Genomic DNA, 115,343 nt, shown 5'->3' with positions numbered 1-115,343 from the left:
CCGAACCAGACGATACTGCAGGGCGTCACTTTCGCGCTGTGCTACCGTGTCCGTCCCTATGGGGACGACCCCAATAAATGCATTTTCGAATCCTATGCGTTAGAACGCTTTCCAGAGGGTAGCGAGCCGAAAGCGGAATGGGTCCATGCGGCGCCTACCGCAGAAAACTGGGGTTCGGTGTTAGCGCAGGACTTCGCGAACATGCAGTGGGTGCAGAAGGGCATGAAATCCCGGGGCTTTCGCGGCCCTTTGCCCAACCCTCACCAGGAGCAGAAGATTACGAACTTCCACCGGCATCTCTCGAGATTCATGGGCCGTGGTGCGCCAAGAAAGCTGGATATGACGGGTCAACATGCCGGTGCTGCGTTTTGACGGCGCCGAGGTCCGTACGCATGGTCTTGGGGGCAATTGGACCTCAGTCACGGAATAGCCTTGGACGTGCCCGCCTGGTGAACGCGGGTGCGGAAGTATGCGATTCGTATCGCGGCGGCGGCAGTATCCGGGTCTCGCGAGGCTCTGAGCCTTACCGGCCACAGTACCCAGTGGGTCCTGTGACGACTCCAAGAGAACTGAAGCCTTGCCCAGGAGTCACCAGCCCCAGCCCAGCCAGGCAGATTTACCTTCAAAGACTGAAGAAAGGCTAGACCCTACATGACACAAATTGTGGAGTCCGAGGAACGTTTTCCGTTGATTACTTCCGAGGCCCTTGACGAATTGCGGTCGAGGATCGGTGAGCCGTTCGAGCGGCCGGCCCCTCACGTCACCGAGGCAACGGCCGATTCGATTCGACACTGGGCACTTGGTATTGGCGACGAGAACCCATTGTGGCTTGACCCTCAATACGCGCGCAGCTCCCGATGGGGTGAAATTATCGCGCCGGGTACGTTCCTTTATGCCTTCGACCGGGTGGTCAGCGGGTACGTCAGTGGTATGCCCGGTATCCACGCGATGTTTGCCGGCACGGATTGGAAGTGGCACAGGCCGATACGCCTCGGGGACCGAATCGAAGCGCAGCCCGTTTTGAAGGACTTGCTGGAACTCAAGAGCAACTTCTCTGGACGGTCTGTAAAACAGACGTATCACGTGAGTTTCGTCAACCAGGACGGCGATCTGGTCTCCGAGGCAGACTCCTGGTGCATCCGCACCCAGCGCGATGTAGCCCGCGAGCGCGCCACCCGTGAGTCGGTGAAGCCACGGGTCTGGAGTGCTGACGAAATCGCCGAGATCGATTCCCATTACGAGAATTACGAGCGGAGGGGAGGAACACCGCGATACTGGGAGGATGTGCGCGAGGGCGAGGCATTGCCGATGATGCTCAAGGGGCCGAGTACGGTCACAAGTTTCGTGTGCTTCACCCAAGGTTGGGGCAGCCTGTATGTGAAGGCGCATGGCCCCGCGTTCGAGATGTTCCGCAAGCACCCGGCGCTTGGCATTCCCAATGATCTCGGAGTTCCGGAGCCGCCCGAACGTGTGCATTGGGACAATGAGCTGGCGCGCGCGGTCGGCGTCCCGGCTGCGTACGATTATGGACCTGAACGTATTTCGTGGCTCGGGCACCTGATGACCGACTGGATCGGTGATGACGGCTTCCTCAATCGATTGAACGTACAAGTCCGGCGGCACAACATCATCGGCGACCTCACCGCATGCAACGGTGCCGTCGCCCGCAAATGGGTAGAGGATGGCAATCACTATGTCGAGGTCCGGTTGCTCGCCGAGAACCAGCGAGGTGAGCACACGGCGATCGGCAATGCTGTCGCCACCCTGCCATCAAAAGGGTGACCATGGGTGTCCGTCGTTGGAGCGATAGAGTTGTAACCGACGAGGTCAATGGACACCCTTCACTGGTCTACGCGGATCGGGTTCGGTCCTTCGGCGCGGTCTTGGATGAGGCTCGGCGCTGGGCCGACCGTGAGTACCTGATTCAGGGAGACCGCCGAGTCACGTTCCGCGAGCATGAGGCCGCCGTCGAACGGGCGGCCCGGGGGTTGTGGTATGCGGGAGTACGCCCCGGCGACCGAGTCGGGTTGTTCGCCGGTAACAGCCCTGATTGGGTGGCAGTGTTCCATGGAGCGTTGAGTCTTGGAGCCATCGGGGTTCCATTCAACGGTTGGTGGTCCGCTGACGACGCACACTTTGCCTGCGACCTGGTCTCACCTACGGTCGTGGTTGCCGATGAGCGATGCTCACCCCGGCTGCCGTCGACGGCTCGCATCGCGGATTTCGCCGAGATCATCGATGTGGCAGGCGCATCAGGGGAGGAGCTGCCATACGTAACCGACGAGAACTCACCGGCGTTGATCCTGTTCACGGCCGGTACGACCGGCTATCCCAAGGGCGTGGTGCTGTCCCACCGCTCCCTGATCGCAAACCTGCAGACATTGCTGACCGTTTCTCGCAAGCTGCCACATCAGATCCCGGATGACATCGCTCCGAGCGTTACCCTGGTGGGCCTGCCACTGTTTCATATTGGCGCAATCCAGCTTCTCCTCGTGCCGTTGATGAACGGTGGAAGGGTGGTGTTCCTGGAGGGCAAATTCGATGCCGGAGAGTTTCTGCGGCTGGTCGAGTCTGAGGCCGTAACGATGTTTTCGGGTGTGCCGACCATGATGGAGCGAATCCTCGCGCACCCCGATATTGGAAACCGTGATCTTTCGACGCTGCGCACTGTGGTGCTTGGGGGAGCGCCGGTCAATCCTGAGCTGCTCGAGCGGATCGGCACCGTGCTTCCCAACACCCGGCGACGGGTGGGCCAGACCTATGGGTTAACTGAGGCCGGCGGGGTTGTCAGTACCGGTGTGCGCATCGAAAGTGGTTCGCACACCGGCTGCGCGGGTCGACTCGCCCCAGTCGTCGAAGTCCGCGTTGAAGACCCTGACGCTGAGGGCAATGGCGAGTTGTTGGTGCGGTCCCCGGCGGGCATGGAGGGTTACTGGGGCCTATCTGGTGACGAGACAATTGATACCGATGGGTGGATTCGCACCGGTGATATAGGCCGCGTTGATGACGACCGCTACCTCTACGTCACTGGTCGCGCAAAGGATGTCATTATCCGTGGGGGAGAGAACGTCTCGGCAGGTGCGGTCGAGGCTGCACTGGCGCGGCATCCGGAGATCGCCGAAGCTGCCGTGGTCGGACTTGCCGACCCGGACCTCGGCGAGATTGTCGCGGCGGCGATCACTCTTGTCAACGGTGCGAAGCCGTCGTTGGCTTCGCTGGACGCGTGGGCACGAGAGAACCTGGCGCACTTCGCCGTTCCCGCCCGGTGGTGGATTCGCTCTTCGCTGCCGATCAACGATGCAGGCAAGGTGGTTAAGCGCGAGCTGATCGCCACATGGCCACCCGCCAGCACTACCGCCAGAACCAGCCGAGAAGAGGCATGATGTTGTCGAGCCCGGAATTCTGCAGGTGGACTCGGCAATCAGCGGCACGTCCGCTGCGCAGAGGGTTTTGGCTGCCGCGGGTTAGCGAGAGGGCGGGGCGCTTCGATATGTCATACAAACAGTGGCCCCTTCCGAACGCCGACACAGATAGTCGGCCTGGACTTACCGGGCGCCTCTTTGACAGCCACAAAAGCGGCCTCGGTTCCGAACGAAACGGGTGTCAACCGGTGCGGTACGAATTGGACGTAATGGCTGACGACGTCACGGACCTCGTCGGTTCTGCAGGAGGCTGGTTATACGACCGCGTCATGGCGGGATGGGACGTCACCGTCATATTATCCGCACAGGAGGATGTCAGGCCGATACAAATTCTCGGCGCAAAATTCATGGATCTGCGCGGAGCACTCACAGGACCGCCGCGGCAACCGGCGGCCATAGCGATACCAGCCGCGCTGTATCGCCGAGAACTGAGTGCGCGCGAAGCGGTCCACGCGGCCGTTGGCCGCCGGGTGGAAGTGACCTTGTGGGGGCAGAACTGCCCTCGGGAACTAAGTCGTCTGCTGACCGATACCATTCACGAACTCAGCTGGGCAGCACGGATTTTCAAGACCAGAGCGCTGGCTGCAGCGGCCGGCTCCGCCGAATTCGCGCCACCGAAGGAAGTATTTCGTACAGTCACGCGGAATCGTCGCTCGATGGGCGTTCTCTTCAGGAACAGCCTGTGCTGATTCCAATATTCACATATATGGTCACGGTGGTTGCGTAGCGCACCCGGCAGGGTACGCGCGTGCAAGTGTGGTCTCAGCTGCGGCGGCCTAGAGATTCGAACGAGCCGACAGCGGCGACATCCCGCCGGTGGTTTCCATGATTCGAGACGTATGTCTTCGGCGCTGACCTCCGACGAGGGGTGACCACAATAAGGCTCGGCTACTTCGGCGGAAACCGAATACCGCCATCGAGACGAATGACCTCTCCGTTGAGATAGTCGTTCTCGACGATGCTCACCACAAGCTGTCCGTATTCTGACGGTCGGCCCATCCGCTTGGGGAACGGCACTTGCGGTCCCCAGTATGCCTCCAGATCTTCGGCGGCCATCCCATAGGCCGGCGTCAAAAATGTGCCCGGCGCGATGGTGACGACGCGGATGCCGAGGGGCGACAGGTCACGTGCAGCCACGAGTGTCATGGCGATGACCCCCCCCTTAGCGGCGGCGTAAGGAAGCTGACCGATCTGTCCTTCGTACCCGGCGACAGATGCGGTGTTGATGACGACGCCACGGCCGCCGTCGATGGGCTCCGACTTCGCCATGGCGGCTGCGGTAAGCCGCATCACGTTGAAAACGGCGGTGAGATAGTTTTCGATCGTTGTAGTGAAATCGTTGAGATCCAGTGGCGAGCCGTCTTTCGCAACGAGTCGGCCGCCCCCAGCGGGCCCACCGTGGGCATCAACCGAAAGCCGCAGCGGGCCGGCTGATTCGGCTGCTGCGATCGCGGCCATAACCGATTCCTCTGAGGTGGCATCCGTCCGCATGTAACGCACGCCGAGCTCGCTCTCCAGTTGCTTTCCCTTATCGTCGGCGAGATCGGCGATGACGACATGTGCGCCCGCGGCGTGCAGCCGACGCACGGTAGCCTCGCCGAGCCCGCCTGCGCCACCCACGACGATGGCGGAGCTTCCTGCAAGTTGCATCTCGATTGCCCTTCTCAGTTTTGCGTGGCCAGTCAGATCACCCGACAGTCATAACTCACGTCGAGCGCTGAACAAGATTGTGTTGGATCATCTTGTGGGCGGCGGGTAACGATACTTATCAGGCCGGACACGTTGCGGAAGCGGAGTCGCGACGTCCATGCCTCGACCGTGACCTTCACATGTTGCCGACTTCGAGGTCGATGTAATCGGCAAGTTTGGCTCGGGCGGCATCCCGCTTCTTCGGAATCCACTCGGTAGGCCAGAGGCTCTTGCTGGGCGAGTAGTCGCGGAGCACCTGCTTGGCGACCGTGGTCTTGTGCACCTCGGTTGGGCCGTCGACAAGTCCCATCGCAGCGGCCCCGTGGATCATCTTGAATAGCGGCATTTCGTTGGTGACACCAATCGCGCCGTGTACTTGCATTGCGCGCCAGGCGATGTCGTGCAGGACCGCCGGCATTGTCGCCTTGACCGCGGCGATGTCCTTTCGAACCTTCTTGTAGTCATTGTATTTATCGATCTCCCAGGCGGTGTAGAGCACGAACAACCGGAACTGGTGCAGTTGGGCGTAAGAGTCGGCGATGAAGCCCTGGACGAACTGCTTGTCAGAGAGTCGACTACCGGAGGTTTCCCTGCTCAAGGCCCTCTCACACATCATGTCCAAGGCTTGCCGCGCGAAGCCGATGGTGCGCATGGCGTGGTGGATGCGCCCACCGCCAAGGCGGGTCTGGGCAATGACGAACGCTTGGCCTTCGCCCCCGAGCAGCGCCTCGGCGGGGACACGGACGTTGTCGTAATGGATCAGCGCGTGGGAGCCTTCGTTATCGGGTTCGCCGTATAGACCGACATTGCGCACGATGTTCACGCCGGGAGTGTCGGTGGGAATCAGGAACATCGACATACCCTGGTAGGCACTCACGTTGGGGTTTGTCACGACCATCGTGATCAGGAACGAGGCAGTCTTGGCATTTGACGAGAAGTATTTCCATCCGTTGATGATCCAGTCGTTGCCGTCGCGAACCGCAGAGGTCTGAAACTGGGTAGGGTCTGCGCCGCCCTGCGGCTCGGTCATCGAGTAACTGGAAAACAGCTCGCCGTCCAGCAGCGGCTGGAGGTAGCGCTTCTTTTGCGCGTCACTCCCGTAATGCGCGATGATCTCTGCGTTACCGGTGTCTGGGGCTTGACAACCGAACACGATAGGTGCCCACTGAGACCGGCCTAATATCTCGTTCAGTAGCGCAAGTTTGAGCTGCCCGTAGCCCTGCCCACCCAGTTCCGGGCCCAGGTGGGTGGCCCACAGCCCCTTGCTACGCACTTGGTCCTTCAGCGGGTCGATTGCCTTGCGCCGCACCTCGTTGAGGGGAACGAACTCTTCACCCGGCCACACCAGATCTAGGGGTTCGACTTCCTCGCGGACAAACTCGTCGGCCCAGTCGAGCAAGGCCTGATAGTCGGCGTCAGTCTCGAAATCCCAAGCCATGGATGTAATCTCCTATGTCCGAAAAACCTCAGTCAGCACCTTCACGAATGGGCGCTAACGCGCGCGCGTAGTCAGCGAGCGGGCCAACTCGGCAGCCGTGGCAATCGATTTCAACACCATCGAGCCAAAAGCCTCAGTGAACTCAGGATTTTCATTGCCGCTTCTAACCCCGGCTGCATAGGTCTTCTCCAGTACGATCCCGATTTTGAAGTTTGCGAGCACCAGGTAGTAGTCGATATTCTCGGTCGACAGGGAGCACAACGACTCATAGTGTTCGAGTAGTTCGCTCCGCTTGGGCATACCCGTCACATCCAGATAGAAATCGGACCGTGGCTCGTCGCCTTCGTAGCCCAGCAGTGCCCAGGCAAGATCCAGCAGCGGATCACCAATCGTGGTCATCTCCCAGTCCACTAGTGCGGCGAGTCGGGCTGGTGCGCCATGGGCGTACATAACGTTGGCGTACTGGTAGTCACCATGCATGATGCCTGGCGTGAAGTGGCGTGGCGCGTTGGCACGGAGCCACTCCGCGGCCACCTCGAGTTCGGGTAACTCCCGCACCTGAAACGAGCGGAGGAAGGATAGCCATCGATCCGGTTGACGCTCATGAAATCCGTCGGGGCGACCAAACCCTTCTAGCCCCTGAGCCTTCCAATCTACGCGACCCAACTTGGCCGCACCAGCGACCAATTCGAAGGCCAAGCCCCTACGGGCATCTAGATCAGAGTCGAACGGAGCCGCCCAGCCACCGTCCATCGGACTCCATCCATCGATTTCGGCCATCAGGTAGAAGGGCTTGCCCAGCACCTGGCCAGTTTCGTCAGCCGCGATCAGTTCTGCATGCGGCACGTCGGTGCCCTTGAGTGCCCGCTCCAAACGGATCTCGCGAAGAAGCTCGTTGTGCCGTTGCTGACCGGCCTGAGGCCCGGGCATACGCAGCACCATTCGCGCATCGCCCCGGCCCACACGCAAGAGGACATTCTGCGAGCCTCCGCTAAGCTGTTCAACCTTGGCTAGTTCGCCATGGCCGGGCACATCGTGCTCGTCGAGCCATCGGCTCAGGTGCTGCACTTCGGGATCCGTGATCACCATTGCACTCCTGCCCATCAATTCAATCGACATCGGCGTGGCCCGAAAGGTCACTCCACGATAAAAGCTTATTCCCAACACTGAGTCAACTGTTTAACCGGCGCTGGCGATCTCTGTCTCCGTAATGGCCTGCCGCTGCAGCGGGGTAGGCAGCTCGGGAGCCCAGCCTCAGAAACTCGTCGCCCACTGATTGCCCTATGCCGCCGATCGACGCCTGCACCTAGGCCCGCGTTGTCTTGACCAAGATTTGTGGCCCGCCATAGGCAGGAGGAGTCAGAGCCAGCTCGCCGACTGCATGGAATATTCAATCGCGTGCATTGCCATCGTCGAGCGAGCGATTGGCTCCGATTAGTGACGCTGTCTGCCACGCCGAGCTGCCGCCAGCGGCAACGCATCACGGCAACCTTTAGGTCAACGTCGCCGAGCAGCTGTCAAGGTCCGCGGCGCCCTAAAACGCGCTCACCGTCGATGCGGCTGCTGGGCGCAGGTGCGCTACCGACCTCACGCTGATGTCCCAGTCCTTTGCCCTGTCCCGTAGCGCAGACACAGTCGCCTGCTCTCGGGGTATATGGGCAAATGGGTCATACCGGAAGTGCCGCATAGCATTTAAATGGGTGATCTTATTGATCTCATCATCGGTGACGCCAGTCAAGGATGCCATGAGGACCTCGGGTGATTTCGGCCACGTGCTGTCCGAATGGGGATAGTCGCACTCCCAAGTGATGTTATCGATATTGAGGTGTTTGCGGTTCTCCACACCGACGGCGTCATCGATGAAGCACAAGATGACGCGCTCTGAGAAAATCTCCGAGGGGAGTTGGTCGCCCAAATCCATTCCACTCCAATGCTTTGTATGGCGATAGATGTAATCAACTCGCTCGAGGAAATAGGGCAGCCACCCGATACCGCCCTCGGAGAGCGCCACTCGAAGGGTAGGAAACTTCTGCAAGACCCGACTCCACAACAGATCGGCAGCGGCAGAGAACAAGCTCACGGGCGAAAGTGTGTAGACAAGTTCGATCGGAGCGTCGGGCGAGGTCATCGGCGGACGGGAGTTCGACCCGAGATGCATGCAGACAACCGTTCCCTCCTCAGCACACGCCTGCCAGAACGGATCCCAGTGATCGGAATAGAGACTGGGCAAGCCGAGGTCGAACGGGCTGGAGGAGAATGTCACCGCGTGGCAGCCCTTGGACGCAGCTCGGCGCACCTCGGCTGCGCTGGCCACCGGGTCCCACATCATCGGTAGTGCAAGGGGAATCATTCGTCCGGGAAACGTGCCCGCCCATTCGTCGATATGCCAATCGTTGTATGCGCGGACCATCGCCTCGCCCTGGGCGGGGTCGGTGCCGGCCTCCATGAACAACTGGCCACAGAATCGGGGGAACGAAGGGAAGCACAGTGCCCCTAGCACACCGTTTGCGTCCATATCCCTGACACGGTCACCGATGTCGTAACACCCGCTACGGATCTCCTCGATGCACGTGGGTTCCAATCCGAACTCTTCCGGGGGTCGTCCGGCCACAGCATTGAGCGCGGTATTCATGATTTCCTGGCCCTCATAGCGCCATGCCATCAAGCCGTCGTCACGGCGCACGAAACGCGGCGCCCGGTCTGCGTACTTTCTTTCGACGCGGCCTTCAAACAGATGTGCTGGTTCGATGACATGGTCATCGACACTCACCAAAACCAAGTCGTCAATCTTCATTTCGGGTTCCTCCTCATCGGGGTCGGCGCTCGAATGCCGAGCGCACAGGTCAATCCATCAGGTCCAGCATCAAACGATGGCCTAGCTCGGACTCCTCGATCCATGGTGCGTTGGCATCGAGGGCTGCTGCCCAGATCTCGATTGCGTGCGCAGAGTCACGCTGTGAAGCAGCGGAAAGAAACTGCGAAAAGAGAGCTTGAGTGTTGCGGTTCGTCTTGCCGACCCAAGGCAATCCCTTCGCGTCTGCGGTCACCGCTGGCTCTACACCGACCTGGACCCAATGCAAGATCTCGGCGATCACCGTAAGCGCGGGGTTCTTTACTACCGAGAAGGCGAACATCTGGGTCTCCCGGAGCTTCGTCACGAACCGGGCGGTGTCTTCGGTTGAAGCGGCGAGCTCTGAGTCGGCAAGTGCCAGCATTTTCAGCTGTTTCGAGCTAATTCGCGAGGCCACTAAGCCCATGATGGACGGTTCGATGAGCTGCATGGCCCGGTAAAAGTCTGCCAGCGTCGTGCCGCGGGCTTCCAGTACGACGCCCGCTAGCTGGGCTGCTACCCGCGTTGAGGGTGTGCGTATCGTTGCGCCGGCTCGATCGCCCGTCCGTAGTTCGAGGAGCAGCTCGGTTTCCAAGGTTCGCAACGCCTCGCGCAGCGTGGGGCGCGAAATAGCGAACTCGTCAGCCAGGGCGGCCAGCGGCGGTAGTCGGTCGCCCTCTCCAAGAGCTCTTTCAGCGATGCGGGAGCGGATCTCGGTCGCCACCAAGGCCGCACGCCGGGGCGTGGGCTCGGCACCGGCTTGGTCGGCCTGGGCGCGCCATAACGGAGTCATATCGATGGGCTTACGACTCACGTTCCTGCGGATAAGAAGCCTGCTGGTGGTGAAAAGGTAGTCGCGCCAGATCTTGTTGGTAAGCGGAAGGTCACGGCGTCTCGCCGCGTCAAGAAACGCCGAGTGGCTGGCGACGACCCGCCGTGCCATTTCGTCCGCCGACACCGTGTCGTCGCTGCCGATCGCCGTGAAGATCTGCCCGGCGTAAATGTCACGGAAGACGCCGGCGATGACTGCCAGGGTTCGGTTACCCGAGAGTTCGGTGACCGCCTGATCAAATGCCGACATTGCGGTGACAAAAGACAGCGGATCCCCTTCGGCAGCCTGTTCCGAGGCGTGAAGGGCAACAAGGGTGTCCAGGTCGTCGTAGCCGGCCCGCATCGCGGCCAGCTCGGCCGCGGGGGGCTCGATGACCGACCGTGCTTCTTCGAGGTTTGCCAGCGTGGTTTCGCGGAGTTGCAGCAGCAGCGCCACGTACCTGCTAACCGCTTGCAACCCCGGGCGTCGAATAACGGCGCCGCCCTTGCGTCCCCGTTTGACTTCTACCAACTGTTGGGACTCCAAGATCCGCAGTGCTACGCGCAGTGTTTCCCTCGAGATACCCAATTGAGCCGTCAGCTGGGCTTCAGTCGGCAACTGCCGATCTGCCTCAAGCTGACCGTTGAGGATCTGGCGTCGAAGGTCATTAGCCAGGAGATGGGATACCTTCTGGGTATGACGTCGCGGCATCGCACGCCACAGCACGTCGTTGACGCCCGTTTCGCCCCTATCCGATGACTCGATCATGTCGATACGACCGGGCGGGAGTGCGGATACCCCTGGTCGCACCGCGAACGTAGCTCGATCGACACGGTCGACCCCAACTGCGTCACGGTACCTCCTTCGTTCGACCCCGCATTGCCTTCAAGGGCGCATCTACAGATCCAGCTTGTCTACGGCAATGTTCAGTCGATCTTGGCCGCTTCCTTACGCTCGGTAACCGGTCGGGCCAATTCTTGTTCGTCGCAGATCTTTTGGAGTCGCTCCAAGGTTTCGTCCAACCCTGCTCCCATTTTCTTTGACGGCGTGAACTCGGCCGGCAAATGGCGCATCCCCTGTATCATTCCGATAGTCTCGTAGTGGACGGTGCCTTCCGGGATGCATCGATAATCGGGCATTCGATCCAAAACCGCAGTGAGCATCGCCTTGAATACGGCACGTCCCACATTCGAACCGATGCAGCGATGCACACCCAGTCCGAAGCTGAAGTGCCGGTTGCCTTTTCGGTCGAGCAAGATCTTGTTCGGCTCGGGAAACATGGAAGGGTCGCGATTGGCCATAGTCCAGGAGATGTAGAGTCGTTCGCCCTCGCGGAACTTCACACCTTCGACCTCGACGTCCTGCGAGAAGGTGCGACCGTCGCCGGGGGCGGGTGTGTAGAAACGGAGAAATTCCTCTGTCGCGGGGTCGAGCAGAGCGTCTCGCTCGCGGTTGAGCCGCTCCCGCTGATCCGGATTCTCCGACAACCACTCGAGTGCGTGGGCGGTGAGAGCGGTCGTGGTATCGAATCCGCCGCCGATCAACAGAGTGAGCATGCCCAATAGGTCTTGTTCCGGGGCGGGTTGGCCATCGATGCGCATGTTCACTAGCGCGTTGACCACACCGGGTCGTGGATTCTCGCGAATTTCGTTCATGTTGGCGAGCAGATCCATGGCCATATCGATTTGTTGCTGCGCAACCCTGGGGGCTTCCGGGGAATTCTCGGGCGTGTACATCAGGGCATGCGCGGGTTCGCAGTACAGGGTCCACTTCTTCAGTGGGATGCCCAGCATCGCCAGGGTAAGCACAGCTGGGACGACGTTGGCCAAGTCGTCCACAAAGTCGATGTGCCCTTCCTCGATTTTCTCATCGATGCTGGCGCGTACGACTTCATCGATGAACGGGTACCACCGTTTGACCGCTGCTGGGGACAAGTACGGGTTCACAACGTTGCGGTACAAGCGATGTTCGGGCGGATCCATCTCCAGCATTCCGCCCCGGATGGGAATATCCCTGTGGGGGATGGCGATTCCGTGGTACCCGCGACGTTCGTTGTGCAGATCGTGGTCATTGGAGATGTGCGGGCAACGGGCGAGCTCAAACACTGCCTGACTGCTGCTCGCGACCCAGTGCCCACCATAGGTGTCCGACCATGCGATCGGGCACCTCTCCTGCATTTCGGCGGTGATCTTCTCGAAACGTTCGCGATAGTCCGGACTGTGCCGGTCGAAGTGGTAGTAATACTGCTTCTTCGCGTCGCTGTAAGCACTCGTGTCCCCACTCACTGGACCGGCTCCTTCACCTTGTTTACGGCGGCTTGACCGCTCTCGGAGAGGGCTTCCTCGATCACGATGGCCTGCTCAGGACATGATCGAGCCGCCTCGCGCACCGCATCTTCCTGATCGGACGGGACGGTCTCGCCGGAAGTAGATGCGCATCCGTCGGTTTCGCTGAGTTCGAAGATGTGCGGTGCAATCATGGCGCACAAGGTATGACCCTGGCACCGTTGCGGATCTACCCAAACCTTCACGGGTCCCCTTCCCGAATCGTTGGAAGTTGGTCGGTCAATCTGTCTACGCGAGCGCTTTGGTAGCGCCGACCCTGAGGCAAGTAAACCGTAGATAGGGTACAGAGTAAACTGTTTTACGAAGATCGGCCGATTCGAGTTGTATGCTTCGCGGCGAGCAGGGGAATGCTCTGTGCTGACGACTATTACGGGAGGCCTGATGTCGGCCCATGACACAACCATCGTCACCGGAGTCGGTGAACAACAACTTCGGAAACCCTCCGGCGAACACATTCGTGGGCTCATGCTCATCGACGGTCAACTCGTCGCTGCACCGGAGTCATTCGCTTCGGTGAATCCCGCCACCGGAGGGCTTGTCGGTTATGCCCCGGAGGCGACGCCAATGGACGCGCAACGAGCGGTCGCCGCGGCACGCAGAGCGTTCGACAGCACCGACTGGGCGACTAACACGGAACTGCGCACTCGGTGCCTCGATCAGATACACAAGGTCCTGGTCGAGAACAGCGAGAAACTGCGAAAGCTCACCATCGCCGAGGCGGGGGCAACTCGTGGGTCGACGGAAGGACCACAGCTTGACACTCCGATCGGGATCCCGCGGTACTACGCGGACCTATTGCCCAACTATCCTATGTCTGAGGATCTCGGCGAGGTAGATTTCGCGGGAATGCGCCACACTCGCTGGGTTGAGAAAGAACCCGTCGGGGTCGTGGGTGCGATTATCGCCTACAACTACCCCAACCAGCTTGCGTTGGCGAAGCTGATCCCCGCCTTGGCCGCCGGTTGCACGGTCGTCTTGAAGGCCGCTCCCGACACGTCGTTGATCACGTTGGCGCTGGGCGAGTTGATCGCGGAGTACACCGATATTCCCGCCGGAGTTGTCAACATCATCAGCTCCACCGATCCCGAGGTCGGGACCGTCCTGACCACGAGTCCGGACGTCGACCTGATCACCTTCACCGGTTCGACCGCCACAGGTCGCAAGATCATGGCGGCAGCGAGTGGAACCATCAAGAGAGTTTTTCTTGAACTCGGCGGCAAATCCGCAATGATCGTGCTCGACGACGCAGACCTGGCAACCGCGGCCATGATGGCAAGCTTCATGATCACCCATCACGCGGGGCAGGGATGTGCGATCACCTCGCGGATGCTGGTCCCGAGGCAACGTCATGATCAGATCGTCGACCTTGTCAAACAGAACATGGAGATGGTCACCTATGGTGACACTGACGACCCCGCAACGTATATGGGTCCGTTGATCAACGAGAAGCAGCGCGACAAAGTCGACGGAATGGTCAAGCGTGCGATCGAGGACGGCGCGACACTGGTTACTGGCGGCACGAAGATAGATCCCGGATTCTTCTACGCGCCTACTCTGCTCATCAACGTCGATCCCGACAGCGAGATCGCGCAAGAAGAGGTGTTCGGACCGGTATTGATCGTCATTCCCTACGAGGACGACGACGACGCGGTCCGTATCGCCAACAATTCCATTTTCGGGCTCTCCGGTGCAGTCTTCGGGGGCCATGAACGCGCTGTCGCGGTGGCTCGACGTGTGCGGACCGGCACGTTGAGTATCAACGGGGGCAACTACGCGGGTCCGGATTGTCCCTTCGGCGGCTATAAACAGTCGGGGATCGGCAGGGAACTCGGTGTTGCCGGCTTAGAGGAGTTTCTCGAGCGCAAGACCTTTGCGGCGGTAATCGGATGAACCCGCTCGAAGGAATCTGCGTCCTAGAGGTCGCGATGTACGCCTTCGTCCCGTCGGCAGGTGCGGTTCTGGCCGAATGGGGAGCAGACGTAATCAAGGTTGAACACGCCGTCACCGGCGATCCCCAACGCGGATTGCGTCAGGTCGGGACGCTGATAGTCAAGGGTGACCCCAACCCCAATGTCGACAATGCCAACCGAGGTAAGCGCAGCATCGGATTGGATATTTCGACGAAAGAGGGCCGGGAAGTTCTCTACGAACTTGTCCGCCGGTCGGACGTGTTCCTGACCAGCTTCTTGCCGGCAGCGCGAAAGAAGCTGGGCATCGATCTCGATGACATTCGTGCCGTAAACCCGTCGATCGTCTATGCGCGCGGAAGCGCGCTCGGGCCGCGTGGTCCCGAGGCCGACAAGGGAGGCTACGACATGACCGCGTTTTGGTGCCGGGCCGGTGCGGCTGCCACCGCGACTCCCTTAGGGGTTGAGGGGGTGATCGGTCTGCCCGGGCCGGCCTACGGGGACACCATCTCCGGTACGAACCTGGCGGGAGGTATCGCCGCAGCATTGCTGAAACGGGAACGCACGGGTGAGCCCTCGGTAGTCGACGTCTCTCTTCTCAGCAGCGGAGTGTGGGCAATGGGCCACACCGTGGCGTTGACAACCCATCTCGGCGAGGAGTTGGTGGTACCGCCGGTGGGGACGCACGGCTCGCCTTCCAACCCGCTGGTTGGCCTTTACGCGACGTCTGACGCTCACTACATCTCGTTCGTGATGATGCAGCCGGCGAAGTTCTGGGCGGACGTATGCCGGCACCTCGATGTGCCGGAACTTGCCCAAGATCCGAGGTTTGCGAGCGCCGAACAGATCGCGGCGAACACTGCCGAGGCGGTTGAGATCGTGAGCGGCGTGATCGCTAGCCGCACATTAGCCGAATGGTCACAACGGTTCTCGACCCTTGCGGGGCCCTGGGCGCCGGTTCAGGGCACCCTGCGAGTTGCCGATGACGTCCAAGTTCAGGCAAACGAATACCTGCGTCGGTCCGGAGAGCTGAAGCTGGTGAGTAATCCAGTGCAGTTCGATGTGAGCACCCCTGACGTGGCCCCGGCTCCCACGTTCGCCGAACAGACAGACGAGATCCTCGAACAGCTCGGCTTCGACTGGGAGCAGATCATCGCGCTCAAGACCGTAGGGGCTGTGACTTAAGCCCAAAGCGTCGCGTGCGTCTCCTACCAAAAGGTGTGTCGGTAGTAGTGCGCTGGGCCTGACGGCAATTCAGGTGATGTGTCGCCGATGGAGGGATGCGACGACCCATCGCGCCGGATCCCGGTGTCCACGCGAATCCGCGGCTGGAACCAGTTTTTTTCAGTTCACTCAGATGTCGGCAAGGTGCGGCATCTTCGCCGTCCGAGCGCAGTCGCCCGCGCCACCCGAACTCACTGTCCGGGTCCTTTCGGCCATTTGACCATGCAGCCGGCATCCAGCGGGATGCTGGTCCCGGTCATGTGCCGGGAAGCGTCTGAGGCAAGGAAAAGCACCAACTCTGCGACATCTTCAGGCTCAATCCACGGTGTTGGTAGGGCATGATAGAACTCCGAGGCTGGGCGGAAATCTTCTTTGGTGACCGTACCTTCCAAGTCCGGTCGGAAGATCTGATAGATGCCTTCGCTGTTCATGAGGTGGGTGTTGCAGTTCGTCGGGTGCACTACATTCACCCGAACCCCGGTGGGTGCTAGGTGCAACGCCATTTGCTGCGTGTAACTGACGAGTGCCTGCTTCGACCAGCTGTAGCCCGCTCCGCCCGGGCCCATGAGGGCCCGCGGGTCGTTGGTGGCTGTCATCGTATTGTCGATCAGAGCCGCTGTTGACCCGGTGATCACAATGGATGCGCCGTTGCCCGCTGCTATCAGGTGAGGGACGGTAACCGCGACTGTATTCATGACGCCGATGAGATCGACGTCGACGGCGTCCTGGAAATCCATCGGATGTGGGTCACCCATGGCCATCGGCAAGATACCGGCGTTAGCCATAACGGTTGTGAGCTGGCCCAATTCGGCCACGCCCTGGCCCACCGCTTTCTCGAGTTGTTCGCGCTTGCGCACATCGGCCTTGACCGCCACGCACCGCCTCCCCGTCTGTTCGACGAGTTTCTGGGTTTGCATGAGGTCATCCCAGCTAGCCATCGGGTAAGGGTTGGACTCGATGTCTTCGCAGATGTCGATTGCAATGATGTCGGCGCCTTCTTGCGCCTGGCGCAATGCGTGTGCCCGACCCTGGCCACGTCCTGCGCCAGTGACGAACGAGACCTTGCCATCCATGCGGCCTGCCATGACTTCTCCTTTGGTTTGTCCCAGTGGTTCGTGTTGGATTAGAAGGTGCGGAAATGCCCGCCGTCGACCAGTACTTGGGCGCCGTTGAAGTAGCTAGCCGCACCATGTCCCCGGGCACGCCGCCGCGCTTCATGGGGCTCATTGATGCCGCGGTCGCCTGGCGATCGCTTCGTCGCTTCCGATGGCCCGAACCGTCCCACTGTCAAGTGGGGTGTCAAGCACACGATTTGCACGCCGCGCTCGTATCGTCACTCAAATGCGATGCGCCACTCGCTAGATCGGGTGTAACCATGCGATCCGAGTCCCATCTATTGGCACGGAGGCTCTCCAAAGTGATCATCATCGTGGACAACGCGCGATCACGCTGTGGGGCAATGATACCGGCCGAAAACGATAAATCAATCGAATTAGTTGACTATGTGTCCTGTCTATTGGCTTTATGCGCTGAGAAGGGATGCTGGAGCCACTAGTGACTCCATGGTCAGACTCTGTCAGTTGTCCCCACTATGCGCGGGTGCTCAAGTCGATGGTCGGGTGTTGTGTCCAGGAGACCGGTGCAACCCGAGCGGGCGACGGCCTCACGACTCGAGACAGCTGTAGCTGCGATCCACCGACGATGTACGGAACGGGGGCTTGCCTAAACAGTTGACTCGGTGCATTGTCTGACCAAAGACCGCATCGGTACGCGCGTCCCTAGGATTAGGGACGTCATCTCGAAGGAGGAGCAGCGAAGATGTCTGACAAATTCATCCAGGTTGTCTTGTCGAACCCTGCGCCGGGGAAGGAGTCCGAGTTCAACGACTGGTATGACAACGTCCACATCCCGGAACTCCTCGCAGTCCCAGGGATGTTGTCGGCCAAGCGGTTCGATCTACTCGACGCCGAGATCTACCATGTGCCGGGCGGCTACGTCCCCGAGCACCGTTACCTCACCATCTATGAGATGGAGGGGGACGTCAACGCAATAATGGGGAAGGTCGTAGACAGCGTCGCGCGGGGCGAACTGCATATGGGCGACAGTCTCGACCTGCCGAGTTCAAGGATGTCGTTCTGGACGCAGCGCGGCAACGAGTCTCACGCGTAACCGCTTAGCGGGTGAGGCATCTGGCGCAGCCTCGCGTATCTATTGAGGCATTGCCATGCCAGCTTATCGCGACGGGGCGACCGTGCTTATGTGCGACGAGCACGGTGCTTGTCCGGACAATAAGCTTCCGCAGGCCGGGCGCGGTACTCGAGGGGGTCCCCACGAAAAGGCTTGTGGTACTGGGCTAAGGCGAAATCGCGGCCTGACAATGTTCACCTGTTGTCTGGACTACGGAGAGTTGATAGCCTCCGTCGAGGACCTATGAGGGAAGGCCCGGACGCTCATGGCGATACCGCTGCAGGAAGCCCGCTACAGCTCAGCGGATAAGTTCAATCTCGCCGAGGGTTGGACCGTTGAACGTCTCACGCCGCCAAGCCGCCTCTTTGGTGCCAATGGGCTGCGGACTGGCCCCGACGGCCGCGTATACATCGCGCAAGTGACTGGAAGCCAGATAAGTGCGCTGGATACGAGAAGTGGGCGCTTGGGCACGATCAGCGCAAAAGGAAGCGAGATCGTCGCGCCCGACGACATCGCTTTCGACTCAGCCGGCAATCTCTACGTCACCGAAGTCCTGAACGGGCGGGTGAGCATGATCGACACCGCGGGGCGTACTCGCGTGCTGTGCGATGACATCCCCGTTGCGAACGGCATCACCATCTACCGCGACCGGTTGTTCGTCAATGAGTGCCGGCCGGGCGGGCGAGTGTTGGAGCTCGATTTAGAGGGCGGAGAGCCTCGAATCCTGCTGGAAAACGTACCCATGGCGAACGCCATGGAGGTCGGCCCAGATGGCCTGTTGTACTTCCCGGTCATGGGCGCCAACGAGATTTGGCGCATCAGCCCCGACGGGGGCTCACCTGAGACCGTTGTCGGTGACCTCGGCGTGCCGGACTCGGTGAAGTTCGACGCCGATGGCCACATCGTGTCCACCCAAGCGCATAGCGGCCAGGTATTGCGCATCGATCCGCGCACGGGCATTAAGTCGGTTTTGGCCGATCTAAGCCCTGGCTTAGATAACCTGACCTTCGCCGAGGATCGGCTGTTCGTGTCGAACTTCTCTGGCGAGATCTACGAAGTTCTCGACGGCGGACGCGCTCGGACCATGCTGCCGGGTGGGTTCAACTGGCCACTGGACCTCACCATCGCGTCCGACGGCAACCTCTATATCGCCGACGGACCGTACATGTACGTGCTGCGCGCCGACCACACGCTGCGCCACGTAGGCATGCTGTTCACTCCTGGCTACCCGGGCTACATGCGCGGGCTGACCGAATCAGGTCCCGGTGAGTTCACCGTGACCACCTCGAGTGGTCAAGTGGCGCGATATTGCCCGGGACGAAACGAGAGTCATGTCGTCGCAGATGGATTCGACCAGCTTTACGGTGTTGCGATGGCACTTGGGGGCGAGACACTGTTTGTCGAACAGGGCACCGGCCGAGTTCTCTCAACGAAATCCGGGGGTGTCGAAGTGCTGGCATCCGAGTTGGACACCCCGGTTGGAGTAACCCTTGCACCTGACGGCAGTCCCCTCGTGGCTGAATCGGGAACCGGGCGGGTGTTGAAGATCACCGGCTCAAAGGCAGAGCCGGTGGCGGACGAAATGCAGTGTCCCCACGGTATTCACGTTGAAGGAAGGCATCTTTATATCGTCGATGCCGAAGCCAAGACACTCGTCGTAGTCGACTTGGAGAACGGCGCCAAGTACTCCATCGCCTCGAACCTTCCCGTTGGGGCTCCGCCAGGCGTGGTTCCCAAGCCTCTGTTGGCAATGCCGCCATTCACAGGTCCGCAAGGTCCATTCGCCGGCATTACCGCGGCGCACGACGGCACATTGTTCGTTTCGGCCGATGCCGAGGGCAGTGTGCTGGCCTTTCGTCGCAATGACTCCAGGGCAACCTTCGGCGGCCGCTGAGTCCGTCAACTGACGCCAACTCTGTTGTGCGGGGGATACTGTTGGAATCGAGGATGCGGGGCGGGCGCAGTGCTACCTCCTGCCAGAGTGCATTGGGAGCGGACGCTTGATCAGTGGGTCCGCGCGGGCCGTCATCGAAGAAGTATCTTGTTGATGACGGCACCTCGCCCAATGTGGCAGGGCTGAGGCGCTTTCACCGGGTCTTCGCGATGTGTCTCATCAGGCACGAGGTACGAATGAGCCGCTGCCGGCGGTGATTCCACCATCGACCGGAAGCAGCACTCCGGTGATGAACGAAGCGTCGTCAGACAGAAGAAACGCGTGTGCGGCGGCTTGTTCTTCAGGGCGACACCAACGCTGAAGCGGGACGTGCCTACGCATCTCCTCGAACATCTCGGGTCGTTTGCGCTCCAGGTGAGAAGTCGTAGCCGTACCAGCGGTTGGCCCCGGACACACTCCATTGACCCTTATGCCTTCCGGCCCCAAATCCCACGCAGCGGCGCGGATCAGGTTCGCTGTGCCGCCTTTGCTTGCGTTATACGCCCACATTTCGGGATCCGCCCCAAGTCCCGACACCGAGCAGGTTACGGTGATCGCTCCTCGGGTCTTGCGCAACTCGGGCAAGGCAGCCTGGATACCGAGTGCTACGCCGCGAACGTTGACTGTCCACATCCGGTCGAGTTCTTCGATCGGTGTATTGTCCATCCGGCCCATGCTCGACACGGCTGCGTTGCAGACGAGCCCATCAAGCCGCCCGTGCGCATCGACCGCAGCCCGGACCATGGCGTCATTTCCCACAGCATCACCGACGTCGGCAACGCACGCGGAGATGCTGGGATGCTCCTCAGCGGTCTTCACGACAGCTTCGTCTCGATCGGCAGCCACGACGGCCCAGCCGTCGAGCGCCAGCCGTTTGGCGGTCGCAGCGCCGATTCCTGATGCTGCACCGGTGACGATGACGACCTTCGGGTCGTTCGGCGTGCGTTGTTCACTGATACCTGTCATAAGTTCCTCCTTAACCGCAGGGACGTACGTCCCGGCTTATTGCTCTCTAGGTGCATCTGACGCTCGCTGTCGCGTTGGGCGCAGCGTTGCACAGGCGGTGACATCACCCGCGCCTTCTGACGGTGCTAGTCGATCGAGGTGAACTCCAGATGTAGTGTTTTCAAACGGCGTAACAGCCATGACGCCTCCCAGTCATAGGAACGCGCGTCTTTTGTTCCATGTGCCGACTCATCAACTCGGATGTCACCTAGCCGGTCGAGCAGTCGTTCGAGACTGACTCGTGCTTCGATTCGCGCCAGGGGCGCGCCCGGGCAGGCATGGATCCCGCGGCCGAATGCAACATGTTCGCGAATGTTTGCCCGATCGAGTCGAAGTTCGTTGGGTGCCTCGAATTGGCGGGGATCTCTGTTAGCGGCACCAACCATGACCATCACGTGTGTACCTGCGTCGAGTCCGAAGTCGGCGACCGACGTTGGTTTACGTGCGAGTCGGAAATTCGACTTCACCGGGCTCTCCAGTCTCAACATCTCCTCGATGAACGGTCCGATGAGTGCCCGATCATCTCTCAACCGCTGTTGCAGCTGTGGATCCTCTGCGAGGGCCCTCAGTGCGACCGTAAGCAGATCAACAGTCGTACCCTGGCCGGCGGCGAAGAGGAACACCGCGACGCGAGCGACGTCGAGGGCATCCGGGATCGAGCCGTCGGGGAATGTCGCCTGCGCGAGCTTCGTCAGAACGTCGTCACGAGGGTTCCTCCTACGGTCCTCGATATACTCGACGAACCATTCTTCTTTCACGCCAATGAATTTGTCTGTTGCACCCTGGATATCACCAACCAACTCAGGCGCCCGAGTGAACCGGCCCCGATCGCTCTCTGGGACACCGAGAAGGTCGGCGATCGCGAGCATTGTGAAGGGTGTACCGAAGTCTTCAACCAATTCGCAGCGTTGGCGATCGATGAACGAATCGATGGTGCGGTCGGCCAGACGCCAGAGGAATTCCTCGTTTTCCTTCAAGCGCCTCGGCGTCAGCAGTCGAGACAACAGGGCACGGTGATTCGTATGCCTGGGTGGATCGAAGGACGCAAAATACTCGTGTAATGGCATCGTGCCCCGGTACTGCTCGATCAGGTCGCTGATGTCGTCGAGTCCAGAGGTTGGCGGCAATCCCGAGAACGGTCCGCTTACCACCGTGCAAGTCGAGAAGGTCTCCCGATCATCGCGAGAGACCGCGAGAAACTCGTCATAGCCCGAGACCAGTACGACGTCGTGATGCGGTTCCTTGCGAATCGGGCACGACCGGATCGCGTCGTAATACGGGTACGGATCGGCCACCAGTGAGGGGTCAGTGAAAAAATCTCGGTTTTCGAGATCACTCATCGTGGATCCTTCTTCTCTGCGGAAATGAGTAGTCGTTTACCAGGATTGGGACTTGCGTCTGAGAACGGCAGCGTTTGCCGCACACCACTCGGTGGCGATTCTCGATACGTACCGACGCCGGTCGGCTGAGTTTGCCGGTCATTCAGCGCTATTCGTAGGCGCGCTCGCCTATAGCGCCATACGACGTTCGCGGAGGAGCGAGGTCTCCTGCTGCCCCCGGCTGACGGATATCGCTTCGCGGTTTGATTGTCGACCACGATATTCGCGAGTTCAGGTTGTCGTATGGCCGGCTGGAGTCCGCCGGCAACCGCGGGCGCGAAAGTAGTCACCGCGCCGCCCTCATCAAGCAAAGTCCCCATCCAGTCCCTCATTGATGGGCTTCCTGGGCAAGCGACACGCGGATTATCTCCGCATGGTGACAGCTGAGTACCCATGCTCAGATCGAGCCGGAAACGGGATTGCCGGCCGGGGACACGCTCATGGCAGCGAGGTGTCCGCTGTGAATCGCATAGCCGAGGTCGAACACACCAGCCGCGTCGCCAGTTAGTTGTGCGCCGACGCCCGCTTCCTGCAGGGCGCTATGTAGTTCGACCCTTGGTTCTCCGGCGGTGCAAAATACGACCAGGTCAGCGTCTGCGGTCTGTTCAACCTCGCGACCGATCTCACGAAGCCGCACATATGTCGGACCTATTTCGACGATGACCTGTGCGGGTAGGAATGTGAAATTCGCGTAGCTGCGGAGGCGTTCAACGGTGGGTCGTTGGACAAACGCTGCGGCAAGACCTTCGCCAATGGAATAGGAGCTGCTTACTAGCGCAACCTCTGCCCCCCGCGATAGCAGATACTCAGCTACTGCGACCGCTTGGTAGTTACCGAAATCGTCGAAAACGATGGCGCGCTTAGCGTTGTCCGCCCCGCCCGCGAGCACCGTGACGGGCGCGCGTACGTGCGGCAGCTGTGCGCCTGGGACTGGCTGAAGGTTGAACCGCTGCAGGCCATCTCTTCGTGGGGCTGCGCCAGTCGCGACAATAACGTGGTCACCGTTCCACGATTTGACGGTGGTCAGGTCCACGGTCGAGTTCAAACGGACGTCGATCCCGAGCCGGAAGAGCTCACGCGCTTGATAATCGATGATTTTGCCGATGTCAGAACGAAACGGTGCGCGCCGAACGAAGCGGATATTGCCACCCAATTCATCGGCCGACTCATGCAGGACGACATCGTGTCCACGCAGTTTGGCGATGCGCGCCGCCTCCATGCCCGACGGTCCGCCACCCACAACCATCACTCGGCTCGGCCGGTCCACCCGATCGACCGCAACGGCGCCGCGCTCTTTCCCTGCGTCGATGTTTACTACGCAGCCTACGCGCTTTTTCGGTGAGTTTACGCCGCCGATGCACTCTTGACTGCATCCGATGCACGGCCGCACCTGATCTTCCTGTCCCGCAAGACTTTTTGAAATCAGTAACGGATCTGCGATGGTAGCCCGGACCATCGAGACCATGTCGGCGAAGCCGGCCGAAAGCAAATTTTCGACCTCACGCAGTGTCGTGAATCGGCTGTTGACGATTACAGGCAACGTCGTGCTACGCGCGACTGGCTCGACCCACGGCATCTCATAGCCAGGTGGTTCATGCATCGCGGAAATTATCCTATGGGGGGCCGCATAGGTCCCCAGTGAGAAGTCGACAAAGTCGATGACTTTCGCGTTTTCCAGGCGGCCGACGACCTTGATCATGTCGTCCGGAGTCAAGCCTCCCGGCGCGGTTTCAGCCGCCGACAGCCTGATGCCCAATGGGTAGTCAGGACCGACCTCCGTGCGGATCGCCCTTAGTACCTCGAGCATGAACCGCATCCGGTTCTCGAAGGTGCCGCCGTAATCGTCGCTGCGCCGGTTGCTCAGCGGAGAGAGAAACTCGTATAGAAGATATCCATGTGCACCGTGGACTTCGACGCCGTCGAGCCCCGCCTCCTTGCATCGCAGCGCTACTTCTGCGAAGGAGGCAACGACCTCATCGATCATGGTTTGGGTCATCGGGATAGAGGGCTGGGGACCTGCAGGCACGGGCCCGCCGGAGGCCGACCATGGGGGTGCTCCAGTAATAGGATGACGCTGGGTGGTCGACCCATTGTGAAAGATCTGTTGGAAGACTTTCATGCCTTCGGCGTGACAGGCGTCAGCCATCCGACGCCAGCCGTCGTCGTTTTCTTTCAGATAGCCCAGAATCGCGCCCGTGCTGCTGGGGTGGACGCTTGCGACATCGAGGATCGAAAGCGCGGCCCCGCCCCGAGCTCGGGCGACGTGATAGTCGATAAGATGGTCGTTTACGTATCCTCCGGTGAGATGCGCCAGCAGCGTCCCATGGGCTGTTCGCACGACTCGGTTGCGCAACGTGCATCCGTTTATGGTCAACGTACGCTCGATCAACGGGTACCGGCTCATTGGACTTCCTCTGCTTTCGGGCGCGGCGGTGCTTGAAACCGACGGCTTTCTACCTCGTCGACGTATGAACTTTCCAATGTCGGAGGCTGGCAGGAGCTGAACACGCCTGCCAGTAGGAAGGCTTCGTTCGATAAGCGCAATTTTCGTGTCGCGCTCAGTTGAGCAGAGCGACAACGACTATGGGCCATACCACGCGGGAACCGATTTGTGGCCATCTTCTACAAGTCTCACTCTTTGTGGCGGGCGCGGCTGATCGTCGGCTCGTCAGGGGCCGGCATGCCCGGTGGCGCGCCGTACTCAGGACTGTCGAGGAAAGGCCCTGAAAAGTCCGGCGGCCCATAGTAATAGAGACTCCAATGGCGCCATTTGAACCGCCACCGGTCGTTCTGTACGACAAAGCGGTCATAGTAGAGCCCGACTGTACGAATCACTTCTCCATCCCTGTGCTTCACGCATTCGGTAACGAGGGTTCTGCTTGACGCGGTGTTGTGATCGACTTCCAAGAGGGGTGTGCCGAAAGACATCAGGATCCGCTCACAGGGCGCCATGAACTTGTCGAACTGGCTCCTGATCTCGGCGTGGCCGCGAAGATGCATCCCGGCAATCTTCCACTCGCCATCCTCGGTGAAGCAGTCGAGAAATGTCTCCGCGTCTTTTCGCCAGACGGCGTCGACGTATCTGGCATGCAGTTGCCGAACCGAGCATTCGACAAGCGAGGGGTCTGTCATCTTTTCACTTCTCTCAACGGTTTCATCGGTATTGGCGTGGCTCGCTCGGTGCCGACCTATGGGTGTCGCTTGCGACGGGCTGGAATATCGGATCGTCAGCATCAAAGTAGGCATCAGACACTGATTTAGGTGCTTCAGGCTCACCTATGTACCGGGCAAACTTATGTCCTTCGAAGGTGGCAGTTGCCCATACTCGCGCCGCGAGCGCGTCACCGACGACGAATAGTTGTTGCACCTTGCCGTCCAGCCCTGCTTCAAGTGCATTCACCGGAGCTCGTGCGGTCGACAGGATCACCGCATCGACGTCGCGGATCACTCTGACTTTGCTGGAATACACGTCCGACACAGTCACTTCGTGGTCGCCGATGCAGTCGAAGTAGGACGTTGGCGAGATCTTTACGCCAGCCGATCTCAATCGCTCCATGATGGGGCGGGTCTCTTGGGCACCATGGATTCGCGGCGAGAGAGGCGCGAATCCTGGGGTGAAGATCTCGACGTCGGCTCCGCTCCTCGCGAGTAGCTCCGCGACTCCGACGCCGGTGTGCATTCCTTCATTGTCGAGCACTAGAATTTTGCCTGTCGGCGTTGCTGTTTCGAGAAGAACCTGCTCGGGCACATACACGAAGTCCCGGTCAAATCCCGGGATATCGAAGTCACGGTAACTGCCACGGCCACCGAGACTGTAGAGAGCACCCGTCGCCAGGATCACTGCGTCCGGATGCTCTTGGAGGACAGTAGTTGCCGAAGCCGCCACACCGAGCTCGATCCCTACGCCGAGACGCTCGAGTTCTCGGGCCCACCACTCAATGGCTGTGCCGTACGATTCACGTCCCGGTAGACGCGCCCAGAGTGCGAAGGCTCCGCCGATGCTGGCGCGAGCATCGATCAGTGTTACGGCGTGTCCCTTGAGTGCGGCTACTCGCGCCGCTTCCAGGCCGGCCGGTCCTGCGCCGACAACGATGACCTTGGAGCGATGCGGCGCCAACTGAAGTGAATCGCCACCCCACACTCGTTCGCGAAAGCTGGTGGGATTGATCGTGCAACTCATCGCGCTCTCATAGACCGCTGCCAGACACCAATTGCACGCAATGCAGGTACGGCTGCGTGATTCCTCTCCATCCAAGGCGTTCTTGACCAAATTTGGCTCGGCGATCAATGCGCGCGCAGCGCCGACCATGTCACAGACGCTGGCAGCGAGGGCAGCTTCGGCATCGGCGATGGAGGTGAGCCGTCCCAGGACGCTGAGCACGGGAACACTTCCTGCGGCACTTCGGACGGATTCGACGTAGGGCCGATAGATTTGTGGCTCGATGAATACCGATGGCATCCCGAGATGAAGTTGGTTTGGCTCGACGGCGACATCTAGGTCTACGTAGTCGATAAGTCCCGAATCCGATACCGTCTTCAGGATTTGATACGACTCTTTGGTGTCGTAGCCTCCCGATAGGAGTTCGTCGCAATTGAGCCGCATCCCAACAGCCATCCGGCCGTCAGACTCTTCGGCGGCCGCCCTTAGGGATTCAAGCAAGAACCGCATGCGGTTCTCCAGCGGTCCGCCCCATTCGTCCGTGCGGCGGTTGAAATAAGGCGAGAGGAACTGTTCGGCAAGCGCGCCATGAGACGCATGAACCATGACGCCGTCGAATCCCGCTTCGCGTAGATTGGCCGTCGACTGTCTAAACGCATCAAGCATCGCCCGGATCTCGCGCTTCGTCATCGCGCGAGTGGAGAACCCCTTCTCGTAAATGCCAAATTGTGATACTGAGGGGCTGAGCGCAGGGGCCGGTGGGCTGAAGGGCTGCCATTGGCCGGTAGCTCCCCAGAAGTACCAGGGCTCGCCAAAAATCTTGCCGCCCGCTTCATGCACGGCATCAGCCAGCGCTCGGAACGCCGGAATGTTCTCCTTTGGATACGGGGAGGGTTGAAAGCTTCTGCCGCGCACATGCATCGTCATGGTCACCATGACGAGTGAACAGCCGCCATTCACCCGCGCCACGTTGTAGTTGATGTAGTCGTCTGTCGGCTTGCCCGCGCCCGCAGTCATCGGTACGGCGTGTGGCGAAGAATAGAACCGGTTCGCCAGCTCGATCGGACCCAGCTTGATCGGGGTAAAGATGTTGGGATATTTCGGATGATGCAAGGGTGCGCCTCCCAGCGCTCACTTCTTTTTAGCGGACCGGATATGAACTCTTCGTCGAGCGATTGGACCGGTTAATGCTCCTGTCGCGTCCTTCTGTCATCCTCTCGATTGCGTGAATCCCGCCGTAACCCGCTCGAAGCTCATGACGCTGCGGACAAGCCTGATACCGAGCGACAATTGGGTTTCCTCACCTCGCCTCAACCTCCCAGAGCTGGGCCGATGGTCACGGATCGGCTCGCGGCCCGCACGGAACATTCCTAAGACCGAGCGTTCCAACCGACTTCGTGGAAGGACATCGGCACCTTGCTCGTTTCTAATATGCCTCGACACCCCTGAGCTCGGCGAACCTGCTTGTCCGAATCAGTTAAACGCAGAAAACATGACCTAGTCAACTATTAGTTCCCATGGCACGTCAGTTTCCAGGCATGACCTGGTCGAACAGCGTGACGCCCAGGTGACCGGCACACACACTGGGCAGCCGAGTATTGTCGAGAGCTTATGAAACGAGTAAGGTGACAGACGCACGGCGGAAACGTGAAGGCACGTGCTGCGTTCGCTGCAGAAGCCGTGGTCGATCTGACGAGATAAGGCCTGCGGTGTCTTGCGAACAGCGAAGGTCTTGTGATTGTCGTCGCGATCGGAGCGCTCGCAAGTAGATCGCGCCGCGGAACTTAGGCCTTGATGACAGTAACGCGCGTGAAACAGTCGAACCCATTGATCCAACAAGAGAAGGGAACTCCCACATGCGCGTTGGGATGCATCTGGGCTACCAGAACCTGAACGGTATTTCGGACGCTGAAAAGTTCATGCAAGAAACCAGACTTGCCGTCGAAGCCGAGGCAATGGGCTTTGACTATGTCGGGCCGGTCGAACATCACTTCACCGACTATGCGGCTTGCCCGGACCCCTTTCAGATGTTGGCCTACGTGGCCGCGAAGACCACGACTATCAAGCTGATCACGGCGGCTTCGATCCTGCCATGGAACAATCCCCTCCGAGTTGTCGAGCAAGCAATCGAACTCGACGTGCTGAGCGAGGGTCGGCTTATATTGGGGATGGGCCGCGGCGCAGCGCGTCGTGAATTCCGTTCCTTCAACGTCGAATTGCAAGATTCCAGAGAGATGTTCGACGAAGCGGCGCTAATCGTGATGGAGGGTATTGAAACGGGCATCGTCGAAGCCGATACCAAGTGGTACAAGATCCCTCGCACCGAAGTCAGGCCGCGGCCGTTCAAGTCGTTCAAGGACCGAACCGTCATGGTTTCGATGTCGCCGTCATCGGTCGAGGTTGCAGCGAACTACGGCCTTCAAACTCTGCGATTCTCACAGGGGGATTGGCGGAAGGCTATCCCAGAAATCGAGCACTACCGAAAGACTTTCGCGCAGCTGCACGGCACTACACCGCCGCCGTTCATAATCTCGGATTTCGTGCTGTGCTTCAACGACAAGCAGCGGGTCACGGACTACTGCGACAAGTATTTCAGCCGTATGTTCGAGACCGTGGCCAACCACTATGAATTTATGAGTCCCCACTTCAAGGATCTACCTTCGTATTCGACCTATGCCATGATGGGCGAGATGGCTGAAGCGGCGGGAGGACCTGATAAGGCCTATAGGGATTACGTCAGCGGCAACATGATCGGTACACCGGAGGAACTCGTCGACTATCACCTCAACCGCGCTTCGTTGGTCGGTGATTACGAAATCCTGGCGAATTTCAGCTATGGCGGATTGCCCTATGAGGCGGTTTATGAACAGGCCAAACTCTTTGCCGACAAAGTCCTGCCAAAGCTCAAGAGCTAGCTGTGCCCGGCAAGGACGTTTGCTCGGGTTGATTGTTAGTGGGGCCGGCCCGCGCCGTCAGTCCGATCCTGCGTCGACACTCGGCTGCCGTTTTTGCGCGATCGTGATCCACCGACCGGGTCAGCTGATCCGCACGTCGATGACCACCACGCGCTGCGCTACCAACACTCATGTCTGCGCGAGCTGAATCACATTCGAGAGCAGCAGCCGAGATGTTGCGTGGCTTATGCGGTATCGGGTTCCGACAGGGTATTTGCACATCGCGAGCACAACGGTCGGTCTTCTCGCGCACGATCCAGTTTGATCAAGGCCTCGGCCAAAAGCCTCTTCAGTCGCAGATTCTCGTCCTCCAGGGACGCGACTTCCCCAGTGGAGTGCGAGTTTGTCTGCGAAGATGTGATTAGGCCGTGAAGAAAAAGGCGTACGTTGTAGCGCGTGCGTTGATCAATCGCAGCCTTGTCGCTCTCCACGCCCCAGGCTGTCGAATTCGCTGGCCCGCCGACAACGAGGTAAAGAAAAGCTTCCGCCGCATCCTCCGCCTCCGGAAGGGTTGCGCCGTCAGGGGCTAGGTGGCGCCGGAAAAGGTCGGCGAGATACGCGATGGTCGGTTCCGTGCCCTTCTGTACATTGAAGGCGCCGATTTCGGGCATGTGGTGCGATTCGGCATTCGTAAGCTGGATCAGCCGGAGGCCTTCGGGGGTCAGGATGTTGTCGACAAGGATCTGGGCGATGGCAAGCAGGCTGTCTTCCAAACTGTCGCATTCGGCTTGCCTCAGTCGTTCTACCGGTACGATCCACTCTTCAATCGCCCGCTGTAACGCGGCTTTGAAAAGCGACTGTTTGTCACCGTAACGCGAGTAGACCGTCCGCTTCGCGATTCCGGCGCTAGCGGTGATTGCGTCGATGCTCGTCCGCTCGAAACCTTGTTCAAGAAAGAGGTCGAGCGCCTTGTCTAAGAACTCCTCGGTGCTCAGTGAAGGTCGCCTGGAGCGCCGCGACGTCCCCTTCGCCGGCTGAGTTTTGTCGGCTACTGTTCGTTCCCCGTTTTTCACATTCGTTCCATGGAGTTAGCGAGCCACGATCGCGGCCTTTCTGCGAGTTTGTCACCCGTGGTTGCGCAATTGTATGCACGTGGTCTTCCGGCACGTACACGAGGATCCTTCGCCGATGAAACGTACGAGGAAACTAGCGCCTTGATCAGGTCCGCCTCGCTGCGTGGATAGTCTCTTGCAACGCCCCGATGAAACGAATACGGTGACAGTGTTCATGGCGACTACGGTCGCGGTGCCATGATCGGATTCTCTCCGTAGTGGCGATCTGGCAGGAGGCTGACACGACACAAATCCTCAGTCAATCGGTAGCCGACCTCCAACGCATAGTCGGTTCGGCGGCCGGTTCGACAGATGAGGTCATCGACACGGAAGAGCGCTCACGAGGCGTCGACGTACGTGACGATCGACCTGGCGCATCCCTGTGCGCTGGAAGCGCCTTGACTGATCTGCAATTTGCATATCGGCACCCAGCGTCGCACCGCATTCCTGAGCCGTTTCGAGAATACGGCCCAGTTCCTAGCGGTCTCGCGGTCCTCTTGCCAGGGCACAACGGTACGGACCCGGCAGAGCTGAGGATACTTTCCGCCGATTAGATCTTCCCAGTGAGAAGGAAGTTCCTTTAACCGATGTCTAGTAACGCTGAAAGTGACGACCGCACAAGGATCGAACAGGGCTTGCGTAGTGAAATTGCTGCCGAATGTTATCCGGTGGGATCACCGCTGCCTCCTGAACTGACACTGTGCCAAAGGTATTCCGCGACTCGCTTCGCCATGCGCGCTGCGCTTCGCAGGCTGTGGGAAGACAAGCTCGTGCGGCCCGCTCCCGAGCGGGGAATGTGGACCGTTGTGCGCCAGCCGGATACACACTCTCCCGACACACGGACCATCGACGGCATCGATGCGCTATCTGGGGGTTATCGGCGAGAGCTTGATTCTGTCGAGCTCGTGATCATCGACGCCGAGCTTTCTGAATGGACCGGCCTGCGCACCGGACAGGAATGGTTGTGCGTACGGGCGTTCTACATGACACAAGGACAGGAGTCCCCTACTTCGCGGATGGAATCCTATGTAAATCGTTCTTTCGCCGCCATACGGTCACGGCTGGAATATGGCGCCAGCTCAATCTGCTCGTTGATCGAGGACTTCTATCAAGTGAGTATTTTCGAGATCCGAGAGGAGATCACAGCGATTTTGACCCCACCGGACCTAAGAGAGCAGGCGAAGAACGTGCCATCGGGAATGCCAGCGCTCAAGAAACACCGCACCTACCTGACGCCCGATGGAGAGATCGCACAAGTCACGATCGATACGTATCGTGCACCGAATTTCCGTCATTCGATGACGATCCGACGATGAATTGGTCATCGTTGCTACCGCCGGACCGACCGCCGGTTTTGCCGGACCGTTCAGATTTCGTGCGCGAGTGGAGTTGCGCGCGAATCATGGCCAGAGTGGCCCATTGACTGAAAAGCCGAGGGGGTTGCCCCAGGAATCCTGATAACTTACCTCTTCAACGGCTACGCGCTCCGCTCTACCCCAACGTCCGGTGGGCCAGCCGAACGCAACGCAGGCAGCCATCTGCCAACCTTCGTCTGCGGGCACACCTAGCACTTCGAAGACAGCATTAGAGCGCGCGGTCAGCATGCGGGTCAGCGTACTGCCGACTCCTTCGCCTCGGGCGGCCAATTGGGCACTCCAGAGTGCGGGCAACAGTGAATACAGATCGTCAGTTCCGAACGCGAACAGCAGTAGGTACTTGTCGAAATTCTCTGCAAGCCAATCGGAGGAGCGCATGATTCGCAAATGACGTTGGTTCGCTGGGTCTTTCGGATTCGCCTCGGCAGCCGCAGTACGGGCACCGTAGTGGGCGCGGCCGAAAGTATCCATACACTCGCGGTAGATTTCACCCAGCCGCGCTTTCTTGTTTGGGTCGTCGACAAGCATGAACCGCCACGTCTGGGTGTTGCCAGCAGTGGGGGCACGAACTGCGGCATCCAATATGCGGGCCTGTATTTCGACTGAGATCGGCTCGCCCGTGATACGACGCATGGCCCGAGTCGTATAGAGGGCTTCGCGGAGGTCCATATCAGCCTGAACAATCATATGACCCGAACGCGCGCTCGCGTGGACCCATGAAGCAAGGTATCCCCCCGTAGGAGAAGCGCGATGCATGAATAACCCAGATATCAACCATGTTTCGAGTTCTACCAGATATGCTATACGAACGTCCAATAATTCGAAGTGCATGAACGCAAGTTGGCCGGTGCGCCGGGACGGATCCTCGGTGTGGGCGAAGGAGCGGTGGGGTGAGTAGGTTCTTGTTGAACGGCCAAGTGGCTATCGTCACCGGAGGCGGCACGGGCATCGGGCGTGGAATTGCACTGGTTCTGGCCGAACATGGCGCAGATGTTGTCCTCGCGGGGCGTCGCCGTGAGCCGCTCGAGAGCACCGCGGGTGAAGTAGAGGCGTTGGGGCGTCGAGCGGTGGTCGTCCCGACCGACGTCACCGATGTCGCTGACTGTGAGAACTTGGTACGTCAGACCGTTGCCGTTTTTGGGCGGCTCGACATTCTTGTCAATAATGCCGGCGGGGCGGTGACTAAGCCGATCAGTGACTGGACGCCAGAGGAGTGGCACCAGGTGATCGATCTGAACATCGGAAGCGTGTGGTTTCTCTCGCGATTCGCGGCGAATCCGATGCGAACACAAGGAAGAGGCGCGATCGTCAACATATCGTCGGGTTCTTCGTTCTTCGCCTTCCCGATGGGGGCGCCATACGGTGCTTCCAAGGCTGCCGTCAACAACTTGACGATGTCTATGGCCGCGGCGTGGACGCCGTCGGGAATCCGCGTCAACGGGGTGGCGTGTGGTGCCGTCCGAACCGAGCTGTTGCTCGAGGATGCTAAGAAGCACGGGATCGAGGAAACCTCCTTGGCTGCCGGCAACGGCATGGTCCGACTCGGCGAACCCCACGAGATTGGCTACGCCGTTCTGTTTTTCGCCTCTGACGCCGCCAGCTATTGCTCGGGCCAAACCCTTTGGATAAACGGTGGCCCAAGGGGCTAGTGCCGTGATGCCAGTTCAAACGATAAGCAAAGGAGCTCCAAGTGACCTCTCCCGAATTGCGAGAGTTGCAGATGAATATGAATTACCTGATGGACCGCCAGGCGATTCTCGATTGCATCTGCTCCCATGCTAGGGGGCATGACCGCCACGACACACAGATCATCACAGATGCCTACCATGAAGACGGGTTTGACGAGCACGGCCATGTGATCAATCCCGGTCCGAATTACGCACTTTGGATCAATCCCGCGCACGCGGCTGGATCACAGAACCATTTGCACAACATCACGACGCATACTGTGGAGATTGACGGCAACACCGCGCACGCCGAGAGTTACGTGATGGTGACCTTGCTCAACCGCGACAACGCTACAGCGCGGCTTATCAATGGTCGTTATCTCGATCGGCTGGAGAAGCGAGATGGTGTATGGCGAATACTGGTGCGGCGCTGCAGCGTCGAGCTGATGATCACTGCGGATGCGTCTGCACTGACGGAACAGTCCTTCCTCGATCAGGGTTACTCCAAAGGCACCCGGGACACGCGTGATCTCTCTTACGTTCGCCCGCTGGAAATAGACACGCCCGCACCGCAGCTTTGGTGATCGGCGTGATGGATCGAACCTCGATTGCCCCGGCGGCTCGGCGACGCCTCCGGGCTACTGAAGCTCAATCAATCTCGGAGTTGATATCTCCCCGATCAGGTGGCTCGTCGTTGCGGCGCCTCATGATGGCCGAATGTCTGCGGAGATATTTTTGATAGATCGACGAGCCGATCGGCTGCTGCGTGACGAAGAGTGCTCACGAGGCCTATGAGATGGCGTATAACAGTTGACTCGGTGTGATCATTTAAGGTTAGCTGTTCCGATGATCGTAGTGGTGAGTAGCGGGCGTGGCGAACCAACTCCGTCGGCTGAGGTCGGAGTCGCTAATCATGTGACGATATTTGATGAGATGGCTGCTGCGCCGGACGGTTTCGACGTCTCGCGCCCTCGGCATAGTGGCGGCGAGTTGGACGCCGCGGGCGGCGGCTCTCGCCGATGAAAGCACCGGCAGAGCTATTGGATCTAACGGGCAAGGTCGCCGTTGTCACCGGTGGGAGTCGGGGAATCGGACGTGCCATATCGGAGGGATTCGCGCTATCGGGAGCCGATGTCGTTGTCGCAAGCCGCAAGTTGGACAGTTGCAAGGCAACGGCTGCCGAAATCGAGGCTGCCAGCGGCCGGCGTGTGATGCCGGTTGGCTGCCATGTGGGTAGGTGGGACGACTGCGAAGCATTGCTCGACGCAGTCTACGAGAAGTTCGGGCGCTGCGATGTGCTCGTGAACAACGCGGGAGTCTCACCCGTCTACGAGGACCTACCCTCAGTCACCCAGGAGCTCTATGACAAAGTTCACGCCGTCAATGCGCGTGGGCCTTTTCGGCTGTCCGCCCTTTTCGGTACGCGGATGGCTGAGGGCGGCGGTGGATCGATCATCAATGTAACCTCAGCGGGAACGCTACGCCCCGATCACACCGACCTACCCTACGCGATGGCCAAGGCGGGGCTGAACGCGCTTACGTTGGCGCTTGCCGGAGCTTGGGCGCCCAGCGTCCGGGCGAACCTGGTGATGCCGGGTGCTTTCGACACCGTGATGTCCCAGTCGTGGGGACCGGAGAACCAAGCCTTGGCGGCCGCGGCGAATCCGATGAAGCGCATCGGCGTGCCCGAGGACCTGGCCGGCCTCTGCGTGTTTCTGGCGAGCGAGGCGGCCAGCTACATCAACGGCGCCCAGATCTTGGTCGACGGCGGGCTCTTCCGCACACTCTGATGTGGCGTCCCATCACCAACCACGAAGGTGTATCACCACCAACCATCGATAGGAATTTCGAGTTCAGGATTCCCGGGGGCGCGACCTCGTGAGGACGGCTGGAGGTAGAGGTCCCTGGCCTATGCCGGGCCTGACGGCGATTCGGGACGCATGGTCTTGCGAGGACGGGAATCGGAAACCCGAATCCGCCGACAACTAGATCGAAAAGAATGGAAGTGCCTGTGGCTGAAGCTGTTATCGTATCCGCCCTCCGAACGCCGATCGGTACCGCATTCAAGGGTGCGCTACGGAGCACCACCATCTATCAATTGGCGCATCACGTCGTTGCCAATGCTGCGGCAGCGCTGGATTCCATCCAGATCGACGATGTAATCCTCGGCGAGGGCTTGCACGGCGGCGGTGTGGTGGCCCGTCACGCAGCCATTGAATCCGGCTTGACCTTGGTGCCTGGCTTAGCCGTCAACCGCCACTGCGCAGCGGGTCTCGCCGCGGTTCAGTCTGCGGTCGCAAGCGTGCGCGCCGGTATGGACCAGCTGATCTTGGCCGGTGGTGTCAACTCTGCGTCGACGGCACCTAGAACGATGATCCCCACAGCTGATGATTGGGTGGCCTGGTATCCACCCACCCATCCCAACCAACCCGATGCGCCGAACATGGACATGTCGATCACAGTCGGATGGAATGCGGCGGTCAGGGCGGGTGTGAGCCGTGAGGAAATGGATGCTTGGGCCCTGCGGTCGCACCGCAACGCTGTCGCAGCCATCGACGAGGGGCGGTTCGCAGCGGAGATCGTACCCATCGACACTCCGCACGGCTTGTTCTCGGTGGACGAACATCCGCGTCGCGATACGACCATGGAGAAACTGGCTGCGCTGAAGCCGCTGCACCCAGAGATCGACGGCTTCTCGATCACAGCCGGCAACGCGAGCGGGGGTAATGATGCCGGAGCAATTTTGGCCATCGCCGATGAGCAGCTTGGTCTGCCAGCATTGGCCACCGTGCGCGCATGGGCCTCGGTCGGCGTGGACCCCGCAGATACCGGGTTGGCACCCGTCTACGCCATCCCGAAAGCGCTGAGGCGCGCTGGTCTTTCCCTTTCAGATATCGATCTCTTTGAGATCAACGAAGCGTTCGCCTCGATGTGCGTGGCCACGATCAAGTTGCTCGATATTGATCCCGATCGCGTCAATGTCAGCGGCAGTGGCTGCTCGCTTGGCCATCCGGTGGCGGCCACGGGCGCGCGAATGCTTGTCACCTTGATTCATGATCTACGCCGTCGAGGCGGCGGCATCGGGGTCGCGGCCATGTGCGTCGGTGGGGGAATGGGTTCGGCCACGGTGATCGAAGTCTCGGCGAGTTGAGGTTTCGATACTGATATAAGTTATCCCTCGAGTGTCCCAGGACAAAAGCCTCGGCTTGCGCTTGTGTCACGTTCACCGGCTGCGAGATTCAGACTCACATCGTGGATGCTTCCCTGCAATTCTGCGCTGCAAGCGGTTCCGCCCGCTTGTTGCAGTCCAGGAATTTGAGTCGGCCAGCAGATCAACCGTTTATCAGCGCGCTCATATCGCCAATCCAACCCTGGTAATTCGTGGCCTTTGCCGTTAGCGAGTCGATGCCGATGGAGGAATCGAGGATGAGGAACTCCTCGGCTTCGATCGCTCCGACCAGTCGGTTGGCTACCTCTTCCGGGGTGGCGGCATTCTGCAGAATCGGGTGGTCGGCTGGTATCCCGTCGGCAAAGAGCATGGGGGTGAGCATAGGACCGGGACAGAAGCACGCGACTTTGATTCCTCTAGCTTTATAGGTCATCGCAAGCCACTCAGAGAAGGCGAGCGCCGCGTGCTTCGTGACGGCGTAGGCGGCCTTGTCGGGATGTGTTGCCAGCGCGACGACCGATGCCGTTTGGAGCAGGAAGCCCTCGCGGCGTTCGAGCATCGACGGTAACACTTGGCGGACCGCGTACACGTGTGACATCACATGAAGCCGCCAGCTGAGGTCCCACAGGTGGTCGTCGGAAATGTCGCCGGACAACGGCGGCCCAGCATAGCCGGCGTTGCTGAACCAGATATCGATCTCTCCGTATGTGTCGCGGGCCAGCTTAGCAACCGCGCAGACGGTGTCTTCTTCGGAGATGTCTCCGGCGAGGCCGACGCAGCCGATCGAATCAGCGACGCGGGTGACTGCGTCGCAATTGATATCGGTGACAACCACTTTCGCGCCTTCTGATACGAAACGCCGTGCGCACGCTTCACCGATGCCGCCCCCAGAGCCGGTGATGACGACGACCTTGTTACGCAGCTTCATCAGACAGTCCTCGGGGTCGCGACCGACGCGGAGTGCAAATGCTTTACCGACTGGGTGCTGCTGCTCCACTCACCGGGGCCCTCATGCACCGCAGTCACGGTTGCCCGTAGACACGACGCGATAACGTGATCGGTCATCTCATTCGGGCTCAAGACTGTATCGTTCATATGTCCTCCTAACATCAGCGAAGTCAACGCGTCTAGGCTGCAGTGCGCTTGATTAGCCCATCAGGTCGAGCATCAGTCGTTCGCCGAACTCCGATTCCTCGTCGTACCAAGCTGCGGTGGCCTTCAGTGAATCTGACCAAGCCTGCGTGGCACCCGCGGCGTCGTGCCTTTTGGCGGCCGATACGAACTTTGAAAAATGGTCGCGCGCTTTGGCATTCGTTTTGCTCACCCACGGCAGTCCTTTGGCATCCGCGACAATGGCTGGTTCAACCCCGACGCGAACCCATTGAAGTATCTCGGCGATCACTGTGAGGGCAGGGTTCCTGACCGCGGAATACGCTAAATTCTCTGCCTTCCACCACGTCGTGATGAACTGCGCTGTGTCCTCGGTGGAGGCGGCCAGGTTGGCTTCTGTGTTGGTGAGTGCGGCAAGCTGTCTTGAGTTGATCCGGGATGCGCTCAGGCCCATGATGCTCGGGTTGATCAGCCGCAGAGCCCGGTAGAAGTCGGCGAACGTCGTTCCGCGCGCCTCCAGGATGATGCCAGCCAGCTGGGCCGCCACACGTGTGGAAGGAGTGTGGATGGTGGCTCCGCCTCGATCCCCTGTACGAAGGTCGAGCAGGAACTCCATCTCCAGAATGCGCAGTGCCTCGCGCAGCGTCGGCCTGGAGATGCTGAACTCGTCGGCGAGATCAGTCATCGGAGGTAGCCGGTCGCCCTCGGTGAGTTGCCCCTCGGCCATTCGGGCGCGAATCTCCGCAGCGACGATCAATGATCGGCGCGGCGTCGCTTCTCCACCGGCCTGAGTGGCCTGGGCGCGCCAAAGAGGTGCGATGTCGATGGGTTGGCGGCTGAGGTTGCGGCTCACAATTGTGCGGCTTGTGGTGTAGAGATAGTCGGTCCAAGTCTTGCGCGCCAGCGCTCCGTCCCGGCGGCGGGCGGCGTTGAGAAAAGCACTATGGCCTACGACCACGCGTCGGGCTATTCGCTCCGCCGCCGCAGCATCATCACTGCCGATCGCCGAGTACACCTGGCCGGCGTAGATGTCGCGGAATACGCCAGCAATGATTGCGAGAGTCTGGTTCCCAGAAAATTCGGTCATTGCTTGGTCGAACTTTGACATCGCAGTGACGAAGGCAAGCGGATCGCCTTCGGCGGCGCGTTCAGCGTCGTGCAGGTCTACGAGGATATCCAGATCTTTGTAGCCGGCGCGGATCGCAACCTGCTCGGCGGCGGGAGGTTCGACCACTGATCGAGCTTCCTCGAGATGTGCAAGCGTGGTCTTGCGCAATTGCAGCAGCAGGGCCACATATCGGCGCACCGCCTCCAAACCGGGGCGACGAACGACCGCGCCGCCCCCGCGGCCGCGTCTGATCTCGACGAACTGTTGCGACTCGAGGATGCGCAGAGCCTCGCGTAGCGTCTCTCGGGAAACCTGTAAGCTCTCGGTAAGTTCGGCTTCAGAGGGTAGCCGCTGGTCTGCGGCTAGTTGGCCGTTGAGGATTTGACGGCGAAGGTCCGATGCCAGCAGGTGCGAGACTTTCTGGGTGTTTCGGCGGGGCATCGCACGCCAGATCACCTCCGCGTTGCCGTTTCGCACAGGGGGGGCGCCGCGTTTCTCGGTCGTGTCGGATTTCTTGCTCATACCGCAGTCAACACCATCGCACCGCACTGCGGATACACACCGCTCGTCACGACAGCGACCTGTGCATCGGAAACCTGTCGCGTTTGGCACTGTCCCCGTAGTTGGAGAACCGCTTCGTTGAGGAAACCGATGCCGTGCAACCGACCCTCGGAGAGTTGTCCGCCTGCAGTGTTGAGCGGGAAGTCGCCTCCCGGGCCAAGGCGACTTCCGTCGCCCACCCAGTCGCCGAACTCGCCCAATCCACATGCGCCAAGGGCCTCGATCCAGGCGACGGTCACAGGCGTGAAGCCATCGTAAATTTGAGCGACATCGACGTCTGCGACGGTGACGGAAGACCGCTGCCACAAGCGCTTCGCACAGTCGATCGATCCGCCGTAGAGGAAATCGGTGTGGAACAACCAATCCGCGCCTCGACCGGTGCCATAACTCATAGCGTCGACGAGCACTGGGCGTTGACGCAGGTCCGCAGCCCGCTCGGCGGTCGTGATCACAGTGGCCACTGCCCCGTTGACCGGATAATCGCAATCGAACACGCGTAGCGGATTAGCGACCATACGCGAGGACAGGTAGTCGTCCATCGTCATTTCTTCGCGCATCACTGCGCGCGGGTTGAGCGCCGACCACCGCCGCGCATTGACGGCAATATGCCCGAAATCTTCTTCGGGACGGCCATATTCGGCCATCCAGCGCTGCTTCTTCAGGCCGAGGAGAACTAGAATGCCACCCAGGTAGCCGTACGGTGTGAGGAACTGATCACGTCCCGACACCGCCTCCGGGCCGCTTGCCACGCCCCCTTGGTGGCCCGCTGCTCGGGTGAGACATCGGAATACGAGCGCGGTCTCGCAGGCGCCCGATGCCACTGCCATCACGCCGGCCAGTGCGCCGGCCACACCAGAGGGACCGGTGGGGAAGATGTCGGCGAAGGCAGCAAGGTCGGATACGCCGAGCAGACGTGCCATGTCCTGTGCGCCCGGGGATTCGGGACCGAACTTGTACTCGAAGATGCCGTCCACGGCAGCGCTCGGCAGACCAGCATCAGACAGCGCATCCTTCGCAGCAGTTAAGGCCAGCGCGTTGGGATTGGGTTCACCGGTACGGCTAAGCGGCGAATAACCGACGCCGACGATCGCGACCTCCCGTGCCAGGGTGCTCACGATGCGGCACCCGCTAGGCGAAACTGCGGCAAGGTGAGCGCTCCTCGGCGTTCGAATACGACTTCGACCGGCAACCCACATGACAACGCCGCTCCGGCTGGCACATCGACCAGGTTGGCCAAGATCCGAAGGCCGGGCTGGTCTTCCAGTTCGACCAGCACCACCACATAGGGAAGTGCATCGACGAAGCCCGCGTGTAGTGGGCGGTCTACCACAGAGTAGGAGTAAATCGCGCCTCGGCCGGTAACCTCGGCGATCTCGAGCTCTTCTGCCTGGCAGTGCACGCAGCAGATCTCCGGGGGGTATTGCATCTTGCTGCACGCACGGCAGCGCTGTAATTTCATGCGCCCGCCGGCGGCCGCATCCCAGTAGAAGCGGGTGACATCGTCGGGCGCCGGCACCGGGCGCGCGTCAGCGGCCGTCAGCATTTCCGTCTGTGTCACAGCACCTCTTCAAGGGTCGGGATATTGCCTACCGAGTTAACCGTACGTAGAAGACCTAGTCAACTGTATTCGGTATCGGCGCAAGCGTATTCCGCCAGAGCTCGGCGAGGGGGTGTGGTGTCACTCCGTGCGCGAGGCCGAACCGAAATGCGGTCTGGGGGGCCCAGCTTTGGTGAAGGTCAATACAGTGTCGACTGCCGTTGACGGTCGAGGTGTCTAGGACCGGGGCTTCGGCGGATAGCTCCACATCGCAACTACTTTGACGGTGTCACCGAGCGATGGTCGGGGGTTGCACAATATCTGGTGGAAGCCAGAATCATCCCTAACCGGACCCTCTTCCGGTTATCGAGGTTGTCCTTGTTTGGGGAGGGGCGATCCTCGAGCAACTGCGTCTCTGCCGGCGTGGATGGGTCCGAACAAGCGTTCTGCAGGAAGCGGGGACACGAGCCGAAACGATCCTCACCCGATTTTCGTCAAGTATAGGGAACTGAGTCAACTATTTAGTATGCTGCGGTGCGTGCATACGCCGAATCTCTTCGAAATGAAGTACATCGTCGGTATGGACGCCGGGGGCCGCGGGGCCGATGCGGCCTGTCGATGAGACGCGCCGTCCGTCCACTAGCCGGTCTGGCCACGATCATGGTCGCGGCGGTAGCGGTGTTGATGGTGGGCGGGATATCCCAAGGTAGCTTCACCAGCACCGCGCCTTTGACGGTGCAGTCGCAGCGAGCCGGGCTGGTGATGGATCCTGGTGCGAAAGTAAAGCTACTGGGAGTGCAGGTGGGGCGGGTGGCTTCCATCGATACGAGCGGTGACGGATCGGCCATCCTCCATCTCGAAATAGACCCCGCCCAGCTCACAGAGATTCCCGCCAATGTCCGCGTCGACATCGCCTCCGCGACTGTCTTCGGAGCGAAGTCTGTGGACCTGGTACCACCCGGACAACCGTCGATCGAGACTCTGAGGCCGGGGCAGGTCCTAACTGCGGATCGCGTGACCGTCGAATTCAATACGTTGTTCGAGCAGCTGCGATCCGTACTCGCAAAGATTCAGCCTGAAAAGCTCAATGCCACGCTGGGCGCAATTTCGACCGCCTTCAATGGTCGCGGCGATGAACTAGGCAAGGCACTCACGAACTTTGATAGCTTTTTGGCTGCGCTCGAGCCAAGCATGCATAATCTCAATGACGACTTCGCTAGCGCTTCCATTGCGATCAATACGTATGCCGATGTTTCCACCGACCTTGTCAAGACGGTCGACAACGCAACGGCTATCAGCAAGACGATCGTCGAGGAGCAGGCTGACCTCGATGCGGCGCTGCTCAGTGTTACGGGTTTTGCCGAAATCGGCAATGAAGTCATCGGAAGCAATCGGCAGGGGCTAACAGATGTGCTTCACCTGCTGGTGCCGACAACTGACCTGACAAACCGATATAACGCAGCCCTGACATGTGGATTAGATGCGCTAGAACACGTTGCGGCACTGCCACCTTCACCGGAACCGGGCGTGATGATCACCACAGGCTTCATGCTGGGCCTAGAACGATACCGCTACCCCGCTGATCTTCCGAAGGTCGCTGCTACGGGCGGTCCTCAGTGCGCAAATCTACCCGTCGTGCCTATGGGGGTCCGCCCACCGTTTGTGGTGACCGACTCCGGGGTGAACCCGGCCCAGTACGGGAACCAAGGCATCCTATTGAATTCGGACGGCCTGAAGCAGTGGTTGTTCGGTCCACTCCATGGTCCGCCGCGAAACACGGCCCAGACGGGAGAGCCGGGATGAGATCGCGATCATGGATCGGCCTGAAATTCGGCGTATTTGCCGCGGTGATGGTATTGCTGACCGCAATGCTGTTCGCCATCTTCGCGCAGTACAGAACGGGCCCCACCAACGGCTACTCCGCGATTTTCGCCGATGTATCGGGCTTAAAGGCTGGCGATTCGGTCCGTGCCGCCGGGCTCCGCGTCGGTACAGTGACAGGTCTGACCATGCGTCCCGATAGCACTGTCGTTGTCAGGTTCGATGCTGACCGTCACGTACTTCTTAGCAAGAGCAGCAAGGCTGCGGTTCGATACCTGAACCTCGTAGGGGACCGCTTTCTCGAATTACTAGACGCCCCAGGCGCCGTAGAGTTCATGGCCGCCGGTTCGCAGATTCCTGTCGATCGCACATTACCGGCGCTGGACCTCGATCAGCTTTTGAGTGGTCTGCGACCGGTCATCTCTGGCCTCAATCCGCACGACGTCAACGCCTTGACAGCGTCCTTGCTCCAGATCTTTCAGGGCCAAGGCGGCACGGTGAGTTCTGTGCTCTCTGCGACTGCTTCGTTCTCGAACGATCTGGCGAACAACAATCAGACGGTGCAGGACCTCATTGACAATCTCAATAAGGTAATGGCGGCGCTGGCCAAAGATGGGAACAAATTCAGCGAAACAATCAATAGGTTCGAGCAACTCGTTCATGGGCTGGCTGACGACAGAGATCCCATCGGTGCTGCGATCGACTCATTGAGTACTGGGACAGCTTCTGTCGCTAGCCTTCTCGACGATTCTCGAGCCCCGTTGGCGGCCACAGTCGACGAACTTGGCAGACTCGCCCCGCTCCTGGATAAGGATAAAGACCTCCTCGATTCCGCACTCGTGAAGGCACCCCACAATTACCGAAAGCTGGTGCGGCTAGGGGCGTACGGAAGCTGGCTGAACTACTACATCTGCGAACTCTCGCTGCGCCTTAGTGATCTGCAAGGTCGTACCGTGGTCATCCCGTGGATCAAGCAACAAGATGGGCGGTGCGCCGAACCCTAATGCTCAAGTATCGCGGATTCGGCCACTTACGGTCGGGAATCATTGGCATCGTATTGATCGCACTCGTCGTCGCCATCGGCCTACAACCTCAGAGGCTATGGCTATGGGCGACCGCAATTCGGTATCAAGCGTTGTTCGTCGAGGCCGGCGGGTTGCTGCCCGGCAACGAGGTCAGAATGTCCGGAATGAAAGTCGGTGCGGTATCTGATATCTCGCTAAGACACGGACAGGTGCTGGTCACCTTCCTCGTTGACGGTAAGGCGCGACTTGGCTCGGAGAGTACCGCCCACATCCGAACCGGAACCCTCTTGGGCCAGCGTGTGGTGACCCTGGAGTCGGCTGGCAGCGGGGCACTGCGGCCATTCGACATCATCCCGGCTTCACGCACCTCGGCGCCCTACTCGTTGACCGATGCGGTAGGCGATTTCACCACCAACACCGCTGGAACCGACACACAGACAATCAACAAGGCGCTGGACACCCTGTCGGAAACCATCGATAGAATCGCACCACAACTGGGCCCGACATTCGAGGGCCTAACCCGGCTATCACGGTCGCTCAATAGTCGTAACGCAACTCTTCAGGAGTTGTTCAAGAGCACTTCACAGGTCACCGGGGTGCTGGCCGATCGCAGTCAGCAGCTAAACAGCATCATCCTCAACGCAAATGATCTGGTGGCGGTACTGAACGATCGACGCGAGGCAATAGTCGGGCTGCTAACCGGCATTTCGGCGGTGAGCCGTCAACTGTCCGGCTTAGTTTCCGACAACGAAAATGACCTCGCCCCGGCACTTGAGAGGCTCAATTCGGTGACCGCGATGCTGGAGAAGAACCGCGACAACATCGCCAAGGCGCTCCCGGGATTAGCGAAATTCCAAGTCACACAGGGGGAGACCGTCGCCAACGGGTTCTACTACAACGCATATATACCCAATATGGTGCCAGCTCAATTCCTGCAACCATTCTTCGACTATGCGTTTGGGCTTCGCCGGGGCGTCAATGCCGGTCAACCACCCGACAACGCTGGACCGCGTGCTGAACTGCCCTGGCCGCGTAATGGAATTCCTGGAGGATCGCGGTGAATATTCGTCGACGACGTTCAGCCGTGTATCTGCTCGCCGCGGGGTTGGCTGTGCTGCTGGCTGCCGGATCAACTTTGATTGTCCGTCAGACGTTCTTTGCGCCGAAGCTGATCACTGCCTACTTCACGAGCGCTACAGGTATCTACCCGGGGGACGATGTCCGAGTACTGGGTGTCAAGGTAGGGCGAATCGCAGCCATTGAACCTGCCGGCGCACAAGTGATGATGAGGCTTCATGTTGACGGTGATATTCCGATTCCTGCTGATGCCAAAGCGGTGATCGTTGCTCAGAACTTGATCTCGGCACGCTATGTGCAGCTAGCGCCCGCCTACAGCTCAAGTGGGCCGGCTCTGGGCGATGGCGCTGTGATTCCCGCTGAGAGAACCGCATCACCCGTCGAGTGGGACGAAGTGAAGACTCAATTGACAAAGTTGGCAACCGATCTCGGTCCTGCAATCGGCACATCTGATACGTCCGTCTCCAGATTCATCGACAGCGCCGCCAGCGCGATGCACGGCAATGGTGAGAAGTTGCGGAATATGCTCGCCGAACTCTCCGGAGTCGGCCGCATTCTGGCAAACGGTAGCGGGAACGTCGTCGAGATCATCAAGAACCTACAGATTTTCGTCACCACGCTACGCGACAGCAGCGAGCAAATTGTCCAGTTTCAAAACCGCTTCGCCACGCTAGCTAGCGTCCTCAACGACGACCGTTCAGGCCTGGATGCGGCCCTGGCGGATTTGTCCATAGCGGTGAGTGACATACAGCGCTTCGTCGCCGGCAGCCGGGACCAGACCGTCGAGCAAGTCCAGCGGTTGGCCAACGTCACCCAAACCCTAGTCGACCATCAGGCGGATCTTGAAAATGTCCTCCACGTAACGCCCAACGCAATCGCAAACGCCTACAACATCTACAACCCGGAGACCGGGACCCAGGTCGGCTCGTTCGTCATGAACAACTTCAGTGATCCGAGGGGCTTCATCTGCGGCGCGATCGGGGCGGTCGCTAACGTAACCGCTCCGGTAACCAGCAAGCTATGCAATCAGTATCTCGGCCCCGCGCTGCGATTGCCGAACTTCAACTATCTGCCAATCCCCTTCAACCCGTACCTGACGAAATCCCCAGACAACGTGATCTACAGTGATCCGAAACTCGCGCCGGGGGGCGTTGGCCCTCTGCCAGGACCAGCGGAGCAACCACCATCCGTCTCTGCCTACACGGGCTTTGCGGAAAACCCGTTCCCAGCGCCTGGAGTCGACCCTTCTCCCGCGCCGAGACCGAGCCCCCCGGACCACTTGGCAGCGATCCCATCCCCGGCGTTGTTCCCAGGTGCCCCGATTCCGGCACCGCCACGAATCGCCTCGACGCCGCAGACGGGATCGCCCACGCTTCCACAGTTGCTCCTTCCCGCCGAAGGGACATCGCCATGATCACCTCGCGCATGCGCCATCTGCGATCGCTAACCATAGCGGCCGCTATCGTCGCCTTGTTGGCGTCGGGATGCGGATTCCGGGGCTTGAACTCCCTACCGCTGCCCGGTGCGGTCGGCAGAGGGCCAGGAGCTGACCTCTATAACGTCCAGTTCGCCAATATCGGTACCTTGGAATCGAATTCGCCGGTAATGCTCGACGATGTCGTCGTCGGAAGCGTTGGTCGAATGACCTTTTCCAATTGGCACGTCAATGTCGAACTATCGATTAAGTCCGACGTCGCGGTGCCAGCCAATGCGCTAGCGAGCATCGGACAAACCAGCTTACTCGGCTCCATGCATGTAGCACTTGAGCCGCCACTGGGGCAGGCACCGACCGGTCGGCTCAACCCTGGCACGACCATTCCGCTCGATCGATCGTCGACCTTCCCATCGACAGAAGAGACAATGGCCTCCATATCAGCGGTGGTAAATGGGGGAGGTTTGGGTCAGATTGGTGACATCATCCACAACTTCAATGGAGCGTTGTCGGGCCGCCAGGGCAATGTCCGTGACCTACTGACGCGACTGGATCAGTTTGTCGGCGTCCTCGATACCCAGCGGGCCAACATTGTGGGATCGATTGAAGCGCTCAAGAAGCTGGCCGGCACATTCGCCGACGAGCAGGGTGTAATTGAACGAGCGCTCCGTGAAGTTCCACCTGCTCTAGACGTACTCATTGCAGAACGACCCCGCATCACCACCGCGCTGGACAAGCTGCGGATCTTTAGCGACGTGGCCACCCGACTGGTCGACGATACACACGCCGATCTGGTGACCAACTTGAGCAATCTCGCCCCTACGATGCGCGCCCTGGCTGATGTCGGCGATGGCCTCGATAGCGCGCTTGCTTACACAACCGTATTCCCGTACGGACAATCTCTGATCGACCGAGCAGTGCGGGGTGACTACATGAACCTCTTCGAGATCATAGATCTCACGGTGCCCAGGCTGAAAAATACGACATTGCTAGGCACCCGTTGGGGCGAACCCGGCGCAATGCTCATTCCGGCCCCCGGTGAGCCAGCCTATTTGAATTTCACCTACGACCCGCTGATGGCAGGCATCGTGTCGGCGACGACAGGGCCACCATCCGTGGGCCCGGTACCGGTGCCGCCGGATTCCGTCGGCTCGCCGAACGGTGCGGTGGTAGGCGAGGCGGTACCAGCTCCGGCCGTCGATGGTTCGCCGCCGATGATCTTCGCTGGTCCGTACGGCAACCAACCGCCTGCGCGAGCCGGCGCGGGTGGCAACTGATGCTGACGCGCTTTGTGCGAAATCAGTTGATCATCTTCACAATTGCGTCGATCGTCGGAATTGGGCTACTCGTTTTCAATTACATTCAGGCCCCCATGCTGCTCGGCATCGGGCGAATCACCGTCAAACTCGAACTACCAGCATCGGGCGGGCTCTACCGGTTCAGCAACGTCACCTACCGTGGAGTGAAAGTCGGCGAAGTAACAGGGATTAGAGTCGTCGACGGTAAGCGCGTCGAGGCGACGCTGTCGTTAGATAGCTCTCCGAAGATTTCTGCAGATCTGGTGGCCCGTGTCATGAGCATGTCGGCAGTCGGCGAACAGTACGTAGACCTACAACCGCGTAACGATTCCCCACCCTACCTGCGGGACGGGTCGGTTATCTCGCGGGAGGACACGACGATTCCGCATCAAGTCGGTCCGATGCTAGATAAACTCGCTTCGCTCCTCGACACCATCCCGCAGGACAAACTCGGTAGCTTGCTAGATGAAACCTTCAAGGCTTTCGATGGCGCGGGATATGACATCGGCTCCTTAATCGATTCGTCGACGAAACTGAGCGGCGAACTCAATGAGGTGGCCGACCAGACACGCAGCCTCATCGACGACAGCAGGCCGCTGTTAAATTCACAGACCGAGGGCTCCGATGCGATCCGTATCTGGATCCGAAACACCGCGGGTATCACTGAACGCATACGCCGGAACGATCCACAGGTGCGTTCCCTGTTGCAGGGGACCCCGGGAGCAGCCGATGAGGTGGCGCGGCTACTCACCGACATAAAGCCGACGCTCCCGATACTCCTTGCCAACTTGACCACTATCGGCCAAATCGCTGTTACCTACAACGCGTCATTGGAACAGTTGCTGGTTTTACTGCCGCCAGATATCGCGACGGTCCAAGCGGTCTCACCAGTGAACAATCCAACCGGAATAGCCAAGGGCGACTTCGCCATCACGATATCGGATCCCCCTGCGTGTACCGTAGGTTTTCTGCCTCCATCCTCGTGGCGATCTCCGGCTGACTTATCCGATATCGACACGCCCGACGGGCTCTACTGCAAACTCCCGCACGACTCACCCGTCGCCGTGCGGGGCGCCCGGAATTACCCATGCATGGAACACCCGGGAAAGCGGGCTCCAACCGTGCAATTGTGCGATAGCAACACAGGATTCGTTCCGCTGGCGCAGCGTCAACATGTCTTGGGCCCCTACCCAATCGACCCTAACCTCATAGCGCAGGGCATACCTCTTGATAGCCGGGTCGATGCTGACGAACGCCTGTATGGCCCGATCGACGGCACACCGGTGCCACCAGGATCGCCTCCGCTTTTGCCGTCAGTAAGCGAAGGTAACGAATCGTCGGAAAGTGGCTCACTCCCGCATGGTGCTCCGGATAACCCGTCGACGGTGCCTCAGCCACAGAATCCACCAGCGTCGAATGGGACCACCTCCTCGCAGGACGGCGCCCCGGCCGCCCCAGCTTCGTATGCCGAAAACGGCAGTACAGCCAGACCGCAGGCGGCGGTCGTGCACTACAACACACGGACCGGGTCCTATATGGCTCCCGACGGCCGCCTGTACCGCCAGTCGGACCTAGCCTCCTTGACCGAGACGAGGACCTGGAAAGACTTGGTATTAGGTGCACGATGAAACCGCGAGCGCAGGGGCGGCCATGGCCGAGGTCGGGCGCGCCGTGATGTTGCAGGACACTTCGATCGTTTGGGCGCCGACGAACCCGCGGTCGACACGCTGGACGAACCAGGCCAGCGTCGCTGTGCGTTCGTTTCGCACGGATCCGGGGAAATTGCCCTGAGAACCAATGCGCACCCATAACTGACGTCAGCTGGGGTCCCACGATCCAGAATGCTCCGACGCGAACCGCGACCTGCGTCTGGCGCGCAACCGGACCAGGCGTCGGCTCAGGCGTTCGCGCTGATCGCCTGCTCGCGGGCCCAGCGGTAGTCCGCCTTGCCCGCGGGGCTGCGCTCGATCACCGGGCGGAACACCACAGCCTTCGGAAGTTTGTAGCGAGCAACCGAATTCGCGGCGTGGTCGATGAGTTCCTGGGCGTCAGCGCTGGCCCCCTCGGTGAGCGCGACGACCGCGACCACCTCCTGGCCCCACCGGTCACTGGGCCTGCCCGCCACCACGACGTCTGCCACCGCCGGGTGTGACAAGAGCGCGGTCTCGACCTCCTCGGCGAAGATCTTCTCGCCGCCGGAGTTGATGGTGACCGAATCGCGTCCCAACAGTTCGATCGACCCGTCGGCCTGATGGCGGGCGCGGTCACCCGGAATCGAGTAGCGCACACCGTCGATCACCGGGAAGGTCTTGGCGGTCTTGTCCGCATCGCCCTTGTAGCCAAGCGGCACATAGCCCCGCTGCGCCAACCAGCCGATGCCGTCGTGGCCGGGTTGCAGGATCGCGCTGAAATCCTCGGCGGCGACGAAGGTGTCGGGACCGGCGTTGAACTGGCCCGTCGACACCGCACCGGGAGCCGACATGTGGTTCATCTGGATACCGGTCTCCGAGGACCCGACGCCGTCCATGACGATCAGGCCGGGTTTGACGTCGATGAGCCGTTGTTTGGCGGTGGGGGTGAGCAGCGCCCCGCCGTTGGCGATCACGGCGAGCGACGACAGATCGGCCGAACTGCGCTCGATCGCATCGGCGAGCGGACGTGCGACCGCATCGCCGACCACCTGCACCACAAGGACTTTCTCCCGCTCGATGGTCTCCACGACCTCGTCGACGTCGAGGCTGGCGGGATTCGCCGTGAACACGATGGTCTGCCCCGTGGTCAGAGCCGTCATCGCCGCCCACTGCGCGGCGCCGTGCATGAGCGGCGGCAGGGTGAGGATCTTGGTGCCGGGACCTTCCGTCACCCGCTTGGCGATGTCGTCGAGCGAGGTGATCAGCTCGCCCGTGGCCATGTTGCGGCCCCCGAACGAGGTCATGAAGATGTCGTGCTGACGCCACAGCACGCCCTTCGGCATGCCCGTCGTACCGCCGGTGTAGAGCACGTAGAGGTCGTCGGGCGAGGGCTCGATGGGCGGCAGCACCGGGGTGCCCGAGCCGACGATCGACTCGTAGTCGACGGCGCCGTCCAGCAGATCGTTACCCGAGTCGTCGGCGATCTGGATGAGCACCCGCAGATTGGGCAGATCCGCCAGCACCTCGGCGACGCGCGGCGCGAACGCCGCGTGGTACAGCAGCGCGCTGGCGCCCGAATCGTTGAGCAGATACTGCAATTCGTTCTTGACGTACCGGTAGTTGACGTTGAACGGTGCGACCCTGGCCCGCCACGAGCCGAGCATGCCTTCGACGTATTCGGGGCCGTTGTAGGCGTAGATCCCCAGCAGGTCCTGGCCCACCTCATGGCCGGCGAGTTCGGAACGCTCGACGTGACAACCGAGCCCGCGGCTGTGCAGAAACGCGGCCAGGCGGTTGGCGCGTTCGACGACCTGGGCATAGGTGTATCGGCGATCGCCTTGGACGATGAACTCGCGGTCGCCGATCACGGCGGCGACGGTGTCGGCGGCGGCCGGGACGGTGAACTGTGTGGTCACAGACATCGTGCCTTTCAAGGCTGGTGGGCAAGCAGTTTGATCATCAGACCGTTGGCCTCGGATAGTACGTTGCCGTCCGCGTCCGTCATCGCCGCCCTCACGAACAGTTTGCGTCCGTCCACCGCGTCGATCCACGCCCGCGACTCCAGCGGCGCCTCGATCGGCGTCACCCGCCGGTAGTCCACATGCAGGTAGGCGGTGCGGCTGTCGGGTCGGCCCGCGGCCGACACCACCATGCCGAAATGCCAGTCGTAGAACAGCGGGATCACGCCACCGTGCACCGCGTCATTGCCCCCGACGTGGAAGCGGCTGAAGCGCCCGCGCATCGTGACCTCGTCCGGTCCCGACGCCACGACCTGCCACGGTGGCATCAGCGGGTGGCCGTTGCCGGGCAGGTTGGGCGCCCGGCCGGCAGGGGCCACACCGGCGGGAGCCTTGTGTTCCTCCAGGCGTTCGCACATCTCCTCGAGCAGTGCGGCCGAATCGTTCCACAGCGCGGCATCGGGATCGCTGGACACCGTGATGTTCTGCAGCTGGCGCAGCGCCGCGATGAAACGACCCATCTCCGGCGATCCCAGAGCCGGTTTGACCCTGGCGAATTCGCGGATGTCGTTCTCGGTGTCGGTCACTGCGCGGCTACTTCCATGTGTCGATCAACTCGTCGGTGGTGGTGATCGTCGCCAGCAGCGACAACGTGTTGTCGATGATCGCATTCGAGTAGTCGGTGGGGATTCCGGCCACCGCATCCCGCGGGACCACGACCCGGTACGCGGCGTTGACGGCGTCCATCACCAGGTTGGTGATGGCGACGTTGACCGACACTCCGACGGCGACGATCGTCGAGACCCCGAGATTGCGCAGCACGGCGTCGAGGTCGGTGCCGCCCATCGGGCCGATGCCGTGCCAGCGCCGCAGCACGACGTCGGAGGGCTTCGGCCCCAGCTCGGGCAGCAGTTCGGCGCCCGGGGTGCCGGGCGCGATGGCATCGCCGGCGGTACCGCTCATCCGGAAGATCTTGGCGTTGTGGTTGGCGCCGCGCCCGTCGGGCCGCCGCTGGACCAGGCAGTGCACCACCGTCACACCGGCGGTGCGGGCCGCCGGCAGAAGTCTCGCGATGTTGGGGACCGCTTCGCGCCGGGCCTCCTCGGCCAGCACCTTGAGTCCTGCGTCGGGTCCGACGACCGCACCCTGGCATTCCTGCGTGACGATCGCGGTGTGGCCCGGGGCGGCGATCTCGGCGAGGTCGGGTCTCACACCGACGCCGGAACATCGTAGAACTGCGTCGCCCACTTCCGCAGCGCCATATACGGTTTCGCGTCTGTGCGAGACAGCGCCGGGTTCTCGATGTACTCCTGGTAGCGCCAGATGTTCAGGTCGTCCCAGACGGTCCCCATGAACTGGCGCTCGACCTTCTGGCGGACCTCCTCGGGCGGGACGTCGGAGGTGTCGCCGGGTAGCCGTGGCCACCAGATCGAATAGAACATGTCCGAGTAGCCGTCCTCGACCGGCGTGCACGCGAAGATCAGCCGGTGGTTCGACGAGCCCTCGAAGGCGCTGATCGCGAACCCGAGGCCGGACAGGTGGCTGTGGATGTAGAGCGCCATCTTGTCGGGATCGTCGCTGGCGGCGTCGGGCCAGCCGGTCAGGAACCGCCACTCCTCGTCGACGACCTCCCAGTTGAGGCACTTCGGGGTGACCGTCGCGTGATGCACGTAGTGGAAGTGCGCGCTGTCCGGCCCGTTCTCGGCGACGATCTGCGGATGCACCGGCTCGCGTTCCGCGCGACTCGAAAACTCCGGGTACGGGCGGTAGTACGCGTCCTCGTCGGTCGGGAATTGCGGGAATTTGTGGAACAGATCGGGCAGCTCCCACCGTGGTGGCTCGCCCTCGGGGTGATGCCAGGCGAACACGCAGCCGTATTGTTCGCGCACCGGAAAGACGCGCAGCCGCAACGCCTTGTTGGGCCGGTCGGGCTGGTAGGGAATGTAGCGGTTGGTGCCGTCGGGCCCCCACCGCCAACCGTGGAAGGGGCATTCGACGCAGTCGCCGACGACCTTGCCGCCGTGGCCGATGTGCGCACCGAGGTGCCGGCAGTGCGCCGACAGCACATGCAGGTCGCCTGCCTCGTCGCGGTAGGCCACCAGATCCTCGCCGAAATACCGCAGCGGCCGGGTCTCGCCCGCGGGGAATTCCGCGGACCAGCCGATCATGAACCAGCCGGTGACCTTCCAGGTGAACGGTACTTTCATGCCGGGCAGCCTCCCGAGTCGGCGAACTAATGGAAGAGCTTACAGTAGTGGTTTCAGGAAGGGCCATACCGGAGCGGTGTTTCCGAAACCCCACCAGCCGTCCGGCGCAATACTGTAATAGTTACAGTATCTCCACTTCCTGGACGTGAGGGCCTACTTGTGACGACATCCGACTCCGCCCGCTTCGACGCGATCGTCGTCGGGGCCGGGTTCGCCGGTCTGTACGCGCTGCATCGACTGCGGGAGCAGGGGCTGCGCACCGTCGTGCTCGAGAAGGCCGAGAACGTCGGGGGCACATGGCTGTTCAATCGGTATCCCGGCGCGCGCTGTGACATCGAGAGCATCGAGTACTCCTACAGCTTCTCCGAGGAGATCCAGCAGGAGTGGGTATGGACCGAGACGATGCCTCGCCAGCCCGAGATCGAGGCGTACCTGAACTTCGTCGCCGACCGACTCGATCTCCGTCGCGACATCCGGTTCCATACCGAGGTCACCGCGATGACGTTCGACGAGGCCGCCTCCGAGTGGGAGGTGCAGACGGCAGACGGGGAGGTGTTCGTGGCACCGTTTGTCGTCGCGGCGACGGGGATCCTGTCGGTCCCGAAGGAACCGGAGATACCCGGTATGGGCGCCTTCGAGGGACTCTCGCTGTTCACCAGTCGCTGGCCGAAGCAGGATGTCGACCTGACCGGCAAGCGGGTGGGCGTGATCGGAACCGGTTCCACCGGTGTGCAACTGATCCCGGTCGTGGCCCAACAGGCCGGCCACCTCACCGTGTTCCAGCGATCGCCGGCCTACACGCTGCCGTGGGAGGTCCGCCCGTTCGACGACGGCGAACTCGACGAGCTCAAGGCCAACTACGCCGAGATCCGCGCGGCGCAACGAGAACACGCGGTGGGTGCGGCCCGGCTGAGCGCGTTCTCGGTGATGTTCGAGATGATGACCAAACCGCCGCTGAAGTCCGCATCGCGCGAGGAACAACTGCGCGCCGTCGAGGAGGGCGGCATCATCGGTGCGCTCAGCTGGGGCGACGTGTTCTTCGACATCGAGGCCAACCAGATGGCGGCCAAACTCTACGGTGAGGCGGTGGCGCGCATCGTCAAGAATCCGGAGACCGCAGCGGCGCTGACCCCGACACACCCGTTCGGGTGTAAACGCCCCATCATCGACCAGGGCTATTACGAGACGTTCAACCGCGACAACGTCACACTCGTGGACCTGCGCAAGGAACCGATCGTGGAGGTCACCGCGACCGGAATCCGCACCGAACAGGGCGATCACGATCTCGACGTCATCATCTACGCCACCGGCTTCGACGCGATGACCGGGGCGATGACGCGAATCGCGGTGACCGGGCGCGACGGGATGTCACTCGGAGACTTCTGGACGAACGAGGGGCCATACGCCTACCTCGGCATCGCGGTGGCGGGCTTCCCGAACCTGTTCATCATCCAGGCGCCCGGAAGCCCCGCTCCGGCAAGCAATTACGTGACAGCCCTCGAACAGCACGTCGACTGGATCGGCGAGTGCATCGGCTACCTGAGCGCTCACGGGTATCGGAGTATCGAGGCGCTACCCGAGGCCCAATGCGAGTGGATCGACCACGCGACATCGCTCGTGGCGCCGACGGTCCTCGTCCATCCCAGCTGCAACTCCTGGTACAACGGCGGTAACGTGCCCGGCAAGAAGCGGATGTACATGGGTTACACCGCGGGCGTTCCGGAGTATCGGCGACGCTGCGACGAGGTCGCCGATGCCGGCTACACCGGGTTCAAGCTGGCATGAGAACGGCCGAGCGCGCGTACCGTATCGGTCGGGACTTCGCGGGCGTGGTGCCGCGGGCGCACGCCGCCGTCGCCGGACACGGCGATTGGAAGCCGTTGTCCCGCAAGGGTGCCCGGCAACTCGGCGAGGTCGTGCTCGACGAACTCGCCCTGACGGGGATGACGCTGACCGCGCCCCCGCCCAGACTGGAGCGCACGCTCGAGTCGTGTACCGGCGCGGCCGACGAGCTGGCCGAATTGGGCATGGCCGGCGTGCACGTCGCACCGGATGAGCTGCAGCCGCAGACGATCCGCCGGCGCCGGTTCGGCCGATCCCGGTACGAGCAACTGACCTTCGAACACGATCCCCACCTGCCCGAGTCGTTGGCCGCCGAGGGATTCGGCGGGCCGGCCACTGCGGTGGTGCATCTGTGTCGCAGCGGCGAGGAGCCGCGGCCGTGGCTGGTTTGGGTGCACGGGGCCGGCCAAGGGCTGCCGATCGATTTGGTGTTCTCGAGGGCTCGGCGGCTGCAGGAGCAGCTCGGATACAACATCGCGCTGCCGGTGCAGCCGGGCTGTGGGGTTCGGCGTGAGCAGTGGCCGACCTATCCGAACATGGACCCGCTGAACAACCTGGCGGGCATGATCCGCGTGGTGTCGGAGGTGCGGGCGGTGCTCCGTTGGCTTCGACCGCAAGCGAGCGCCGTTGCGTTGTCAGGGGTTTCGATGGGCAGCCCGGTGGCGGGTCTGGTGTCACACCTCGAGGACGTCGACGCCGTCGCGGTCTACACGCCGATCTTCGGGCTCAACGCGATGATCGCCGGACACCTGGGGCGGTGGGGTCCGTCGGTGCGCGACACGGTCGAACTGATGCGGTCAGAACCCGTCGAGCGCGTGATGTCGGTCGTGGACTATCAGGCGGTCGAACCGACGGCCCCGCCCGAGCGCCGGCTCATCGTCGGTGCGTGGCACGACCAGATGGCGCGACGGGAACCGGCAGAGCGACTGCACGAGCGGTGGGGCGGCGACCTGTACTGGCATCGGGGTAGCCACGTCGGCCACCTGTTCGCGGGCGGTGTGCAGCGAGCGTCGGAACGCTTTCTCGGGGCAGTCAGGGAAGGAGTCGGTTGATGACGACGAGTATGGCAGCGGTACCGGGCGGCATCGATGAGCTCGATGCCGCCTGGTTGACCGGGGTGCTGCGCGCCGACGCAGGGCTGGACGGCGCGACGGTCGACGATGTCCGGGCTGAGCAGATTGCGATGGACAGCGGCTTCTCGTCGCTACTGTACCGGTTGCACCTGAGCGGAACCGCGGTGCCTTCGACCCTGATCGCGAAGCTTCCCGCGGTGTCGGAAGCGCGCGGTGCGATGGAGTTGCTGGGCGGATACCGGCGCGAGTTGTCCTTTTACCGCGACGTCGCCGCGCGCGCGCCGATGGACACACCGCGGGTGTATACCGCCCGCATCGCCGATGACGGCGTCGATTTCGTGCTGCTGCTCGAGGACCTCTCGGAGTGGGACAACGCCGACCATCTGGCCGGGCTGTCCATGGATCGCGCCCGCACCTGCATCCGACAACTGGCAGGTCTGCACGCGTGGTCGGGCGAACCCGCCGTGCTGGAGCAGTTTCCGAGCATCGACACCCCGATCGCGCGGGACCTGCTGCTGCCGGCGTTCGGGCCGGGGTGGGAGGTCTACCGCGCGCACACCTCGGTGAACGTGTCGCCGGCGGTGGCCGCGTTCGCCGAACATTTCGCCGAACGCGCGGTCGCGGCACTGCCCGCGCTCGCCGAACGGGACATGTTGCTGCACGGGGATATTCGGGCCGACAACCTCTTCTTCTCGGGTGACGCGATGAAGGTGGTGGACTTCCAGTTCGCTGCCCGCGGCGCCGGTGCGGCCGACGTGGCCTACCTCGTCACCCAGGGCCTGCCGACTGCGGTGCGCGAAGGTCACGACGAGGTGCTGCTGCGTGAGTATCTCGAGCACGTCGCCTCGCACGGTGCCTCGTACGGATTCGACGAGGCGTGGCGGCACTATCGTTTTGCGGCCGTCTATCTGATGGTGTTGCCGGTCATCACGCTCAACGGGTGGGATGCGCTGCCGGAACGGTCCCGCCGCCTGTGCCTGACGCTGACCGACCGTGCGGTGGCCGCGATCGACGCCATCGGCGCTCTGGAGGTGTTCGCATGAGCCGGTCCGCGCGTGAGGTGGTGGAGCTGTACAACCTGGTGGCGTGGAACAAGGCGGACTTTGGACTGGCCGACGAGCTGTTGGGCGAGACGGTGATTCGTCACGAGGTCGGTGAGCCGGCGCATGTCTTGACCCATGAACAGGCGGTGGCTCGGGTGGTGGACATGTGGAACGTGTCCGAGAGCATCCGGTTCGACCTCAACCTGGTGGTGGCCGGTGATGACGGGGAGCACGTCGCGATCGTCTACCAGTCCCCGATCAAGATGAAGGACGGGACGCAGACCACGATCGGCAGTATGGAAGTCTTCCGGGTGGTCGACGGCAGGATCGTCGAGGTGTGGAACTGCGGCTACAAGCAAGGAGTCTGGACGTGACCGAATCTGTGCTCGACGAACTGGGCTACTACTTGTTGGCCGGCGCCGGTGGTGAAGGCCCGGCAACGCTGATGGACGAGGCCCGTCACGGTGAGGAGCTCGGGTTCGGCACCGCGTTCATCTCCGAACGATGGAACGTCAAGGAGGCGTCATCGCTCGTCGGCGCGGCGTGCGCGGTCACGTCGCGCATGCAGATCGCCACGGCGGCAACGAATCACAACACCAGGCACCCGCTGATCACCGGATCGTGGGCGACGACGATGCACCGGCTCTCGGGCGGGCGCTTCACGCTGGGCATCGGGCGCGGGGTCGCGGCGATGTACGCGGCGTTCGGGATCCCGTCGGTCACGACCGCGCAGATGGAGGATTTCGCCAACGTCATGCGTCGGCTGTGGCAGGGCGAGGTGATCTTCAACCACGACGGACCGATCGGCAAGTACCAGGTTCTGTTCCTGGATCCGGACTTCCGCGAAGACATCCGGCTGGCGGTCGTGGCGTTCGGCCCGCAGACACTGGCGCTCGGGGGTCGGGCATTCGACGACGTCATCCTGCACACCTACTTCACTCCGGAGACGCTGCAGCGCGCGGTCAAGACCGTCAAGGACGCCGCGGAAAAGGCGGGCCGCGATCCGTCGGCGGTCCGGGTGTGGTCATGTTTTGCCACGGTCGGCGATCATCTGCCCGAGGAGCTGCGACTGAAGAAGACAGTCGCCCGGCTGGCCACCTATCTGCAGGGCTACGGCGATCTGCTGGTCAAGACGAACGGCTGGGATCCCGCTGTGCTGCAGCGCTTCCGCGACGACAAGGTCGTACAGTCGATTCCCGGCGGTATCGACCACAAGGCCTCAGCCGAACAGATCGAGCACATCGCGACGTTGATACCCGACGAGTGGTTGGAGCCGTCCGCCACCGGCTCGGCCCAGCAGTGCGTCGAGCGCATCCGCAAGGAGTTCGACTACGGCGCCGACGCGCTCATCATGCACGGCGCGACGCCCGACGAACTCGAGCCGATCGTCGCCGCCTACCGCGCATCGGCGTGAGCTGGCCCCATCTCGGCGAGCGGCGTCAGCTAGCCCCCATCTCGGCGAGCGTGCGTGTTTGCACACGACGCGCCGCGGAAAGTGCGCAGTACGCGCACGGTCGTCGCGCCCGAAAGTGCGTGTAGTGCTGGATATTTGCCGCGTGTCGTGTGCAAACACGCACGCTCGCGCAAACCCCCGAGGTCAGGGCGTGATGACCGTGCGGGCCACCGGTTCGGCTGCGGCCTGGCGGCTGTAGACCGCCCGCTGCAGCCCCCACAGCAGCGCGTTGCGGGTCTCCTCGGGATGGATCAGGTCGTCGAAGCCGAGGTGGCCGGCCGACCGGAACGACGCTTCGACTTCCATCTGCCGAAGCCGCGCCTCGACATCCTCGGCGGCGTGTGACGCCTTGCTGAGGGCGGCCGCGCTCATCGCGCCCATCGTCGCGCCCGGGTATGCGAACGTCGCGCTCTGGTTGTCAAATCCCAACAGCGACATCACCATCGAGCCGAAACCGTATGCCTTGCGCAGGGTGACGTGCAGCTTGATCGTCGTCGCGGCGGTCTGCGCGGCGAACATCCGCGCACCGCTGCGCAGCACGCCCGACTTCTCCGACCGGCTGCCCGGCAGCATGCCCGGGTTGTCGGCCAGGAACACGATCGGCAGGTGAAACGAGTCGGCGACCGTGATGAAGTGCGCCGCCTTGTCCGCGGCGTCTGCGTCGATGGAACCGGCGATCACCTGCGGTTGGTTGGCAACCACCGCGACCGGGTGGCCGCCGAGATGGGCCAGCGCGCAGATGATCGCGGGCCCGAACTTCGGCTGGACCTCGAACCAGTCGGGGCGGTCGAAGACGACGTCCAGGACGCGCCGCATGTCGTAGACGCGCCGATTGCCGCGGGGGACCAGTTCGAGCAACTCCGGGGTGGTCCGCGGGGCGGTCGCTTCGTCGGCGGGAAGCGACTCCGGGTAGGACCACGCGCTGGCCGGGAAGTACGACAGGTAGCGGCGGATGTCGTCGAGCACCGCTTCGTCGTCCTCGGCCAGGTTGTGGATTACACCGCTGGCGAGGGCCACCGTGGGACCGCCGAGATCCTCTTTCGAGATGTCCTCGCCCGTGGACTCTTTCACCACGGGCGGGCCCGCGGTGAAGATGGCGCCCTGGCGGCTCATGATCGTCCAGTCGCAGACCGGAGCGACCAGCGCGCCATGTCCGGCGGACGGCCCGAGCAGGCCGGCGACCATCGGCACCTTGCCCGAACACTGAGCCTGGGCGAGAAGATCGGTCGGGGTGCGGCCGTAGTGTTCGCCGCTGGGACGGAATCCCGCACCCTCCAGCAGCATCACCAGCGGCACCTTGTCGCGCACGGCCAACTCCGCCAATCGGTACCGTTTGGCGTTTCCGCCCGGGCCGATGCTGCCCGCCAGCGTCGTGAAGTCCTCGGCGCCGATCATCACCGGCCTGCCGTCGAGATAGCCGGAGCCGGCGACGATGCCGTCGGCGGCGATGTCACCGCCGACCAGCGTGCCGAACTCGCGGAACGTGCCCTTGTCGAGCAGATACTCGATGCGCGCGCGGGCGTCGAGCTTGCCCTTGTCGCGGTGCTTGGCGACCCGCTCGGCGCCCCCCATGTCGTACGCGGTCTGGCGCCGCCGCGACAGCTCGTCGAGCGTGGCATGCCAATCCTCGGCCTTGGTCATCACAACTCCTGTCCATGGATAGGCGATCGTCGCACCGGCATGACCTCGTTGACCATACTGAATTGCTTACTGTAGCGTCTACGACCATGCTTAGCGGCGCTGGCCTGAAGGTCGACGGGGCGATTTCCAGCCAGATCGCCAACGTGGCCGAAACGGCGGGCACGCTGCAGCGGCGCGGTTACGACGGGTGCTGGACCGCCGAGGTTGCCCACGACCCGTTCCTCCCGTTGACGCTGGCCGCCGAGCACACCGAAACCCTCGATCTCGGAACCAGCATCGCAGTGGCGTTCGCGCGAAACCCCATGACCGTGGCCAACATCGGCTGGGACCTGCAGGACTACTCGCGGGGCCGGCTCATCGTTGGGCTGGGGTCGCAGATCCGCCCGCACATCGAGAAGCGGTTCAGCATGCCGTGGAGCCAACCCGTGCGTCGCATGGGCGAATTCGTCCACGCGATGCGCGAAATCTGGACCTGTTGGCGCGACGGTACGCGGCTGCAGTTCGAAGGCGACTTCTACACGCACAAGCTGATGACGCCGATGTTCACTCCCGAACCGCACGACTACGGGTTCCCGAAGGTCTTCATCGCCGCGGTGGGCGAGTCGATGACCGAGATGGCCGGTGAGGTTGCCGACGGCGTTCTCGCCCACGCCTTCACGACCAAACGCTACTTCGAAGAGGTCACCATCCCGGCGCTCGAGCGCGGCATGGCCCGATCGGGCAGAGCACGCAGCGACTTTCAGGTGTCGTGTCCCATCTTCGTGGTGACCGGTGCCGACGAGCGCGAGGTCACTGGCGCCGCCGTCGCCACCCGCAAGCAGATCGCCTTCTACGGGTCCACCCCGGCCTACCGCAAAGTGCTGGCGCTGCACGGTTGGGGCGATCTGCACGACGAGCTTCACCGGCTCAGCCTCGCCGGCGAGTGGGACGCGATGGGCACGCTGATCGACGACGAGATTCTCGAGACGTTCGCCGTCGTCGCCCCGATCGACAAGCTGGGGGCCAAGATCAGAGACCGGTGCGACGGCGTGATCGACCGGGTGATGATCGGATTCCCGCGCTCGATAGACGAAGCGACGATAGTTGCCGTGCTGGAGGAAGTACGCGCACATGACGGTTCGGCAGAGGAGTTGTTGTGAGCACACGGATCATGGACGAGGCGGCTAAGGTCTTTGCCACCCCGCAGGCCTACACCGATGAAGCCAAACTGCATGCGTCGTTGACGCATCTGCGTGCCAACGCACCCGTCTCGTGGGTAGAGGTGCCCAATTACCAACCGTTCTGGGCGATCACCAAGCACGCCGACATCATGGACATCGAGCGGGCCAACAACCTGTTCACCAATCACCCGCGGCCGGTGCTGGTCACCAAGGAGGGCGACGAGCAGCAGGCGGCCATCGGGGTGCGCACCCTCATCCACATGGACGATCCGCAGCATCGTGTGGTGCGCGCCATCGGAGCCGACTGGTTTCGGCCGAAGGCGATGCGCGCGTTGAAGATCCGCGTCGACGAACTCGCGAAGGTGTACGTCGACAAGATGATGGACATCGGCAACAAGTGCGACTTCGTCCAGCAGGTCGCGGTCAACTTCCCGCTCTACGTCATCATGTCGCTGCTGGGCATCCCGGAGTCGGACTTCCCGCTGATGCTCAAGCTCACCCAGGAGTTGTTCGGCAGTGACGACGACGAGTTCAAGCGTGGCACGGATCAGGCCGACCAGATGTCGGCGCTGGTCGAGATGTTCCAGTACTTCACGGCGTTGACGGCTTCGCGCCGCGATAATCCGACGGACGACCTGGCCTCGGCGATCGCCAACGCGACCATCGACGGCGAACCGCTGTCGGACATCGACACGATCTCCTACTACGCGATCATCGCCGCGGCGGGGCACGACACCACCAGCGCGACCATCTCCGGCGGGATGCTGGCCCTGATCGAGAACCCCGACCAACGCCACAAGCTGTGTAGCGATCTGGGCCTGATGCCGCCGGCGGTCGAGGAGATGATCCGCTGGGTCACACCGGTGAAGGCCTTCATGCGTACGGCCGCCGAGGACACCACGGTGCGGGATGTTCCGATCGCTGCGGGCGAATCGGTTCTGCTGTCCTATGTCTCGGGCAATCGTGACGAGGACGTGTTCGACGATCCCTTCCGCTTCGACATCGCCCGTGACCCCAACAAGCACATCGCGTTCGGGTACGGCGTGCACTTCTGCCTGGGGGCGGCGTTGGCCCGCATGGAGGTCAACAGCTTCTTCAGCGAGCTGCTGCCCCGCCTGAAGGGTGTGGAGCCCGCGGGCCGTCCCGAGTATGTGGCGACGACATTCGTCGGCGGGCTCAAACACCTGCCGATCCGCTACTCACTGACGGTCTAGCCGGGCTCGGCTTGGCCCCACCGGCCGGTCGCCGCCCGAGCTTTTCACCCGACGGTTCCGACCGCGCGAGTTATCGTGTACCCACGCCAGAACCGCTGCGATGTGAGGTGGCCATGTCCCGAGTTGCGCCGTCGTCGGCCTTTACTTCGATCCCGACCGACGATCTGGGCCAAGGCGATCGGATCAACCTGGGCGTGGCCTCGATACTCGGCCACCGTCCCGACGTGGCGGGAGCGCTCGGCTCACTTCGGGCGGCACTGCAATCCAGCGGCACCCTGTCGCCGAGGCTCGTGGAGCTCGTGCGGCTGCGCATCGCGTTCCACAACCAGTGCCGCAGTTGCATGTCGGTGCGCTACCAGAGCGCGGTCGATGCAGGGCTCACCGAGGACGCGGTCTGCTCCCTGGAACGCCCGGAGGAAGCCGACGACCTGTCGGACGCCGAGCGAAGCGCGCTGCGGTTCGCTGATCTGTTCGCCACCGATCACCTCGCGATCGACGACGCCGTCTACGACGACCTTCGGTGCCATTTCGCCGAGGATGAACTCGTCGAGCTCGGCGTGCATTGTGCGTACGCGGTAGGTATGGGCCGGCTGGCCGCGACATGGGCCGTCACCGACGATGTCCCCGGCGCCTTCCGTAGCGCCGAAACGACTGCGGCACCCTGGATTTCCGAAGGGGTCATCGCGTCGGGCTAGCGTGTGCAGCCGAATCCCGACCTAACAGCAGCGCGCGCCCGGATTGGCCTCCGCCGCGGCGTGCCGCATCCGCCAGTAGTCCCGTTCGGAGAGCACCGGCTCACCCGGATGGGTCCGCAACCGGTGCTCGACGTAGCGCCGGTAGTGGGTGTCGCCCATCAGGTCGCCTACGAATGTGCGCCAGTACGAACCGATTTGGCGTGCGCTTTCGGTAATGCGTCCCACTGTTTCTGCACCTCCTTCTCCGGTTTGGTCATCAACAGGCCCGACGGCGCGAAGATCCGCGAGGGGACCGGCTCGTCCTCGGTCGTCGGCGGGGCGCCGCCGCGGAGCGTCCGGATCACCATGATCACCCCGGTGGTGAACACGATCAGCACCAGCAGTGCGAACACGATCGACAGTGTGCCCTGGATGAACGTGTTGCGGATGACCGCGTCGAGTTCGCCGGCGTTTTTGGCCGCGCCGAACGCCGTCTCACCGGCGTCCTTCGCGTTGCGGTACTGGAAGTGCTGAGTCCAGTAGCCGACCTTTGGATCGCCCGAGAAGATCTTCTGCCACGACGCCGTCATCGTCACGATCAGATCCCATAGCAACGGGATCGCCGGTATCCAAGCCCATTTCAGTAGGCCCTTCTTCACCACCACCACGGTCACGACCGTCAAGGCGATCGCGGCCAGCAACTGGTTGGCGATACCGAACAGCGGGAACAACGTGTTGATGCCACCGAGCGGGTCGGTGACGCCCATCAGCAGGATGCTGCCCCAACCCGCCACCACGGCCAGGCTGCAGATCCACGCTCCCACACGCCAACTCGGGTCCTTCAGCTTGCGCAGCGGACCTCCGAGGTTGCTCAGACCGTCGGAGAGCATGAACCGCGCGACCCGGGTGCCCGCGTCCACGGTGGTGAGGATGAACAGCGCCTCGAACATGATCGCGAAGTGGTACCAGAACGCCTTGAGCGCATCACCGCCGAAGACCTTGCTCAGCACCTCCGACATCCCGAACGCCAGTGTGGGCGCACCGCCGGTCCTCGACACGATCGACTCTTCGCCGACACTCTCGGCGGCTTGAGTGATCTGCTCGGCGGTGACCGGCGGGCCCTCGATCGGCAGGCTGTTGACATAGGCCGCCGCGGTCTCGGCGGTCGAGCCGGTCGAGGCCGCGGGCGCGTTGATCGCGAAGTACAGATGCTGATTGAGGATGGCGGCGGTGATCAACGCCATGATCGCGACGAACGACTCGGTGATCATGCCGCCGTAGCCGATCAGGCGCATCTGACCTTCTTTTTCGAGCAGTTTGGGGGTGGTGCCCGACGAGATCAGCGCATGAAAGCCCGACAGCGCACCGCACGCGATCGTGATGAACAAGAAGGGGAACAGCGATCCGGCGAACACCGGACCGGTGCCCTCAGCGGCGAACGCCGAGATCGCCGGGGCCTCCATGACCGGGCGGGCGAGCACGATGCCGACTGCCAGCAGTGCGATGGTGCCGACCTTCATGAACGTCGACAGGTAGTCGCGCGGTGCGAGCAGGAACCACACCGGCAGCACCGACGCGGCGAATCCGTAGATGATGAGGGCCCACGACAGGCTCACCTTCGACAGCGTGAACCATTCTGTGCCCCAGGCGGTTTCGGCGACCCACCCTCCGGAGGCGACCGCGAGCAGCAGCAGCGCGACGCCGATGAGCGACACCTCCGACACCCGGCCCGGCCGCAGGAACCTCAGGTACAGGCCCATGAAGATCGCGATCGGGATCGTCATGGCGATCGAGAAGACGCCCCACGGGCTCTCGGCGAGCGCACCCACCACCACCAGGGCCAGCACCGCCAGCAGGATCACCATGATGACGAGCACGCCGACGATGGCGGCCACACCGCCGATCGTCCCGAGTTCGTCGCGGGCCATCTGTCCCAGCGAGCGGCCCCGCCGACGCGTCGAGATCGCCAACACGAGATAGTCCTGCACGCAGCCCGCGACGACCGCGCCGATGATGATCCAGATGGTTCCCGGCAGGTAGCCCATCTGCATGGCGAGGACGGGTCCGACGAGCGGGCCCGCGCCGGCGATCGCTGCGAAGTGGTGTCCGAACAACACCCGCCGGTCGGTGGGCATGTAGTCCGTGCCGTTCTCGAATAACTCGGCGGGTGTTGCATGGTCGTCGCGCGGACGCACGATCTTCATCTCGATGAGCCGGGCGTACAACCGGAAGCCGATCACGTAGGTGCAGATCGCGGCGATGACGAACCACACGGCGTTGACGGTTTCTCCGCGGAAGAACGCGATCACCGCCCACGCGACCGCGCCGAGCAGGGCGATGACGCCGAAGATGATCCGGTGCCGGACCGTGATCGGCGACCGGTCGATGATCGCGACCGGCGGCAGATCCTTGTCGGTGCGGATATAGGTGACGTCGCCCTCGGTTTCCTCTGTGCGCTCTGCGGGAGCGGTCGGAGATGCCATGTGCCGATCTTTTCACCGGCGGCGCCGACGACGTGTCAAAACCGCGGGCTTCAGCTTCCGCGCTGGTAGAACGCCCGCACCGTGTCGATGGTGTCGACTTCTGCGGGGCTCTTGTCGTCGCGGTACCGCAGCACCCTGGCGAACCGCAGGGCCATACCGCCGGGGTACCGCGTCGACGTCTGCACGCCGTCGAACGCGATCTCGACGACCTGCTCGGGTCTGACCCACACCACACGGCCGGCTGAGCCGGCCAGATAGCCGGAGTCGTCGGTCGGTCCGTCGGCCAACTCGAGGAACCGGGTGGTCTGCCACTCGAGCATGGCGTCGGTCATACCCTTGAAAGTCTTTCCAAGCATGACGAATTCGCCCGTCTGCGGATCCCGTGCGCCGAGGTGGATGTTGGACAACTTGCCGGTGCGACGGCCCGAACCCCACTCGACCGCGAGCACCACCAGGTCGAGGGTGTGTACGGGTTTGACCTTGAGCCAGCCGGCTCCGCGTCGCCCCGCCTCGTACGGCGCGGTCAACGACTTGGCCATGACGCCCTCGTGGCCGGCGGCCAGCGTCACCTCGAGGAACTCGCGCGCCTGTTCGACGTCGCCGGTGACGAGGCGGTCGACGCGGTGCAGCTTCGGAACGAGCGCGTCGAGCACCTCGATGCGTTCACCGGTGGGTTTGTCGAGCAGGTCGACGCCGTCGACATGCAGCAGGTCGAAGACGAAGACCGACAGCGGTTGGGCCGCCGCGGCGGCGGCGATGTCGGCGGAGCGACCGAACCGCGATGCCGTCACCTGGAAGCGGTGCGGCCGCCCGTCGGGTTTGAGTGCGATTACCTCGGCATCGGCGATCACGGTCGTGACCGGCAACGCCAGCACGGCGTCGGCGACCTCCGGGAGGCGTGCGGTCACGTCGTCGAGGCTTCGGGTGTAGATCGACACCTCATCGCCTCGCCGATGCACCTGCACCCGCGCGCCGTCCAGCTTCGCTTCGAAAACTGCTGTGCCGCCGAGACGTTCGAGTGCCTCGGCCACGCCGACTGCGGTCTGCGCCAGCATCGGGCCCACCGGACGGCCGACCGTCAGCGTGAACCGCTCCAGTGCGGCCTCGCCCATGGTCAGGGCGGCAGCCGCGACGGCGGGCAGGTCACCACCGAGCATCGCGGCACGGCGCACCGCGGCGGCCGGGAGGCCGGCGGCCTTGGCGACCGCATCGGCCATCACGCCGACGAGTGCGCCCTGGCGCAGCTCACCGCCCAGCAGCCGACGCAGGAACGTCTGTTCCTCGGCGGTCGCGGCGCCGAACAGCCCGGCGAGCAGCTCGGCGCGCCGTGCCTGCGAGCCCTTGCCCGCGACTTGCCCGATCTCGGTGAACCGCGCATGGACGTCGGGCACCGTCAACGATGCGGACTCCGCCGGGCGCGGTAGCGAGCGCAGCGAGGCCCACCCGACACCGATCTGCCGTTGCGGCAGCTCACCGGAGAGCCACGACACCACGACCGCGACCTGATCGGCGTCGCCTTCCTCGCCGGCGCGGCCCAGCAGATCGGCGATTCGAGCCGTTTTGGCCAGCCGCGACGAGGACGCACCGACCTCGGCGGACGCCGTGGCGACGTCGAGTAACTGCACGTGTTCAGCCTGACACGCCGATCCGACATTGTTGAGCCGCGAGAGGTCATCCGTCGGGCGCGAGTGACCGCAATTGCACGCCCTTTAGCGGCGTGTCGAGGGGCAGACACGGTCGCTCGCGGCAGAGAAAACTAGGTGACTTCGAAGTCGACGCTGTGCCAGCCGGTGGCGCCGTCGGGGATCGGTTGGGCAATCGCGGCGGTCTGTGTCGCGCCGGTGTTGTCGGTGGCCCGGACCGTGATGGTGTGCGGTCCCGGCTGGGTGGCCTGCCACCGGAAACTCCACAGCCGCCAGGTCTCGTTCGAGTAGGCGGCGCCGAGTTCGGCCTGTTGCCAGTCGCCCTGCCCGGCGGGTCCGTCGACGCGCACCTCGACGTTGCGCACCCCGCGGTTCTGCGCCCACGCCACACCACCGAACGTCGCCTCCCCGCGGGGCACGTCTTGACCACTGCGCGGCACGTCGATCCGCGACTCGGTCTTGATCGGCCCGCGCGGTGACCACCCCAGACGCGTCCAGTAGGCCTGGGCGCGGTCGAACCGCGTCACCTCGAGGTCGACCACCCACTTCGTCGCCGAGACATACCCGTACAGCCCGGGAACCACCAGGCGGGCGGGATAACCGTGCTCGGTCGGCAGCGGTTCGCCGTTCATGCCGACCGCCAGCAGTGAGCCCCGGTCGTCGGTGAGCGCCTCGACCGGAGTGCCCGCGGTGAACCCGTCGATCGACATCGACAGCACCATGTCCGCGTCACGGTGAATCCCGGCTTCTGCCAACAGGTCTGATACGCGGTATCCCGTCCACGTGGCGTTGCCGATGAGATCACCGCCGACCGGGTTCGACACACACGTGAGCGTCACCACTTTCTCGACCACGTCGAATTGGTCGAGATCGTCGAAGCGCAAGGTGATTTCGCGATCGACCATGCCGTGGATCCGCAGCTGCCAGTTCTCGCGACTCAACTGCGGCACGCTCAGCGCGGTGTCGATCCGGTAGAAGTCGGCGTTGTTGGTGACGAACGACGCCAGCCCGACACCTTTCGGCTGCACCGTCGCCGGGATCGGGGGAGCGGCGACGTCGACCGGCGGCAGCGCGAATGCCGTGCGGTCACCGGAGACCGAGGTCGTGAGGCGCGACAGCACAACGCCGCCCACTCCGGTCAGCGCGCCAGCCCCGAGGAAGCCCAGCGTGATCAACGACAGCCGTCGGCCGGGATCGGGCCCGTCGACGCCGGCCTGCCCGTCGTCGCCAGCCTGCCCGGCGTCGTCGGTGAACCGCCCCGACGTCAGCAGCCGAAGCACCGCGACGCCGCAGGCGGCGCCGACCACCGTGGGCAGGGTGTCCAACAGGGTCGCCCCCGCACGCGAGAGCACCGCCGCGCACCCGGCGGCGCCGGCCGCCACGATCGCGACGCTGCCGATCGGAAAGCGCCGCGTCTCCAACGCCGCGGTGGCGGCGGCCACGACGGCGATCACCGCGAGCACGAGCATCGACAGGACGAGTTTGTCCGCCATGCCGAAGGTCTGGATCGCCCACTCCTTGACCGGACGGGGCGTCAGGTCGATGACCGCCGACCCGACGGCGGTACGCGAGTCGGCCCGCGGTCCGACGAAGACGGCGAGCAGTTGGGTCACGCCCAGCGCGACGGCGGCTGCGGCGATGCCGCCCATCGCCTTGGTGCTGCGCGACGTCATGCCGCTCAAAGTACTCACGTTGGCGACCCGACGGGCTTACCGAACGGTGACGTCAGCTAGGTTGCTTTACGAATCGAGCTCTTTTTGGAAAGGGGAGACCCAGGTGGAGATTTCTGGCAAGAAGGCCATCGTCGTCGGCGGAGCGTCGGGCTTCGGCAAGGCGACGGCCGAGTTGCTGGCTCAACGCGGCGCGGACGTGGCGGTTCTGGACCGCCCGCAGTCGAAGGGCAAGGAAGTGGCCGACGCTATCGGTGGCTCCTTCTTCGAGGTGGACGTCACCGACTTCGAGGGCACCGAGAAGGTGCTGCAGCAGGCGATCGACAAGCTCGGCGGGCTGCACATCATCGTGACGACGGCCGGTGGCGGCGCCGCCGAGCGCACGGTCAAGAAGGACGGCCCGCACAGCCTCGACACGTTCCGTAAGTGCGTGGACCTCAACCTCATCGGCACGTTCAACATCAGCAGGCTGGCCGGTTGGCAGATGAGCCAGCAGGATCTCGTCGACGACGAGCAGGAAGAGCGCGGCGTCATCATCAACACCGCCTCGATCGCGGCGTTCGAGGGCCAGATCGGGCAGGTCGCCTACACCGCGTCCAAGGCCGCGATCGCCGGGATGTGCCTGACGATGGCCCGCGACATGGGCAGCCTGGGCATCCGGGCGCTGGCGATCGCGCCGAGCCTGTTCGCCACGGGTCTGACCGAGGGCATTCCCGACGAGTTCGCCAAGGCACTGACCAAGGACGCGGCGTTCCCGAAGCGGCTCGGCAAGCCCGAGGAGTACGCCAAGCTGGTGGCCGCGATCGTCGAGAACCCGATGCTCAACGGCCAGTGCCTGCGCCTGGACGCCGGCCAGCGCTTCGCCCCCAAGTAGAGGTGTGATTTCGGTGTAGTTGGTTGCGCTCACCGCCACCAACTACACCGAAATCGCAGATAGGGTGAGGCGGCCGACTCCCGTGCCGCTTCCGCGATCCATTTGACACGATGGCTGCATGCCCGACGACGCGCATCGCCTTCCGACACTGAGCCACGACGACCAGGCCGCGCTGCAGCAGTGGGTGCGCGCGGAGGGTCTGGGCACGACGGTCAGCGATGTCGAACCGCTGACCGGCGGAACGCAGAACATCGTGGTGCGCTTGCTGATCGACGACCGGCCCATGGTGCTTCGACGACCGCCGGCCCATCCGCGGCCGACGAGCGACAAGACGATGCTGCGCGAGATCGCGGCGCTGCGGACGTTGGCGGGGACACCGGTGCCGCATCCCGGATTCATCGCCGGCTGTGAGGATCTCAGCGTCCTCGGCGTGGTCTTCTACCTGATGGAAGTGGTCGACGGCTTCAACCCCGGTGACGACATGTCCGAGGCCTACGTGCGCGATCCGGCGATGCGCCATCAAGTGGGGTTGTCGTATGCGGCGAGCCTGGCCGCGCTCGGGCAGGTCGAATGGGAGGGCAGCCCGCTCGCCGAGCTCAAACGGCCCGGATCCTTTCTGGAGCGTCAGGTTCCGCAGTTCCTCCGGCTGCTCGAAAGCTACCGGCACGACCGATACGACCCCGAGTCGCTGGCCGTGACCGAACTCGCTGAGTGGTTGGCGTCGAACCTACCGCCGGAGGGTCGTCCGGGTGTCCTGCACGGTGACCCGCACCTGAGCAATGTGCTGCTGCGTCGCGACAGGCCAGAGGTGGCGGCGTTCGTCGACTGGGAGATGTGCACGATCGGCGATCCGCTGCTCGATCTGGGCTGGATGCTGATCTGCTGGCCGCTGGAGACCAACACGATCACCGCGGGCGCAGAGCTCGCCGCGCTCGGCGGACTGGCCACCCGTCGTGAACTCCTCGACGCCTACCTCGAAGCCGGCGGCCGCGAAACATCAAGCCTCGATTGGTATGTCGCGATGGCGTGCTTCAAGCTGGGGATCGTCATCGAGGGCACCTGGTCGCGGTTCCTGATCGGTCAGGCGAGCCGGGACGCGGGGGAGCGGTTGCATGCCAACGCCCAGAACCTCATCGATCTCGGCAAGCGGGTGATCAAGGGCGACAGCCCCTTCGAGCTCTAGGCGTAGGTGTCGATCGCCAGCTGGACGGCCAGCGCTACGCCGGCTGCGCCGATCACGACGCGCAACGGCCCCGCGGGTGCGTGCCGCACGACGACCGGCCCGAGCCGGGAGCCGATCAGACAGCCCAAGCCCAGCACCAACATCGCACCCCACTGCACCGGCGCCAGCATCGCGAACACCACGGCCGCCACGAGGTTCGCCACACCCAGGATCACGTTCTTGCCCGCGTTGGCCTCCGCGAGCGAGGCGTGGCCGGTGCGCAACAGGAGCGCGAGCAGCAGCACACCCGCGGCAGCGCCGAAATAGCCGCCGTAGATACAGATCAGGAACACCGCGGTCGCCTCGATGACCACCGCCGCACGGCGACGCCCCGTGCTCGGCTCGTCACCGGGAGCCCGGCGGGGCAGCAGGATCGCGACCGAGGCGACCGCGAGCAGAATCGGCACCGATCTCTCGAAGCCCTCGGCGGGCGTGGTGAGCAGCAGCGCGGCGCCGGCCACACCACCGAACACCGCGATCGGTGCGGTGCGCAGGATCCACCTGCCCTGCCCCTTGAGTTCAGGACGCGACCCCAACACCGAGCCGATCCCGTTGAACACGAGCGCCACGGTGTTCGTCACATTGGCGGTGACCGGGGGCAACCCGAAGAGCAGCAGCGCGGGATAGGTGGCCACCGAGGCCAACCCGGCGATGCTGCCGGTGAGCCCGCCGAGAACGCCGGCGGCGAACAGCAGGGCCCACGTCATCGAAGGTCACGCTACGGCCAGCGCGTGGCGTCCGAAGATTCGAGGCGCTGTGATCTGCCTCGCTCGGGCGCCGTCAGTCAGACCTGAAGAACTGACGGTCAGTTTGCGAACGGTTTTTCCTTTGCGGCCCGGTCGGTGGTTGTCTACGATCGAACGCGTGCCGAGGCGACTCGTAGTAGCAACCCGCAGCGGGGTCTGATCTGACCGACCCCTCGCTGTGGGTCGTCGCTACGTAGTCGGTCACTTCTCTTCGAAGAAAAGACCGGCACATGACCTCGTTCGCAACACAATCCGCTACCAGCGCAGCACCGTCGGCATTCGCGGCCTCTCTCGACGCCCCGCCGCCCCGCGGTCTGCGCGAGGAGGCCGACGCGATGTCTTTCGACACCTTTCTCGCCGAGTACGCGCCCACGTCGGGACCGGTGAGGCTGGGCAACTGGAGCTGCGCCGACGGCAGTCGCCCCGCCAACCGGCTGGGCCCACGCAACTATCAGGCGACGCTGGCCATCGGAGATCGCATCTGCACGACGACAGCGGCCGCACCCGGCCCCGTCGCCGCACTGACCTCGATGCTCTACGACCGCGGGATCTCGGTGGAGATGACCGCCTTTCACCAGGTGAGCGCCGGTGAGCGCACCGCCACCTTCATCCGCGGCTCGGACGGGCTGAATTCGGAGTGGGCGATGGGGCTGTCCGAGGACGCCACGCAGTCGGCGTTGAGCGCCGTCATCGCGTGTGCGAACCGCCTACTGGTGGCGTCCTGACCGCCGCCTGATCACCGCGAAATTGCATTCCGGCAGGCTGTCACTCGAACAATCGCTGCTGGAATGCCATTTCGCGGCAACGACGGGTCAGTGCAGCGGGCGCAGCACGATGTGCATGCCGTCCTTGGGCACCGGCATGCCGCCGTAATCCCACTCGGTCGTGTAGTCCGGGCGGGGCAGTTCGAGCCGGTACTTGCGCAGCAGCCGGTGCAGGATCGTCTTGACCTCCAGCTGGCCGAAGGTCATGCCGATGCACTTGTGCGCCCCGCCGCCGAAGGGGCTGAACGCGTAGCGGTGCTGCTTGTGCTCGTTGCGCGGCTCGGTGAACCGCAACGGGTCAAACTTCATCGGGTCGGGGTAGAACTCCTCGAGCCGGTGGTTCATCCCCGGATAGGCGATGACGTTGGTGCCCTTCGGCAGGTAGTGGCCGAGCAACTCGGTGTCCCGCACGGTTTGGCGCATGGCCCACTGCACCGGCGTCACCAGGCGGATCGACTCGTTCATCACCAGATCCAGCGACTCGAGCTTGTCCAGCGACTCGATGTCGGCAGGCCCGTCGCCGAGGCGATCGGACTCCTCGCGGCAGCGCTCCTGCCACTCGGGATGCTTGGCGAGGTGGTAGATCATCGTCGTCGCCGTCGAGGTCGACGTGTCATGCGCGGCCATCATCAAGAAGATCATGTGGTTGACGATGTCATCGTCGGAGAACTTGTTGCCGTCCTCGTCCTCGGTGTGGCACAGCACCGTCAACAGATCCGAGCCGTCCTTGCCGCGGCGTTCCTTGACCCGCTCCTCGAAGTACTCCTCGAGCAGCTTGCGGGCCTGCATGCCGCGCCACCAGGTGAACGGGCGCACGGGTTTGCGGATGATCGCGTTGCCGGCGCGGGTGGTGGTGGTGAATGCCTGGTTGACCTTGGTGACCAGTTCCTTGTCGGAGCCGGGTTCGTGGCCCATGAACACCATCGAGGCGATGTCGAGGGTCAGTTCCTTCATCGCCGGGTACATCAGGAAGCGCCCGTCGTTGACGACCCAGTCGTTGGCGATCACCTGCGAGACCACTTGGTCGACCTGCTCCTGGTATCCGACCAGCCGGGAGCGGACGAACGCCTCTTGCATGATGCGCCGGTGGAACATGTGCTCCTCGAAGTCCAGGAGCATCAGGCCGCGATGGAAGAACGGCCCGATCACCGGAACCCAGCCCTGCTGGGAGAAGTCCTTGTTGCGGTTGGAGTAGACGGCCTGAGCGGCGTCGGGGCCCAGCGCCGCGACGGCGGGCAGCGCAGGCGAGTCGGCGTAGTACAGCGGGCCGTACTTGCGGTAGACGTGCAGCAGATAGTCCGGTCCGCCACGGAACATCTCGATCATGTGCCCGAGGATCGGCAGACCGGCGTCGCCGATCACCGGCTTGAGATCGCTGCCCGGGGGCGGCTCGGCCATCGGCTTCTGTGGGAAATCCGTGTTGAGCAGCTTGCGCTCAACGATTCCCATGCCGGGGAAGTTGTTGAACGACGGGGTCAACCGGCGCTTGGCCTGGTCGAGCAGATAGTCCGTCGTGCTGATCGTCGCGGTCATTCACGAGCTCCTGTGCAATGGAATGTGGCCGTTGTCACTCTCATCACCATCCTGGATGGCAGACTTGACGCATGTCAAGTTTTGTTCTGGCGCGGCGCGGTGCAAAGGTCTAGGGCGATGAGCGCCCAACCAGCATCGCAAACGCGTCGCAGCCGCGGTGACCGGCAGCGTGACGCAATCCTCACCGCCGTGCGCGACCTGGTGCAGCAACAGCCGTTCGCGGACCTGTCGGTCAGCGCGATCAGCGAACACGCCGGCGTCGCCCGTTCCGGGTTCTACTTCTACTTCGACTCCAAGTACGCGGTGCTCGCCGAGATCCTGGCCGGCGCCGGCGAGATGCTCGACAGCCTCACCCACCACTTCGCACCCCGCGAGCCGGGGGAGACGCCCGAGGCGTTCGCGAAACGGATGGTGGGCAGCGCGGCGGCGGTGTACGCCAACGACGATCCGGTGCTGACCGCGTGTGCGGTCGCTCGCAACACCGACGCCAAGATCCGCGAGATGATGGACGACTTCTACGACGGCATCATCGACAAGCTGATCGCGCTGCTGGAGAACGACGCCGACGCGCGCCCGATCTCCGGTGACCTCCCCGCGCTCGTCCGGACAATGGCCGCGACGACGACGATGACGCTGACGCACGACAGCACGTTCGTCGGCCGCGGCATCGACCCCCGCCGGGCCGTCGACACGCTCGAGCGGTTGTGGGTCGCGGCGTTCTGGGGACACATGCAGCCATCCGGCCAGCCATAAGGCCGGGGTCAGTATCCTCACCGCCATGGCGCACACCGGGTATGCGAACAAGCGTTGTTTTCTGACCGGGGCCGCCAGCGGCATCGGCCGCGCGACCGCGTTGAAGCTGGCCGCCGAGGGCGCCGAGCTCTATCTGACCGACCGCGACGCCGAAGGTCTGGAGAAGACCGTCGCCGACGCGCGCGCCCTGGGCGCCGAAGTGGCCGAGTACCGCGCCCTTGATATCTCCGACTACGACGCGGTGGTCGCGTTCGCCGACGACATCCACTCGCGTCACCCGGCGATGGACATCGTGATGAACATCGCCGGGGTATCGGCGTGGGGCACCGTCTCGACGTTGACGCACCAACACTGGAAGTCCATGGTCGATATCAACCTGATGGGACCGATCCACGTCATCGAGGCGTTCGTGCCGCGGATGGTCGCGGCAGGCACGGGCGGCCACATCGTCAACGTGTCCTCGGCGGCCGGGCTGGTCGCGCTGCCCTGGCATGCGGCCTACAGTGCGAGCAAGTTCGGGCTGCGCGGCATGTCCGAAGTGCTGCGCTTCGATTTGGCTCGCCACCGCATCGGGGTGTCGGTGGTGGTTCCGGGCGCGGTGAAAACGCCTCTGGTGCAGACGGTTCAGATCGCCGGCGTCGACCGCGAAGACCCGCGGGTCAAGAAGTGGACCGACCGCTTCAGCGGTCACGCGGTCTCACCCGAGCGCGCCGCCGAGTGCATCCTCAAAGGCGTGCGGCGCAACCGGTTCCTGATTTACACCTCGACCGACATCAGGGCGCTCTATCTGTTCAAGCGCACCATGTGGTGGCCGTACAGCGTTGCGATGCGCGGGGCGAACGTGTTGTTCACCAAGGCACTGCGACCCTCTGCGCAACGCGGTTAGCGCTTACCCCACTCCCATGGGGGCATGGTCAGCATGCCGAGGCCCTCGACCCGTGTCTCGCCGAGGTCCTTGTACAACGGGATCTCCACTGCGGCCGCCTCCCTTTCGGGGTCCTCGCCGACGGGAACGGTGTCGAGGTGTCCGAGTAGGGCCTTGGAATGGGTGACGACGACGACCTGCGTGGTGTCGGCCGCGGCGCGGACCAACGACGCCAGCGGGCCCACCAGGTCGGGGTGCAGGGATGTCTCCGGTTCGTTGAGCACCATCAGCGACGGTGGCCGCGGGCTCAGTAGCGCAGCGGCCCATAGAAGGAACCGCAGTGTGCCGTCGGACAATTCGGCGGCCCGCAGCGGTCGCAGCATACCCGGCTGATGCAGCTGCAGATCGAACAGCCCGTCGTGCCCGGATATGGTCACCGTCGCGCCGTCGAAGGCCTTGGCAATGGCCCGTTGGAGGTCGTCGTGGCCTGATTCGATGACGGTCTGGATCGCGGCGGCCAGGTCGCTGCCGTCGTCGGAGAGTACGGGTGTGCGGGTCCCGACCGTGCGTTGCCGCGAGGGCGCCGCGGGGTCGACGCGAAAGCCGTCGTAGAAGCGCCAATTGCGCAACCGGTCCCGCACGGCGGCAAGTTCTGGATGCGCACCGGGATGGGCGTATTCGGCGAGCACACTGCGGTAGGCCGGAATTGCTTGCGTCACTTTGTCGAATCCGCGTCCGTTTTCGGCGCGCGCCTCGACGTAGTCACGGGTCCGGCGCACCAGGGTCGAACTGTTGCGCATGACGGGGCCGGCGAACACCGCCTCACGTTTGATCTCCGGATCGAGTGAGAACAGCGATTCAGGGCCCGCCATCTGAGGAAGGCCGAGGTCGACGAGGTATCCGAAGTCGTCTGCGGCGAAACCCATTTCGAGTGACACCGGACCCGTGCGCGTCGTGCCTTGCACTTGACCGGTGCGGCGCGCCCCGCCGAGTTGTTCGGGACCCGCCCACAGCACCGACTGCAGTCCACCCTCGCGGGCGAGCGATCCGATCACCTCGCCGCGGCCGCAGTCGGCGAGCAGGCGCAACGCCCGATACAGCGACGACTTACCGGTCCCGTTGGCGCCGGTGACCACGGTCAGCTGCGCGAGCGGCAGCACGATCTCGCGCAGCGAGCGATAGCCGCGGATGGCCACCGTGGTGAGCACCTCAGTACCCGCCGTCCGGCGGCGCCAGTTCGAGTCGCACACCCAACAACCGGACAGGGCGGTCGAGTTCGAACTGGGCGAGTATGTCGAGTGCCGTTCGGGTGACGTGTGTTTCGTCCACCGTGGGTTCGGGCAGCTTGCGGATCTTGGTCCTGGTGTGGAAGGTCTTGGTTCGCACCGTTACCGCCACCCGGGTGACGACCCGATTCTGCTCGACGATCTCGCTCAGGGTCTGTCGCGCCAGATCGACGACCGCGGTGTTCATCTCGTCGCGCTCGGTCAGGTCGCGGGGGAAGGTGATGACGTGGCTGCGCGACCGCGGCACCCATGGTGCGGCGCTGACGTCGGTGTCGCCGCCGCCCTTGGCCAGCAGCAGGATCCACAGCCCGGTGGTCGGGCCGAAAGTCTCAGTGAGCACCGTAGCGTCGGTGCCTGCGAGGTCGGCGACGGTGCTGATGCCCATCGTCGCAAGCTTTTTCGCTGTCTTCGGGCCGATTCCCCAGAGCGCGTCGACTTCACGGTCGCCCATCACGGCCATCCAGTTCTCGTCGGTGAGTTGGTACACCCCCGCCGACTCACCGGGCTCGCGTCTCGGCTTGGCGAAACCGGTCGCGACCTTGGCGCGCTGCTTGTTGTCGCTGATCCCCACCGAGCACGACAGACCCGTTTCGGCGGCGATCACCTCGCGGATCCGCTCGGCGAACTCGAACGGACTGTGCGAGTCGTCCAGCTCGGCGCCGACGTAGGCCTCATCCCAACCCCACACCTCCACCGGATGGCCGAAGTCGCGCAGCAAGCCCATGACCTCCTCGGAGGCTTCGTCGTAGGCATCGGTGTCCAACCGAAGGAACGTCGCTTCCGGGCACTTGCGGGCGGCGCTGCGCAACGGCATGCCCGCCCGCACGCCGTACGCCCTGGCCGGATACGACGCACACGTCACGACCTTGCGGGGCTCGTTCGGGTCGCCGTTGCCGCCAACGACGATCGGCAGACCGGCCAGTTGCGGCTTGCGGCGGATTTCGACGGCGGCCTGGAACTGGTCGAGATCGACGTGCAGGACCCAGCGCCTCATCGGGGCCTTCTGCTCTTCGCGCAAGCGCTCATCGGCCGCACAGCTTGCGCGCCACCGACTCCCACGCATCACCGAGCGACTCGATCGTCGCGCCGCGCTCTTGGAGCTGATGCCACACATAGTCCGCGTCGAGCAACGCCACCAGCGCGGCGGCCTGTGCATCGAGGTCGCCTGTCGTGCCCGCGGATTCGAGCAGGACCCGAACGTGGCGATGGTGCAGGGTCGCGGGGGTGGTGAACCGCATCTGGGGGTCCCGGTTGGCGTCGGACAGCAGCGCGTGATGTTTGTGGACGAACGTCAACCGATCCCGGCCGTAGGCCAGCAGCCGCTCGAGCGGCGGCGCGCCGGGACCCAGAGGCGGCGGACCGAACAGGAACGCTTCCTGATGTGCCTTTTCGTCCTCGTCGAGCAGCACGATCATCAACCCGGCGCGGCTGCCGAATCGGCGGAACAGGGTGCCCTTGCCGACGCCTGCCGCGGTGGCGATGTCGTCGGTGGTGACCGAGTCGGCACCCCGTTCGGCGATGAGACGGCGTGCGGCGTCCAGAAGTAAGGTGCGGTTGCGCGCCGCGTCACCGCGTTCTTGTGGAGTCTGGTTCGTGACCGGCAGCTCGTTGAGCGGGCGAGGGGCGGCCATGTCAGCAGTTTAGTTCAGACGGAATAATTCGGACCATAGTCCGGTTCTCTTGTGCGAAGATTCCACCGGACGAAGGGACCCGAAAGATGGCGGACACCGCGAAGGTGAACGTGCTGGTATTGCTGGGCAGCCTGCGGGCGGCGTCGATCAACCGGCAGTTGGTCGAACTCGCACTGGAAACCGCTCCCGACGGTGTTGGTCTGGACTTCTTCGACCGGCTGGGCGAGTTGCCGTTCTACAACGAGGACATCGACAACGACACCGAACGCGGGGGAGCGGCCGACCCCGTGGCGGCGCTGCGCCAAGCTGCCGCCGATGCCGACGCCGCGTTGGTCGTGACCCCCGAGTACAACGGCAGCATCCCGGGCGTGCTCAAGAACGCGATCGACTGGTTGTCGCGGCCGTACGGCAACAGCGCGCTCAAGGACAAGCCGCTCGCGGTCGTCGGTGCGGCCCTCGGGCGGTACGGCGGCCAGTGGGCGCACGACGAAACCCGTAAGAGCTTCGCCATCGCCGGACCGCGGGTCGTCGAGGATCTCAGGCTGTCGGTGCCGAGCAAGGCGTTCGACGGAAGGCATCCGCGGGAGAACGCCGAGGTGGCGGCGAACCTGCGCGACGTCATCGGGAAACTGGCCGCCGGAATCGGCTGACCGTTTGGCGCGGACAGGCCCGTTGAGCCCGGTCTGAGAAGCCCGCGGCGGCTTTGCTGGCGCGATTCGATGTCCGGCCCGGTTGTCGGTACCGGCTGCTATATCTGGCGCATCGCTGGCCGCATCGAGCGCGGCGGGCGCGACACGCCCTCGGTGTGACGTGCGACACGCCGAGGCGCGCCGCCTCACGGAGCTTACGACCTGGGAATTCCAGAATTGTTATTCAGAACATCTGGTATTCCTTCGCAATGTCGGACACTAGGTGTAGTGTTTCGAAGCACCGACAGGCCCCACGATTCCCAAGCTTCTCCGAGGGCCGGCCGGAGCCCCCGACCCGGGTTGTCTGGAATTTCCAGACACGGCGGCGGTGGCCTCGGACGGCAGGAATTTTCCGGGTCTGCGGGTTGCTGAAATTCCATGAATCTCGGCAACAAGAAGTGTCCGACCAGTTGCCAGCCAGCGTGCAGGGCCAGTTGTAGAGGAGCCGAACCGCAGATGACTCAGCACTCGATCACCGTGTACACGAAGCCCGCATGCGTGCAGTGCAACGCCACCTACAAGGCGTTGGACAAGCAGGGCATCGCCTACGAGACCGTCGACATCAGCCTCGACAGCGAAGCCCGCGACTACGTGATGGCGCTGGGTTACCTGCAGGCCCCGGTCGTCGTGGCCGGCAACGAGCACTGGTCGGGCTTCCGGCCCGACCGCATCAAGGCGCTCGGGGCGGTCGCGGCAACGGCTTAGGCGGCTCAGCCGGCCGACGGGTACTCGACGGGCAGAAAGGGGGGCGCGTAATGAGCAACCTCGTGTACTTCTCCAGCGTCTCGGAGAACACCCACCGCTTCGTCCAGAAGCTGGACCTGCCCGCGATCCGCATTCCGCTGCACGGGCGCATCGAGGTCGACGAGCCCTACGTGTTGGTCCTGCCCACCTACGGCGGCGGGCGGGCCACGCCGGACATCAACGACGGTGGCTATGTGCCCAAGCAGGTCATCGCATTCCTCAACAATGAACGCAACCGGTCGTTGATCCGCGGCGTCATCGCCGCGGGCAACAACAACTTCGGTGCCGAGTTCGCCTACGCAGGCAATGTCGTGTCCCGCAAGTGCGGCGTTCCGTACCTGTACCGCTTCGAACTGATGGGAACCCCGGACGACGTCGCCGCCGTCCGTTCGGGTTTGGAAGATTTTTGGAAGGACCAGACGTGTCACCAACCGTCACAGCTGCAGAGCCTGTAACGTCCGCGCCGGCAACGCTGCCCGGCGAGACGGACTACCACGCGCTCAACGCGATGCTGAATCTGTACGACGCCGACGGCAAGATTCAGTTCGACAAGGATGTGCTGGCCGCGCGTGAGTACTTTCTGCAGCATGTCAACCAGAACACGGTCTTCTTCCACAACCAGGACGAGAAGCTCGACTACCTGATCCAGAAGGAGTACTACGAGCGCGAAATCCTCGACCAGTACTCGCGTAACTTCGTCAAGACGCTGCTGGATCGGGCGTACGCCAAGAAGTTTCGGTTCCCGACGTTCCTCGGTGCGTTCAAGTACTACACCTCCTACACGCTGAAGACCTTCGACGGAAAGCGGTACCTCGAGCGCTTCGAGGACCGCGTGGTCATGGTGGCGCTCACCCTGGCGGCCGGGGACACCACGCTGGCCGAGAAGCTCGTCGACGAGATCATCGACGGCCGCTTTCAGCCGGCTACGCCGACGTTCCTCAACTCGGGCAAGAAGCAGCGCGGTGAGCCGGTCAGCTGTTTCCTCCTTCGCATCGAGGACAACATGGAGTCGATCGGACGCTCCATCAACTCGGCGCTGCAGCTGTCCAAGCGCGGCGGCGGAGTCGCGTTGCTGCTGACCAACATTCGGGAACACGGCGCACCGATCAAGAACATCGAGAACCAAAGCTCGGGTGTCATCCCGATCATGAAGCTGCTCGAGGACTCGTTCTCCTACGCCAATCAGCTCGGTGCGCGCCAGGGCGCCGGTGCGGTGTACCTGCACGCCCACCATCCCGATATCTACCGGTTCCTCGACACCAAGCGCGAGAACGCCGACGAGAAGATCCGGATCAAGACGCTGAGCCTGGGCGTGGTGATCCCCGACATCACGTTCGAGCTGGCCAAGAAGAACGAGGACATGTACCTGTTCTCGCCGTATGACGTCGAGCGGGTCTACGGTTTGCCGTTCGCCGACATCTCGGTCACCGAGAAGTACTACGAGATGGTCGATGACAGCCGCATCCGCAAGACGAAGATCAAGGCGCGCGAGTTTTTCCAGACGCTGGCCGAGCTGCAGTTCGAGTCGGGCTACCCGTACATCATGTTCGAGGACACGGTGAACCGGTCGAACCCGATCGACGGCAAGATCACCCACTCGAACCTGTGCTCGGAGATCCTGCAGGTGTCGACTCCGTCGGAGTTCAACGAGGACTTGTCCTACAAGAAGATCGGCAAGGACATCTCGTGCAACCTGGGTTCGCTGAACATCGCCAAGGCGATGGACTCGCCGGACTTCGCGCAGACCATCGAGGTGGCCATCCGTGCGCTGACCGCGGTGAGCGATCAGACGCACATCACCTCGGTGCCGTCGATCGAGCAGGGCAACAACGACTCTCACGCGATCGGTCTCGGCCAGATGAACCTGCACGGGTACCTGGCCCGCGAGCGGATCTTCTACGGTTCCGAAGAGGGTGTGGACTTCACCAACATCTACTTCTACACGGTGCTGTATCACGCGCTGCGGGCGTCGAATCGCATTGCGATCGAACGGGGTAGCGCGTTCAAGGGCTTCGAGAAGTCGAAGTACAAGTCGGGGGAGTTCTTCGACAAGTACACCGAGCAGGTGTGGGAGCCCAAGACCGACAAGGTTGGTCAGCTCTTCGCCGATGCCGGCATCCGGATCCCCGACCAGGAGGACTGGAATCGGCTGAAGGAGTCGGTGCAGCAGCACGGCATCTACAACCAGAACCTGCAGGCCGTGCCGCCGACGGGGTCGATCAGCTACATCAACCACTCGACCAGCTCGATCCACCCGATCGCCAGCAAGGTCGAGATCCGCAAGGAAGGCAAGATCGGCCGCGTCTACTACCCGGCGCCTTACATGACCAACGACAACCTGGAGTACTTCCAGGACGCGTACGAGATCGGGTACGAGAAGGTCATCGACACCTACGCCGCGGCCACCCAACATGTGGACCAGGGTTTGAGCCTGACACTGTTCTTCAAGGACACGGCCACCACGCGCGATGTGAACAAGGCGCAGATCTACGCCTGGCGCAAGGGCATCAAGACGCTGTACTACATCCGGTTGCGCCAGATGGCCTTGGAAGGCACTGAGGTGGAGGGCTGCGTCAGCTGCATGTTGTAGGACCGCCACGCCGAGTGTCGGTTTGAGACACGCAGTGTGCGGATCAGCCGTGCACTAATCCGACACTCGGCGAGCGCTTCAGCCCAAGGCAAGAGTGGGCAGGCGGTCCACCCGCGTCAGCACCCGGTGCTTCGGCGGAACGCCGGGGCCGGTCTGGGCCTCCTCTGGCTTCGCTTCGTGGTCTATCCAGCATTCGCCGGTTCTCTCGTCGTAGTCGCCGCCGTAGAACACGCAGCACACGCCGAGACCGTCGGTGTCCTGGTGGTCCGCCGCGCACTCCCAGAAGTCGTCGCTGACGGGAACGGCGCCAGCGGTTGCGGCCAGTCCGAGGGCGACGCCGACTGCCGTCACCGCGGTCGCCAGAAGTCGTGTGATGGTCATGGCGTAGAGCCTGCTGCCCAGGCGTTTGTGGCGAAACGGGGTGCCTGCCGCAGCCTTTCGACCGCCTCTGAGGGCCAGCGGTGCATTGCGGTTAGGGGAATAGGGGGCGTGTCGTCGCCGAGCGCGCGGTTCCGAACATAAAAGGATGAATGGAAGTACCCGTACGCCCGGCGTAAAAGGTAAGGCTTGCCTCAGCTGACACTGGCGTTTACATTAACCGAAAAGATTTCCTCTAAATAGGAGTCCGGTTGATGCTCAAGCGCTTGTGCGTTCTCGCGGCGACGATGATCGCCGCCGCCACGTTTGCTCCAGCGGCGCATGCCCAGCCCGCTCCCGCGCATGAGTTCGCGATCACCTCCGATGTCCCGACCCTTGCCGAACTCGACGCGCAGATCCGGCTGCTGGTCGGCACTCCCGCCCCGGACGCGGTCAAGGCCGCTCAGCTCGAAGGCGGCGAGCGGGCAGTGGTGGTGCCGAAGATGGTCTACCGGATCGGATTCTTCCGCCCGCCGCGCGGTTCGAGCGCGGTGACCGGTCCCGAGACCCACGACGGCGATCGCCACACCGCGATGATCAACGCCAGTAGGCAGGGGGCGCCGACCGTGCGCGTGGAAGCCGAATGGCGCCGGATCGACGGTCAGTGGAAGCTGGCGAGCAAGTCGCTGTGCAACGGCATCAAGACCCTCGGCCTTCCGATTCCCTGCAATTTCGAATGATGTCCGCGTGATCGAAGTCGTTGGGTTGACCAAGTCGTTCGGGCGCCACCACGCCGTCGACGACGTCACCGTCACCTTTCCCGCCGGCTCCGTCACCGCGCTGCTCGGTCTCAACGGCGCTGGCAAGACCACGCTGCTGCGGTTGCTGGCCGGGCTGATCCGCCCCGACAGCGGAACGATCTCGGTGTGCGGACAACGCACCGGCCACGACCAACGCCTGCTGGGATTCCACCTGGGCCCGACCTCCATGAACCCCCGCCACACCGTGCAACGCCACTTGTCCTGGCTTGCAGCACTTTCGGGCATCGACGGCGCACGCCTCGACAAGATCGTCCGCGAGACCGAACTACACGACCATCGGTCGATGCGCATCGACCGGCTATCACTGGGCATGCGTCAGCGCGTGGCCATCGCGGCCACCTTGCTCGCCGACCCGCAGACGCTGCTGTTCGACGAACCCCTCAACGGTCTCGACGTTCCCGGCATCGTCTGGTTCCGGTCACTGCTTCGCCGGCTCGCCGAACAGGGCCGCACGGTCGTCGTCGCCACCCACCTGCTTGGCGAAGTGGCGCTGACCGCCGACCACGTCGCAGTGCTCAGTCGCGGCCGCATGCAGGCCGCCGGCCAGCTGGCGCAGTTGACGCCCACCGGTGCCGACGCCCGGGAATGGCTCGAGGAAACCCTGCTGGAGTACGCGTGAGCACCGTCGCGGTGGCGCGCAGCGCGCGTGCCGAGATTATCCGCACCGGCGGGCGCAGCCGGCTGTGGACGGTGGTGGCGCCCGCGGCGGTGATCCTCCCGGTGGTGATCACGTTCGGCATCGCGCTCGTCGCGGAGTCGTTCGCGCGGATCCCCGGCCAGATCTCGGTGCTGCAGGTGACGACCTCGAACGCGGCCTACTGGGTCATCACGATCACCGTCGCGCTGGTGGCCGTTGCGGGAGCCGACGGTCAGGCCGCTGAAAGCCGCTACGGCGCAGGCGAACACGTACGCCTCGCTATTCCGCGGGCCTGGCCGGTGTTGCTCGGCCGGTGGGTGTTCTACGGTGCTCTGGGCGCGCTGGTGGCCATCGCGACTCTCGTCGTGGTGCTCGCGGGCCTGCCTGCGGTCGCGCCGATCGTTTACGGACCGGTGTCGCTGACCGACGATGTCGGGCTGCGACTGTTGTGGACGGTGCCGGTGCTGGCGCTGTTCGCGGCGGGGGCGGGTGTGGGAGTCGGGGCCCTCACCCGCTCGCCGCTCGCCGCGGTGGGCGGCATCCTGCTGTGGGCGTTCGTGGCCGAAACCGCGGCCGGTTATCTGCCCAGCGGAGCGACGCTCCAGCGTTTCATGCCCCTGTTGAACGCGGTGTACGCCACCGGGCAGGACACCGTACTCACACCGCCGTGGGGCCAGACCGGCGCTCTGCTCTACGCATGCTCAGTTTTCACGGCGATCTTCGGGATCGCCGCCGTTGGAAGGACAATCCGAAGATGACAGGCAAAGAATCTCTTCCGCTCGCGCAGCGGTCCGATGCGGACCTGCCGGGCCACTGGCTGCTGGCCCGGCTGGGCAAGCGGGTGCTGAGGCCGGGCGGACTCGAGCTGACCAGCCGGCTGCTCGCGGCCGCCAAGATCGGCGGCGCCGACGTCGTCGAACTCGGTCCAGGTCTGGGCCGCACCGCCACCGACATCGTCGCCCAACAGCCGCGCTCCTACGTCGGGGTCGACGACACCGCCGCCACCAGTGAGACGGTGCGCGCGGTTGTCGCCCCTGTCGACGGCAAGGTCGTGGTGGCCAACGCCGCCGAGACCGGATTGCCTTCGGGCAGCGCCGATGTGGTGATCGGCGAGGCGATGCTGACGATGCAGGGCGACCGCGACAAGCGTGCGATCGTCGCCGAGGCTTTCCGGGTGCTGAGGCCGGGCGGCCGCTACGCGATCCACGAACTGGGTCTGCAGCCCGATGACCTCCCGCAGGACACCAAGGACGTGATCCGCCGCGACATGGCGCGCGCGATCAAGGTCAACGCGCGGCCGCTGACGACGTCGGAATGGGTGGCGCTGCTGACCGAGGCCGGCTTCGAGGTGGTGACCGTCGACCACGCGAAGATGGCGCTGCTCAATCCGGCGCGGGTTCTGGCCGACGAGGGGTTCACCGGTGCGCTGCGGATCGTCGGCAACCTGATCGCCAGGCCCGCGGCACGCAAGCGGGTCATCGGTATGCGTAAGACGTTCCACCGCTATCGGCGCGCACTGACCGCGGTTGCGGTGGTCGGTGTCGTGCCGACGTCGTGACAGACTCGAACCATGCCAGTGTCGCGCCACGACCTCGATGCGCAGCCGGAACGGGCGGCAGGCCAACAGCGCCAGAAAGTGCTGAGCCTGCTGAAGAACGCCGCGAACCCGGTCGACGCCCAACAAGTCGCCGACGCGCTGCAGATCCACATCACCACGGCCCGCTTCCACCTGACGACGCTGGAGGAACAGGGCTTCATCCGGCGGGGCAATGCGACCAAGGCCGGTCGAGCGGGGCGACCGCGGCTCACGTACGAGCCGGCCCCCCGGTTCGACTACGCCGACATCGTCTCGCTGTTCGCCACCCACCTGGGCGGAACGGTGCGGGAGCGCGAACAACGTGCTCTGCAGATCGGTGCGGACCTGGCCCATCGGGTCCGGTTGGCCCGCAGGCGACCCGAGGCCACAATCGCCGACATGGTGGTCGCGACCCTCAACGAACTCGGCTTCCAGGTTCGTTCGTTGCTGACCTCGTTCGGCGAAGTGACGGTGCAGATCTGCACGTGCCCACTGGCCGAGGTGGCCGCGTCGGCGCCGGAAGTTGTGCGCGGCATCCAGCAGGGCCTCATCCAAGAGGTGATCAACCTGAACGCCGACGCCGTCGGCGCCCGCTATCAGGCGTCGGTCACGCCCGACCCGCACGGTGGCTCGTGCGAAGTCAGTTTGGTATTGCGTCCCGAACGGTGAACATCGGGGCGAGAAGGGAAGACTCATGACCGCGACAACCGCGCTGTCGTTACAACAGCTCGCCGACGAGCAACTCGCCGCCGCGAAGGCCGCTTCGTCGGGCCGTTCCGCGCAGACCGTGTACGGCGGCAGCGGGCGCACGCTACGTCAGACCGTGCTGGCACTGACCGCCGACCACGGCCTGGACGACCACGAAAGCCCCGGCGAGGCAACGCTGTTGGTGTTGCGAGGCCGGGTGCAGCTGCGTTCGGTGAGCTCCTCGGTGGAGGGCAGCACAGGAGACTACCTCCCGATACCGCACGAACGTCACAGCCTTGCCGCCCTCGAGGATTCGGCGGTGTTGTTGACGGTCGTCGCCAAGAAGTGAGCTAGGCCTACGGTCTCACTTGATGGTGTGCTGCGGGCCTTGGGCCTTCTTGTAGAGAGCCTTGAGCATCCGGTCACGGAACATCGCGTTATCGATGAGCTTCACCCCGGCGTTGGCCAGCTTGGGTTGTCCGATCAACTTGTGCATGTAGCGGCCGCGGCGATATTCGCGGCCCCACGCGGCCTCCATGCGCTGCGCATAGTTCGTGAAGTCGTCGGGCCCGCCGTTCTGCAGGGCCGCGGTCGCGCATTCGCCTGCGGCCAAGCCGGATTCGAGCGCCTTGGAGATGCCCGCGCCTGAGGCCGGTTTGCCCGCACCCAGCGAGTCGCCGGTGAACAGCACGCCCGGGCGCCACGGCGGCCACGCGGTGAACCCCATCGGCAGTCGCCAGGCCCGGACACTCTTGTTCTTCTTCAGCTCCTCGATCGGCGGCAGCTCCCACTCCGTAGGCAGAGTGCGGAGGAAATCGCCGAGGAACTGCGTGGCGTTGATCGACTGCCAGTTCTTATAGCTGTTGACGTAGCCCAGCCCGATGTTGAAGATGCCGTTGCCCATCGGGAACACCCAGCCGTACCCAGGTAGCTGGTCGCCCTCGAAGACGAGCTTGAGATAGATGTCGAGGCTGTCGGAGTCGGGCCGGTTGGCGTGCATCTCGGAGCGGATCGCGATCGCCGAGTAGCCGTTGTACTCGGAGTCGATCTTGAGGGCCCGCTTGATCGGGGAGTAGGCGCCGTCGGCGGCGATCACCGCGTCGCCGTAAACCTTTTCGCCGCTCTTGAGCGTCACCCCCACGACGCGACCCTTCTCCAGGATCGGCCCGGACACTTCCGCGCCCTGGCGCACCTCGGCACCCGCGGACTCGGCGTGCTTGAGCAGCGTGGTGTCGAGGCGCTCGCGGCTCACGGTGTGGCCGTGGTCGGGCATACCGGGCCGCTTCGGAAACGACAGTTCCCACTCGCTCGGGCTGAAGACCGTCACGCGATTCACCCGGTGATACGTGGCCACCTCGTCGGCCAGTCCCATTTTCTGCAGATAACTCACCGCGCGGGCGGTAAGCCCGTCGCCGCAGGGCTTGGCCCGCGGGAACTCGGCCTTGTCCAGAACCACGACCTTCGCGCCGGTCTGAGCGGCCTGCCACGCGGCTGCCGAGCCGGAGGGCCCGCCACCTGCGATGACCAGGTCGTATTGCTGCGTCATGAAACTCGTCTCGTCGATCGGCTGTCGCAGCGATATTACCCGTGCTGCGTTGGCCTCTCTTGTCGGACGGAGTTGCCCAGACGTGGCGTCCGGAAACGCATGCGACGTGGTCTGAGCTGGTCAGCAGTGCTTGAGCGGTAGAGTGACCGGGTGCGACGAGCGGGCAGGCCACGGTCGAGTGGTGAGCCGGGCGTCAAGGTGGACGCCCGCAGCGAGCGCTGGCGCGAACACCGCAAAAAGGTGCGCGCCGAGATCGTCGACGCCGCCTTCCGCGCCATCGACCGGCTGGGTCCTAGCGTCAGCGTGCGCGAGATCGCCGAAGAGGCCGGCACCGCCAAACCCAAGATCTACCGCCACTTCACCGACAAGTCCGACATGTTCGGCGAGATCGGCCAGCGCATGCGAGACATGTTGTGGGCGGCGATCATCCCGTCGATCGATGTGGAGCATGACTCCGCGCGCCAGATCGTCGGGCGTGGCGTCGGGCATTACGTCGAGCTGGTCGAGCAGCATCCCAACGTGGTGCGGTTCCTGTTGCAGGGTCGGTTCGCCGACAAGTCAGCAGCCGCGATGACGACCGTCAACCGGGGCAGCGAGATCACGCTCGCCGTCGCCGACATGATCAGCGAGGAACTCAAGGATCTGGCGCCGGATCCGGCAGCCTTCGAGCTCGCGGCGTACGCAATCTTCGGTACCGCGGCATCGGCGACGGACTGGTGGCTGGGCGACGATGACGACGGCACCCGCCGCATGCCCGCCGATCAGTTCGTCGCGCACATGACCACGATCATGGTGGGCGCGATCAACGGCACCGCCGAGCTGCTCGGCATCCAGATTGACCCTGACCAGCCGATTAACACCGCCGTTCGCAAGCAGCAGCCCGTCGCCTGACTTCGGCGTTGACACCACTTCGCGCGGACCGGAGACTGGAAAGTACCCAGTACCGGCGTTCCCAGGATGTGCCCACCACGTAGGGTGCACGCGCCAACTGGGGTAATAGGGGAGACCATGACGGTTGCCGAGCAGACGGCCGAGGACACCACTGCCCAACAACCGGTGCACACCCGCGCACTGATCATCGGCACCGGCTTCTCCGGTCTCGGAATGGCCATTGCGCTGCAACGCCAGAACGTCGACTTCCTGATGCTGGAGAAGGCCGACGAGATCGGTGGCACCTGGCGCGACAACACCTACCCCGGGTGCGCCTGCGACATCCCGTCGCACATGTACTCGTTCTCGTTCGAGCCCAAGGCCGACTGGCGTCACATGTGGTCGTTCCAGCCGGAGATCTTCGATTACCTCAAGGGCGTGACCGAAAAGTACGGGCTGCGTCGCTACATCCGCTTCGGTGCCCACGTCGACCGTGCCCATTGGGACGACAACGAACTGCGCTGGCACGTCTTCACCAAGGACGGGCGCGAGTTCGTCGCGCAGTTCGTCGTCTCCGGGGCGGGCGGCCTGCATATCCCGTTCGTCCCGGAATTCCCCGGGCTCGACGAATTCGCCGGTGCCACTTTTCATTCCGCCGAGTGGGACCATGACGTCGATCTGACCGGCAAACGGGTGGCGGTGATCGGCACCGGTGCGAGTGCGATTCAGATCGTGCCGGAGATTGTCAAGGACGTCGGCGCGCTGCACCTGTATCAGCGCACGCCGGCATGGGTGATGCCGCGGCCCAACAACCCGATTCCGCGATGGGCGCGCGACCTCTTCACCAACGTGCCCGGCACCCGGCAACTGATGCGGGCGGCCATCTACTGGATCCACGAGGGCGTCGGTTTCGCGATGACGCGCGAGCCGCGGCTGCTGAAAATCGGTGAGCTGCTGGGTAAGTGGAACATCAACAAGTCGATCAAGGACCGCGAGTTGCGCCGCAAGCTGACGCCGAACTACCGGGCCGGGTGTAAGCGAATCCTGAACTCCGACACGTACTATCGCGGCATCGCCGATCCGAAGACCGACGTCGTCACCGACGCCATTGCGCGGTTCACGCCGACGGGCATCGTCACCGCCGACGGCGTCGAAAGGGAAACCGACGTCGTCGTGTTCGCCACCGGATTCCACGTCACCGACTCCTATACGTACGTCCACATCAAGGGCCCGCGTGGCGAGGACCTAGTGGACCGCTGGAACCGCGAGGGCATCGCGGCGCTGCGCGGCATCACGGTCGCCGACATGCCGAACCTGTTCTTTCTGCTCGGGCCCAACACCGCGCTGGGGCACAACTCGGTGGTGTTCATGATCGAATCGCAGATCCGCTACGCCGCGCAGGCGATCGCGGCCGTCGACCGGGCCGGCGCGCAGGCGTTGACGCCGACCCGCGAGGCGCAGGACAGCTACAACGAGCAGCTGCAGGACGAACTGTCCGGGACCGTGTGGAGCACCGGCGGCTGTCAGAGCTGGTATCTCGACGAGCACGGCGTGAACCGGACGCTGTGGAGCGGCATGACATGGCAGTACTGGTTGGCCACCCGCAAGTTCGACAAATCGGAGTATCGGTTCTTCGGCGGGCAGCGCGCGTCGCTGGCTGCCTAGTGTGCGCCGAGATCGCGATTTCGGCCGAAACAGCGCGCAGAGTCGATCAGAATGCCCACGGGCGGCAGCGGTAACTCGTCGGCGGGAACGACACGCCAACACACGATGTTGTGTTAGCCGTGGATGTCGTCCCCCAGGGGTAGTGTCGATGTCGGGCGACAGAACCGCGTCAAGCGGACCAAAGACCAGGTGAAATGGGGTTCTCGTGAGTGATGGCATGAAGCTGATTGACCGTGTCTCGGCGATCAACTGGAACCGTCTCCAGGACGAGAAGGATGCCGAGGTCTGGGACCGGCTGACGGGCAACTTCTGGTTGCCGGAGAAGGTGCCGGTCTCCAATGACATTCCGTCGTGGAACACGCTCAACGACCACGAGAAGCAGCTGACGATGCGGGTGTTCACCGGCCTGACGCTGCTCGACACGATTCAGGGCACGGTCGGGGCGGTCAGCCTGATCCCCGACGCGCTGACCCCGCACGAGGAAGCCGTCTACACCAACATCGCGTTCATGGAGTCGGTGCACGCGCGCAGCTACAGCAACATCTTCTCCACGTTGTGCTCGACGGCCGAGATCGACGACGCGTTCCGCTGGTCGGAGGAGAACCCGAACCTGCAGCGCAAAGCCGAGATCGTCATGCAGTACTACAAGGGTGACGAGCCGCTCAAGCGCAAGGTGGCCTCGACGCTGCTGGAGAGCTTCCTGTTCTACTCCGGGTTCTACCTGCCGATGTACTGGAGCAGCCGGGCCAAGCTGACCAACACCGCCGACATGATCCGGTTGATCATTCGCGACGAGGCTGTGCACGGCTACTACATCGGCTACAAGTTCCAGCGCGGTCTGGCGCTCGAGGACGCGGCCACGCAGGCCGAACTGAAGGACTACACGTACGAGCTGCTGTTCGAGCTCTACGACAACGAGGTCGAGTACACCCAGGACCTCTACGACGGAGTCGGTCTGACCGAGGACGTCAAGAAGTTCCTGCGCTACAACGCCAACAAGGCGCTGATGAACCTCGGCTACGAGGCGTTGTTCCCGCGCGACGAGACCGACGTCAACCCGGCGATCCTGTCGGCGCTGTCGCCTAACGCCGACGAGAACCACGACTTCTTCTCGGGGTCGGGGTCGAGCTACGTGATCGGCAAGGCCGTCGTCACCGAAGACGAGGACTGGGACTTCTAGCCGGCTACGAGGTCAGTCCGGATTAACGCCGAACAGGCGCGCGCGCAGCACCATAACGAAGTCCTCCATCACCTGGACATGGCCGGGCATCCATTGGCGAGGCCGGGTGTCCCAGGCGATGAGCGTGCCGATCGTGTGTCCCTGGGCGTCCGTCAGGGGGAAGCCCGCGTAAGCCACGACGACGCCCTCCTTCACCGCCCAATGGTCGCGCAGTAGCGGTTCCTTCCGGGCATCGGCGACGACGAGCGGCTTGCCGGTGACGAGAACCTCGCGTCCGAGAGAACCCTTCAAAGGGCCTTGACGTCTGACTGCCATTTCGCCGGTCAGACCGATTGCGCTGCACATGAACTGGGTGTCGCGATCGATCAGTGTCACCGCGGCTGACGGCACCCCGACCGCGGTCACCACCATGCCGACGATGCGGTCGAGGCTGCGGGCGCGTTCCGCGTTGAGCAAACCACTGTCATAGAGCGCGCGCAGTCGGTCGGGGTCGGAGATGACGGCACCCTCGGCGAGGGCTGTGACCGGGTCGTGCGTGTCCAGGTTCAACGTTTTGACGTGCGCCATGAGTTCGCGCACATCGCCCTCACCGCGGCGCGCCCGTTCGATGATCATCCGAGCGGCGACGGCGCGGCCGATGTATGTCTCGATGGATTCGCCGACCCTGTCTGCCTCCTCGATCAGAGCGGCATTCAGCCACTCGTCGAAGCCCGGCAACGTCGGCGCCATGGCGTCAACGCTACGCGCAGCGGGTGCAATTATCCCGCGTCGGAAAGCGCATTCGTTTCGCCGAACTGACCATGGCGAGCGCGCGGCGCATCACTTCGAACAACGGGCTGCGCGACTCCGTTCGACGGCAGATTACGCCGGTCACCCGAAACGCGTATTCGTCGCCTACACCGGCGAGATGCGCTCGCCATCAGAAACCCTGGCGGTGCGGTGTGGCGGTTCCCAAACCGTCCGACATGCCGTGCATTGCAGTGTCATTCGTGTGCCAGCCGCGTGGGCAGCCGCAGCCGGAGTCGGCTCATGCGAAAAGGGCGCGTGTGTGCCGGTAACCCGGACCACGTTCAGCGCTCACGGATCTATCGAGAAAAGGCGAACCCCGCTGCGTTGTGGCTTATCGTGGCGTCACAACCGATCAGCGAAGGGGACGGGGGAAGGGCGCCGATGTTGGTGGGCGGTCCGAGCCAGTCTGACGTGGAGTTCAGCGGGTCGCACTCGGTAACTCGACTCGCCGAGCAGTCCGCGGTAACAGCGTTTCTGGACAGCGCTGCCGTCTCTGCGACGGGGCTGATCATCGACGGGGAACCGGGAATCGGCAAGACGACGCTGTATCGTGACGCTGTCAGGGCCGCTTCGGCTCGCGGGTTCAAAGTCATGACAGCACAAGGTGATCCGGGCGAAGTGACATTTTCCTTCGCTGCCCTTTCGGATCTCCTCGCAGGTGTCGATCACGAATCATTCGAGTGTCTGTCCTCGACGCAGCGAGCGATGGTGAACAGCCTTCTGCTTCACGATCATGCGCCCGCTGCGACCGACGAACGGGGCGCGGCGGCGGCGTTTCAGTCGGTTGTGCAGTGGTTGTCGGCCCGCACACCGGTACTGATCGCGATCGACGACGGGCAGTGGCTCGACACACCGAGCGCCACGGCCATCCGGTACGTAGCGCGGCGGGTGCAGGGACCCATCGGCGTCCTCGTCACCACCCGCAGCGGAGAGCCCGGATCCCTTGAAGCGCAGATACGGCTGCAGATGGCTCATCCGGACGCCCTCCGCCGCGTCCACATGACGCCACTGACCATGGGCGGCCTTCACGCGCTGGTCACCAAACGTCACGGCAAAGTCCTGCCCCGCCCGCAAATGCGCAGAATCCAAGAAATCTCCGGCGGCAACCCGTTTTACGCCCTGGAACTGGTCCGAGCCGTGGAAGACGGCCGCGGGATCGACGGGACGCTTCCGGAGACGCTGGCCGCGATCGTCGCGGCCCGGCTGCAAGGACTGGAACAGGAGGCAGCCCCGCTGCTGCTCGCCGCCGCCTGCGCGGCGAAACCGACCGTTGAGATGGTCTCCCAAGCGACGGGAGTCGACGAAGAACGCGTCGTGGAACTGCTGGAACGCGGGGAGGCCGCACACGTCGTCGCCGTCGTCGGGACCGCCATCGAGTTCTCGCATGCCCTGCTGTCGGCCGGTGTTTACGACGCCGCCCAACCTGCAGACCGCCGAGCGATGCACCGCCGACTGGCTGAGCTCGTCGACGCACCGGAACTCAAGGCCCGCCATCTCGCGCTGGCGGCTACCAGCGCCGACCCGGCAACTCTGGCGGCCCTCGACGCCGCCGCAGTCGCGACCCGCGAGCACGGGGCACCGACCGCCGCAGCCGAACTCGTCGAACTTGCGATCGCGCTCGGTGGTGACGACCCCATACGGCGGATCCTCGCCGCGCGCTATCACTTCGACGCCGGTGCCATCGCCGCGGCGCGCCAGCACCTCAAGGGACTCTCTGACGACCTTCCGACAGGTGCCATCCGCGGTGCGGTGGTGATCCTGCAGGGCGCGATCGACGGTTACGACGGTTCGTTCACCGCCGCCGTGGAGGGTTTGACCCGGGGCTTGGAGGACGCTGTCGAGAGCCCGCACCTTCGACTCCAGGCGCTGATGACTCTCGCACCCGCCACCGGTATCACGGGCGACTTCGAGCAGGCGCTCGCCTACGCACGGGAGGCCGTCGACGTCGCCGACCAGATTCCCGACACGGCTTTTCAGAGCCAAGCGCGCGCCTTGGCGGCCATGCTGCACTTCCAGTACGGGCGAGGCGTCGAGGAACACACGATCACCGAGGCCCTCCGCCTGCAAGGCAGCACACCGTTTGGCCACGTCCACCATCGAGCCGACGCGGTCAAAGCCGTGATCGACGCCGGCACCGGCGATCTGCAGCAGGCACAGCAGGTGATACAGGCCCTGAGGGAGCACGCCGCCGATCGAGGCAACGAGATCGACGCGATCTGGGTCGACACCCAGGCGACGATGATCAACATCTGGTCAGGCCGATATGACGATGCCGCCACGATCGCCGAAGAGGCGACCCGACGAGCCGAAGAGATCGACGGCCACCACCCCCGGGTGTTCGCGGCGAGTTGCCGCGCCGCAGTCGCCGCCCACACCGGACGTGAACAAGAAGCCCGCGAGGCGGCGGACCTGGCGATCGCCCTAGCGCACGCAACCGGCGGAATCTATTTGGCCCGATCGCCTCTCACCAGCCTCGGATTCCTCGAGACCTCGCTCGGGAACTACACCGCGGCGATCAACGCCTTCGAGCCTCTGCTGCGCACGTTCGACCCCGCCCATGACACCGAGCTGATCAGCGGCGGCTACCTTCCCGACGCCATCGAAGCCTTGACCGCACTTGGCAGACTCGACGAGGCGCAGCCGCTGATCGAGGCCCTTGAAACGAACGGGAACCGACTCCAGCGGCCGTGGATGCTCGCCACCGGCGCGCGAGGACGCTGTCTATGGCTTGCCGCGCGAGGCGATCTGCCGGCTGCCGAGGCGACGGCTCTCACCGCGCTCGAACACCACCGCGAACTACCCATGCCGTTCGAGACGGCCCGCACCCGGTTGGTGTTGGGTCAGATACAGCGGCGACGACGCCACCGAAAGCCGGCCGAGGACCACCTGGTGGCCGCCCATCACGCTTTCGAACGGCTCGGTGCACCGTTGTGGCTGCGTCGCGCCGCCGCCGAGCTGAACCATCTGAAGCGCAGTACGACTCGTGGCGCGGGCCTCACACCGGCCGAAGAGCGCGTTGCGCGCCGTGCCGCAGACGGGTTGTCCAACCGGGAGATCGCTGCAGAACTTTTCATATCGCCGAAGACGGTCGAGATGAACTTGAGCAATGTCTACCGAAAACTCGGCATCCGCTCCCGCTCCCAGCTGCACACTCATCTGCCGGACGCCAATACCAGGGAAATCCCCGGTACATAAATCGTCGGTAATCAATAGTCTCCGGTGGTGACCACTCATCTCGACCGGCAACGCTGCTTCCTCACCGAGTGGTATCAACCGCGGCTCAGAACCTCGGACCTCGAGGCCCTCACCACCGCACTCGAGCACAGCGCGGGGGGGATGGTCGCCGAGGGCGAGCCCATCGAACTGATCATCACGGTGGCCGCGGCCGGCGATGAGATTCTCTACGGAGTCTTCCGCTCCGATACCGCCGAAACCGTCGCGCGCATGTGCCGACAAGCCGGTCTGCCAGCCGATCGCATCAGCGTCGTCCACGCCCGCCTCACCGCGGGGCGCGAACTCTGAAGGACAGCAGCCGCGCGTCGCCGCCAAGGCCAGGGAAATCCCTATATTCCCTGGACCTGGCAGCGCATAGCGTCAACTCTGCTCCGTGAGCCGCGGAGGGGACGGCTCACGGAGCTCGATTTATCGGGTTGCGCTGCGTGGTCGGCACGGCCGGTGTGGCCGAAGACGAGGACTGGGACCTCGAAACATGCACCGACCGGCCGACTTCGTAGGAAATCGGCCTGTCACGATCAGCCCCGTGAGACGATTCCCGGCTGAAGGTAGTGGCGTAGCACGACGGTGGAGACGGGCATGATTCGGCGGGCAGTGACGGCTTTGGGTCTCTCCATTCTCGGTGCGGTGGTCCTGGCGCCGCCGGCGGCGGCCGATACGGGACAGCTGGTGCTTCTCCAGTCGGGCACGATCCGCTGCCTGGTGAGTGCTGACGACGTGAAGCGCGGCGGTGGACCGATAGTGGTATGTCAGCGTGTCGACGGCCAACCATGGGGTCAGGCTCCGTGGGAGACATCGAAATTCAACAACCGGCTCAACCTCGCCGTTGTGCGTGGCACCGGTCAAATGTACTGGGAGCGGGGCGTCGTCCCCGCAGCGAACGAAACCCCCGGCGGAGACATCGTCGTGGACGCCGGGCAGACATATCACGTCGACGGCTGGACCATTCAAGACGAGAATCTGCGGACCCGCATCACTTATGACGCCACCGGTCACGGACTTTTCGTCAACGCCGGAGACGTTCGCCAATTCTGATCGGCCCTACGGCGTCTGACAACCGGTCCTATGAGCGCAGTGACTGCGTATCGATCACGAAGCGGTAGCGCACATCGCTGGCCACCACCCGCTCATAGGCCTCGTTGATGTAATCGGGTGTGATGACCTCGATCTCGGGTCGCACGCCGTGCTCGGCGCAGAAGTCGAGCATCTCCTGCGTTTCGGCGATGCTGCCGATCAGTGAGCCGGCGAGGCGGCGCCGTCCGGAGATCAGCGCGCCGGCGGGTACCGACATGGGCTGCTCCGGCATACCCAGCTCGACCATCGTGCCGTCGAGTGCGAGCAGTCCGAGATAGCGGCCCAAGTTGAGGTTGGCCGACACCGTGTTCAGGATCAGGTCGAACGATCCGCGCAGCGTGGAGAACGTCTCCGGGTCGGAGGTTGCGTAGTACTCGTCGGCACCAAGGCGCAGCCCGTCCTCCATCTTCTTCAGCGACTGGCTCAGCACCGTCACATGTGCGCCCATCGCGTGCGCGAGCTTGACGCCCATGTGGCCCAGCCCGCCCAGACCGATGACCGCCACGCGGGTTCCCGGACCCGCATTCCAGTGGCGCAGAGGCGAATACAATGTGATCCCTGCGCACAGCAGCGGCGCCGCCGCGTCGAGCGGGAGGCTGTCGGGGATGCGCAGCACATAGTTCTCGTCCACCACGATCGCGCCGCTGTAGCCGCCCTGTGTCGGCTCACCGTCACGACCGATCGCGTTGTAGGTGCCGACCATGCCCTTGGCGCAGTACTGTTCCTCGCCCGCGCGACACTGCGCGCATTCGCGGCAGGAATCGACGAAGCAACCGACGCCGACGCGGTCGCCGACCCTGAATCCCGTGACCTCCGAACCGACCTCGGTGACGATACCGGCGATCTCGTGCCCGGGAACCACGGGATAGTTCGCGCGGCCCCACTCGTCGCGGACGGTGTGAATGTCGGAATGACAGATGCCCGCGAAGTGGATGTCGAACGCCACGTCGTGCGGTCCGACCTCGCGTCGGGTGATGGTGGTCTTGACCAGTGGTTCGGACGCCGACGGTGCGGCATATGCGGCAACGGTGCTCATTACGACCTTCTTCTTTTCGTTCCGATCGACTATCGACAAAGCCGTCGCTGACACTGCGACCGGCCTGCAACGACCAACAGGGCCGCTTGCCCCGATGATTCCTGCCGAAGCTGTGAGTTTTCTCCCAGGCCCGCTAGAGACCGGTGGCCCGGAACGCCCCGTTGAACGACAGCCGTTCGTATCGCGCGACGCCGGCGGCCGTATAGGGATCGCGGTCGACGACGTCCTGCGCCTGCTCGGCATCCATTTCGCCGGTGATCAGAACTGCGCCCGACTCGTCCTCCAGGCGGCCCGCCAACACGATCCGGCCGACGCTGACCTCGTTCTTGAGCCATTCGAGGTGGGCGGGCCGGGTCTCGTTGACGACCTCGGGCGGTTGCAGATAGGTCGATTTCAGGACGTGGAACACGCCGACAACGCTAATTGATCGGAGCGTTGAGCCATTGCAGGTCGGCGAGCATGCCGCGTGCGGCCACGATGTTCTCCCCGGTCTGCCACACCTCGTTGTTGACCGCGAAGACCCGGCCGTCCCGCGTCGCGCCCAGCTTCTTCCACGCATCGCTCTCGAACACCGCGGGCGCGCGGTCGCGCGCAGACGGCGAGTCAAAGGACACGTAGACGATGTCGCCGTCGGCGATCGACAGGTCGGGATCGTCTCCGAGATCCGTGTCGGTGACTCCCACCTCGATGTAGGGCTTGTCGGTGAAGCGTTGTGTCACAGGGCGATCGACGCCGACATCGGCCAGCACGCTGCCCGGGAAGGTCTCGACGCCGAAGACGCGCATCGTGGTGTCGGTGAACTGCACGACCGACGCCTGGAAGTGGGTGGCGTCGTTGTCGGCGCCGGTCTTGTCGGCCGCGCGCTCGAATCCCTCGACCAACCCGTTCGCGGCGTCCTGTCGTCCGGTCGCGGCGCCCACGATGCGCAGGTTGTCCTGCCACGCCGCGCCGGGCGGGCCGGAGAACACCGTCGGGGCGATGTCGGACAGTGGCCCGAAGGCTTCCGGCGTCAACGCCTGAGAACCGAGGATCAGGTCGGGTGCGGCTGCGCGGATGCCGTCGAGGTCCGGTTCGCTGCGGGTGCCGACGCCCGGCACGTCGTGGATGACCTGGCCCAGGTACGACGGCTGGCTATCGGAGCCGTCGGGCAGCGCCGCGGCCACGATCTGCGACTGCAGTCCCAACGCGCACAGAGCGTCGAGCTGGTCGCCCGACAGCACCACGATGCGCTGTGGGTCGGCGCGTACCAGCGTCTCGCCCGCGGCGTGGCGCACCATGCGCTCGGGGGGTCCCGGGTCCACCGGTGCCGGTTCAGCCGGACACGATTCGTCGGGGCGCCGCTGATTGCCCAGCACCCCGGCGCCGGCGATGCTCGTCGTGCTGGTGACGATCGTCTGCGGGGCGGCGGTGTCTGACGACTCCCCATCGGGGGACCCGCAGCCGCTCATCACGGTCATGCCGACCGCGGTCGCGAGCGCGGCCAGGCCCAGCATCCTGGCGGCGACGAGGGCCCTGCGCGCTCGGCCGATCAACACGTCGCCGACGGTAACATCCGGCCAGCTCCCGGGCCGAAAGCCGTGTGCTGGCCGATTACGACGCTTTGTAGGACCCCCGAGCATTCATGATCGGAGGCCCGCTAGGATTCATCGAGACAACCCCGGGATGTCCCGACCTGGATGTATGGAGGACCTGTTGGTAGCCGAAGCGCCCCCTATCGGAGAACTCGAGGTACGGCGTCCGTTCCCGGAGCGACTCGGCCCCAAGGGCAACCTGATCTACAAGCTCATCACCACCACCGATCACAAGATGATCGGCATCATGTACTGCGTCGCCTGCTTCATCTTCTTCTTCATCGGCGGGCTGATGGCGCTGTTCATGCGGACCGAGCTGGCGATGCCGGGACTGCAGTTCCTGTCCAACGAGCAGTTCAACCAGCTGTTCACCATGCACGGCACGGTGATGTTGCTGTTCTACGCGACGCCAATCGTGTTCGGCTTCGCCAACCTGGTGCTGCCGCTGCAGATCGGCGCCCCCGACGTCGCGTTCCCCCGGCTGAACGCCCTGTCGTTCTGGCTGTTCGTGTTCGGCGCCCTGATCGCGATCTCCGGTTTCATCACCCCCGGTGGTGCGGCCGACTTCGGCTGGACGGCGTACGCGCCGCTGAGCAACGCGATCCACTCACCGGGCGCCGGCGGTGACCTGTGGATCCTGGGTCTGGCCATTTCGGGTCTGGGCACCATCCTCGGCGGCGTGAACATGATCACGACTGTGGTGTGCATGCGCGCACCCGGTATGACGATGTTCCGGATGCCGATCTTCACCTGGAACATCCTGGTGACGTCGATCCTGGTGCTGCTGGCCTTCCCGTTGCTGACCGCCGCGCTGTTCGGGCTGGCGGCCGACCGGCATCTCGGCGCGCACATCTACGATCCCGCCAACGGCGGTGTGCTGTTGTATCAGCACTTGTTCTGGTACTTCGGCCACCCCGAGGTGTACATCATCGCGCTGCCGTTCTTCGGCATCGTCAGCGAGATCTTCCCGGTGTTCAGCCGCAAGCCGATCTTCGGCTACACCACGCTGATCTACGCGACCATCGCGATCGCGGCGCTGTCGATCGCGGTGTGGGCACACCACATGTACGCCACGGGTGCGGTGTTGTTGCCCTTCTTCTCGTTCATGACGTTCCTGATCGCCGTGCCTACGGGTATCAAGTTCTTCAACTGGATAGGCACGATGTGGAAGGGCCAGTTGACATTCGAGTCACCGATGCTGTTCTCGATCGGGTTCCTGCTGACGTTCCTGCTGGGCGGTCTGTCGGGCGTGCTGCTGGCCAGCCCGCCGCTGGACTTCCACGTCACAGACAGCTACTTCGTCATCGCGCACTTCCACTACGTGCTGTTCGGCACGATCGTGTTCGCGACCTACGCCGGAATCTACTTCTGGTTCCCGAAGATGACGGGCCGGTTGCTCGACGAACGGTTGGGCAAGCTGCACTTCTGGCTGACGTTCATCGGGTTCCACGTCACGTTCCTGGTGCAGCACTGGGTGGGCGACGAGGGTATGCCGCGCCGGTATGCGGACTACCTGCCGACCGACGGGTTCACCACGCTCAACGTCGTGTCGACCATCGGGGCCTTCATCCTGGGCATCTCGACGCTGCCGTTCGTGTGGAACATCTTCAAGAGCTGGCGCTACGGCGAGCCGGTGACCGTCGACGATCCGTGGGGTTACGGCAACTCGCTGGAGTGGGCGACGTCGTGCCCGCCGCCGCGGCACAACTTCACCGAGCTGCCCCGAATCCGCTCGGAGCGACCCGCGTTCGAGCTGCACTACCCGCACATGGTGGAGCGGATGCGCGCGGAGGCACACGTCGGACGCAGCCATGGGCCCGCGGACGGCGATGTGACCCGGCTGGACGACGCGAACGTTCGTACCTGACACGATTGCGGCATGACCGGTAAATCACGCGAACGCGCATCGCTGCTGATCACGGTCACCGGCCGCGACCAGCCCGGCGTCACCTCGGCGTTGTTCGAGGTGCTGTCGCGTCACCAGGTCGAGCTGCTCAACGTCGAACAGGTCGTGATTCGCGGCCGGCTGACCCTGGGTGTGCTGGTCGCGGGATCGGCGGAAGTCGCGGGAAGCGCCGAGCTTCGTGACGCCGTGACGGCGGCGATCCGCGAAGTGGGCCTGGACGTCACGATCGAACGCAGCGACGGCGAGCCGGTCATGCGGGAACCGTCGACGCACACGATCGTCGTCCTCGGTCGTCCGATCACCGCCGAGGAGTTCGGGGTGGTGGCCCGCGAACTCGCGCGGCTCGAGGTCAACATCGACACGATCGGTGGCATATCGGATTACCCGGTGACGGGATTGGAGCTGCGGGTCTCGGTGCCGTCGCGCGCGGTCTATGACGAACTGCAGCAGACGCTGGCGCGCGTGGCGGTCGCCCAGGAGATCGACGTCGCGCTCGAGGATTTCAGCCTGACGCGACGAGCCAAGCGGCTCATCGTTTTCGACGTCGACTCGACCCTGATCCAGGGTGAGGTGATCGAAATGCTGGCGGCCAAGGTGGGTGCCGAGGCCGCGGTCGCCGAGGTCACCGAGGCCGCCATGCGCGGCGAACTCGACTTCGCCGAATCCCTGCACCGGCGCGTGGCGACACTCGCCGGCCTGCCCGCGTCCGTGCTCGACGACGTCGCCGACCAGATCGAGTTGACGCCCGGTGCCCGTACCACGCTGCGCACGCTTCGGCGGCTGGGATACCACTGCGGCATCGTGTCCGGCGGCTTCCGTCAGGTCATCGAACCGCTGGCACACGAGCTGATGATGGATTTCGTCGCCGCGAACGAACTCGAGATTGTCGACGGCAAATTGACCGGCCGGGTGATCGGCCCCGTCATCGACCGGGCCGGAAAAGCCAAGGCGCTCAGGGATTTCGCGCAGCAGGCCGGTGTGCCGATGGAGCAGACGGTGGCCGTCGGCGACGGTGCCAACGACATCGATATGCTCGCCGCCGCGGGTCTGGGTGTGGCGTTCAACGCCAAGCCCGCGCTGCGGGAGGTCGCCAACGCGTCGCTGAGCCAGCCGTACCTGGACACCGTGCTGTTCATCCTCGGTATCACGCGCGGTGAGATCGAGGCCGCCGATGCCGTCGACGGTGTGGTGCGCCGCGTCGAGATCCCCGACTGAACGGGGGCTTTTCGTGGGGCGCGAGCGACCGCATTTGTACGCGAAAATGCGGCGTGTCGCGGGACAAACACGGTCGCTCGCGGAGTGCGTGGGGGCCCACGAGGAGCTTCGCTAGACGACGACGGTCGTCGGCTCCGGCGCCGACAGCCCGGTGACGCTGCGCCACGCCCGCGCCAGCAGTTCCACCGCCTCACCCAACTGCTCCTCGGGTAGCGCGTACGGCACGCGGACGAACCGCTCGAGGGTGCCGTCCACCCCGAACCGCGGGCCCGCTGGCAGGTCGAGGCCCAGCCGGGAGGCCGCCGCCGATAGCGCCGTACTCATCGGGGCAGGCAGCCGCACCCACAACGACATACCGCCGACGCCCGGGCCGGGCTCCCAATCGGGCAGGTGCTGGCTCAGCAGCGACTGCAGATATGCGCGACGGCTGCGCAAGATCTCTCGCCGCTCCGGCAGCAACTCGTCGCGCCGGGCGAGAAGCCTTGCCGCAGCATACTGTTCGAGCACCGCCGTGCCCATGTCGATCGACGGTCGCAGCGCGGCGATGGTGGCGATGGTGGCGCGCTCCGCACGGATCCAGCCGACCCGCAGCCCACCCCAGAACGACTTCGACATCGAGCCGACCGTCAGCACCAGATCGCGTCGCGACGTCATCTCGCCCGCAACCGGGCCGGGCGCGGGTTCGTCGAGCCACATGTCGAGGATGGTCTCGTCGATGACGGTGCGGGTGCGGGTCTCGGCGATGATGTGCGCCAGCTGTTTCCGGCCCGCGGCGGGCATGGTCATACCCGTCGGGTTCTGGTTGTCGGGGATCAGATACGCCAGCGTCGGCGACATCTGGTGCAGCGTGTTCGGAAGTGCGTCGAAATCCCAGCCGGTTTCGGTCATCGCGACCGGGACGGGGCGAGCGCCTGCGGTTGCGATCGAGGACAGCGCGCCGTGGTACGTCGGTTGTTCGACGAGTACGCGGTCACCGGGCTGAACATATGTCGTCAGGATCAGCCCGATGGCGTGCAGCGCCCCGGTGGTCACCATGATCTCGTCCGGCTCGGTGGAAAGCCCACGCTCGCAATACCTTTCGGCGATCGCATGTCGCAGCGCCGGAACGCCGACGAGTTCGTGTCCCGGCGCGTGCAGATAGGGCGTGACGTCGCGGGTCGCCTCTGTGAAGGCCTCCATCACCGCGGCGGCCGGAGCCGACAACGCCGCCGCGGCCAGGCTCACCGACGCTGTGGCGGGCTCGACGCGCGCTGCAGGTGCGACGGGTAGCGCGGTGGTGCTGCGGGCGCCGCGGCGCGCGAGGAGATATCCGTCCTCCTGCAGCTGGGTGTAAGCGGCGGTGACCGTGGTGCGTGACACCCGCAGCATGTCGGCGAGTGCGCGTTCGCTGGGCACGCGTGCGCCGACCGGGACACGTCCGTCGATGATCAGCAGACGAAGGGCGTCGGCCAGACCCTGGTAAACGGGTCCACTTCGACTGGAGGTGCGCCAGTTGCCCAACTCGCGGGCCAGAAGGTCCACATTGAGCGTTCGGGCGGGCGATTCAAGTGTCATTGCAGGCCAGTATCGCCTAACTGGCTATTGAAAGGCAAGCCAGTTAGAGCCAACGATGGAGCCCATGAGCTTAAACTGGATACCTCGCTTGAGTCGCCGCCTCGCCTCGACCCTGGCGTGGCAGCAGCCCGTCGCCCACGCTGACTACGTCGACCGCGACGCCGAACGCATGGCCCGCGAACTCGAACTCATCAAGGTGCGCTTCCCACACCATGCATAGAGGGGTCGTTCGCGGCCTGGTCCTTCTCGTCGGCTTGACCGGCTACGGCTTCTCGATGGCGGCCATGGTGCGCGCCGGGCTCGGATTGGATCCCTGGGACGTCTTCCATCAGGGTCTGTCCCGGCACACCGGGATGACGATCGGCGTGGCTTCGGCGGTCGTGGGCGTGGTCGTGCTGTTGGCCTGGATTCCGCTGCGCAACCGGCCCGGTGTGGGCACCGTGGCCAACGTCGTCGTCATCGCGATTACGGTCGACGCCGCGCTGTGGCTGCTGCCGACGCCCACGTCGCTGCCAATGCGCATCACGATGATGGTGGGCGCGGTGGTGCTCAACGCGGTCAGCACCGTGCTCTACGTCGGCGCCGGCCTCGGACCGGGGCCGCGCGACGGGCTGATGACCGGCCTGGTCGAGCGCACCGGGTGGTCGGTGCGCGTTGTCCGTACCTCGATCGAGGCGACGGTGTTGGCGGTCGGCTGGCTACTCGGCGGCACGGTCGGCGTCGGGACCGTCGTCTATGCATTCGGGATCGGCCCGCTGGTGCAGTTCTTCTTGAGGGTCACGCCGGAGAGGGTGGTGGCGGCGAGCGGGTGGGCTTCCGTCGCCGAGGCTCGCCGCAGGCGCGCGACAACTTCCGTCGCCGAGGCTCGCCGCAGGCGCGCGACAACTTCCGTCGCCGAGGCTCGCCGCAGGCGCGCGACAACTTCCGTCGCTGAGGCTCGCCGCAGGCGCGCGACAACTTCCGTCGCCGAGGCTCGCCGCAGGCGCGCGACAACTTCCGTCGCCGAGGCTCGCCGCAGGCGCGTGGGCGATTTGGGTGTGAAATCGATCGCTGGGCGAACCGAATCACGCCCAAGTCGCCTGTCTACGATGGGCGAGTGTCCACCACCGAAGGAGATCCAGCCGACCCCGACGTGCTGATCGACTTCGCCAAGGTGTCGTTGCGGCGCGGGGGCCAAACCCTGATCGGCCCCATCACGTGGGCGGTTGAACTCGACGAGCGCTGGGTGGTCATCGGTCCCAACGGTGCGGGTAAGACCTCGCTGCTGCGCATCGCGGCGGCGCTGGAGCATCCGTCGTCGGGGACGGCGTACGTGCTCGGTGAGCGACTCGGCCGAACCGACATGTCCGAACTGCGCTCGCGGGTCGGTCTGAGTAGTTCGGCGTTGTCGCAGCGGGTGCCCGACGGTGAGGTGGTGCGCGACCTGGTGGTCTCGGCCGGCTACGCGGTGCTGGGCCGCTGGCGCGAGGCTTACGACGACGTCGACTACGAGCAGGCTATCGACATGCTCGAAAGCGTCGGCGCCGAACACCTGGCAATGCGCACGTACGGCACTCTGTCCGAAGGCGAACGCAAGCGCGTGCTGATTGCACGGTCGATGATGACCGACCCCGAACTGCTACTGCTCGACGAGCCCGCCGCCGGACTGGACCTCGGTGGACGCGAGGAACTTCTGGCCCGGCTCGAGGACCTGGCCGAGGACGCGGACGCCCCGGCGATGGTTCTGGTGACCCACCACGTCGAGGAGATTCCGCGCGGTTTCTCACACGGACTGATCCTGTCCGAGGGCAAAGTGGTCGACTCCGGGCTGCTGCCCGACGTGCTGACCGCCGAGAACCTTTCCCAAGCCTTCGGCCAGGCGATCACGCTCGAGGTCGTCGACGGGCGGTACTTCGCGCGTCGCGCCAGGAGCCGGGCCGCGCACAGGAGACGAGCATGACCGAAGAACCACTGACGCCGAGGCCCGCCTCGACCGTGATGCTGATCCGCGACCAACGGGATGGACTCGCTCGAGGAGTTGAAGTTTTCCTGATGCGACGGCACTCGGCGATGGATTTCGTCGCCGGCGTGATGGTGTTCCCCGGCGGCGGTGTCGACGACCGCGACCGCAACGCCGACATCGACTGGTTCGGTCCCGAACCCGATTGGTGGGCAGAGCGTTTGAACGTCGAGCCGAGCCTGGCGCAGGCGCTGGTGTGCGCGGCGGCACGCGAGACGTTCGAGGAGTCCGGGGTGTTGTTCGCCGGGGCCGCCGACGATCCCGACGTCCTGGTCGATGACGCCTCGGTCTACCACGAGGCACGCGCCGCGCTGGTCAACCGGTCGCTGTCGTTCGCCGACTTCTTGCACCGCGAGAAGCTGGTGCTGCGCGCCGATCTGCTTCGGCCGTGGGCCAATTGGGTGACGCCGAAGGAAGAACGCACTCGCCGATACGACACCTACTTCTTCGTCGGCGCCCTGCCGGAGGGCCAACGCGCCGACGGCGACAACACCGAGACCGACACGGCAGACTGGATCACCCCGCAGCAAGCGCTCGACGATTTCGCCGCAGGCCGGACGTTCTTGCTGCCGCCGACATGGACCCAGCTGGACTCGCTCGCCGGCCACACCGTCGACGAAGTGCTTGCCGTGGAACGTCAGATCGTCTCCGTCACACCGCATCTCGCGGCGAATAAGGACACCGGCAACTGGGAGATCGAGTTCTTCGACAGCGACCGGTACAACGCCGCCCGCAACCGCCGCAGCCCCGAGGGCTACGGATCCGGCGCGCGCCAGGCATGAGCGAGTTCGTCTCGGTCCACACCAGCGATGAGCGGCCCGGCATCGCCACGTTGCTGCTGTCGCGCCCGCCGACCAACGCCCTGACCCGTCAGGTCTACCGCGAACTGGTCTCCGCCGCGCGAACCATCGGCGACCGCGACGACATCCATTCGGTGATCGTGTACGGCGGCCATGAGATCTTCTCCGCCGGTGATGACGTGCCCGAACTGCGCAGCCTCAACGCCGAGGAAACCGACGCGGCAACCCAGGCCTGCCGCGAGGCCGTGGACGCTCTGGCGGCCATTCCCAAACCGACGGTCGCCGCTATCACCGGTTACGCGTTGGGGGGTGGGCTGACGCTGGCGCTGGCCGTCGACTGGCGGGTCTGCGGCGACAACGTCAAGTTCGGTGTGACGGAGATCCTGGCCGGGCTTGTACCCGCAGGCGGCACCTCCCGACTGGCTCGCACCGTCGGCCTGAGCAAGGCCAAGGAGCTGGTCTTCAGCGGTCGGTTCATCGATGCCAAGGAGGCGCACGCGCTGGGCCTCGTCGACCAGATGGTGGCGCCCGACGACGTCTACGACGCCGCGCTGGCCTGGGCACAACGGTTCGTCGAGCATTCGCCTCAGGTACTGGCTGCGGCCAAGGCGACGTTCGACCTCTAGGCTGCCCTGTTATGAGCTTTGAGGAAACCGACACTGTTTCTGATGTCGACGGCTCCGCGGCTCCGGTGCCGAATCCGCACGCCACCGCCGAGCAGGTGGAAGCCGCCCGCCACGACTCAAAACTGGCCCAGGTGCTGTACCACGACTGGGAAGCCGAGAGCTACGACGAGAAGTGGTCGATCTCCTACGACAAGCGCTGCGTTGACTACGCCCGCGACCTGTTCGACGCCACGGTTCCGTTCTCCGAGCAGCGCAAGCTGCCCTACGACCGGGCGCTGGAGCTCGGGTGTGGCAGCGGGTTCTTCCTGCTCAACCTGATTCAGGCGGGCGTGGCACGGCGCGGTTCGGTGACCGACCTGTCCCCGGGCATGGTCAAGGTCGCCACCCGCAACGGCGAGAACCTCGGCCTCGAGATCGACGGCCGGGTGGCCGACGCGGAGGGCATCCCGTACGACGACGACACCTTCGACCTCGTCGTCGGCCACGCCGTGTTGCACCACATCCCCGACGTCGAACTGTCGCTGCGCGAAGTGGTGCGGGTGCTCAAGCCCGGCGGCCGGTTCATCTTCGCCGGCGAGCCGACGAACGCTGGGGAGAACTATGCCCGCCCGTTGTCGACGCTGACCTGGCGGGCGGTGACTAATGTGACCAAGCTGCCCGGACTCTCGGGATGGCGTCGCCCACAGTCCGAACTCGACGAGTCCTCGCGCGCAGCCGCGTTGGAGGCGGTGGTCGACCTGCACACCTTTTCACCGGGCGACCTGGAGCGCATGGCAAGCAACGCCGGCGCCGTCGGGGTCTCGACCGCGACCACCGAGTTCACCGCCGCGATGCTGGGCTGGCCGCTGCGCACCTTCGAGGCCGCGGTCCCACCCGGCCGATTGGGTTGGGGCTATGCGAAATTCGCGTTCCACAGCTGGATCGCGTTGAGCTGGGTCGACGCCAACCTTTGGAGCCGTGTGGTGCCGAAGTCCTGGTACTACAACGTCATGATCACAGGGGTAAAACCAGCCGCGTGACGGTGGCGTTCGGCGTCGAGGACGTCGACTATCTGCGCAGCCCTGCGGGTATCGACGCTCTGCGGGAAACCGCCGCGCTGCGGTTGACCGGTAACATGCTCGTCGCCGACATCGCTTCGGCGCGTAGGCGTTTCGGTGATCGAGCCGCCGTGCTGGTCGAGACCACGCTGCTGCGTCGCAAGGCGGCCGCCAAACTCTCGAATCCCGATGGTTGGTTGTTCACCGACGAAGCCCTGCAGCAGGCCACCGCCGAACCGGTCGCTCGGCACCGCGCCCGTCGGCTCAGCGGCGCCCGGGTACACGACGCGACGTGCTCGATCGGCACCGAGTTGGCCGCGCTCCGCGAATCGGCAGACGTCGTGATCGGCAGTGATATCGATCCGGTGCGCCTGGCGATGGCGCGCAACAACGTCGACGGTGTGGACCTCTGCCGCGCCGATGCCCTTCGGCCCATTACGAACGGCACGGTCGTCGTGCTCGACCCGGCGCGGCGCAGCGCCGGACGCCGCCGGTTCGATCCGCGTGACTACGCGCCCCCGCTCGACGAACTGCTCGATGTCTACCATCGACACGACACCGTCGTGAAGTGCGCTCCCGGAATCGATTTCGACGCCGTGAGGCGGTTGGGTTTCGACGGTGAGATCGAGGTGACGTCGCTTGCGGGCAGCGTGCGCGAAGCGTGCCTGTGGTCAGCCGGGCTCACCGAGGGTGGGGTCAGGCGTCGAGCTTCGTTGTTGGACACCGGCGAACAGGTCACCGACTCTGAACCCGACGACTGCGCGGTGGCACCCGCGGGGAAGTGGATCGTCGACCCGGACGGTGCCGTCGTGCGCGCGGGGCTGGTCCGCCACTACGCGGCACGGCACGGACTGTGGCAGCTCGACCCCGACATCGCCTACCTGTCAGGCGACCGCCTCCCGCCCGCTGTACGCGGCTTCGAGGTGTTCGACGAAGTCGCCTTCAGCGAACGGCGGTTGCGGCAGGTGCTTTCGGCGCGCGATGTGGGGGCGGCCGAGATCCTGGTGCGCGGCGTCGACGTCGACCCCGACGCGCTGCGCGCGCGGCTTCGCCTGCGCGGCTCACAGCAAGCTTCGGTGGTGATCACCCGCATCGGCACCGGAGGCGCAAGCCGGGCAACGGCATTCATTTGTCGTCCGTCGCGTTGAGCGTCCACGTATCCTTGCGGAGATACGCCGGTATCCGGACCGGCGCGGGCTGCGAGGACGTCGATGCGCAATTTCAGGTGGACCGCTCTGGTTGCGGTGGCCGCCGTCGCCGGCGCCGTCGCCATCCCCGCGGCCGCCGCCCAGCCGGGGTGTGCTGACCTGCAGGGCACGGTGGGGCCGGATCAGATATGCCGGGTGCACGTCGAAAAGCCGAACTACAGCTACGAATTGAGTTTCCCCAACGACTATCCCGACCAGGCGCCGCTGGTGGCCTACCTGACGCAGGCGCGCGACGGCTTCGTCAACGTCGCCGAGAACCCGAGCGCGGACGGGATGCGGTACGAACTCGACGCCGAAGGTACCGGTTACCGATCGGGACCGCCGACCACCGGCACCCGCAGCGTGGTGTTCAGCGTCTGGCAGAACGTCGGCGGGGTGCGCCCGCAAACCTTCTACCAGTCGTTCAACTGGAACCTCGCCACGAATGCGCCGATCACCTTCGACACGCTGTTCAAGCCGGGCTCCGAGCCCATGGACGTGATCTACCGCGAGGTCGATCGATACCTGGAGAGGCAGGGTCTCATGGCCCCGGTTCCGCCGGGCCAAGGCACCGATCCCGCGAACTACCAGAACTTCGCGGTGACCGACGACTCGCTGATCTTCTTCTTCAGCCAGGGCGGGCTGTTCCCCGAATCGGCGGGCCCGGTTCAGGCGACGGTTCCGCGCGCGGCGGTCGCGCCGATGCTCGCGCTGTAAGGCTCAGGTCCGCGCCGATTCCCGCTCCTTGCCGGCGAGCGGGTCGTAGTTCTCCCAGAACGTCGCACCGGTGATCTCCAGCGCGCGGGGGTCGAAAATGGGATCCAGTCCGGCCTTCTTCTGCTTCTCGTAATCCCACAGCGCCCGGTACGCGGGCTGCTGGAGAATGATGATGCCGACGATGTTGAGCCAGGCCATCAGGCCGACACCGATGTCGCCGAGCACCCACGCCTCGGTCGCGGTCGACACCGCTCCGAGGACCACCGACACCAGGATCAACGCCTGAAGAAGCATCGTCGCGTTGGATCCCACCGTGCCCCGGATGACCGGCATCGAGGCAGGAGAGAACCGGCCGAGGATGAAGCGCAGGTTGGTCTCGGCCATGTAGTAATAGGCGATGATCGTCGTGAAGCAGAAGAACGCCAGCGACACCGCGATGAAGCTCGACCCGGCACCGCTCCAGAGGCTGTCGAATCCGGCTTGCGCATAGGCGGGGCCGACCTCCACGTCTCCGGAGAGCAGGCCACCCTCGACGATCACCGCGCCGGTCGCGCTTTCCCCTTCGAAGACCCGGTAGGCGCCCGTCGTCAGGATCAGGAAGCCTGTGGACGAGCAGATGAACAGTGTGTCGACGTAGACGGCGAACGCCTGCACGAGGCCCTGCTTGGCGGGATGGGAGACCTCGGCGGCCGCGGCCGCGTGCGGACCGGTGCCCTGCCCGGCCTCGTTGGAGTAGATGCCGCGCTTGACGCCCCACATCACCGCGGATCCGATGATCGCCCCGAACGCGGAATCCAGGCCGAACGCGCTGGCGAAGATCATTTCCAACACCCCGGGGACCCGTTCGGCGTTCAACAACACCACCACCAGCGCGAGCGCGATGTAGACGACCGCCATGAACGGCACGACGATCGAGGCGAATGCCGCGATGCGCTTGACGCCCCCGATGATCACGAAGGCCAGCACGATGACCGTCACGACGGCCACCCACCATTTCGAGAATCCCCAGGCCGAGTTCATTGCCGACGCCATCGAGTTCGACTGGACGCTGGGCAATAGCAGGCCACAGGCCAGCACGGTCACGGCGGCGAACACGAAGCCGTAGACCTTGAACGCGCCCGCGGCCTTGGTGTGCGCGAGCGCCCGGCTGAGGTAATAGGCGGGCCCACCGCGGTATTCGCCGGTCAGCGGGTCGCGTGTCTTGTAGATCTGGCCCAGCGTGCACTCCACGAACGACGTCGACGCGCCAAGGAACGCCACCGCCCACATCCAGAACAGCGCGCCCGGGCCGCCGAAGGCAATCGCGGTCGCGACACCGGCGATGTTGCCCGTGCCGACGCGCCCCGCCAGCGACATCGTCAAGGCCTGGAACGAAGACACTCCCGACGGCGACTTCTCGCCCTTGAGCATCAGCCGGACCATCTCCCGTACCTGGCGTACCTGGACGAACCGGGAGCGAGCAGAGAAGTACACACCTGCGGCTAGGCACAGGTAGACGAGCGCGTCACTCCATACGTAACCGTTGACTGCGTCGAGGAACTCGGACAATCCGTCTCCTTAGCTCGGGTGCGCCCGTCGGCGCTCGCTGGGGTTACATGCGCACGGTGGCATGCTGGCATGCTCGCGCACTTCGTGTGTTTCGTTGCGGTGACGAATACGATTCGCGACCAGTGTCGTGCACTACGCCGGTGCGAAGCCGTACACCATGCCGTCGCTGGTGGCGGTGACCACGCGGCGGTCTTTTCCGACGGAGACGCCGACCGGCCAACCCGTCGCTCTTGGCAGCTGGTAGCTGTTGAGGGTGCGCCCGTCGGCGGGGTCGAACACCAGCAGTGCCTGACCGGCGTCCTCCCCGTCGCCGTCGCGGACGACGGTGTAGGCGAGATCGGCGCCGGATCGGCTCGAGGTCGACAGCGGCGTGACGTCGTCGCGGGTCCACTGCACCTCGCCGCGGTCGCCTTCATCTTTGATGCCGGTCAGCTTGGCGCCCGGACCGCCGCCGGCGACGATCAACCCGTCGGGCGATACGGACGGTGGGGTTTGGCCGAGGTAGTCGAGCGGCACCGACCACTTGGCCTTGCCGTCGGCGGCGTTGAGCGCCCACAGGTGATCATCGCGGCCGTTGACGTAGACGGTCGACCCGTCGGCCGAGAACACCGGGCTGGCAAGGGGACCGCCGCCAACGGCGTCGCTGGTCCACTCGCGGGTCAGAAACGGTGACTGCCCAGGCCGGTAGCGCAGGCCGACGAGGATGGGCGAATCGGCACCCGGCTCCCACAATGAGAGGACGACGGTCCCGGTGGCGGAGGCGAACGCCGGCGCGGCGGCCACCGGGCAGCGCGGGCGGGCGGGCCGGCAGTCGGGGAGGCCGCGCTCGGAGTCCTTGGGGTCGACACCGGCGACCAGGTCGATCGGGCTGCCTTCGACCGTCCCGCGGTGGGCGTCGAAAACCAGCACCTGACCCAGGTGCGTCACGACCAGCAGGTGGCCCGGGCTCAGAATCCGCGCCGTGGTCGGCATCCCGATGACCGGTTGTCGCCAGCGGATCCACTGCGTCGGGGGGAACGACAGCATGGCGCCGGGCTGTCCGATGTAGAGGTTGTCGAAGCCGTCGAAAAGAGGACTGGACGCGCCCCCGCCCTGCACGAGGCGCGTGCACCAACGCTGCCGCGCCTTGTTGTCGGCCTCCCAGACCATCAGCGAGCATCCGTCGGGGGTCTGCGCGTTGACGGCCAGATAGCTGCCGGTGCCGAGTGCCACCGCGGCGGCGAGGTCACCCTTGACCGACCTCATCCATTCGAGGCGCAGCCTGTCGGCACCCGCCACCGGTTGGTAGCTGCTGTTGGCGGCATCGCCGTATTGGGCGGCCCAGCCGTCAGCGGCCTTGGCGTCGACCCAGGAGGTGGTGTCCTGGCAGCCCGCCAGGGTGGCCGTGATCAGCGCTGTCAGTAAGGACACTGCCAGCACGGTCAATCGCCGGAACACTCGATCCTTCCCGTTCCTCGTCATCGGTCCACGTGAGGGTAACCGTTGCCGATTCGGTCGCTCGCGTAGGCTTTCCGGCCATGACGACCATGTGGGGCGCGCCGCTGCACAAGCGCTGGCGAGGGTCGCGACTGCGTGACCCGCGGCAGGCGAAGTTCCTGACGCTGGTGTCGGTGAAATGGGTGTTGGCCAACCGCGCCTACACCCCGTGGTATCTGGTGCGGTACTGGAGATTGCTGAAGTTCAAGCTGCGCAATCCGCACATCATCACCCGCGGGATGGTCTTCCTCGGTAAGGGCGTCGAGATCGAGGCGACGCCGGAGCTGTCGACCATGGAAATCGGCCGCTGGGTGCACATCGGCGACAAGAACACGATCCGCTGCCACGAGGGTTCGCTGCGGTTCGGCGACAAGGTGGTGCTCGGCCGCGACAACGTCATCAACACCTACCTCGACATCGAGCTGGGTGATTCGGTGCTGATGGCCGACTGGTGCTACATCTGCGATTTCGACCATCGTATGGACGACATCAACGTGCCGATCAAGGACCAGGGAATCGTCAAGGGGCCGGTGCGAATCGGGCCAGACACGTGGGTGGGTGTCAAGGTCACGGTGTTGCGCAACACCACGATCGGGCGTGGTTGCGTGCTCGGATCGCACGCGGTCGTGCGCGGCGACGTGCCCGACTTCTCGATCGCCGTCGGTGCGCCCGCGAAAGTGGTCAAGAACCGCCAACTCGCATGGGAGACATCGGCGGCGCAGCGCGCGGAACTGGCCGCGGCCCTTGCCGACATCGAACGCAAGAAGGCCTCCCGCTAGCACGCACTCTGGTTTCCGCGAGCGCGCGTGTCTGCATACGCCACGCCGCTGAAATTCAACAGTTTGCGCACGCTCGTCGCCGTTCGGTGACCACGAACTGCTCACAGAGAACCGCCCCTAATCCCCTAATAGGGGTCTGGGTTGACCCTGCATCCATCCACCGCAGCGAGGGGGCTTCGACCCGTTTTCGGGATATCCGCGGATTCGTAACGTTCGCATCAGTTCGCCGGAGGTCGGCGACCAGACATCCGAAAGGACCACTGAGATGAACGTAATCGACTGGATTCTGAACCTGTTCCGTGACGAGGTCTCGGCTCAGGCCTTCGTCGACGATCCAGAACGGGCCATGTGCGGTGCCGGCGTGCAGAACGCGTCCGCAGCCCAACTGCAGCACGCCGCCGCGGCCGTGGCGCCTGCGGCGGTGGTGCATGGGGGTGGTGATCCGGTGGTGGGGCTGCAGCAGGCGGTGGCCCAGACGCACGGGATCGCGTTCGCCCCGCAGCGGCAGACCGAGGTGTTGTCCAACAACGACACCCTCAGCCATAACGACA

Annotated in this window: 101 protein-coding genes and 2 pseudogenes (1 of these 103 running past the window's edge); 61 read left to right on the top strand and 42 right to left on the bottom strand. The window is 63.8% G+C overall.

The window, feature by feature from the left end:
• The 4 genes from CEX88_RS12975 to CEX88_RS25915 form a co-directional block, all read left to right on the top strand.
• Positions 1-372 carry the 3' end of an aromatic ring-hydroxylating oxygenase subunit alpha gene (locus CEX88_RS12975; RefSeq protein WP_094293841.1) on the top strand. Its footprint begins 1,044 nt before the window's first position, so 372 of the gene's 1,416 nt are visible here — the last part of the coding sequence; its start codon lies beyond the left edge, outside the window; its stop codon occupies positions 370-372.
• A gap of 279 nt (positions 373-651) precedes the next feature.
• Complete coding sequence (locus CEX88_RS12970; RefSeq protein WP_094293781.1) at positions 652-1,782, top strand: FAS1-like dehydratase domain-containing protein; 1,131 nt, start codon at positions 652-654, stop codon at positions 1,780-1,782.
• A gap of 2 nt (positions 1,783-1,784) precedes the next feature.
• The gene (locus tag CEX88_RS12965; RefSeq protein WP_238382063.1) at positions 1,785-3,383 is read left to right on the top strand and encodes a class I adenylate-forming enzyme family protein; all 1,599 of its coding nucleotides are present in this window, start codon (positions 1,785-1,787) and stop codon (positions 3,381-3,383) included.
• A gap of 248 nt (positions 3,384-3,631) precedes the next feature.
• A complete protein-coding gene (locus CEX88_RS25915; RefSeq protein ID WP_126315880.1) occupies positions 3,632-4,111 on the top strand; it encodes a hypothetical protein in 480 nt (159 codons plus the stop codon).
• Between the two features lie 199 nt (positions 4,112-4,310).
• Here CEX88_RS25915 and CEX88_RS12960 read toward each other — a convergent pair whose 3' ends face one another.
• From CEX88_RS12960 to CEX88_RS12930, 7 genes and pseudogenes are all read right to left on the bottom strand, one after another.
• Positions 4,311-5,072, bottom strand: coding sequence for an SDR family NAD(P)-dependent oxidoreductase (locus CEX88_RS12960; RefSeq protein ID WP_094293779.1), 762 nt, complete (start codon positions 5,070-5,072; stop codon positions 4,311-4,313).
• Positions 5,073-5,247: 175 nt separating this feature from the next.
• A complete protein-coding gene (locus CEX88_RS12955; RefSeq protein WP_094293778.1) occupies positions 5,248-6,549 on the bottom strand; it encodes an acyl-CoA dehydrogenase family protein in 1,302 nt (433 codons plus the stop codon).
• A gap of 54 nt (positions 6,550-6,603) precedes the next feature.
• Positions 6,604-7,638 carry a phosphotransferase family protein gene (locus tag CEX88_RS12950; RefSeq protein WP_420799217.1) on the bottom strand — a complete coding sequence of 345 codons (1,035 nt, stop codon included), beginning with the start codon at positions 7,636-7,638 and terminating at the stop codon, positions 6,604-6,606.
• 445 nt (positions 7,639-8,083) lie between these two features.
• Positions 8,084-9,343, bottom strand: a complete 1,260-nt coding sequence (locus CEX88_RS12945) for an amidohydrolase family protein (protein ID WP_094293777.1) — start codon at positions 9,341-9,343, stop codon at positions 8,084-8,086.
• A gap of 49 nt (positions 9,344-9,392) precedes the next feature.
• Positions 9,393-10,958: a FadR/GntR family transcriptional regulator gene (locus CEX88_RS12940; RefSeq protein WP_094293776.1), complete on the bottom strand. Its 1,566-nt coding sequence runs from the start codon at positions 10,956-10,958 to the stop codon at positions 9,393-9,395.
• 158 nt (positions 10,959-11,116) lie between these two features.
• Positions 11,117-12,475, bottom strand: a complete 1,359-nt coding sequence (locus tag CEX88_RS12935; RefSeq protein ID WP_238382059.1) for a cytochrome P450 — start codon at positions 12,473-12,475, stop codon at positions 11,117-11,119.
• Between the two features lie 53 nt (positions 12,476-12,528).
• Positions 12,529-12,720 (bottom strand): annotated as a pseudogene (locus CEX88_RS12930) (ferredoxin); the annotation flags it as partial.
• Positions 12,721-12,916: 196 nt separating this feature from the next.
• Here CEX88_RS12930 and CEX88_RS12925 point away from each other — a divergent pair.
• Positions 12,917-14,425, top strand: a complete 1,509-nt coding sequence (locus tag CEX88_RS12925) for an aldehyde dehydrogenase family protein (protein WP_094293774.1) — start codon at positions 12,917-12,919, stop codon at positions 14,423-14,425.
• Positions 14,422-15,627, top strand: coding sequence for a CaiB/BaiF CoA transferase family protein (locus CEX88_RS12920; protein ID WP_094293773.1), 1,206 nt, complete (start codon positions 14,422-14,424; stop codon positions 15,625-15,627). The genes CEX88_RS12925 and CEX88_RS12920 overlap by 4 nt, the downstream gene beginning before the upstream one ends.
• 230 nt (positions 15,628-15,857) lie before the next feature.
• On the opposite strand, the gene CEX88_RS12915 is transcribed toward CEX88_RS12920, so the two are convergent.
• A complete protein-coding gene (locus CEX88_RS12915) occupies positions 15,858-16,751 on the bottom strand; it encodes a mycofactocin-coupled SDR family oxidoreductase (RefSeq protein WP_094293772.1) in 894 nt (297 codons plus the stop codon).
• Between the two features lie 733 nt (positions 16,752-17,484).
• Between CEX88_RS12915 and CEX88_RS12910 the strand changes: the two genes are divergently transcribed.
• On the top strand, positions 17,485-17,835 hold the full coding sequence (locus CEX88_RS12910; RefSeq protein ID WP_094293771.1) for a DUF4286 family protein: 351 nt from the start codon (positions 17,485-17,487) through the stop codon (positions 17,833-17,835).
• A gap of 283 nt (positions 17,836-18,118) precedes the next feature.
• A complete protein-coding gene (locus tag CEX88_RS12905) occupies positions 18,119-19,747 on the top strand; it encodes an SMP-30/gluconolactonase/LRE family protein (RefSeq protein ID WP_094293770.1) in 1,629 nt (542 codons plus the stop codon).
• Between the two features lie 219 nt (positions 19,748-19,966).
• Here CEX88_RS12905 and CEX88_RS12900 read toward each other — a convergent pair whose 3' ends face one another.
• The 5 genes from CEX88_RS12900 to CEX88_RS12880 all read right to left on the bottom strand — a co-directional run bounded on the left by CEX88_RS12900 (position 19,967) and on the right by CEX88_RS12880 (position 27,442).
• Positions 19,967-20,752, bottom strand: a complete 786-nt coding sequence (locus CEX88_RS12900; protein WP_094293769.1) for an SDR family NAD(P)-dependent oxidoreductase — start codon at positions 20,750-20,752, stop codon at positions 19,967-19,969.
• Between the two features lie 125 nt (positions 20,753-20,877).
• Positions 20,878-22,131 carry a cytochrome P450 gene (locus tag CEX88_RS12895; RefSeq protein ID WP_094293768.1) on the bottom strand — a complete coding sequence of 418 codons (1,254 nt, stop codon included), beginning with the start codon at positions 22,129-22,131 and terminating at the stop codon, positions 20,878-20,880.
• Between the two features lie 436 nt (positions 22,132-22,567).
• On the bottom strand, positions 22,568-24,574 hold the full coding sequence (locus CEX88_RS12890) for an oxidoreductase (RefSeq protein WP_094293767.1): 2,007 nt from the start codon (positions 24,572-24,574) through the stop codon (positions 22,568-22,570).
• 227 nt (positions 24,575-24,801) lie between these two features.
• Positions 24,802-25,302 (bottom strand): YybH family protein, encoded by a 501-nt coding sequence (locus tag CEX88_RS12885; protein ID WP_202931477.1) that lies wholly within the window; start codon positions 25,300-25,302, stop codon positions 24,802-24,804.
• Between the two features lie 22 nt (positions 25,303-25,324).
• Positions 25,325-27,442, bottom strand: a complete 2,118-nt coding sequence (locus CEX88_RS12880; RefSeq protein WP_094293765.1) for an oxidoreductase — start codon at positions 27,440-27,442, stop codon at positions 25,325-25,327.
• A gap of 743 nt (positions 27,443-28,185) precedes the next feature.
• Between CEX88_RS12880 and CEX88_RS12875 the strand changes: the two genes are divergently transcribed.
• Positions 28,186-29,244 (top strand): LLM class flavin-dependent oxidoreductase, encoded by a 1,059-nt coding sequence (locus CEX88_RS12875; RefSeq protein ID WP_094293764.1) that lies wholly within the window; start codon positions 28,186-28,188, stop codon positions 29,242-29,244.
• A 224-nt stretch (positions 29,245-29,468) separates the two neighbouring features.
• Here CEX88_RS12875 and CEX88_RS12870 read toward each other — a convergent pair whose 3' ends face one another.
• The gene (locus tag CEX88_RS12870) at positions 29,469-30,296 is read right to left on the bottom strand and encodes a TetR/AcrR family transcriptional regulator (RefSeq protein WP_094293763.1); all 828 of its coding nucleotides are present in this window, start codon (positions 30,294-30,296) and stop codon (positions 29,469-29,471) included.
• Between the two features lie 626 nt (positions 30,297-30,922).
• Here CEX88_RS12870 and CEX88_RS12865 point away from each other — a divergent pair.
• Positions 30,923-31,651: a GntR family transcriptional regulator gene (locus CEX88_RS12865; RefSeq protein WP_094293762.1), complete on the top strand. Its 729-nt coding sequence runs from the start codon at positions 30,923-30,925 to the stop codon at positions 31,649-31,651.
• Between the two features lie 84 nt (positions 31,652-31,735).
• Here the strand turns inward: CEX88_RS12865 and CEX88_RS12860 are convergent, their stop codons facing one another.
• On the bottom strand, positions 31,736-32,542 hold the full coding sequence (locus CEX88_RS12860) for a nitroreductase family protein (RefSeq protein ID WP_202931476.1): 807 nt from the start codon (positions 32,540-32,542) through the stop codon (positions 31,736-31,738).
• Between the two features lie 59 nt (positions 32,543-32,601).
• Here CEX88_RS12860 and CEX88_RS12855 point away from each other — a divergent pair, with 59 nt between their 5' ends.
• The 4 genes from CEX88_RS12855 (at position 32,602) to CEX88_RS12840 (ending at position 36,529) form a co-directional block, all read left to right on the top strand.
• A complete protein-coding gene (locus CEX88_RS12855) occupies positions 32,602-33,360 on the top strand; it encodes an SDR family NAD(P)-dependent oxidoreductase (RefSeq protein WP_094293761.1) in 759 nt (252 codons plus the stop codon).
• Between the two features lie 41 nt (positions 33,361-33,401).
• Complete coding sequence (locus CEX88_RS12850) at positions 33,402-33,962, top strand: nuclear transport factor 2 family protein (RefSeq protein ID WP_238382057.1); 561 nt, start codon at positions 33,402-33,404, stop codon at positions 33,960-33,962.
• A 435-nt stretch (positions 33,963-34,397) separates the two neighbouring features.
• The gene (locus CEX88_RS12845; protein ID WP_094293760.1) at positions 34,398-35,168 is read left to right on the top strand and encodes an SDR family NAD(P)-dependent oxidoreductase; all 771 of its coding nucleotides are present in this window, start codon (positions 34,398-34,400) and stop codon (positions 35,166-35,168) included.
• Positions 35,169-35,389: 221 nt separating this feature from the next.
• Positions 35,390-36,529, top strand: a complete 1,140-nt coding sequence (locus CEX88_RS12840) for a thiolase family protein (protein WP_094293836.1) — start codon at positions 35,390-35,392, stop codon at positions 36,527-36,529.
• A gap of 181 nt (positions 36,530-36,710) precedes the next feature.
• Here the strand turns inward: CEX88_RS12840 and CEX88_RS12835 are convergent, their stop codons facing one another.
• The 4 genes from CEX88_RS12835 to CEX88_RS12820 all read right to left on the bottom strand — a co-directional run bounded on the left by CEX88_RS12835 (position 36,711) and on the right by CEX88_RS12820 (position 40,869).
• Positions 36,711-37,475: an SDR family NAD(P)-dependent oxidoreductase gene (locus CEX88_RS12835; RefSeq protein ID WP_094293759.1), complete on the bottom strand. Its 765-nt coding sequence runs from the start codon at positions 37,473-37,475 to the stop codon at positions 36,711-36,713.
• 219 nt (positions 37,476-37,694) lie between these two features.
• On the bottom strand, positions 37,695-39,287 hold the full coding sequence (locus CEX88_RS12830) for a FadR/GntR family transcriptional regulator (protein WP_094293758.1): 1,593 nt from the start codon (positions 39,285-39,287) through the stop codon (positions 37,695-37,697).
• Positions 39,284-40,441, bottom strand: a complete 1,158-nt coding sequence (locus CEX88_RS12825) for a thiolase C-terminal domain-containing protein (protein WP_094293757.1) — start codon at positions 40,439-40,441, stop codon at positions 39,284-39,286. Before CEX88_RS12825 ends, CEX88_RS12830 begins: the two co-directional genes overlap by 4 nt.
• Positions 40,438-40,869, bottom strand: coding sequence for a Zn-ribbon domain-containing OB-fold protein (locus CEX88_RS12820; RefSeq protein ID WP_094293756.1), 432 nt, complete (start codon positions 40,867-40,869; stop codon positions 40,438-40,440). Before CEX88_RS12820 ends, CEX88_RS12825 begins: the two co-directional genes overlap by 4 nt.
• A 612-nt stretch (positions 40,870-41,481) precedes the next feature.
• On the opposite strand from CEX88_RS12820, the gene CEX88_RS12815 reads away from it, so the two are divergent.
• The 6 genes from CEX88_RS12815 to CEX88_RS12790 are packed head-to-tail and all read left to right on the top strand — an operon-like array spanning position 41,482 to position 49,144.
• Entirely contained in the window at positions 41,482-42,666 is a 1,185-nt protein-coding gene (locus CEX88_RS12815) for an MCE family protein (RefSeq protein ID WP_094293755.1), read from the top strand.
• Positions 42,663-43,688: an MCE family protein gene (locus tag CEX88_RS12810; protein WP_094293754.1), complete on the top strand. Its 1,026-nt coding sequence runs from the start codon at positions 42,663-42,665 to the stop codon at positions 43,686-43,688. The genes CEX88_RS12815 and CEX88_RS12810 overlap by 4 nt, the downstream gene beginning before the upstream one ends.
• Positions 43,688-44,770, top strand: coding sequence for an MCE family protein (locus CEX88_RS12805; protein WP_094293753.1), 1,083 nt, complete (start codon positions 43,688-43,690; stop codon positions 44,768-44,770). The genes CEX88_RS12810 and CEX88_RS12805 overlap by 1 nt, the downstream gene beginning before the upstream one ends.
• Positions 44,767-46,200 carry an MCE family protein gene (locus CEX88_RS12800; RefSeq protein ID WP_094293752.1) on the top strand — a complete coding sequence of 478 codons (1,434 nt, stop codon included), beginning with the start codon at positions 44,767-44,769 and terminating at the stop codon, positions 46,198-46,200. Before CEX88_RS12805 ends, CEX88_RS12800 begins: the two co-directional genes overlap by 4 nt.
• A gap of 20 nt (positions 46,201-46,220) precedes the next feature.
• Positions 46,221-47,495, top strand: coding sequence for an MCE family protein (locus tag CEX88_RS12795; RefSeq protein WP_420799216.1), 1,275 nt, complete (start codon positions 46,221-46,223; stop codon positions 47,493-47,495).
• Positions 47,495-49,144: an MCE family protein gene (locus tag CEX88_RS12790; RefSeq protein WP_094293750.1), complete on the top strand. Its 1,650-nt coding sequence runs from the start codon at positions 47,495-47,497 to the stop codon at positions 49,142-49,144. The genes CEX88_RS12795 and CEX88_RS12790 overlap by 1 nt, the downstream gene beginning before the upstream one ends.
• A gap of 269 nt (positions 49,145-49,413) precedes the next feature.
• Here CEX88_RS12790 and CEX88_RS12785 read toward each other — a convergent pair whose 3' ends face one another.
• Genes CEX88_RS12785 through CEX88_RS12770 form a run of 4 tightly spaced genes read right to left on the bottom strand, consistent with a single transcriptional unit; the run spans position 49,414 to position 53,312 of the window.
• Complete coding sequence (locus tag CEX88_RS12785) at positions 49,414-51,069, bottom strand: acyl-CoA synthetase (protein WP_094293749.1); 1,656 nt, start codon at positions 51,067-51,069, stop codon at positions 49,414-49,416.
• Between the two features lie 8 nt (positions 51,070-51,077).
• Positions 51,078-51,692, bottom strand: coding sequence for a PaaI family thioesterase (locus CEX88_RS12780; RefSeq protein WP_094293748.1), 615 nt, complete (start codon positions 51,690-51,692; stop codon positions 51,078-51,080).
• 7 nt (positions 51,693-51,699) lie between these two features.
• A complete protein-coding gene (locus CEX88_RS12775) occupies positions 51,700-52,317 on the bottom strand; it encodes a cysteine hydrolase family protein (protein WP_064414424.1) in 618 nt (205 codons plus the stop codon).
• Positions 52,314-53,312, bottom strand: a complete 999-nt coding sequence (locus CEX88_RS12770; RefSeq protein WP_094293747.1) for an aromatic ring-hydroxylating oxygenase subunit alpha — start codon at positions 53,310-53,312, stop codon at positions 52,314-52,316. Before CEX88_RS12770 ends, CEX88_RS12775 begins: the two co-directional genes overlap by 4 nt.
• 159 nt (positions 53,313-53,471) lie before the next feature.
• Here CEX88_RS12770 and CEX88_RS12765 point away from each other — a divergent pair, with 159 nt between their 5' ends.
• From CEX88_RS12765 to CEX88_RS12745, 5 genes are read left to right on the top strand one after another with little or no spacing between them, the layout of a single operon-like run.
• A complete protein-coding gene (locus tag CEX88_RS12765) occupies positions 53,472-55,097 on the top strand; it encodes a flavin-containing monooxygenase (RefSeq protein ID WP_094293746.1) in 1,626 nt (541 codons plus the stop codon).
• On the top strand, positions 55,094-56,206 hold the full coding sequence (locus CEX88_RS12760; protein ID WP_094293745.1) for an alpha/beta hydrolase: 1,113 nt from the start codon (positions 55,094-55,096) through the stop codon (positions 56,204-56,206). Before CEX88_RS12765 ends, CEX88_RS12760 begins: the two co-directional genes overlap by 4 nt.
• Complete coding sequence (locus CEX88_RS12755) at positions 56,206-57,270, top strand: phosphotransferase (RefSeq protein ID WP_094293744.1); 1,065 nt, start codon at positions 56,206-56,208, stop codon at positions 57,268-57,270. The genes CEX88_RS12760 and CEX88_RS12755 overlap by 1 nt, the downstream gene beginning before the upstream one ends.
• Entirely contained in the window at positions 57,267-57,644 is a 378-nt protein-coding gene (locus tag CEX88_RS12750; protein WP_064414429.1) for a nuclear transport factor 2 family protein, read from the top strand. The genes CEX88_RS12755 and CEX88_RS12750 overlap by 4 nt, the downstream gene beginning before the upstream one ends.
• Positions 57,641-58,684: a TIGR03857 family LLM class F420-dependent oxidoreductase gene (locus CEX88_RS12745; RefSeq protein WP_094293743.1), complete on the top strand. Its 1,044-nt coding sequence runs from the start codon at positions 57,641-57,643 to the stop codon at positions 58,682-58,684. The genes CEX88_RS12750 and CEX88_RS12745 overlap by 4 nt, the downstream gene beginning before the upstream one ends.
• A 183-nt stretch (positions 58,685-58,867) precedes the next feature.
• Here the strand turns inward: CEX88_RS12745 and CEX88_RS12740 are convergent, their stop codons facing one another.
• Positions 58,868-60,364, bottom strand: a complete 1,497-nt coding sequence (locus CEX88_RS12740; protein ID WP_094293742.1) for an acyl-CoA carboxylase subunit beta — start codon at positions 60,362-60,364, stop codon at positions 58,868-58,870.
• Positions 60,365-60,450: 86 nt separating this feature from the next.
• Between CEX88_RS12740 and CEX88_RS12735 the strand changes: the two genes are divergently transcribed.
• The 3 genes from CEX88_RS12735 (at position 60,451) to CEX88_RS12725 (ending at position 63,433) form a co-directional block, all read left to right on the top strand.
• Positions 60,451-61,503 carry an LLM class F420-dependent oxidoreductase gene (locus CEX88_RS12735; RefSeq protein WP_094293741.1) on the top strand — a complete coding sequence of 351 codons (1,053 nt, stop codon included), beginning with the start codon at positions 60,451-60,453 and terminating at the stop codon, positions 61,501-61,503.
• Positions 61,504-61,514: 11 nt separating this feature from the next.
• Complete coding sequence (locus CEX88_RS12730; protein WP_094293835.1) at positions 61,515-62,738, top strand: cytochrome P450; 1,224 nt, start codon at positions 61,515-61,517, stop codon at positions 62,736-62,738.
• Positions 62,739-62,851: 113 nt separating this feature from the next.
• A complete protein-coding gene (locus CEX88_RS12725) occupies positions 62,852-63,433 on the top strand; it encodes a carboxymuconolactone decarboxylase family protein (protein ID WP_238382056.1) in 582 nt (193 codons plus the stop codon).
• Between the two features lie 21 nt (positions 63,434-63,454).
• On the opposite strand, the gene CEX88_RS12720 is transcribed toward CEX88_RS12725, so the two are convergent.
• The 4 genes from CEX88_RS12720 to CEX88_RS12705 form a co-directional block, all read right to left on the bottom strand.
• Complete coding sequence (locus tag CEX88_RS12720) at positions 63,455-63,658, bottom strand: YbdD/YjiX family protein (protein ID WP_082681052.1); 204 nt, start codon at positions 63,656-63,658, stop codon at positions 63,455-63,457.
• Positions 63,601-65,895 (bottom strand): carbon starvation CstA family protein, encoded by a 2,295-nt coding sequence (locus tag CEX88_RS12715; protein WP_094293739.1) that lies wholly within the window; start codon positions 65,893-65,895, stop codon positions 63,601-63,603. Before CEX88_RS12715 ends, CEX88_RS12720 begins: the two co-directional genes overlap by 58 nt.
• Before the next feature lie 50 nt (positions 65,896-65,945).
• On the bottom strand, positions 65,946-67,520 hold the full coding sequence (locus tag CEX88_RS12710; RefSeq protein ID WP_094293738.1) for an ATP-dependent DNA ligase: 1,575 nt from the start codon (positions 67,518-67,520) through the stop codon (positions 65,946-65,948).
• A 131-nt stretch (positions 67,521-67,651) separates the two neighbouring features.
• Positions 67,652-69,211: a molybdopterin-dependent oxidoreductase gene (locus CEX88_RS12705; RefSeq protein ID WP_094293737.1), complete on the bottom strand. Its 1,560-nt coding sequence runs from the start codon at positions 69,209-69,211 to the stop codon at positions 67,652-67,654.
• Between the two features lie 103 nt (positions 69,212-69,314).
• Here CEX88_RS12705 and CEX88_RS12700 point away from each other — a divergent pair, with 103 nt between their 5' ends.
• Together CEX88_RS12700 and CEX88_RS12695 are read left to right on the top strand one after the other, a co-directional pair.
• Positions 69,315-70,082 carry an SDR family NAD(P)-dependent oxidoreductase gene (locus tag CEX88_RS12700; protein WP_064401607.1) on the top strand — a complete coding sequence of 256 codons (768 nt, stop codon included), beginning with the start codon at positions 69,315-69,317 and terminating at the stop codon, positions 70,080-70,082.
• Between the two features lie 118 nt (positions 70,083-70,200).
• Positions 70,201-71,265, top strand: coding sequence for a phosphotransferase family protein (locus CEX88_RS12695; RefSeq protein WP_094293736.1), 1,065 nt, complete (start codon positions 70,201-70,203; stop codon positions 71,263-71,265).
• Here CEX88_RS12695 and CEX88_RS12690 read toward each other — a convergent pair.
• Positions 71,262-72,011, bottom strand: coding sequence for a sulfite exporter TauE/SafE family protein (locus CEX88_RS12690; protein WP_094293735.1), 750 nt, complete (start codon positions 72,009-72,011; stop codon positions 71,262-71,264). The genes CEX88_RS12695 and CEX88_RS12690 overlap by 4 nt on opposite strands.
• Before the next feature lie 269 nt (positions 72,012-72,280).
• On the opposite strand from CEX88_RS12690, the gene CEX88_RS12685 reads away from it, so the two are divergent.
• Entirely contained in the window at positions 72,281-72,775 is a 495-nt protein-coding gene (locus tag CEX88_RS12685; RefSeq protein ID WP_066842369.1) for a homocitrate synthase, read from the top strand.
• An 87-nt stretch (positions 72,776-72,862) separates the two neighbouring features.
• On the opposite strand, the gene CEX88_RS12680 is transcribed toward CEX88_RS12685, so the two are convergent.
• Positions 72,863-74,347 carry a cytochrome P450 gene (locus CEX88_RS12680; protein ID WP_066842371.1) on the bottom strand — a complete coding sequence of 495 codons (1,485 nt, stop codon included), beginning with the start codon at positions 74,345-74,347 and terminating at the stop codon, positions 72,863-72,865.
• Positions 74,348-74,464: 117 nt separating this feature from the next.
• On the opposite strand from CEX88_RS12680, the gene CEX88_RS12675 reads away from it, so the two are divergent.
• Positions 74,465-75,100 (top strand): TetR/AcrR family transcriptional regulator, encoded by a 636-nt coding sequence (locus CEX88_RS12675; protein WP_094293734.1) that lies wholly within the window; start codon positions 74,465-74,467, stop codon positions 75,098-75,100.
• Between the two features lie 25 nt (positions 75,101-75,125).
• On the top strand, positions 75,126-75,986 hold the full coding sequence (locus CEX88_RS12670) for an SDR family oxidoreductase (RefSeq protein ID WP_068198724.1): 861 nt from the start codon (positions 75,126-75,128) through the stop codon (positions 75,984-75,986).
• Here the strand turns inward: CEX88_RS12670 and CEX88_RS12665 are convergent.
• From CEX88_RS12665 to CEX88_RS12655, 3 genes are read right to left on the bottom strand one after another with little or no spacing between them, the layout of a single operon-like run.
• Positions 75,983-77,173 (bottom strand): AAA family ATPase, encoded by a 1,191-nt coding sequence (locus tag CEX88_RS12665; protein ID WP_094293834.1) that lies wholly within the window; start codon positions 77,171-77,173, stop codon positions 75,983-75,985. The genes CEX88_RS12670 and CEX88_RS12665 overlap by 4 nt on opposite strands.
• Before the next feature lies 1 nt (position 77,174).
• Positions 77,175-78,245, bottom strand: a complete 1,071-nt coding sequence (locus CEX88_RS12660; protein WP_094293733.1) for a DNA polymerase IV — start codon at positions 78,243-78,245, stop codon at positions 77,175-77,177.
• 28 nt (positions 78,246-78,273) lie between these two features.
• Positions 78,274-78,882, bottom strand: coding sequence for a TetR/AcrR family transcriptional regulator (locus CEX88_RS12655; RefSeq protein ID WP_068198719.1), 609 nt, complete (start codon positions 78,880-78,882; stop codon positions 78,274-78,276).
• An 86-nt stretch (positions 78,883-78,968) separates the two neighbouring features.
• Here CEX88_RS12655 and CEX88_RS12650 point away from each other — a divergent pair, with 86 nt between their 5' ends.
• From CEX88_RS12650 to nrdE, 4 genes are all read left to right on the top strand, one after another.
• Positions 78,969-79,532, top strand: coding sequence for an NAD(P)H-dependent oxidoreductase (locus tag CEX88_RS12650; protein ID WP_094293732.1), 564 nt, complete (start codon positions 78,969-78,971; stop codon positions 79,530-79,532).
• Between the two features lie 495 nt (positions 79,533-80,027).
• A complete protein-coding gene (locus tag CEX88_RS12645; protein ID WP_064348903.1) occupies positions 80,028-80,276 on the top strand; it encodes a redoxin NrdH in 249 nt (82 codons plus the stop codon).
• 50 nt (positions 80,277-80,326) lie between these two features.
• Entirely contained in the window at positions 80,327-80,770 is a 444-nt protein-coding gene (nrdI, locus tag CEX88_RS12640) for a class Ib ribonucleoside-diphosphate reductase assembly flavoprotein NrdI (protein WP_094293731.1), read from the top strand.
• Between the two features lie 17 nt (positions 80,771-80,787).
• Positions 80,788-82,905 (top strand): class 1b ribonucleoside-diphosphate reductase subunit alpha, encoded by a 2,118-nt coding sequence (nrdE, locus tag CEX88_RS12635; protein WP_202931485.1) that lies wholly within the window; start codon positions 80,788-80,790, stop codon positions 82,903-82,905.
• A gap of 78 nt (positions 82,906-82,983) precedes the next feature.
• Here nrdE and CEX88_RS12630 read toward each other — a convergent pair whose 3' ends face one another.
• The gene (locus tag CEX88_RS12630) at positions 82,984-83,286 is read right to left on the bottom strand and encodes a hypothetical protein (protein ID WP_068198707.1); all 303 of its coding nucleotides are present in this window, start codon (positions 83,284-83,286) and stop codon (positions 82,984-82,986) included.
• Positions 83,287-83,537: 251 nt separating this feature from the next.
• Between CEX88_RS12630 and CEX88_RS12625 the strand changes: the two genes are divergently transcribed.
• The 6 genes from CEX88_RS12625 to CEX88_RS12600 are packed head-to-tail and all read left to right on the top strand — an operon-like array spanning position 83,538 to position 87,332.
• Positions 83,538-84,002, top strand: coding sequence for an MTB12 C-terminal domain-containing protein (locus tag CEX88_RS12625; RefSeq protein ID WP_094293729.1), 465 nt, complete (start codon positions 83,538-83,540; stop codon positions 84,000-84,002).
• Between the two features lie 7 nt (positions 84,003-84,009).
• A complete protein-coding gene (locus tag CEX88_RS12620; RefSeq protein ID WP_094293728.1) occupies positions 84,010-84,702 on the top strand; it encodes an ABC transporter ATP-binding protein in 693 nt (230 codons plus the stop codon).
• Positions 84,699-85,478, top strand: coding sequence for an ABC transporter permease (locus tag CEX88_RS12615; RefSeq protein WP_420799215.1), 780 nt, complete (start codon positions 84,699-84,701; stop codon positions 85,476-85,478). Before CEX88_RS12620 ends, CEX88_RS12615 begins: the two co-directional genes overlap by 4 nt.
• Positions 85,475-86,278 carry a class I SAM-dependent methyltransferase gene (locus tag CEX88_RS12610; RefSeq protein ID WP_094293726.1) on the top strand — a complete coding sequence of 268 codons (804 nt, stop codon included), beginning with the start codon at positions 85,475-85,477 and terminating at the stop codon, positions 86,276-86,278. Before CEX88_RS12615 ends, CEX88_RS12610 begins: the two co-directional genes overlap by 4 nt.
• Before the next feature lie 12 nt (positions 86,279-86,290).
• Positions 86,291-86,965, top strand: a complete 675-nt coding sequence (locus CEX88_RS12605; protein ID WP_094293725.1) for a helix-turn-helix transcriptional regulator — start codon at positions 86,291-86,293, stop codon at positions 86,963-86,965.
• 25 nt (positions 86,966-86,990) lie between these two features.
• Positions 86,991-87,332 carry a cupin domain-containing protein gene (locus CEX88_RS12600; RefSeq protein WP_066842393.1) on the top strand — a complete coding sequence of 114 codons (342 nt, stop codon included), beginning with the start codon at positions 86,991-86,993 and terminating at the stop codon, positions 87,330-87,332.
• Positions 87,333-87,347: 15 nt separating this feature from the next.
• Here CEX88_RS12600 and CEX88_RS12595 read toward each other — a convergent pair whose 3' ends face one another.
• Complete coding sequence (locus CEX88_RS12595; protein ID WP_094293724.1) at positions 87,348-88,529, bottom strand: NAD(P)/FAD-dependent oxidoreductase; 1,182 nt, start codon at positions 88,527-88,529, stop codon at positions 87,348-87,350.
• Positions 88,530-88,679: 150 nt separating this feature from the next.
• Here CEX88_RS12595 and CEX88_RS12590 point away from each other — a divergent pair, with 150 nt between their 5' ends.
• From CEX88_RS12590 to nrdF, 3 genes are all read left to right on the top strand, one after another.
• On the top strand, positions 88,680-89,420 hold the full coding sequence (locus tag CEX88_RS12590; protein ID WP_094293723.1) for a TetR/AcrR family transcriptional regulator: 741 nt from the start codon (positions 88,680-88,682) through the stop codon (positions 89,418-89,420).
• Positions 89,421-89,537: 117 nt separating this feature from the next.
• The gene (locus CEX88_RS12585) at positions 89,538-91,064 is read left to right on the top strand and encodes a flavin-containing monooxygenase (protein ID WP_094293722.1); all 1,527 of its coding nucleotides are present in this window, start codon (positions 89,538-89,540) and stop codon (positions 91,062-91,064) included.
• A 217-nt stretch (positions 91,065-91,281) separates the two neighbouring features.
• The gene (gene nrdF, locus CEX88_RS12580) at positions 91,282-92,244 is read left to right on the top strand and encodes a class 1b ribonucleoside-diphosphate reductase subunit beta (protein ID WP_064398421.1); all 963 of its coding nucleotides are present in this window, start codon (positions 91,282-91,284) and stop codon (positions 92,242-92,244) included.
• A gap of 12 nt (positions 92,245-92,256) precedes the next feature.
• Here nrdF and CEX88_RS12575 read toward each other — a convergent pair whose 3' ends face one another.
• Positions 92,257-92,973 carry a GAF domain-containing protein gene (locus CEX88_RS12575; RefSeq protein WP_094293721.1) on the bottom strand — a complete coding sequence of 239 codons (717 nt, stop codon included), beginning with the start codon at positions 92,971-92,973 and terminating at the stop codon, positions 92,257-92,259.
• Positions 92,974-93,273: 300 nt separating this feature from the next.
• On the opposite strand from CEX88_RS12575, the gene CEX88_RS12570 reads away from it, so the two are divergent.
• From CEX88_RS12570 to CEX88_RS12560, 3 genes are all read left to right on the top strand, one after another.
• Entirely contained in the window at positions 93,274-96,228 is a 2,955-nt protein-coding gene (locus CEX88_RS12570; protein ID WP_094293720.1) for a helix-turn-helix transcriptional regulator, read from the top strand.
• A 27-nt stretch (positions 96,229-96,255) separates the two neighbouring features.
• Complete coding sequence (locus CEX88_RS12565) at positions 96,256-96,555, top strand: hypothetical protein (protein WP_126315879.1); 300 nt, start codon at positions 96,256-96,258, stop codon at positions 96,553-96,555.
• 291 nt (positions 96,556-96,846) lie between these two features.
• Positions 96,847-97,302: a hypothetical protein gene (locus CEX88_RS12560; RefSeq protein ID WP_094288015.1), complete on the top strand. Its 456-nt coding sequence runs from the start codon at positions 96,847-96,849 to the stop codon at positions 97,300-97,302.
• Between the two features lie 28 nt (positions 97,303-97,330).
• Here the strand turns inward: CEX88_RS12560 and CEX88_RS12555 are convergent, their stop codons facing one another.
• The 3 genes from CEX88_RS12555 to CEX88_RS12545 all read right to left on the bottom strand — a co-directional run bounded on the left by CEX88_RS12555 (position 97,331) and on the right by CEX88_RS12545 (position 99,870).
• Positions 97,331-98,377 (bottom strand): NAD(P)-dependent alcohol dehydrogenase, encoded by a 1,047-nt coding sequence (locus CEX88_RS12555; RefSeq protein ID WP_094287993.1) that lies wholly within the window; start codon positions 98,375-98,377, stop codon positions 97,331-97,333.
• Between the two features lie 133 nt (positions 98,378-98,510).
• Positions 98,511-98,786: a YciI family protein gene (locus CEX88_RS12550; protein ID WP_094293719.1), complete on the bottom strand. Its 276-nt coding sequence runs from the start codon at positions 98,784-98,786 to the stop codon at positions 98,511-98,513.
• A gap of 10 nt (positions 98,787-98,796) precedes the next feature.
• Positions 98,797-99,870, bottom strand: coding sequence for an iron-siderophore ABC transporter substrate-binding protein (locus tag CEX88_RS12545; RefSeq protein ID WP_202931484.1), 1,074 nt, complete (start codon positions 99,868-99,870; stop codon positions 98,797-98,799).
• 199 nt (positions 99,871-100,069) lie between these two features.
• Between CEX88_RS12545 and ctaD the strand changes: the two genes are divergently transcribed.
• Positions 100,070-101,815 (top strand): aa3-type cytochrome oxidase subunit I, encoded by a 1,746-nt coding sequence (gene ctaD / locus CEX88_RS12540; RefSeq protein ID WP_064398845.1) that lies wholly within the window; start codon positions 100,070-100,072, stop codon positions 101,813-101,815.
• A gap of 12 nt (positions 101,816-101,827) precedes the next feature.
• A complete protein-coding gene (serB, locus tag CEX88_RS12535) occupies positions 101,828-103,069 on the top strand; it encodes a phosphoserine phosphatase SerB (protein ID WP_066845098.1) in 1,242 nt (413 codons plus the stop codon).
• Between the two features lie 111 nt (positions 103,070-103,180).
• Here the strand turns inward: serB and yczR are convergent, their stop codons facing one another.
• Positions 103,181-104,623 carry a MocR-like transcription factor YczR gene (gene yczR, locus CEX88_RS12530; RefSeq protein ID WP_094293717.1) on the bottom strand — a complete coding sequence of 481 codons (1,443 nt, stop codon included), beginning with the start codon at positions 104,621-104,623 and terminating at the stop codon, positions 103,181-103,183.
• Between the two features lie 64 nt (positions 104,624-104,687).
• Between yczR and CEX88_RS26055 the strand changes: the two genes are divergently transcribed.
• The 8 genes and pseudogenes from CEX88_RS26055 to CEX88_RS12495 all read left to right on the top strand — a co-directional run bounded on the left by CEX88_RS26055 (position 104,688) and on the right by CEX88_RS12495 (position 110,989).
• A complete protein-coding gene (locus CEX88_RS26055; protein ID WP_197696786.1) occupies positions 104,688-104,843 on the top strand; it encodes a hypothetical protein in 156 nt (51 codons plus the stop codon).
• Positions 104,836-105,459, top strand: a pseudogene (gene yczE / locus CEX88_RS12525) (membrane protein YczE); the annotation flags it as partial. The gene CEX88_RS26055 and the pseudogene yczE, both read left to right, overlap by 8 nt.
• Positions 105,460-105,719: 260 nt before the next feature.
• Positions 105,720-106,562 (top strand): ABC transporter ATP-binding protein, encoded by an 843-nt coding sequence (locus CEX88_RS12520; RefSeq protein WP_094293716.1) that lies wholly within the window; start codon positions 105,720-105,722, stop codon positions 106,560-106,562.
• Positions 106,559-107,404: an NUDIX hydrolase gene (locus tag CEX88_RS12515; RefSeq protein WP_094293715.1), complete on the top strand. Its 846-nt coding sequence runs from the start codon at positions 106,559-106,561 to the stop codon at positions 107,402-107,404. The genes CEX88_RS12520 and CEX88_RS12515 overlap by 4 nt, the downstream gene beginning before the upstream one ends.
• Entirely contained in the window at positions 107,401-108,048 is a 648-nt protein-coding gene (locus CEX88_RS12510; RefSeq protein WP_094293714.1) for an enoyl-CoA hydratase, read from the top strand. The genes CEX88_RS12515 and CEX88_RS12510 overlap by 4 nt, the downstream gene beginning before the upstream one ends.
• Before the next feature lie 11 nt (positions 108,049-108,059).
• Positions 108,060-109,067 carry a class I SAM-dependent methyltransferase gene (locus CEX88_RS12505; RefSeq protein WP_094293713.1) on the top strand — a complete coding sequence of 336 codons (1,008 nt, stop codon included), beginning with the start codon at positions 108,060-108,062 and terminating at the stop codon, positions 109,065-109,067.
• Entirely contained in the window at positions 109,064-110,233 is a 1,170-nt protein-coding gene (locus CEX88_RS12500; protein WP_420799214.1) for a class I SAM-dependent methyltransferase, read from the top strand. Before CEX88_RS12505 ends, CEX88_RS12500 begins: the two co-directional genes overlap by 4 nt.
• Before the next feature lie 63 nt (positions 110,234-110,296).
• Positions 110,297-110,989: an esterase gene (locus tag CEX88_RS12495; protein ID WP_094293712.1), complete on the top strand. Its 693-nt coding sequence runs from the start codon at positions 110,297-110,299 to the stop codon at positions 110,987-110,989.
• A 3-nt stretch (positions 110,990-110,992) separates the two neighbouring features.
• Here CEX88_RS12495 and CEX88_RS12490 read toward each other — a convergent pair whose 3' ends face one another.
• Together CEX88_RS12490 and CEX88_RS12485 are read right to left on the bottom strand one after the other, a co-directional pair.
• Positions 110,993-112,537, bottom strand: coding sequence for an alanine/glycine:cation symporter family protein (locus CEX88_RS12490; protein WP_094293711.1), 1,545 nt, complete (start codon positions 112,535-112,537; stop codon positions 110,993-110,995).
• 132 nt (positions 112,538-112,669) lie between these two features.
• Positions 112,670-113,974: an outer membrane protein assembly factor BamB family protein gene (locus CEX88_RS12485; RefSeq protein WP_094293710.1), complete on the bottom strand. Its 1,305-nt coding sequence runs from the start codon at positions 113,972-113,974 to the stop codon at positions 112,670-112,672.
• Between the two features lie 80 nt (positions 113,975-114,054).
• Here CEX88_RS12485 and CEX88_RS12480 point away from each other — a divergent pair, with 80 nt between their 5' ends.
• Together CEX88_RS12480 and CEX88_RS12475 are read left to right on the top strand one after the other, a co-directional pair.
• Positions 114,055-114,792: an acyltransferase gene (locus CEX88_RS12480; RefSeq protein ID WP_094293709.1), complete on the top strand. Its 738-nt coding sequence runs from the start codon at positions 114,055-114,057 to the stop codon at positions 114,790-114,792.
• Between the two features lie 265 nt (positions 114,793-115,057).
• Positions 115,058-115,343 (top strand): IniB N-terminal domain-containing protein (locus CEX88_RS12475; RefSeq protein ID WP_202931473.1); only part of this gene is annotated, 286 nt, incomplete at its 3' end.

Source organism: Mycobacterium neumannii (assembly GCF_002245615.1).
In the GTDB taxonomy this organism is placed as follows: domain Bacteria; phylum Actinomycetota; class Actinomycetes; order Mycobacteriales; family Mycobacteriaceae; genus Mycobacterium; species Mycobacterium neumannii_A.
The sequence above is the reverse complement of the archived record's forward strand: the minus strand, read 5'-3'. Positions and strand labels throughout refer to the sequence as shown.

Coding starts and splice junctions, on each gene's coding strand:
- CEX88_RS12605 (WP_094293725.1), top strand. CDS start 86,291: ATGCCAGTGTCGCGCCACGACCTCGATGCGCAGCCGGAACGGGCGGCA.
- CEX88_RS12760 (WP_094293745.1), top strand. CDS start 55,094: ATGAGAACGGCCGAGCGCGCGTACCGTATCGGTCGGGACTTCGCGGGC.
- yczR (WP_094293717.1), bottom strand. CDS start 104,623: ATGACACTTGAATCGCCCGCCCGAACGCTCAATGTGGACCTTCTGGCC.
- CEX88_RS12715 (WP_094293739.1), bottom strand. CDS start 65,895: ATGGCATCTCCGACCGCTCCCGCAGAGCGCACAGAGGAAACCGAGGGC.
- CEX88_RS12655 (WP_068198719.1), bottom strand. CDS start 78,882: ATGGCCGCCCCTCGCCCGCTCAACGAGCTGCCGGTCACGAACCAGACT.
- CEX88_RS12505 (WP_094293713.1), top strand. CDS start 108,060: ATGAGCTTTGAGGAAACCGACACTGTTTCTGATGTCGACGGCTCCGCG.
- CEX88_RS12560 (WP_094288015.1), top strand. CDS start 96,847: ATGATTCGGCGGGCAGTGACGGCTTTGGGTCTCTCCATTCTCGGTGCG.
- CEX88_RS12510 (WP_094293714.1), top strand. CDS start 107,401: ATGAGCGAGTTCGTCTCGGTCCACACCAGCGATGAGCGGCCCGGCATC.
- CEX88_RS12830 (WP_094293758.1), bottom strand. CDS start 39,287: ATGAGCAAGAAATCCGACACGACCGAGAAACGCGGCGCCCCCCCTGTG.
- nrdF (WP_064398421.1), top strand. CDS start 91,282: ATGAAGCTGATTGACCGTGTCTCGGCGATCAACTGGAACCGTCTCCAG.
- CEX88_RS12515 (WP_094293715.1), top strand. CDS start 106,559: ATGACCGAAGAACCACTGACGCCGAGGCCCGCCTCGACCGTGATGCTG.
- CEX88_RS12915 (WP_094293772.1), bottom strand. CDS start 16,751: ATGGCAGGCCGCATGGATGGCAAGGTCTCGTTCGTCACTGGCGCAGGA.
- CEX88_RS12575 (WP_094293721.1), bottom strand. CDS start 92,973: ATGGCGCCGACGTTGCCGGGCTTCGACGAGTGGCTGAATGCCGCTCTG.
- CEX88_RS12920 (WP_094293773.1), top strand. CDS start 14,422: ATGAACCCGCTCGAAGGAATCTGCGTCCTAGAGGTCGCGATGTACGCC.
- CEX88_RS12680 (WP_066842371.1), bottom strand. CDS start 74,347: ATGACCGCGACGATCAGCACGACGGACTATCTGCTCGACCAGGCCAAG.
- CEX88_RS26055 (WP_197696786.1), top strand. CDS start 104,688: ATGAGCTTAAACTGGATACCTCGCTTGAGTCGCCGCCTCGCCTCGACC.
- CEX88_RS12885 (WP_202931477.1), bottom strand. CDS start 25,302: ATGACAGACCCCTCGCTTGTCGAATGCTCGGTTCGGCAACTGCATGCC.
- CEX88_RS12690 (WP_094293735.1), bottom strand. CDS start 72,011: ATGACGTGGGCCCTGCTGTTCGCCGCCGGCGTTCTCGGCGGGCTCACC.
- CEX88_RS12625 (WP_094293729.1), top strand. CDS start 83,538: ATGCTCAAGCGCTTGTGCGTTCTCGCGGCGACGATGATCGCCGCCGCC.
- CEX88_RS12925 (WP_094293774.1), top strand. CDS start 12,917: ATGTCGGCCCATGACACAACCATCGTCACCGGAGTCGGTGAACAACAA.
- CEX88_RS12965 (WP_238382063.1), top strand. CDS start 1,785: ATGGGTGTCCGTCGTTGGAGCGATAGAGTTGTAACCGACGAGGTCAAT.
- CEX88_RS12900 (WP_094293769.1), bottom strand. CDS start 20,752: ATGACAGGTATCAGTGAACAACGCACGCCGAACGACCCGAAGGTCGTC.
- CEX88_RS12685 (WP_066842369.1), top strand. CDS start 72,281: ATGACCTCGTTCGCAACACAATCCGCTACCAGCGCAGCACCGTCGGCA.
- CEX88_RS12940 (WP_094293776.1), bottom strand. CDS start 10,958: ATGATCGAGTCATCGGATAGGGGCGAAACGGGCGTCAACGACGTGCTG.
- CEX88_RS12815 (WP_094293755.1), top strand. CDS start 41,482: ATGAGACGCGCCGTCCGTCCACTAGCCGGTCTGGCCACGATCATGGTC.
- CEX88_RS12970 (WP_094293781.1), top strand. CDS start 652: ATGACACAAATTGTGGAGTCCGAGGAACGTTTTCCGTTGATTACTTCC.
- CEX88_RS12730 (WP_094293835.1), top strand. CDS start 61,515: ATGGACGAGGCGGCTAAGGTCTTTGCCACCCCGCAGGCCTACACCGAT.
- CEX88_RS12650 (WP_094293732.1), top strand. CDS start 78,969: ATGGCGGACACCGCGAAGGTGAACGTGCTGGTATTGCTGGGCAGCCTG.
- CEX88_RS12735 (WP_094293741.1), top strand. CDS start 60,451: ATGCTTAGCGGCGCTGGCCTGAAGGTCGACGGGGCGATTTCCAGCCAG.
- CEX88_RS12835 (WP_094293759.1), bottom strand. CDS start 37,475: ATGAAGCTGCGTAACAAGGTCGTCGTCATCACCGGCTCTGGGGGCGGC.
- CEX88_RS12725 (WP_238382056.1), top strand. CDS start 62,852: ATGTCCCGAGTTGCGCCGTCGTCGGCCTTTACTTCGATCCCGACCGAC.
- CEX88_RS12670 (WP_068198724.1), top strand. CDS start 75,126: ATGGCGCACACCGGGTATGCGAACAAGCGTTGTTTTCTGACCGGGGCC.
- CEX88_RS12810 (WP_094293754.1), top strand. CDS start 42,663: ATGAGATCGCGATCATGGATCGGCCTGAAATTCGGCGTATTTGCCGCG.
- CEX88_RS12595 (WP_094293724.1), bottom strand. CDS start 88,529: ATGACGCAGCAATACGACCTGGTCATCGCAGGTGGCGGGCCCTCCGGC.
- CEX88_RS12570 (WP_094293720.1), top strand. CDS start 93,274: ATGCGAAAAGGGCGCGTGTGTGCCGGTAACCCGGACCACGTTCAGCGC.
- CEX88_RS12660 (WP_094293733.1), bottom strand. CDS start 78,245: ATGAGGCGCTGGGTCCTGCACGTCGATCTCGACCAGTTCCAGGCCGCC.
- CEX88_RS12910 (WP_094293771.1), top strand. CDS start 17,485: ATGTCTGACAAATTCATCCAGGTTGTCTTGTCGAACCCTGCGCCGGGG.
- CEX88_RS12610 (WP_094293726.1), top strand. CDS start 85,475: ATGACAGGCAAAGAATCTCTTCCGCTCGCGCAGCGGTCCGATGCGGAC.
- CEX88_RS12960 (WP_094293779.1), bottom strand. CDS start 5,072: ATGCAACTTGCAGGAAGCTCCGCCATCGTCGTGGGTGGCGCAGGCGGG.
- CEX88_RS12480 (WP_094293709.1), top strand. CDS start 114,055: ATGACGACCATGTGGGGCGCGCCGCTGCACAAGCGCTGGCGAGGGTCG.
- CEX88_RS12860 (WP_202931476.1), bottom strand. CDS start 32,542: ATGCACTTCGAATTATTGGACGTTCGTATAGCATATCTGGTAGAACTC.
- CEX88_RS12695 (WP_094293736.1), top strand. CDS start 70,201: ATGCCCGACGACGCGCATCGCCTTCCGACACTGAGCCACGACGACCAG.
- CEX88_RS12630 (WP_068198707.1), bottom strand. CDS start 83,286: ATGACCATCACACGACTTCTGGCGACCGCGGTGACGGCAGTCGGCGTC.
- serB (WP_066845098.1), top strand. CDS start 101,828: ATGACCGGTAAATCACGCGAACGCGCATCGCTGCTGATCACGGTCACC.
- CEX88_RS12865 (WP_094293762.1), top strand. CDS start 30,923: ATGTCTAGTAACGCTGAAAGTGACGACCGCACAAGGATCGAACAGGGC.
- CEX88_RS12955 (WP_094293778.1), bottom strand. CDS start 6,549: ATGGCTTGGGATTTCGAGACTGACGCCGACTATCAGGCCTTGCTCGAC.
- CEX88_RS12545 (WP_202931484.1), bottom strand. CDS start 99,870: ATGCTGGGCCTGGCCGCGCTCGCGACCGCGGTCGGCATGACCGTGATG.
- CEX88_RS12805 (WP_094293753.1), top strand. CDS start 43,688: ATGCTCAAGTATCGCGGATTCGGCCACTTACGGTCGGGAATCATTGGC.
- CEX88_RS12740 (WP_094293742.1), bottom strand. CDS start 60,364: ATGACCAAGGCCGAGGATTGGCATGCCACGCTCGACGAGCTGTCGCGG.
- CEX88_RS12755 (WP_094293744.1), top strand. CDS start 56,206: ATGACGACGAGTATGGCAGCGGTACCGGGCGGCATCGATGAGCTCGAT.
- CEX88_RS12845 (WP_094293760.1), top strand. CDS start 34,398: ATGAAAGCACCGGCAGAGCTATTGGATCTAACGGGCAAGGTCGCCGTT.
- CEX88_RS12890 (WP_094293767.1), bottom strand. CDS start 24,574: ATGAGCCGGTACCCGTTGATCGAGCGTACGTTGACCATAAACGGATGC.
- CEX88_RS12945 (WP_094293777.1), bottom strand. CDS start 9,343: ATGAAGATTGACGACTTGGTTTTGGTGAGTGTCGATGACCATGTCATC.
- CEX88_RS12585 (WP_094293722.1), top strand. CDS start 89,538: ATGACGGTTGCCGAGCAGACGGCCGAGGACACCACTGCCCAACAACCG.
- CEX88_RS12705 (WP_094293737.1), bottom strand. CDS start 69,211: ATGACGTCGCGCAGCACCAAGGCGATGGGCGGCATCGCCGCAGCCGCC.
- CEX88_RS12790 (WP_094293750.1), top strand. CDS start 47,495: ATGCTGACGCGCTTTGTGCGAAATCAGTTGATCATCTTCACAATTGCG.
- CEX88_RS12905 (WP_094293770.1), top strand. CDS start 18,119: ATGGCGATACCGCTGCAGGAAGCCCGCTACAGCTCAGCGGATAAGTTC.
- nrdI (WP_094293731.1), top strand. CDS start 80,327: ATGAGCAACCTCGTGTACTTCTCCAGCGTCTCGGAGAACACCCACCGC.
- CEX88_RS12555 (WP_094287993.1), bottom strand. CDS start 98,377: ATGAGCACCGTTGCCGCATATGCCGCACCGTCGGCGTCCGAACCACTG.
- CEX88_RS12875 (WP_094293764.1), top strand. CDS start 28,186: ATGCGCGTTGGGATGCATCTGGGCTACCAGAACCTGAACGGTATTTCG.
- CEX88_RS12750 (WP_064414429.1), top strand. CDS start 57,267: ATGAGCCGGTCCGCGCGTGAGGTGGTGGAGCTGTACAACCTGGTGGCG.
- CEX88_RS12675 (WP_094293734.1), top strand. CDS start 74,465: ATGAGCGCCCAACCAGCATCGCAAACGCGTCGCAGCCGCGGTGACCGG.
- CEX88_RS12785 (WP_094293749.1), bottom strand. CDS start 51,069: ATGTCTGTGACCACACAGTTCACCGTCCCGGCCGCCGCCGACACCGTC.
- CEX88_RS12600 (WP_066842393.1), top strand. CDS start 86,991: ATGACCGCGACAACCGCGCTGTCGTTACAACAGCTCGCCGACGAGCAA.
- CEX88_RS12950 (WP_420799217.1), bottom strand. CDS start 7,638: ATGGTGATCACGGATCCCGAAGTGCAGCACCTGAGCCGATGGCTCGAC.
- CEX88_RS12770 (WP_094293747.1), bottom strand. CDS start 53,312: ATGAAAGTACCGTTCACCTGGAAGGTCACCGGCTGGTTCATGATCGGC.
- CEX88_RS12495 (WP_094293712.1), top strand. CDS start 110,297: ATGCGCAATTTCAGGTGGACCGCTCTGGTTGCGGTGGCCGCCGTCGCC.
- CEX88_RS12820 (WP_094293756.1), bottom strand. CDS start 40,869: ATGCTGACGGCCGCTGACGCGCGCCCGGTGCCGGCGCCCGACGATGTC.
- CEX88_RS25915 (WP_126315880.1), top strand. CDS start 3,632: ATGGCTGACGACGTCACGGACCTCGTCGGTTCTGCAGGAGGCTGGTTA.
- CEX88_RS12645 (WP_064348903.1), top strand. CDS start 80,028: ATGACTCAGCACTCGATCACCGTGTACACGAAGCCCGCATGCGTGCAG.
- CEX88_RS12895 (WP_094293768.1), bottom strand. CDS start 22,131: ATGAGTGATCTCGAAAACCGAGATTTTTTCACTGACCCCTCACTGGTG.